General features: G+C 70.1%; 104 protein-coding genes and 2 riboswitches (2 of these 106 cut by a window edge). Of the genes, 61 read left to right on the forward strand and 43 right to left on the reverse strand.

Features of this window, described 5'->3' with window-relative positions; genetic code table 11:
• Together A6048_RS00500 and A6048_RS00505 are read left to right on the forward strand one after the other, a co-directional pair.
• A protein-coding gene (locus tag A6048_RS00500; protein WP_107747759.1) for a LysE family translocator crosses the window boundary here: on the forward strand, window positions 1-621 show its 3' portion. Its footprint begins 36 nt before the window's first position; 621 of the gene's 657 nt are visible here — the last part of the coding sequence; its start codon lies off the left edge, out of view; it ends in the stop codon at window positions 619-621.
• A gap of 24 nt (window positions 622-645) precedes the next feature.
• Window positions 646-1,827 (forward strand): MFS transporter, encoded by a 1,182-nt coding sequence (locus A6048_RS00505; protein WP_107747760.1) that lies wholly within the window; start codon window positions 646-648, stop codon window positions 1,825-1,827.
• Between the two features lie 136 nt (window positions 1,828-1,963).
• Here the strand turns inward: A6048_RS00505 and ppc are convergent, their stop codons facing one another.
• Window positions 1,964-4,876: a phosphoenolpyruvate carboxylase gene (gene ppc, locus A6048_RS00510; RefSeq protein WP_235027315.1), complete on the reverse strand. Its 2,913-nt coding sequence runs from the start codon at window positions 4,874-4,876 to the stop codon at window positions 1,964-1,966.
• 149 nt (window positions 4,877-5,025) lie between these two features.
• Between ppc and A6048_RS00515 the strand changes: the two genes are divergently transcribed.
• Window positions 5,026-5,442 carry a DUF4870 domain-containing protein gene (locus tag A6048_RS00515; protein WP_107747761.1) on the forward strand — a complete coding sequence of 139 codons (417 nt, stop codon included), beginning with the start codon at window positions 5,026-5,028 and terminating at the stop codon, window positions 5,440-5,442.
• 30 nt (window positions 5,443-5,472) lie between these two features.
• Here A6048_RS00515 and A6048_RS00520 read toward each other — a convergent pair whose 3' ends face one another.
• Window positions 5,473-7,212: an AMP-binding protein gene (locus A6048_RS00520; RefSeq protein WP_235027316.1), complete on the reverse strand. Its 1,740-nt coding sequence runs from the start codon at window positions 7,210-7,212 to the stop codon at window positions 5,473-5,475.
• A 122-nt stretch (window positions 7,213-7,334) separates the two neighbouring features.
• On the opposite strand from A6048_RS00520, the gene A6048_RS00525 reads away from it, so the two are divergent.
• Together A6048_RS00525 and A6048_RS00530 are read left to right on the forward strand one after the other, a co-directional pair.
• Window positions 7,335-8,933, forward strand: coding sequence for an adenylate/guanylate cyclase domain-containing protein (locus A6048_RS00525; RefSeq protein WP_107747762.1), 1,599 nt, complete (start codon window positions 7,335-7,337; stop codon window positions 8,931-8,933).
• 113 nt (window positions 8,934-9,046) lie between these two features.
• A complete protein-coding gene (locus A6048_RS00530; RefSeq protein ID WP_235027317.1) occupies window positions 9,047-9,913 on the forward strand; it encodes a tyrosine-protein phosphatase in 867 nt (288 codons plus the stop codon).
• On the opposite strand, the gene A6048_RS00535 is transcribed toward A6048_RS00530, so the two are convergent.
• The gene (locus tag A6048_RS00535; RefSeq protein ID WP_107747763.1) at window positions 9,897-10,286 is read right to left on the reverse strand and encodes a hypothetical protein; all 390 of its coding nucleotides are present in this window, start codon (window positions 10,284-10,286) and stop codon (window positions 9,897-9,899) included. The genes A6048_RS00530 and A6048_RS00535 overlap by 17 nt on opposite strands.
• Window positions 10,287-10,528: 242 nt before the next feature.
• On the opposite strand from A6048_RS00535, the gene A6048_RS00540 reads away from it, so the two are divergent.
• Entirely contained in the window at window positions 10,529-11,707 is a 1,179-nt protein-coding gene (locus A6048_RS00540; protein WP_107747764.1) for a DNA gyrase subunit A, read from the forward strand.
• Here A6048_RS00540 and A6048_RS00545 read toward each other — a convergent pair.
• The 5 genes from A6048_RS00545 to A6048_RS00565 are packed head-to-tail and all read right to left on the reverse strand — an operon-like array spanning window position 11,700 to window position 20,626.
• The gene (locus A6048_RS00545) at window positions 11,700-15,149 is read right to left on the reverse strand and encodes a UvrD-helicase domain-containing protein (protein ID WP_107747765.1); all 3,450 of its coding nucleotides are present in this window, start codon (window positions 15,147-15,149) and stop codon (window positions 11,700-11,702) included. The two genes, A6048_RS00540 and A6048_RS00545, sit on opposite strands and share 8 nt — an antisense overlap.
• Window positions 15,146-18,229 (reverse strand): PD-(D/E)XK nuclease family protein, encoded by a 3,084-nt coding sequence (locus tag A6048_RS00550; RefSeq protein WP_107747766.1) that lies wholly within the window; start codon window positions 18,227-18,229, stop codon window positions 15,146-15,148. The genes A6048_RS00545 and A6048_RS00550 overlap by 4 nt, the downstream gene beginning before the upstream one ends.
• A gap of 35 nt (window positions 18,230-18,264) precedes the next feature.
• The gene (locus A6048_RS18745) at window positions 18,265-18,858 is read right to left on the reverse strand and encodes a TetR/AcrR family transcriptional regulator (RefSeq protein WP_268817313.1); all 594 of its coding nucleotides are present in this window, start codon (window positions 18,856-18,858) and stop codon (window positions 18,265-18,267) included.
• Window positions 18,859-18,905: 47 nt separating this feature from the next.
• Window positions 18,906-19,718, reverse strand: coding sequence for a Fic family protein (locus A6048_RS00560; RefSeq protein ID WP_107747768.1), 813 nt, complete (start codon window positions 19,716-19,718; stop codon window positions 18,906-18,908).
• A complete protein-coding gene (locus A6048_RS00565; RefSeq protein WP_107747769.1) occupies window positions 19,715-20,626 on the reverse strand; it encodes a putative nucleotidyltransferase substrate binding domain-containing protein in 912 nt (303 codons plus the stop codon). The genes A6048_RS00560 and A6048_RS00565 overlap by 4 nt, the downstream gene beginning before the upstream one ends.
• Window positions 20,627-20,812: 186 nt before the next feature.
• Between A6048_RS00565 and A6048_RS00570 the strand changes: the two genes are divergently transcribed.
• The 6 genes from A6048_RS00570 to A6048_RS00595 all read left to right on the forward strand — a co-directional run bounded on the left by A6048_RS00570 (window position 20,813) and on the right by A6048_RS00595 (window position 28,462).
• Window positions 20,813-22,351, forward strand: coding sequence for an amino acid permease (locus A6048_RS00570; RefSeq protein ID WP_107747770.1), 1,539 nt, complete (start codon window positions 20,813-20,815; stop codon window positions 22,349-22,351).
• A gap of 6 nt (window positions 22,352-22,357) precedes the next feature.
• Window positions 22,358-23,236 carry an urea amidolyase associated protein UAAP1 gene (locus A6048_RS00575; RefSeq protein WP_107747771.1) on the forward strand — a complete coding sequence of 293 codons (879 nt, stop codon included), beginning with the start codon at window positions 22,358-22,360 and terminating at the stop codon, window positions 23,234-23,236.
• Between the two features lie 12 nt (window positions 23,237-23,248).
• Window positions 23,249-23,932: an urea amidolyase associated protein UAAP2 gene (locus A6048_RS00580; RefSeq protein ID WP_107747772.1), complete on the forward strand. Its 684-nt coding sequence runs from the start codon at window positions 23,249-23,251 to the stop codon at window positions 23,930-23,932.
• A gap of 91 nt (window positions 23,933-24,023) precedes the next feature.
• A complete protein-coding gene (locus A6048_RS00585) occupies window positions 24,024-26,006 on the forward strand; it encodes a 5-oxoprolinase/urea amidolyase family protein (RefSeq protein WP_107747773.1) in 1,983 nt (660 codons plus the stop codon).
• Window positions 26,003-27,736: an allophanate hydrolase gene (atzF, locus tag A6048_RS00590; RefSeq protein ID WP_107747774.1), complete on the forward strand. Its 1,734-nt coding sequence runs from the start codon at window positions 26,003-26,005 to the stop codon at window positions 27,734-27,736. Before A6048_RS00585 ends, atzF begins: the two co-directional genes overlap by 4 nt.
• A 90-nt stretch (window positions 27,737-27,826) precedes the next feature.
• Window positions 27,827-28,462: a hypothetical protein gene (locus A6048_RS00595; RefSeq protein ID WP_107747775.1), complete on the forward strand. Its 636-nt coding sequence runs from the start codon at window positions 27,827-27,829 to the stop codon at window positions 28,460-28,462.
• A gap of 36 nt (window positions 28,463-28,498) precedes the next feature.
• On the opposite strand, the gene A6048_RS00600 is transcribed toward A6048_RS00595, so the two are convergent.
• Window positions 28,499-29,083: an HD domain-containing protein gene (locus tag A6048_RS00600; protein ID WP_107748058.1), complete on the reverse strand. Its 585-nt coding sequence runs from the start codon at window positions 29,081-29,083 to the stop codon at window positions 28,499-28,501.
• Between A6048_RS00600 and A6048_RS18545 the strand changes: the two genes are divergently transcribed.
• Entirely contained in the window at window positions 29,082-29,645 is a 564-nt protein-coding gene (locus A6048_RS18545) for a hypothetical protein (RefSeq protein WP_235027439.1), read from the forward strand. The two genes, A6048_RS00600 and A6048_RS18545, sit on opposite strands and share 2 nt — an antisense overlap.
• Window positions 29,646-29,661: 16 nt before the next feature.
• Here the strand turns inward: A6048_RS18545 and A6048_RS00610 are convergent, their stop codons facing one another.
• From A6048_RS00610 to A6048_RS00625, 4 genes are all read right to left on the reverse strand, one after another.
• On the reverse strand, window positions 29,662-30,720 hold the full coding sequence (locus tag A6048_RS00610; RefSeq protein WP_107748059.1) for an NAD(P)-dependent alcohol dehydrogenase: 1,059 nt from the start codon (window positions 30,718-30,720) through the stop codon (window positions 29,662-29,664).
• Between the two features lie 226 nt (window positions 30,721-30,946).
• Entirely contained in the window at window positions 30,947-32,146 is a 1,200-nt protein-coding gene (locus tag A6048_RS00615; protein WP_235027438.1) for an ice-binding family protein, read from the reverse strand.
• A 622-nt stretch (window positions 32,147-32,768) separates the two neighbouring features.
• On the reverse strand, window positions 32,769-33,542 hold the full coding sequence (locus tag A6048_RS00620; RefSeq protein WP_107747777.1) for an SDR family NAD(P)-dependent oxidoreductase: 774 nt from the start codon (window positions 33,540-33,542) through the stop codon (window positions 32,769-32,771).
• Window positions 33,539-35,095 (reverse strand): flavin-containing monooxygenase, encoded by a 1,557-nt coding sequence (locus A6048_RS00625; RefSeq protein ID WP_107747778.1) that lies wholly within the window; start codon window positions 35,093-35,095, stop codon window positions 33,539-33,541. Before A6048_RS00625 ends, A6048_RS00620 begins: the two co-directional genes overlap by 4 nt.
• Before the next feature lie 123 nt (window positions 35,096-35,218).
• On the opposite strand from A6048_RS00625, the gene A6048_RS00630 reads away from it, so the two are divergent.
• The 4 genes from A6048_RS00630 to A6048_RS00645 all read left to right on the forward strand — a co-directional run bounded on the left by A6048_RS00630 (window position 35,219) and on the right by A6048_RS00645 (window position 39,397).
• Complete coding sequence (locus tag A6048_RS00630) at window positions 35,219-36,232, forward strand: AraC family transcriptional regulator (protein WP_244911031.1); 1,014 nt, start codon at window positions 35,219-35,221, stop codon at window positions 36,230-36,232.
• A 62-nt stretch (window positions 36,233-36,294) separates the two neighbouring features.
• Entirely contained in the window at window positions 36,295-37,911 is a 1,617-nt protein-coding gene (locus tag A6048_RS00635; protein ID WP_107747779.1) for an AMP-binding protein, read from the forward strand.
• Between the two features lie 13 nt (window positions 37,912-37,924).
• Window positions 37,925-38,920, forward strand: coding sequence for an LLM class flavin-dependent oxidoreductase (locus A6048_RS00640; protein ID WP_107748062.1), 996 nt, complete (start codon window positions 37,925-37,927; stop codon window positions 38,918-38,920).
• A gap of 96 nt (window positions 38,921-39,016) precedes the next feature.
• A complete protein-coding gene (locus tag A6048_RS00645; protein WP_200837342.1) occupies window positions 39,017-39,397 on the forward strand; it encodes a DoxX family protein in 381 nt (126 codons plus the stop codon).
• Between the two features lie 5 nt (window positions 39,398-39,402).
• On the opposite strand, the gene add is transcribed toward A6048_RS00645, so the two are convergent.
• Both add and A6048_RS00655 read right to left on the reverse strand, forming a co-directional pair.
• Window positions 39,403-40,425, reverse strand: coding sequence for an adenosine deaminase (gene add / locus A6048_RS00650; RefSeq protein WP_107747781.1), 1,023 nt, complete (start codon window positions 40,423-40,425; stop codon window positions 39,403-39,405).
• Window positions 40,422-41,891 (reverse strand): alanine/glycine:cation symporter family protein, encoded by a 1,470-nt coding sequence (locus A6048_RS00655; RefSeq protein ID WP_107747782.1) that lies wholly within the window; start codon window positions 41,889-41,891, stop codon window positions 40,422-40,424. The genes add and A6048_RS00655 overlap by 4 nt, the downstream gene beginning before the upstream one ends.
• Window positions 41,892-41,947: 56 nt before the next feature.
• On the opposite strand from A6048_RS00655, the gene A6048_RS00660 reads away from it, so the two are divergent.
• On the forward strand, window positions 41,948-42,838 hold the full coding sequence (locus tag A6048_RS00660; RefSeq protein ID WP_235027606.1) for a patatin-like phospholipase family protein: 891 nt from the start codon (window positions 41,948-41,950) through the stop codon (window positions 42,836-42,838).
• Between the two features lie 76 nt (window positions 42,839-42,914).
• Here the strand turns inward: A6048_RS00660 and A6048_RS18375 are convergent, their stop codons facing one another.
• On the reverse strand, window positions 42,915-43,061 hold the full coding sequence (locus tag A6048_RS18375) for a hypothetical protein (RefSeq protein ID WP_162845702.1): 147 nt from the start codon (window positions 43,059-43,061) through the stop codon (window positions 42,915-42,917).
• 234 nt (window positions 43,062-43,295) lie between these two features.
• Here A6048_RS18375 and A6048_RS00665 point away from each other — a divergent pair, with 234 nt between their 5' ends.
• From A6048_RS00665 to A6048_RS00685, 5 genes are all read left to right on the forward strand, one after another.
• Complete coding sequence (locus tag A6048_RS00665) at window positions 43,296-43,478, forward strand: hypothetical protein (RefSeq protein WP_146166355.1); 183 nt, start codon at window positions 43,296-43,298, stop codon at window positions 43,476-43,478.
• Between the two features lie 130 nt (window positions 43,479-43,608).
• Window positions 43,609-45,303: a nitrite/sulfite reductase gene (locus tag A6048_RS00670; protein ID WP_107747784.1), complete on the forward strand. Its 1,695-nt coding sequence runs from the start codon at window positions 43,609-43,611 to the stop codon at window positions 45,301-45,303.
• Window positions 45,300-46,082 (forward strand): phosphoadenylyl-sulfate reductase, encoded by a 783-nt coding sequence (locus A6048_RS00675; protein WP_107747785.1) that lies wholly within the window; start codon window positions 45,300-45,302, stop codon window positions 46,080-46,082. Before A6048_RS00670 ends, A6048_RS00675 begins: the two co-directional genes overlap by 4 nt.
• Window positions 46,079-46,975: an NAD(P)-dependent oxidoreductase gene (locus A6048_RS00680; RefSeq protein WP_107747786.1), complete on the forward strand. Its 897-nt coding sequence runs from the start codon at window positions 46,079-46,081 to the stop codon at window positions 46,973-46,975. Before A6048_RS00675 ends, A6048_RS00680 begins: the two co-directional genes overlap by 4 nt.
• Window positions 46,976-47,042: 67 nt before the next feature.
• Window positions 47,043-47,303, forward strand: a complete 261-nt coding sequence (locus A6048_RS00685; RefSeq protein ID WP_107747787.1) for a hypothetical protein — start codon at window positions 47,043-47,045, stop codon at window positions 47,301-47,303.
• Between the two features lie 46 nt (window positions 47,304-47,349).
• On the opposite strand, the gene A6048_RS00690 is transcribed toward A6048_RS00685, so the two are convergent.
• On the reverse strand, window positions 47,350-48,177 hold the full coding sequence (locus A6048_RS00690; protein WP_107747788.1) for a lysophospholipid acyltransferase family protein: 828 nt from the start codon (window positions 48,175-48,177) through the stop codon (window positions 47,350-47,352).
• Between the two features lie 58 nt (window positions 48,178-48,235).
• Between A6048_RS00690 and A6048_RS00695 the strand changes: the two genes are divergently transcribed.
• Together A6048_RS00695 and A6048_RS00700 are read left to right on the forward strand one after the other, a co-directional pair.
• Window positions 48,236-48,964 carry a sirohydrochlorin chelatase gene (locus tag A6048_RS00695; protein WP_107747789.1) on the forward strand — a complete coding sequence of 243 codons (729 nt, stop codon included), beginning with the start codon at window positions 48,236-48,238 and terminating at the stop codon, window positions 48,962-48,964.
• Between the two features lie 134 nt (window positions 48,965-49,098).
• A complete protein-coding gene (locus A6048_RS00700) occupies window positions 49,099-49,437 on the forward strand; it encodes a histone-like nucleoid-structuring protein Lsr2 (protein WP_107747790.1) in 339 nt (112 codons plus the stop codon).
• A 306-nt stretch (window positions 49,438-49,743) separates the two neighbouring features.
• On the opposite strand, the gene A6048_RS00705 is transcribed toward A6048_RS00700, so the two are convergent.
• Window positions 49,744-50,433 (reverse strand): enoyl-CoA hydratase/isomerase family protein, encoded by a 690-nt coding sequence (locus A6048_RS00705; RefSeq protein ID WP_107747791.1) that lies wholly within the window; start codon window positions 50,431-50,433, stop codon window positions 49,744-49,746.
• Between the two features lie 181 nt (window positions 50,434-50,614).
• Here A6048_RS00705 and A6048_RS00710 point away from each other — a divergent pair, with 181 nt between their 5' ends.
• The 6 genes from A6048_RS00710 to thpR all read left to right on the forward strand — a co-directional run bounded on the left by A6048_RS00710 (window position 50,615) and on the right by thpR (window position 54,628).
• A complete protein-coding gene (locus A6048_RS00710) occupies window positions 50,615-51,289 on the forward strand; it encodes a TetR/AcrR family transcriptional regulator (protein WP_107748064.1) in 675 nt (224 codons plus the stop codon).
• Window positions 51,290-51,293: 4 nt separating this feature from the next.
• Window positions 51,294-52,160 carry an acyl-CoA thioesterase domain-containing protein gene (locus A6048_RS00715; RefSeq protein WP_107747792.1) on the forward strand — a complete coding sequence of 289 codons (867 nt, stop codon included), beginning with the start codon at window positions 51,294-51,296 and terminating at the stop codon, window positions 52,158-52,160.
• Window positions 52,157-52,978, forward strand: coding sequence for a maleylpyruvate isomerase family mycothiol-dependent enzyme (locus A6048_RS00720; RefSeq protein WP_107747793.1), 822 nt, complete (start codon window positions 52,157-52,159; stop codon window positions 52,976-52,978). The genes A6048_RS00715 and A6048_RS00720 overlap by 4 nt, the downstream gene beginning before the upstream one ends.
• A 29-nt stretch (window positions 52,979-53,007) precedes the next feature.
• Entirely contained in the window at window positions 53,008-53,538 is a 531-nt protein-coding gene (locus tag A6048_RS00725) for a fluoride efflux transporter FluC (protein ID WP_244911032.1), read from the forward strand.
• The gene (locus A6048_RS00730) at window positions 53,535-53,948 is read left to right on the forward strand and encodes a fluoride efflux transporter FluC (protein WP_107747794.1); all 414 of its coding nucleotides are present in this window, start codon (window positions 53,535-53,537) and stop codon (window positions 53,946-53,948) included. The genes A6048_RS00725 and A6048_RS00730 overlap by 4 nt, the downstream gene beginning before the upstream one ends.
• A 62-nt stretch (window positions 53,949-54,010) precedes the next feature.
• The gene (gene thpR / locus A6048_RS00735) at window positions 54,011-54,628 is read left to right on the forward strand and encodes an RNA 2',3'-cyclic phosphodiesterase (protein WP_107747795.1); all 618 of its coding nucleotides are present in this window, start codon (window positions 54,011-54,013) and stop codon (window positions 54,626-54,628) included.
• Window positions 54,629-54,731: 103 nt separating this feature from the next.
• Here thpR and A6048_RS00740 read toward each other — a convergent pair whose 3' ends face one another.
• The gene (locus A6048_RS00740) at window positions 54,732-55,454 is read right to left on the reverse strand and encodes a hypothetical protein (protein ID WP_244911033.1); all 723 of its coding nucleotides are present in this window, start codon (window positions 55,452-55,454) and stop codon (window positions 54,732-54,734) included.
• A 127-nt stretch (window positions 55,455-55,581) separates the two neighbouring features.
• Here A6048_RS00740 and A6048_RS00745 point away from each other — a divergent pair, with 127 nt between their 5' ends.
• Window positions 55,582-56,211, forward strand: coding sequence for a nucleosidase (locus tag A6048_RS00745; protein ID WP_235027346.1), 630 nt, complete (start codon window positions 55,582-55,584; stop codon window positions 56,209-56,211).
• A gap of 120 nt (window positions 56,212-56,331) precedes the next feature.
• A complete protein-coding gene (locus A6048_RS00750; protein ID WP_107748067.1) occupies window positions 56,332-57,804 on the forward strand; it encodes an HNH endonuclease signature motif containing protein in 1,473 nt (490 codons plus the stop codon).
• Between the two features lie 5 nt (window positions 57,805-57,809).
• Here A6048_RS00750 and A6048_RS00755 read toward each other — a convergent pair whose 3' ends face one another.
• Window positions 57,810-58,283 (reverse strand): molybdenum cofactor biosynthesis protein MoaE, encoded by a 474-nt coding sequence (locus A6048_RS00755; RefSeq protein WP_107747797.1) that lies wholly within the window; start codon window positions 58,281-58,283, stop codon window positions 57,810-57,812.
• Between the two features lie 53 nt (window positions 58,284-58,336).
• Window positions 58,337-59,383, reverse strand: coding sequence for a bifunctional molybdenum cofactor biosynthesis protein MoaC/MoaB (moaCB, locus tag A6048_RS00760; RefSeq protein WP_107747798.1), 1,047 nt, complete (start codon window positions 59,381-59,383; stop codon window positions 58,337-58,339).
• Window positions 59,384-59,536: 153 nt separating this feature from the next.
• On the opposite strand from moaCB, the gene A6048_RS00765 reads away from it, so the two are divergent.
• Window positions 59,537-60,625, forward strand: coding sequence for an NADH:flavin oxidoreductase/NADH oxidase (locus A6048_RS00765; RefSeq protein WP_107747799.1), 1,089 nt, complete (start codon window positions 59,537-59,539; stop codon window positions 60,623-60,625).
• 54 nt (window positions 60,626-60,679) lie between these two features.
• Here A6048_RS00765 and A6048_RS00770 read toward each other — a convergent pair whose 3' ends face one another.
• On the reverse strand, window positions 60,680-62,986 hold the full coding sequence (locus A6048_RS00770) for a fatty acid desaturase (RefSeq protein ID WP_107747800.1): 2,307 nt from the start codon (window positions 62,984-62,986) through the stop codon (window positions 60,680-60,682).
• Window positions 62,987-63,088: 102 nt separating this feature from the next.
• Between A6048_RS00770 and A6048_RS00775 the strand changes: the two genes are divergently transcribed.
• From A6048_RS00775 to A6048_RS00785, 3 genes are read left to right on the forward strand one after another with little or no spacing between them, the layout of a single operon-like run.
• Window positions 63,089-64,258: a helix-turn-helix transcriptional regulator gene (locus A6048_RS00775; protein WP_107747801.1), complete on the forward strand. Its 1,170-nt coding sequence runs from the start codon at window positions 63,089-63,091 to the stop codon at window positions 64,256-64,258.
• Entirely contained in the window at window positions 64,255-64,875 is a 621-nt protein-coding gene (locus A6048_RS00780; RefSeq protein WP_200837426.1) for a class I SAM-dependent methyltransferase, read from the forward strand. The genes A6048_RS00775 and A6048_RS00780 overlap by 4 nt, the downstream gene beginning before the upstream one ends.
• Window positions 64,872-65,576 carry a TenA family protein gene (locus A6048_RS00785; protein ID WP_107747802.1) on the forward strand — a complete coding sequence of 235 codons (705 nt, stop codon included), beginning with the start codon at window positions 64,872-64,874 and terminating at the stop codon, window positions 65,574-65,576. The genes A6048_RS00780 and A6048_RS00785 overlap by 4 nt, the downstream gene beginning before the upstream one ends.
• 75 nt (window positions 65,577-65,651) lie before the next feature.
• Here A6048_RS00785 and A6048_RS00790 read toward each other — a convergent pair whose 3' ends face one another.
• On the reverse strand, window positions 65,652-67,394 hold the full coding sequence (locus A6048_RS00790; RefSeq protein ID WP_107747803.1) for a sulfatase family protein: 1,743 nt from the start codon (window positions 67,392-67,394) through the stop codon (window positions 65,652-65,654).
• Between the two features lie 334 nt (window positions 67,395-67,728).
• Here A6048_RS00790 and A6048_RS18380 point away from each other — a divergent pair, with 334 nt between their 5' ends.
• Complete coding sequence (locus tag A6048_RS18380) at window positions 67,729-67,884, forward strand: DUF6131 family protein (RefSeq protein WP_162845703.1); 156 nt, start codon at window positions 67,729-67,731, stop codon at window positions 67,882-67,884.
• Between the two features lie 163 nt (window positions 67,885-68,047).
• Here A6048_RS18380 and A6048_RS00795 read toward each other — a convergent pair whose 3' ends face one another.
• The 6 genes from A6048_RS00795 to A6048_RS00820 all read right to left on the reverse strand — a co-directional run bounded on the left by A6048_RS00795 (window position 68,048) and on the right by A6048_RS00820 (window position 74,129).
• Window positions 68,048-69,766 (reverse strand): MDR family MFS transporter, encoded by a 1,719-nt coding sequence (locus A6048_RS00795; RefSeq protein WP_107747804.1) that lies wholly within the window; start codon window positions 69,764-69,766, stop codon window positions 68,048-68,050.
• Window positions 69,767-69,811: 45 nt separating this feature from the next.
• Window positions 69,812-70,432 (reverse strand): TetR/AcrR family transcriptional regulator, encoded by a 621-nt coding sequence (locus A6048_RS00800; protein WP_235027630.1) that lies wholly within the window; start codon window positions 70,430-70,432, stop codon window positions 69,812-69,814.
• Window positions 70,433-70,540: 108 nt separating this feature from the next.
• Window positions 70,541-71,332: an ABC transporter ATP-binding protein gene (locus A6048_RS00805; protein ID WP_107747806.1), complete on the reverse strand. Its 792-nt coding sequence runs from the start codon at window positions 71,330-71,332 to the stop codon at window positions 70,541-70,543.
• 3 nt (window positions 71,333-71,335) lie between these two features.
• Window positions 71,336-72,376, reverse strand: a complete 1,041-nt coding sequence (locus A6048_RS00810; protein WP_235027631.1) for a FecCD family ABC transporter permease — start codon at window positions 72,374-72,376, stop codon at window positions 71,336-71,338.
• A complete protein-coding gene (locus A6048_RS00815) occupies window positions 72,373-73,140 on the reverse strand; it encodes a class I SAM-dependent methyltransferase (RefSeq protein ID WP_235027632.1) in 768 nt (255 codons plus the stop codon). The genes A6048_RS00810 and A6048_RS00815 overlap by 4 nt, the downstream gene beginning before the upstream one ends.
• Entirely contained in the window at window positions 73,137-74,129 is a 993-nt protein-coding gene (locus A6048_RS00820) for an ABC transporter substrate-binding protein (RefSeq protein WP_159110395.1), read from the reverse strand. The genes A6048_RS00815 and A6048_RS00820 overlap by 4 nt, the downstream gene beginning before the upstream one ends.
• 66 nt (window positions 74,130-74,195) lie before the next feature.
• Window positions 74,196-74,289: riboswitch (TPP riboswitch) on the forward strand.
• 53 nt (window positions 74,290-74,342) lie between these two features.
• Here A6048_RS00820 and A6048_RS00825 point away from each other — a divergent pair.
• Window positions 74,343-75,737 (forward strand): LLM class flavin-dependent oxidoreductase, encoded by a 1,395-nt coding sequence (locus A6048_RS00825; RefSeq protein ID WP_107747808.1) that lies wholly within the window; start codon window positions 74,343-74,345, stop codon window positions 75,735-75,737.
• Window positions 75,738-75,834: 97 nt separating this feature from the next.
• Here A6048_RS00825 and A6048_RS00830 read toward each other — a convergent pair whose 3' ends face one another.
• Entirely contained in the window at window positions 75,835-77,142 is a 1,308-nt protein-coding gene (locus A6048_RS00830; RefSeq protein ID WP_107747809.1) for a molybdopterin molybdotransferase MoeA, read from the reverse strand.
• 162 nt (window positions 77,143-77,304) lie between these two features.
• On the opposite strand from A6048_RS00830, the gene A6048_RS00835 reads away from it, so the two are divergent.
• The 4 genes from A6048_RS00835 (at window position 77,305) to A6048_RS00850 (ending at window position 81,026) form a co-directional block, all read left to right on the forward strand.
• Window positions 77,305-78,660, forward strand: coding sequence for a uracil-xanthine permease family protein (locus tag A6048_RS00835; RefSeq protein ID WP_235027670.1), 1,356 nt, complete (start codon window positions 77,305-77,307; stop codon window positions 78,658-78,660).
• A 239-nt stretch (window positions 78,661-78,899) separates the two neighbouring features.
• A complete protein-coding gene (gene moaA / locus A6048_RS00840; protein WP_244911064.1) occupies window positions 78,900-79,898 on the forward strand; it encodes a GTP 3',8-cyclase MoaA in 999 nt (332 codons plus the stop codon).
• Between the two features lie 54 nt (window positions 79,899-79,952).
• On the forward strand, window positions 79,953-80,216 hold the full coding sequence (locus tag A6048_RS00845; RefSeq protein WP_235027669.1) for a ubiquitin family protein: 264 nt from the start codon (window positions 79,953-79,955) through the stop codon (window positions 80,214-80,216).
• A gap of 3 nt (window positions 80,217-80,219) precedes the next feature.
• Window positions 80,220-81,026 (forward strand): substrate-binding domain-containing protein, encoded by an 807-nt coding sequence (locus A6048_RS00850; RefSeq protein WP_107747812.1) that lies wholly within the window; start codon window positions 80,220-80,222, stop codon window positions 81,024-81,026.
• A 49-nt stretch (window positions 81,027-81,075) separates the two neighbouring features.
• Here the strand turns inward: A6048_RS00850 and A6048_RS00855 are convergent, their stop codons facing one another.
• Together A6048_RS00855 and A6048_RS00860 are read right to left on the reverse strand one after the other, a co-directional pair.
• A complete protein-coding gene (locus A6048_RS00855) occupies window positions 81,076-82,353 on the reverse strand; it encodes a globin domain-containing protein (RefSeq protein ID WP_107747813.1) in 1,278 nt (425 codons plus the stop codon).
• Between the two features lie 102 nt (window positions 82,354-82,455).
• Window positions 82,456-82,896 carry an RrF2 family transcriptional regulator gene (locus A6048_RS00860; protein ID WP_107747814.1) on the reverse strand — a complete coding sequence of 147 codons (441 nt, stop codon included), beginning with the start codon at window positions 82,894-82,896 and terminating at the stop codon, window positions 82,456-82,458.
• Between the two features lie 193 nt (window positions 82,897-83,089).
• On the opposite strand from A6048_RS00860, the gene A6048_RS00865 reads away from it, so the two are divergent.
• The 3 genes from A6048_RS00865 to A6048_RS18750 are packed head-to-tail and all read left to right on the forward strand — an operon-like array spanning window position 83,090 to window position 85,462.
• Window positions 83,090-84,580, forward strand: coding sequence for a cobyric acid synthase (locus tag A6048_RS00865; RefSeq protein ID WP_107747815.1), 1,491 nt, complete (start codon window positions 83,090-83,092; stop codon window positions 84,578-84,580).
• On the forward strand, window positions 84,577-85,314 hold the full coding sequence (locus A6048_RS00870) for a cobalt-precorrin-6A reductase (RefSeq protein ID WP_107747816.1): 738 nt from the start codon (window positions 84,577-84,579) through the stop codon (window positions 85,312-85,314). The genes A6048_RS00865 and A6048_RS00870 overlap by 4 nt, the downstream gene beginning before the upstream one ends.
• Before the next feature lie 13 nt (window positions 85,315-85,327).
• Window positions 85,328-85,462, forward strand: a complete 135-nt coding sequence (locus A6048_RS18750; RefSeq protein WP_280523815.1) for a hypothetical protein — start codon at window positions 85,328-85,330, stop codon at window positions 85,460-85,462.
• 77 nt (window positions 85,463-85,539) lie between these two features.
• Here A6048_RS18750 and A6048_RS00875 read toward each other — a convergent pair whose 3' ends face one another.
• Genes A6048_RS00875 through A6048_RS00885 form a run of 3 tightly spaced genes read right to left on the reverse strand, consistent with a single transcriptional unit; the run spans window position 85,540 to window position 89,977 of the window.
• Window positions 85,540-87,090, reverse strand: coding sequence for a cobyrinic acid a,c-diamide synthase CobB (locus A6048_RS00875; protein ID WP_425320803.1), 1,551 nt, complete (start codon window positions 87,088-87,090; stop codon window positions 85,540-85,542).
• Window positions 87,087-87,701 (reverse strand): cob(I)yrinic acid a,c-diamide adenosyltransferase, encoded by a 615-nt coding sequence (cobO, locus tag A6048_RS00880; RefSeq protein ID WP_107747818.1) that lies wholly within the window; start codon window positions 87,699-87,701, stop codon window positions 87,087-87,089. The genes A6048_RS00875 and cobO overlap by 4 nt, the downstream gene beginning before the upstream one ends.
• Entirely contained in the window at window positions 87,701-89,977 is a 2,277-nt protein-coding gene (locus tag A6048_RS00885; RefSeq protein ID WP_107747819.1) for a VWA domain-containing protein, read from the reverse strand. The genes cobO and A6048_RS00885 overlap by 1 nt, the downstream gene beginning before the upstream one ends.
• A gap of 22 nt (window positions 89,978-89,999) precedes the next feature.
• A riboswitch (cobalamin riboswitch) is annotated at window positions 90,000-90,186 on the reverse strand.
• Between the two features lie 75 nt (window positions 90,187-90,261).
• On the opposite strand from A6048_RS00885, the gene cbiE reads away from it, so the two are divergent.
• Both cbiE and A6048_RS00895 read left to right on the forward strand, forming a co-directional pair.
• Window positions 90,262-91,542: a precorrin-6y C5,15-methyltransferase (decarboxylating) subunit CbiE gene (gene cbiE, locus A6048_RS00890; protein ID WP_107747820.1), complete on the forward strand. Its 1,281-nt coding sequence runs from the start codon at window positions 90,262-90,264 to the stop codon at window positions 91,540-91,542.
• Window positions 91,539-92,306: a cobalt-precorrin-4/precorrin-4 C(11)-methyltransferase gene (locus A6048_RS00895; protein ID WP_107747821.1), complete on the forward strand. Its 768-nt coding sequence runs from the start codon at window positions 91,539-91,541 to the stop codon at window positions 92,304-92,306. Before cbiE ends, A6048_RS00895 begins: the two co-directional genes overlap by 4 nt.
• Window positions 92,307-92,549: 243 nt before the next feature.
• Here the strand turns inward: A6048_RS00895 and A6048_RS00900 are convergent, their stop codons facing one another.
• The gene (locus A6048_RS00900; protein WP_107747822.1) at window positions 92,550-92,921 is read right to left on the reverse strand and encodes an iron chaperone; all 372 of its coding nucleotides are present in this window, start codon (window positions 92,919-92,921) and stop codon (window positions 92,550-92,552) included.
• Window positions 92,922-93,133: 212 nt separating this feature from the next.
• On the opposite strand from A6048_RS00900, the gene A6048_RS00905 reads away from it, so the two are divergent.
• Window positions 93,134-93,871, forward strand: a complete 738-nt coding sequence (locus tag A6048_RS00905) for a mycothiol-dependent nitroreductase Rv2466c family protein (protein WP_107747823.1) — start codon at window positions 93,134-93,136, stop codon at window positions 93,869-93,871.
• Window positions 93,872-93,893: 22 nt separating this feature from the next.
• On the forward strand, window positions 93,894-94,397 hold the full coding sequence (locus A6048_RS00910; protein ID WP_107747824.1) for an SRPBCC family protein: 504 nt from the start codon (window positions 93,894-93,896) through the stop codon (window positions 94,395-94,397).
• A gap of 174 nt (window positions 94,398-94,571) precedes the next feature.
• On the opposite strand, the gene A6048_RS00915 is transcribed toward A6048_RS00910, so the two are convergent.
• The 3 genes from A6048_RS00915 to A6048_RS00925 form a co-directional block, all read right to left on the reverse strand.
• A complete protein-coding gene (locus A6048_RS00915; protein ID WP_107748072.1) occupies window positions 94,572-95,438 on the reverse strand; it encodes an AraC family transcriptional regulator in 867 nt (288 codons plus the stop codon).
• A 259-nt stretch (window positions 95,439-95,697) separates the two neighbouring features.
• On the reverse strand, window positions 95,698-98,193 hold the full coding sequence (locus A6048_RS00920) for a polynucleotide kinase-phosphatase (RefSeq protein WP_107747825.1): 2,496 nt from the start codon (window positions 98,191-98,193) through the stop codon (window positions 95,698-95,700).
• The gene (locus A6048_RS00925) at window positions 98,190-99,614 is read right to left on the reverse strand and encodes a 3' terminal RNA ribose 2'-O-methyltransferase Hen1 (RefSeq protein WP_107747826.1); all 1,425 of its coding nucleotides are present in this window, start codon (window positions 99,612-99,614) and stop codon (window positions 98,190-98,192) included. Before A6048_RS00925 ends, A6048_RS00920 begins: the two co-directional genes overlap by 4 nt.
• A gap of 361 nt (window positions 99,615-99,975) precedes the next feature.
• Here A6048_RS00925 and A6048_RS00930 point away from each other — a divergent pair, with 361 nt between their 5' ends.
• The 5 genes from A6048_RS00930 (at window position 99,976) to A6048_RS00950 (ending at window position 104,064) form a co-directional block, all read left to right on the forward strand.
• Complete coding sequence (locus A6048_RS00930; protein ID WP_235027571.1) at window positions 99,976-100,179, forward strand: hypothetical protein; 204 nt, start codon at window positions 99,976-99,978, stop codon at window positions 100,177-100,179.
• Entirely contained in the window at window positions 100,163-100,639 is a 477-nt protein-coding gene (locus tag A6048_RS00935) for a BLUF domain-containing protein (protein ID WP_107747828.1), read from the forward strand. The genes A6048_RS00930 and A6048_RS00935 overlap by 17 nt, the downstream gene beginning before the upstream one ends.
• Before the next feature lie 236 nt (window positions 100,640-100,875).
• Entirely contained in the window at window positions 100,876-101,205 is a 330-nt protein-coding gene (locus A6048_RS00940; RefSeq protein ID WP_211310054.1) for a hypothetical protein, read from the forward strand.
• Window positions 101,206-101,290: 85 nt separating this feature from the next.
• Window positions 101,291-102,604, forward strand: coding sequence for an ISL3 family transposase (locus A6048_RS00945; RefSeq protein ID WP_107747829.1), 1,314 nt, complete (start codon window positions 101,291-101,293; stop codon window positions 102,602-102,604).
• A gap of 146 nt (window positions 102,605-102,750) precedes the next feature.
• Complete coding sequence (locus A6048_RS00950) at window positions 102,751-104,064, forward strand: ISL3 family transposase (RefSeq protein ID WP_107747829.1); 1,314 nt, start codon at window positions 102,751-102,753, stop codon at window positions 104,062-104,064.
• Window positions 104,065-104,195: 131 nt separating this feature from the next.
• On the opposite strand, the gene A6048_RS00955 is transcribed toward A6048_RS00950, so the two are convergent.
• On the reverse strand, window positions 104,196-105,638 hold the full coding sequence (locus A6048_RS00955) for an IS110 family RNA-guided transposase (RefSeq protein ID WP_107747830.1): 1,443 nt from the start codon (window positions 105,636-105,638) through the stop codon (window positions 104,196-104,198).
• 491 nt (window positions 105,639-106,129) lie between these two features.
• Between A6048_RS00955 and A6048_RS18755 the strand changes: the two genes are divergently transcribed.
• A complete protein-coding gene (locus A6048_RS18755) occupies window positions 106,130-106,342 on the forward strand; it encodes a CGNR zinc finger domain-containing protein (RefSeq protein WP_268817308.1) in 213 nt (70 codons plus the stop codon).
• A 61-nt stretch (window positions 106,343-106,403) separates the two neighbouring features.
• A complete protein-coding gene (locus A6048_RS00965; RefSeq protein WP_107748073.1) occupies window positions 106,404-107,321 on the forward strand; it encodes a DUF5996 family protein in 918 nt (305 codons plus the stop codon).
• A gap of 25 nt (window positions 107,322-107,346) precedes the next feature.
• Here the strand turns inward: A6048_RS00965 and A6048_RS00970 are convergent, their stop codons facing one another.
• Window positions 107,347-107,628 carry a hypothetical protein gene (locus tag A6048_RS00970; protein ID WP_235027249.1) on the reverse strand — a complete coding sequence of 94 codons (282 nt, stop codon included), beginning with the start codon at window positions 107,626-107,628 and terminating at the stop codon, window positions 107,347-107,349.
• A 186-nt stretch (window positions 107,629-107,814) separates the two neighbouring features.
• The gene (locus A6048_RS00975; RefSeq protein ID WP_107747832.1) at window positions 107,815-108,855 is read right to left on the reverse strand and encodes a TerC family protein; all 1,041 of its coding nucleotides are present in this window, start codon (window positions 108,853-108,855) and stop codon (window positions 107,815-107,817) included.
• Between the two features lie 436 nt (window positions 108,856-109,291).
• Here A6048_RS00975 and A6048_RS00980 point away from each other — a divergent pair, with 436 nt between their 5' ends.
• Genes A6048_RS00980 through A6048_RS00990 form a run of 3 tightly spaced genes read left to right on the forward strand, consistent with a single transcriptional unit; the run spans window position 109,292 to window position 112,496 of the window.
• A complete protein-coding gene (locus tag A6048_RS00980) occupies window positions 109,292-110,701 on the forward strand; it encodes a hemolysin family protein (protein ID WP_107747833.1) in 1,410 nt (469 codons plus the stop codon).
• Entirely contained in the window at window positions 110,701-111,810 is a 1,110-nt protein-coding gene (locus tag A6048_RS00985) for a CNNM domain-containing protein (protein ID WP_107747834.1), read from the forward strand. The genes A6048_RS00980 and A6048_RS00985 overlap by 1 nt, the downstream gene beginning before the upstream one ends.
• Entirely contained in the window at window positions 111,807-112,496 is a 690-nt protein-coding gene (locus A6048_RS00990) for a DedA family protein (protein WP_235027248.1), read from the forward strand. Before A6048_RS00985 ends, A6048_RS00990 begins: the two co-directional genes overlap by 4 nt.
• Before the next feature lie 64 nt (window positions 112,497-112,560).
• Here the strand turns inward: A6048_RS00990 and A6048_RS00995 are convergent, their stop codons facing one another.
• On the reverse strand, window positions 112,561-112,845 hold the full coding sequence (locus A6048_RS00995) for a DUF1330 domain-containing protein (protein WP_107747835.1): 285 nt from the start codon (window positions 112,843-112,845) through the stop codon (window positions 112,561-112,563).
• 165 nt (window positions 112,846-113,010) lie between these two features.
• Between A6048_RS00995 and A6048_RS01000 the strand changes: the two genes are divergently transcribed.
• Window positions 113,011-113,558 carry the 5' portion of a TetR/AcrR family transcriptional regulator gene (locus A6048_RS01000; RefSeq protein WP_146166356.1) on the forward strand. 124 nt of this gene lie beyond the right edge of the window, so 548 of the gene's 672 nt are visible here — the first part of the coding sequence; it begins with the start codon at window positions 113,011-113,013; its stop codon lies off the right edge, out of view.

The raw sequence follows: 113,558 nt of genomic DNA on the forward strand, positions 1-113,558 counted from the left end.
TGGGTGATCGCGGTGATCTCACCGGGGCCCGACCTCGTCGTCGTCCTCCACCGTGCGCTCGTCGGGCGACGCCACGGTATCGCCACGGCGGTCGGGGTGGTCACCGGAATCGCGATCTGGCTCGCGGCAGCGTTCGCCGGTCTGGCGGCACTGGTGCGTGTGTACCCGCAGGTCATGACCGGGCTGCAGGTGGCCGGGGGACTCCTGCTGGCGAGCCTGGGGGTACTCGGGCTGCGGGGCTGGTGGCGAGCGCGGTCAGCGGCAGGGGCCAGCCCCGACGCGATCCCTGACCCACACTCCGACGCGGGAGTAGCGGAACTGGTGCCGCGGACAGACTTCGCCCGAGGTCTGGCCACCAACCTGGCCAACCCCAAGGCCCTGGTGTTCTTCGGTGCCGTCCTGACCCCGTTCCTCAGCGGCGAGGTCCCGCCCGGGCAGTCGGTCGTGCTGGTGGCGGGGATGATCGCAGTCGCGCTGGTGTGGTTCTGCGCTCTCGCCGTTGCGGCGTCGCACCGACGTGTCAACGAGCGGGTCGGACGGGTCCTGCCGACGGTGGACGTGGTCGTCAGCGCGCTGTTCGTGGCGGTGGGGGTGGCGTTCGTGATCGAGGCGCTGACCTGACGATCGGGCGATAGGTTCTGCCACATGACAAGTCCGCCTACCGATCGCGCGTGGTTGCGCGCCGCCCTCGCGGTGTTCGCCGTGGGATGGGGCGCCAACCAGTTCGCGCCACTGCTGTTCCTCTACCGCGAGGAGCAGGGGCTCGGACAGTCCGACGTCACCGCGATGTTCAGCGTGTACATCGTCGGGCTGCTGCCGACACTGCTCGTGGCGGGCCGGTGGTCCGACGCCCACGGTCGGCGCGTGCTCATGCGGCCGGTCCTCGTCCTGTCCCTGGTCGCCACCGTGCTGATGCTGTTCGGCCCGCAGGACCCACTGTGGCTGTACCTCGGCCGCTTCCTGGCCGGGCTCGCGTCGGGCGCCGCGTTCGGTGCGGGGAGCGCCTGGGTGCGTGAACTCTCCGCGGGCGCCCCGCCCGGGACCGGAGCGCGACGGGCCGCGATCGCCCTGACCGGCGGGTTCGGGCTGGGCGGCCTGGTCGGGGGCCTGGTGGGCGAGTTCGCACCCGCTCCCATGGTGTCCCCCTACCTGCCCCACCTGGTGCTCGGGTCGGTCGCGCTGGTGGCGGCCTGGAACGCCGCCGACCCGTACCGGCCGCACGGAGGCTCCGCCTCGGCCGGGCTCATCCCCGCCAGTGCGGGCACCCGCAGGTTCCTGCTCGGGGTCGCCCCCTGGGCGCCGCTGGTGTTCGGCTGCGCCAGCATGTCGTTCGCGGTCCTGGCGGACCTGCTCGGAGGCGACGCCGGAGGGCTGCCGACCGCGTACGCCGGGGTCATGGTGGGCGTCACGCTCGGCGCCGGGGTGCTGGTCCAGCCCACCGTGCGTCGGCTCGCCGCGGCCTCGCCGCCGTCCCGGCCCCCGGTGATGGGACTGGCGGCCGCCGCGCTGGGCATGGCCGCCGGGGCCGCCCTGGCCGCGTCGCCCGACCTTCCGGGCCGCGCGTTGTGGCTCCTGCCCGTCGCGGTCCTGCTGGGTGCGGGCTACGCGACCCTGCTGGTGGCCGGACTGGTCGAGGTGGAGTTCCAGTCCGGGCCCCGCGACCACGCCGGACTCGTGGCCGTCTTCTACGTCCTGGCCTACCTCGGGATGGCCACGCCGTACGTGCTCGCGGTGCTCTCCCGTCTCGGCGGACCGGTGCCCTGGATCGCGGCCCTGGCGGTGGTGTGCGTGCTGCTCATCCCGCTCACGCAGCGGCAACTGCGGTAGCGGCCCGGCCCGGCCCCCGCCGGCCCCGACGAGCCCCCGCCGGCCGTCCCCCGCGTCGAGAAGAGTGTTTCGCGCATCGCTACTCGGGAAACGCGTTCGGAACACTCTTCTCGACGGGGGTTGTGTCGGGCGGGGCTCAGCCCGAGTTGCGCAGCGCGGTGGCCAGCCCGTTCATGGTCAGTTGGATGCCCGTCCGGATGTCCGGGTCCCGGTCGCCCGCGCGGTAGCGCCGCAGCAACTCCACCTGCAGCACGTTGAGCGGTTCGAGATACGGGAACCGGTTGCGGACCGAGCGGGCGAGCGCCGGGTTGTCGTCCAGCATGGTCTCCTGCCCGGTGACGGCCAGCAGCATCTCGCGGGTGAGGTCGAACTCGTCGGAGATCACCCCGTGGATCCTCCTGCCCACCTCGGCGTCCGGCACCAGCTCGGCGTACCGGGCGGCCAGGCCCATGTCGGCCTTGGCCATGACCTGCGCCATGTTGGACAGTGTGGTCCGCAGGAATGGCCAGTGGCGGTAGAGGCGCCGGAGCGTGGCCAACCGCTCCTCGCTGTCCGCACCGCCGGCTGCGCTGTGACCGTCGCCGGCATTCGCGTGACCGTCGGTCGCACCCCCGACGGTCTCACCCCCGCCGTCCTCGACCCAACGCCGCAGCGCGGTGCCGACGCCGAACCAGCCCGGCAGCATGACCCGGGACTGGGACCACGACAGCACCCATGGGATCGCACGCAGGTCGTCGACCGTGGAGGTCTGCTTGCGGGAGGTGGGTCGCGAGCCGATGTTGAGCTCGCCGATCTCGCTGAGCGGGGTGGAGGTGGTGAAGTACTCGATGAAACCCGGGTCCTCGTGCACCAGCTCGGCGTAGGCCTCGCGGCCGAGTCGGGCCAGCGCGGCCATCACCGCGTAGGCCTGCTCCGCGTCGTCACCGAGACCCTCGACGTCGAGCAGCGAGACCTCGAGTGTGGCCGCGACGAGCGCCTCGAGGTTGCGGCGGGCGCGGACGGGCTCCGAGTACTTGGCGGAGATGATCTCGCCCTGTTCGGTGATCCGCAACGCTCCCTGCACCGCGCCCGGCGGTTGCGCGAGGATCGCGTCGTAGGAGTTGCCGCCACCGCGTCCCACGGCGCCGCCGCGACCGTGGAAGAAGCGCAGGTGCACACCGGCACGGGCGGCCGTGTCGACGAGCGCGAGCTCGGCCTCGTACAGCGACCAGTTGGCGGCGAGGTACCCACCGTCCTTGTTGGAGTCCGAGTACCCGAGCATGATCTCGAGCACGTCGCCCTGGGAGCGGACCAGCGCGCGGAACTGTGGGAGCACCAGAGCCGCGTCGAGCATCCGGGCGCCGCCGGCGAGGTCGTCGATAGTCTCCAACAACGGGATGAGGCGCACGGTCGACCGGGGCTCGTCCGGGCTACCGGAGAACAGGCCGACCTCCTTGAGGAGCACCGCGGGTTCGAGCAGGTCGGAGACCGACCCGCACATCGACACGATGTAGTGCTGCACCACGTCGGGACCGAGCCCGGAGACGGCCTCCGCTGCGGCCTTCAGCACGCCCATCTCCTTGGCCGCGAACTCCGAGAGCTCGGCCCGGGCGCCGAGCAACGGCCGGTCGTGGGAGAGCTCACCGAGCAGGAGCTCGACGCGGGCGTCCTCGTCGAGCGCGGCGTAGTCCCCGGTCACCCCGGCGATCGCGAACACCTCGGTGAGCAGTTCCTCGTGTGACTCCGAATTCTGGCGCATGTCCAGGGACTGAAGGTGGAACCCGAACGAGTTGAGCGCCCACCGCAGGTCCCGCAGTCGCGGGGCGCGCAGCAGGTCGGATCCCACCGCGGAGAGCCCGGCGTCGATCGTCTCGAGGTCCGCCGCCATCTCCTCCGGATCGGCGTACGGAGGGTCGTCGTCCAGGCCGATCAGTCGCCCGGCGGACAGCAGCACCGAGCGGGGCAGCGAGGACCCCGTGGCGCGGGCCCGCGCGGCGAGCCGGCGACGGACCACCCGGACCGCCTGACGGAAGGGCACGTCCTCCCGCGCAGGGCTCCCCTCGACCTCCGTGTCCGTGAGGGAGTCGGCCAGTTGGGCTATCCCGGAGTCGACCTGCACGATCCGGGCCGACATCGACAGCTCACGTTCGAGCAGGCGTAGCTGCTCGGCGTAGTGGCCGTGGAGCAGTTCGGCCGCCCGGTCGGTGGCGAACCGGACCACGTCGCCGGTGACGTACGGGTTGCCGTCGCGGTCGCCGCCGATCCACGAACCGGGGCGCACCATCGCGCGGCCACCGCACCCGAGGCGTTCGTCGATCTGGGCGTTGAGCGGCGGGATCACCTCGAGCAGAGTGGCCTCGTAGTACTGGAGTCCGGCCATCACCTCGTCCTCGATGTGGGGACGCTCGTTCCGGATGAGGGCGGTCTGCCACAGCGCGAGGACGAGCCTGCGCAGCTCGAGCTCGAGTTCGGCGAGTTCGGATTCCGTCACGGGATCCTGTTCCCCCGATCGCAGCACGTCCCGGCGGCCCATGAGGACGTGAACCCGGCGGGTGGCCTCGAACACCATCCGGCGTCGGGTCTCCGTGGGGTGCGCGGTGAGGACCGGGGAGACGCGAGCGGTGGCCCGAACGGCGGCCAGTCGCTCGTCGCCGTCCCCCTCCAGCAGCTCCGCGAGCCGGGTCCACGTGACCTCCAGGTCCCCGTCCGGCGGCGTCTCGCCGGCGGCCCTGTGCATCCGCCTGCGGCGCTCCTGGTGCAGGTCCTCCGCCACGTTGGCCAGCAACGCGAACAGGGAGAACGCACGGATCACCGGAATGGCGTCCGCGGCGCTGATGTCCTTGAACAGGGCCGACACCTCGTCGCGGTCGGCCTCCGAGCGCCGGACCGCGAACGCCGTCCGGCGGGCCGTCTCGACGAGATCGAACACCCGGTCCCCGGCGTGCTCCCGGATCGTCTCGCCGAGCAGGGAACCGAGGAATCGGACGTCGTCCCGCAGCGGGGCCACCGCCCGGGCGAGAGGGTCGGTCCCCGAGTCGACTGCGGTGGGGTCCTGTGGGGTGTCTGCCATGGCCGCCAGGGTAGGCGGGGCATGTGACAAGCGGGTGAAACGTGGGATAGCGGGGACCGCGGTGCCCGGAGACACGATCGGTCGCGGAACCGGACGACACGGGGGACATCCCTGATGCCACGCCGCCTCGAGAGGCGCACACTGGGGGCATGACCCAGCAGCCCGGATTCCAGCAGTACGGCGACCCCCGGTATGGACAGCAGCCCGTAGCCGGACCCGACGACCGCACCCCCGCCGCTCTGGCGCACGCGTCCAGCCTCATCGCCATGGCGCTGTCCGCCGGGTGGCTCTCCTTCGTCGGACCGCTCGTGATGTGGTTGATCTACAAGGACCGCAGCCCGTTCGTCCGGCAGGCGGCCGCGGGGTCGTTCAACTTCAACCTCGGCCTGTGGATCATGAGCATCGTGGGCTGGATCTTCATCATCACCGTGATCGGCATCCCGATCGGCCTGATCCTGCTGGCCATCTCCTTCGTCCTGCAGATCGTCGGTCACCTCATCGGCACGGTGCGGGCGACCCAGGGTCGGACCATCAACTACCCGTTCCAGTTGCGCATCCTTCGCTGACCCTGCCGCTATTCAGACCCCCGCCGCTGCTCACACCCCGGACGGCTGCCGACCGTGGAGACGGTACTGGGCGAGTAGTGAGTCGCGGACCGCGCTGGTCAGCGGCTGGAACTCGTCGTCGTCACCGTTCTCGCCACCGCGCACGTACACCTCGCCGGGCTCGGTCCACGACTGTCGGCGCAGGCTGGGCTTGGCGATCTTCCGGGTGGCGGTGACCGGCATGGTCTCCATGATCCGCACGAAGCGCGGCGCCCACTTGGTCCCCATGTCGGGTTGGGTCCGGCAGAACTCGGAGAACGCCGCCGGGTCGAACGCCGCGCCCGGTTCGAGCTGGATGGCCGCCATGACCTGGTCGCCCGTGCGGGGATCCGGCACGGGGTAGACGGCCACCACCAGGACGCCGGGAAAGCGGTCGAGGATCCGCTCGACGGGGCCGGCGGAGAAGTTCTCGCTGTCCACGCGGATCTTGTCCCCGGAGCGGCCCGCGAAGTAGAAGAACCCGTCGGCGTCCCGGTAGCCCAGGTCGCCGGAGTGGTAGACCTCGCCGATGTTGCGCTCGGCTGTGGCCTCCGGGTTGCGGTAGTACCCCTCGAACATCGCGGCCCCGGTGAGGTTGCAGATCTCGCCGATCGCCTCGCCCGCGTTGGCCAGGCCACCGTCGGCGTCGAACTCCGCACGCGGGCACTCGTGGCCGTCCTCGTCGAGGATCGCGACGTTCATGTAGGCGCCCGCGACGCCCAGGGCGTCCGGTGGGGTGTCCTCGGTGCGGCCGATCACGACCCCGCCCTCACTGGAGCCGTACGACTCGCCCGGTTCGACGCCGAAGCGACGGGCGAACTCGGCACGGTCGTGCGTCGAGGCCTCGGTCCCGAACACGGTCCGCAGTCGGGTCTGCTTCTCCTCCGGGCGCTCGGGCTGGGCGAGGATGTAGGAGAGCGAGCGGCCCACGTAGTTGAAGTAGGTGGCGCCGAAGCGCAGCACGTCGGGCAGGAAGCCCGAGGCCGAGAACTTCCGGCGCATCGCGAACGTGCACCCGACGAAGGCGGCCGGGGCGAACGCGGCGAACATCGCGTTGCCGTGGAACATCGGCATCGCGCTGTAGGCGACGTCGTCCAGCACCAGGTTGCGGTAGTTGATCGTGCCGAGCATCGCGAGCCGGCCGGTCGAACACATCACCGCCTTGGGCGCTCCCGTGGAGCCCGAGGTGAACAGCAGCGCGAGCAGGGTGTGGGGATCGCGGGCGGCGTCGTGGAGTCGGGGCTCCGCCCCGGCGTGCCCGGCCAGCAGGTCCTGCCACCCGGCCGAGTCCACCTCGTGCACGGCCACGACGCCTCCCGACTCGTCGGAGAGGGCGAGGCCGTCGAGCAACTCGGCGCCGTCGGCATCGGTGACGATCACGTCGCAGTCCACCCCGCGGATGTCGGAGGCCAGTTCGGCACCGCGACGGGTGGGGTTGATGCCGATGATGGTCACTCCGGCCATGGAGGCCCCGGACAGGAGGAACAGGTACTCCGGGACGTTCTCCAGCAGGATGCCGACGTGTAGGTGACGGAACCGCTCGGGGCGGCCGGCGTACGCGTCGGCGTGGGTGGCGGACCAGTCGGACAGGATCGCGGCGCGGACCGCGCTCTCCGCCACGAACTCCCGCCACGTCCACCTCGAGTCCTCGAAGAGGAGCCCGGGATTGTCGTCGGTGGAGCGCTCGAGCAGGATGTCGCCGAAGGTCTCGTGACGCATCTCGTGGCCGGGGTTGAACTGAGGCGTGGTCATGGAGTTAAGTTAGCGCATTAGATGTGATCCATCTGGCAAAGAGGAGTGCGATTCCGAGCGCGTGCGGTCCCCTCTCGCGCGACGATGGACACCCCATCCCCCGCCCGGCAGGACGACTCCCCGTGACCACCCCCTCAGCGCACGCCTCCCGCCCGCCGTGGGGTACCCGCATGCTCGGGCTGGAGCGGGAGGAGCCCCCACGCCGGAAGAAGCGGGTCCAGCGGGTGCTCACCCGGATGCTGGTGGTCACCCACGGGCTCGGAGCGGTGGGTGTCTGGATCGTGATCGGCCTGCTGCTGCCCCTCGACCAGGTCCTGTCCGGACGGTTCAGTCCGGCGGCCCTCGTGGTGATCCCGTCGACCGCTCTCGTCGGGATCGTCTTCGGCTCCTGGTGGCTCCTGCGGGTGGTGACCAGCTGGACGAGGTGGGCAGACGAGAGCCGGCCCCCGACCGCCGCCGAGCAGGAGCGGTGCCTGTCGGCGCCGCTCGGAATCACCCTGCGGACCGGGGCGCTCTGGGCGGCTGGCGGGACGGTCGTCGCGGTGGCGTTCGCGGTCGAGGATCTCCAGGCCCTGTGGGTCGTCACGGGCGCGATCGTGGTGATCGGGTCCCTGAGCTGTGGCACGGCCTATATCGTCGCCGAGATCGCGCTGCGTCCGCTCGCCGCGCTCGCGCTGCAGGCCGGACCGAACCTGCACACCCCGGTCATCGGCGTGCGCGGCCGGCTGCAGGCCTTCTGGGTGGTGAGCTCGGGGCTCCCCCTCATCGGCCTCGTGTTGCTGAGCGCCTACGCCGCGGCGAACAACCAGTTCCCGGTCTCGCGGCTCGTGACCATCGTCGGGATCCTCGGCCTCGGGGCCCTCGCGGCCGGCTTCGCCTCGACCTGGCTGCTCGTCTCCGCCCTGCTCGCCCCGGTGTACTCCGTGCGCTGGGCCATGGAGGACCTCGCCGGCGGGGACCTCGACGCGCGGGTGGAGGTGTTCGACGGGACCGAGCTCGGGCAGCTGCAACGGGGGTTCAACCGGATGGCGGAGATGATCCGCGAGCGTCAGCGACTGCGCGAGCTGTTCGTCCGCCACGTGGGCAGCCAGGTCGCACAGGCCGCCGAGATCCAGGAACCCCACCTCGGTGGGGACACCACGTACGTCGGCGTGCTGTTCGTCGACCTCATCGGCTCCACCCGGCTGGCCTCCACGCGGCCCGCGAGGGAGGTCGTCGAGACACTCAACGCCTTTTTCGAGGTGGTCGTGGACCGGGTCGAGTCACACGGCGGGTTGCTCGACAAGTTCCAGGGCGACGCGGCGCTGGCCGTGTTCGGAGCCCCCGCGCCCATCACCGACCCCGCGACGGCGGTCCTCGCCTCGGCCCGGGACCTGGCGGAGGCGCTGCCCGAGCTCGTCCCCGACTGCTCCGCCGGGATCGGGGTCTCCTACGGCGAGGTGGTGGCCGGGTACGTCGGATCCGCGACCCGGTTCGAATACACGGTGATCGGGGACGCCGTCAACGAGGCCGCGCGACTGTGCGAGATGGCCAAGGAGCACCCCTCCCGGGTGCTGGCCTCGGAGGCCGTCCTCCGGGCGGCGGCCGACGCCGAGACCGATCACTGGACCGCGGGCGGGACCGTGGAGTTGAGGGGTCGTTCCACTCCGACCACGCTGGCCTGGCCGACCGGGCCCTCTCAGGGGCACATCGCGTCGGGTCCCGGGGCGCGGGTGGAGTAGGGACGGAGCGACAACCGGTTCCGCAGAGGCCGCCTCGCACCGGCTCCCGCGATCCGGTAGGAACGGAGGGGCGGCGCGTCATCCGGGCGCGCGGGAGCCGAAGGGGACGCGGGATGGGCGCAGACGCGCGCATGAACACCGAGGTCGATGCAGAGGCCGGCGCCGACGTCGAGACCGAGGCCGAGGTCGTCGCGGAGGTGGTGGGATCCGGAACGGCACCCGGTGACGTCCGACTCACGAGCGTGCACAACTTCCGCGACGTGGCGGGCCCCGGCTACTCGCTCCACCCCTCGGGGACCATGGCCCGCGGTCTCGTCTACCGTTCCACCACGTTGTCCGTGGGAGACGACGACCTCGGGGTGCTCGAACGGCTCGGGGTGAGCACCATCGTGGACCTGCGGACCGACGACGAGATCACCAGACAGCCCGATGTGATCCCCGCCGGCGCCGACTACCTGACCATCGACGTCCTCGCCGGCAACACCTCCGCTGCCACTTTCACCGGCGCCGGGACCTTCAGCGTGGAGGACGCGCGCCGTGAGATGGCCACGACCTACGACAGGTTCGTTCTCGGAGACCAGGAGCGGCTGGCGTTCGGCCGCGCCGTCCACGCGGTGGCGCTCTCGTCGGGCCCGGCCATCGTCCACTGCACGGCCGGCAAGGACCGGACGGGCTGGATCTCCGCCGTACTGCAGTTGCTCGCCGGGGTCAGGGACGAGGACGTGATCACGGACTACCTGCTCACCCGCGAGTTGTCCGCCGACTTCGTCACCTCCATCCGGACCTACGTCCGAGCCGACATGCCGGACAATCTCGAGGCGATCGACGTACTCATCGGAGTCGAGGAGAGCAACATCCGGCGTTCGCTGAACGCGTTGGACAGGGAGTTCGGCGACATCCGCCGATACCTCGTGGAAGGCGCCGGGTTGGAGGACGCGCTGGTGGAGGAGTTGGGCGCCCGCCTCAGAACAGGACGATGACGGCGCCGAGCACACCGCCGAAGGCGATCGCCTCGAGGACCACCGCGACGGTACGACCGACCTCGGACCGGGCCACGGCGTGCACCCTGGGGCCGGCCATGCTCAACGCGAACACCAACACGATGACCGCCACCCCGACCAGCGTGTCCGCGAGCCGGGCAGCCACCCCGTAGACGGCCCCGAGCCCGATCAACCCACCCATCACCGCGGCCGAGATCGTGGTCAGAGGCGCTGGGAAGACCGCGGCCGGGGTCGCTTCCCGACGCCCCGTGACGTCTCCGGCGGGCACGACCTCTGCCCGGGCGCCCTCAGCAGGAGGCGCCGGGGTGGACTGACTCCGGTCCCGGTCCTCGAGCATCAGATTTCGGTTCATGGTCGTCGACCCTACGGCCCGTATCCGAGGTAATCCTTCGCCGTCCCTGTGGAATAGCTGGATAGTTGGAAAGTCCTGGTCAGCGACCTGAGGTGACCGGAGAGATCGGTCACAACCGTCCGTGGGGTCCGCGGCTGGGGCTGTGTGGCTGCATGCCCGTGAGAGTGTCGGCGGGCGTAGGATTCGCGTGGATCCGGTGGGGGCCGGGTCTGTTGCGTTGTAGAGAAGGTCGGGGGTCTGGTGTGGTCGCTTCGGGTGCGGTGGGAGGCTGGTTCGAGCCGGGGGACGATGCCGCGAGAGCGTGGGACGAGGCCGAGGCGGTGCTCCTGGCGTGCGAGGACCTCGATGCCGTGATGGAGACGATCCGGCGGGCGGAATCCCCGGTCGACGCACGGCGAGCCCTCAAGCTGGGGTTCGGCTTCTCCGGCAGGCAGGCCGCGTTACTGCTCACCCTTCCGGTGCTGTCGTTCACGCGGTCAGAGCGTGACCGGATGCGCGACAGCCGCCGCGCACGGATGGACCTCCTCGCCGACGTCACCGGGGCGATCCCGGCGACGCGGGAGGACGGGGCCGGATCGACGGCGGAATCAACGCCGGAATCGACGGCGGAACAGCCGGCGCGAGCGCTGGTATCGGAGTCTGCGGTGCCAACCTTCCGGCACTCCGACTCGTCCTCGACCCGGGCGGAGTGGGGCGCCGAGTTCGACGGCGCCCTCGACCGGATCCGGTGGGCGATGGACGGTGAGCGGGGTGACGGACCGACCGGGCCGCCGGCCGGGATCACCGAGACCCCGGCGTTCTCCGAACAGATGGCCCGACGATCGAGGTCAGGCCGGTCCGAGGAGGCCGCGGTCGTCCTCGACGAGCAGGTGGGGGAGTTGTGCGATGCGATCGCCGTCCTCCTGAAGGTCGACAGCGTGCCCGGTGCGTGGCTGGATGATCCTCGTGCGTCCGACAGCCGGACCGGGATGCTCCTCGACAGTTGCGGGGTCGACGATTCGGTGGGGATCCGGACTCTGCTCTGGCATCTGCGCCGGACGGGCCTGGATTCGGTCGAGGGTCTGTTGCCGTTCGCGGAACCGTTGGGTGCTGCCGAGGGATTCGATGTGCAGGCGATGCGGTTCGAGCACGCGATGGCCATCGGTGGACTCGGGTCGGAACCGGGGGTCGGAGCGTCCTGGAGCGGTCGACTGTGGCCGATCGCGGAGCGACGCGGGTACGGGTACGCGGTCTCCTACCGGGGTGGCCCGGGTGCGGGTGCCGTGTGGGCGTACGGCGGCGACGAGCCGCTGTACCGGGTGTGGGATTCCGTCGTGGACCTGTTGGTCGAGCTGTACCAGGCGTTGACCACCGGCGAACCCTGCGATGCCGCTCTTGCTGTTGCGGCGAACGGCCGGGTCGTGTGGACGAACCTCAGTTGAGCTCCCGTCCGATGACGGTGGCCCGGCTGCCGCGGCAGAACACCAGCTCGATCCGCGACACCGTCCGGCCGGTGGTCGCGCACAGGAGTTCGGCGTAGGCGCACAACTGGAGCAGGTACTCGTCGACGGTCCCGCTGGTGACGGCCACATCGGTCTTGTAGTCGATGACGGACAGCGAACCGTCGGGTTCGTCCACGACCAGATCGACCACCCCGTCCACCGCCACCGTCGTCCCGTCGGCGGTGGCGAGTGGCCCCGCGACCGGTAGTTCCACCCAGTGGGGGCGGCTGGCCGCTCTCCTGACGGGTTCCGAGGTGAGGGCTGTGCGGGCGACGGCGACCATCTCGTCGACGGCCTCGGGGGTCCGGGTTCCGCGGAACCCGCCGCCGAGTCCGAGCGCGGTGAGCTGGCCAGCCGCCCACAGTTCCCACTCCCCGGTCGCCGCGGTCGGGTCCGTGGTGAGCACGGAGAGATCGGTGTGCTCGGCGAGGTGATGGACCGCGGTGCCGACATCGGGTCCGGAGGCCAGGGGGACGCTCCGCGGTGCGGGCGGCAGTTCCTCCTCGCGCGCAGGAGCGGGTGCGAACCGGTCGCGGAGAGCAGCGGCGAGCTGCTCAGGGAGCGAGAGGCCGGCCTTCGAGGTCACCTCATCGGTGGTCGCGTCAGTGGGGTCGGCAGGGGCGGGATGGACGATGCGGGTCGCCGACCACCCGGCTCGCTCGGCGGAGCGGGCGGTGATGGTCCGGCCGCGGTCGAGCCAGTCGCGGCGGTCGGGGACGTCGACCCGGGGCGCGTCCGCGGGATCGAGCAAGCCCTCGCCGTAGGCGACGAGTTCCGGGGTGTCGGGTTCCTCCATCACCGAGCCGAAGAGTGACCCCCACAGTTTCCTGGGGTTGTGCGGCTTGGCCTTGGTCCGGACGAATCCGTGGCCTGAGACGGCGAGCCGACTCTCCGCGCGCGTTGCGGCCACGTACAGCAGCCTGATCCGCTCGGCCAGAGAGTGCTGCGCCTCGCGCTCCGCTGCCCGTGCGAAACCGGGATCACGCACCGCGGTGGAGAACGAGGCCACGGGGCGGGGTGGTTCCTCGTGGGTCCACAGCAGCCTGTCCCGGTCGCCGGGCCAACCACGGCTCATCCCGGCGAGCACGACCATCGGGTATTCGAGTCCCTTGGCGGCGTGGATGGTGGTGATCCGCACCGCGTCGACTCCGATCTCCGGGATCGCCGCCTCCGGGACGCGGGCGTCTTCGGCGGTGAGGGCCAGAGCCCAGTCGGCGTACTCCCGCAGGTCGGCGCGGGCGGGGTCCGCGGCGGACTCCTCCCACTGCCAGGCGTGCTCGATCACGAAGCGGATGCGTCGCCACAGGTCGCGGCGCCGCGGGGACTCGGCGGCCGACTCGAAGACCATGCGGTCGTGCACGAGCTTCTCCAGGAGTTCGCCCGGTCGCCGGGACTCCCGGGCCAGGGCGAAGAGATACCCGATCCCCCCGGCCACGGGGGAGTCCGCCAGGCCATCGGGTGCCGGGGCGCCGGGGGCCCAGGCTCCACCGGCGGCGCGCCACCGGAGCAGGTCGTCGTCGCCGCAGCCGAACAGCGGGGAGCGGAGCGCGCCGACGAGCGAGGCCTCGTCGGCGGTGTTGGCCACCGCCCGGACCGCGAGGAGGAGATCGCGGATCTCCGGGGTGCCGTAGACGATCGACGACGCCTCGGTACGGAAGTCGATCCCGGCGTGGTCGAGGCACTTCTCGATCATGGGCAGCGACCCACGGGAGGGGAGGAGGATCGCGATGTCGCCGAGCCGCAGTGGGGTCTGGTCGCCGTTCTTCGACTCGTGCGTCCATCCTTCGCGCACCGCGGTGGCGATCACCCGGGCGACGTCGGAGGCCTCGGTCCAGTGCCGTCTCTGATCGTCGGTCGCGTCGGGCGGGCAGTGGTCGGGGTGCTCGGGGACGTCCTCGGTGCGGAAGACGAACGGTCGGGGACCGTGCGCGGGGTCGTACGGCGGCCGACCGGGCCCCGGCTCGAGTTCCCGGTAGTCGGGTTGCACACCCTCGGCTGCGAGCAGGACCTCGGAGAACACCGTGTTCACCCAGTCGAGCACCGCTCGCGAGCACCGGAAGTTGGTGCTCAGGCGTTCGATCTCGACCCCGTCCCCGCTCTGCGCTCGCAGGTACGTGGAGATGTCGGCCCGCCGGAAACGGTAGATGGACTGCTTGGGGTCGCCGACGGTGAAGAGCCTCCCTGCCCCTGACTCTGACCCTGCCCCGGGGTCGTGTTCGGGTTCGGCGTCAGTGAGAAGCGTCGCGAGATCGAGCTGGATGGGATCGGTGTCCTGGAACTCGTCGATGAGGATCCGCGTGTACCGGGCCCTGACGCGTCGTCTGACCTCCGGGACCTGCAGCAACTCGCGGGCCAGGACGAGCTGGTCGTGGAACTGCAGAGTGCCGTGTCTGCGTCGGTCGTCCGCATGTCTACGGATCACCGGGATGAGGGCGTCCAGGACGATCGCGATGCGTGGGCGCCAGTGGGCGGACAGGACCTCGGTGCAGATCGAGGGCAGCCTCTTGATCTCCTCCTTGATCTCCTTGACCGTGTCCGCGCCTCCCCAGTTGGGCCCTTTCCCCCCGCTACCGGGGCCGAGGGGTTTGGCGAGGAGTTCGACCCAGGTAGGTGAGGCCGTCCGATCGGTGGCTGCCGACTGCAGGTCCGTCAACCACGCCTCGTGGCGTGAGAGGGTCTCGTACAGCTTGTCCGTCTCGTCCTGACAGGACTCGCGCCATCCGGTGATCGATCCGATGGCGGCGGCGATCTCTGCCAGGTCGGGGGAGGTGGGCAGTTCGGCGTCCGGAGATGCGGCGGAGTGCAGTGGCCCGGTGGGCAGGCGGTCCCAGTCCCGGTGCAGCGCCTCGACCATCTCGCGGAAGGCGAGCGTGCCGACCCCGGCGTCGAGCAGGTCGTCGACGGACTGGGCGAGGACCCCCGAACGGGAACCGTCCCGGTCGCCGCCGAACAGGACGGTGGCGCACTCCTGCCACATGGCCTCGACGGCCGTTGCCTCGGCGGTGTCCTGCTGGGCGGTCACCCGGGGAGGGATCCCGGCCTCGAGCGGGTTCTCGGAGAGCAGGCGCAGTGCGAACGAGTGCAGGGTCCCGATGGCCGCGGTGTCGAGCCCGGCGAGCGCGGCATCCGCTCGAGGGTTCCCGCGGTCTCGTTCATCCACCAGGTGGACGCGGAGCCGGTCCCGCAACTCGGCGGCAGCCTTCTCGGTGAAGGTGATCGCGGCTATCCGGTCCACGGGCACAGCGTCGACGAGTAGAAGGGTGCCGAGCCGGTTGACCAGGGCGTGGGTCTTGCCCGTTCCCGCCCCGGCCTCGACGAACAGGGTGGAGGCGGTGTCGCGCTCGACCCGATCCCGGGCGGGTTGGTCGTGGAGCAGGCTCATACGGTCGCATCCGATCCGATGTCGGTCTGGTCCCCGGTGACGATGCCGGCGAACGCGGGATGGGACGCCAGTGGTTCCTGCCTCGACAGACGCTCCCACGTGCGGTCCAGATCCGTTCCCCCGAGGAGGTCGGCCAGGTCCCGGGAGGACCCGCGTCCGCCCTTCAGGGGGAACCATCCCCGCTGGACGGCGTCGACCAGGTGCCCGACGTCGGAGCGGACCCGGTCCATCAGGGCGTCCGAGACGGGGAGGGAGATCTGTTCGAAGCCGCCGCGTTCGGTGCAGTACCAGTAGCGGACCTCGCTCACCGGCATGTCCCGTGCGGTGGCGGCGGCCGCGGCGTACAGGGGCAGCTGGAACCGGGTGCCGGACAGGGTGGGGTCGTCCTCGCTCGGGCGTTGCTCCGACCCGGGAGGCTTCCCGGTCTTGTAGTCGGTGACGCGTTGCGTGCCGCCCCGGACGTCGAGGCGGTCGATCGATCCGGCCAGCAGCAGGGTCTCCGGTCCGCGGGAGGTGGCCACGTCGAACGGGATCTCGATCGTCGGTTCCCCGGGGGACCGGCGTCCGAACCCGAGCTCGGTGGCGGTGGGCCGCCACCCCGCGTCGGCATCGGCACTGTCCTCGTCGAACCACCGCCCGAGCTCAACGGCCAGGAGCATCTGCCGACGGCGCCACAGCGGGGCGAGCAGCCCGGGGGCCGCCGCGACGGCCTCCTCACACTCCTGTTGGAGCGCCGACATCAACAGGTCCCGGTCGGGACCGACCCCGTGCTCGAGGCGAGCGGAGACGTATCGCTGCAGTATCGCGTGGACCAGGTCGCCGTAGTCCCGTAGGTCCATCTCGATGTCGGACGCCGGGTCATCGAGCACACGGACCCTGAGCACGGTGCCGAGGAAAAACAGGTAGGGACTCTGGGCCCAGTCCTCCAGACGTGTCGGTGAGACGGGCGTGTCGAGTACGGTCACCAGGTCGTTCACTGACGACACGTCGCCGGTGAACCTCGAGAACACACCGAGTCTCCGGTCTCGACGCATCTCGTGGGCCCGGACGAGTGCCTCCGGTGCGTCCGGACCCGCCCGCCACCCGCCTGCTGCGAGTTCTCGGATGCGCAGTTCGGTGGCCGTCGACGGGTCGGGGCCCAGGAGGGTCGGCGGGGAGAGCACGCCGTCGACGAACGAGGGGATCGCGACGACGGTGGGGCACCCTGCGACGGACTCTTGCCACCGCGTCGCGTGGACCCGTGCCCCGGTGAGTCTGGAGAGGGTCGGCAGAAGCCACCGGGACGGGATGCGACTCCCCCCGCCGCGCATCGACCCACGGGGGAACGAGCAGAGTCGTCGAGCCGAGCCCGCGGACAGCGCGAGCTGGAGCACCCGGTACCGCTCGTCGAGCAGCTCGGAGGCGGAGGGTTCGACCGCACCCTCGGGCAGCAGCGGATCGGGTCGGTGGAGGACGGGTAACAAGCCTTCGGCCATCCCTACGACACACACCGTGTCGAGATCCCGACCGACCGCGTCGTCGATCGGACCCAGGGTCACGCCGGCGCCCTCCTCGCCGACCCGGTCGCCGATCGAGTCCAGCCGCGTGGTCACGGCGCCGACGATCCGTTCGCGGGTGATCGCGGGGGAGATGGTGTCGAGGTCGGCGAGTGACCCGACCGCGGCCTGCACGGCCGCACGGTCGAGGCTCTGCCGGAACAGTGAGGTGAGCACGGTGTCCACTGTCGCGGCGACCTCGGACCAGGTCCGGGCGGACCCGAGAGCCCCGAGGGCCGCGCGGACCTGACCGACCAGCCTCAACAGCGCCGCGGCGGCCGCACGGTCGGTGTCTGTGAACCCGGTGTCTGTGAACCCGGTGTCGGTCAACCCGGTGTCGGACCCGGAGGTCGACCCGGACCGCGATGGATCCTGCTGGATCCCGAGGTGTTCGGCCAGGCGGTCCCAGTCTCCTCCGCCGATCACCGGGACACGGGTGCGGGTGAGTAACTCAAGTCGGCGGGACGAGACCGGGGCGCCCCGGTCGTCCGGGAGCATCACGGCCCCCTCGGCCACGATCGACAGCAGCTCGGCCCGCGGCATGAGGTCCGGGTCGATCCCGAGCAGCCGGATGAGGGACCGGCCCGTGGGCGTACGGCCGAGATCGGTGATGGAGGGTCCGTTGACGACGATCCCCGCCTCCGCGAACGCGCGCAGCAGCAGTCGGAGGTAGGGATCGGGCGACGGGTAGTACACGCCTATCCGGTGCCCCGGGATCCCGGCCGCGAGACGTGAGCGGACGAAGCGGACCACTGCCCGCACCTCGTCATCGGAGTCCGACGCGTGCAGCACGTGGGTTCCCGTGACGGCGCCCTCGCCGTCGGGCTCCGCCGCGGAGGCCAGGTGGTCGGCGCCCGTCCCGGGGACCGGCGTCACCCCGCGCGCGTCCAGCGCGGCGCGGAGGCGCCGTTCGGCCTCGGTCCCACGGAGTGGAGCCGCGAGGACGATCCGGCCGAGTCCGTCCAGCCTCTCCAGTGCGTCCGACACCGCCTCGAACTGTGTGTAGTAGGCGGCTCCGGTCATCGAGTGCGCCTGTTCCGACAGTCGGAGCACCTCTGTGTGGAGAGGGTTGTCCGGTGTCACCGAACCCGCCTCGACGGTGCCCAACCGCAGGCATGCCTGGGCCACCGCCTGAGCGGTGACCGGTTGGGAGGCTACCGCCCGGAGGTCGCCGGGGTCCGCGTCCAGCGCCTTCTCGACCGCCGCCTCCAGGAGGGGGAACGGAAGCGCGGCGCGAGGAGCCAGGGCCGGTGCGGACAGTTCGGCCACGACCTGGGCGGCTGTCCGCACCGCGACGTTGACCGCGCCTCCGGACAGCGCCAACGCCCGGACCAGGTCTCTCTCGGCGCCGAACGACGCGACGATCACGGTGATGCGACCCAGGGGGTCGGAGACACGGAGTCGACGGACCTCGGCGACGACGGGGGAGACGGCTGGAGAGACCGGGGCCGGGAAAGCGGCAGCGGCAGGGGTAGGGGCCGCAGTGGGGGGAGGAGTGGAGCCCGCAGTGGAGGCCGGGGTGGGGTGGGTCTGGGATCCGGTCACGTCGCCATCGTGCCCCACGGGTCCGACAGGCCGGCTCAACCGATGCCGATCACGCGGGTCGCGGCCACCGCCCACCGGGCGGCGTCGATGTCGACTCCCGGGTGGTCCTGCCGGTGTGGGATCACCGACTCCACCACCCGGAAAGGGAGGTCCAGGACCGGGTCGCCGGGATCGAGGTCGGGGCGGCAGAGGGCGACGAGCTGCCGGTAGATGCCCCTCAGTTCGGAGCGTGCGGCCCGGAACCCCTCGAAGTCCTCCCCGGCCAACTCAGGGAGCACGTACAGCATCCCGATGTTCCAGCGGGAGGCCAGGAGCCCCTCGACGTCGATCGTCGCCAGTGTCAGGAGGATCTCCCGCGGGTCCCGGCTCCCGTCGTGGAGCCGACGGGCCTGCTCGAGGGTCGGTCCCACGGTCGAGTCGAGAAGGGACACCAACATCGCGGCCTTGGTGGGGAAGTGCGTGTAGAGCGAGGCCTGGCGTATCCCCACTGCGTCGGCGATGGCCCGCGTGGAGGTGGCCGTGTACCCGCGGGTGGTGAACAGTTCCGCAGCGGCATCGAGGATCTCGTCCGCCGGGGTGGCCCCGGGACGCCGCCGGTCCATGAGGCGGGGTCGTCCTGGTGAGGACACGGGGCTCCCTTCGGGTGGCGACCCGGCGGTGCCGGTCGTGCCGCTGGTCATAGGTCGTGCGTGGTGCCGCACCGGTCCATCGTGACACGGAGGAATTCGAACCGGTGCGCCGTCGGATCGACGTTACGGCGAGGTGGCACCGGCATGGAGGAGACGGCGGCCTGTACCCACGATTCGCGATCGGTCCGGGTGAAGTCGAGATCCACTCCGTGGGCGCGCGCGGCGAGGAGTGCGGCGACGGCGGCGGCGCGGCCGTTCCCTTCGCGGAAGGGGTGCACGTAGTTGAACCGCGCGTACCAGTTGGCCAGGGCGACGGCCACGGTCGTCGCGCGGGTGGCGGTACCGGATGCCGCGGCCAGGGCGTCGGCGACGAGTTCCGCGGGGTTCTCGAGTGGAGCGGTCATCATGGCGACACGAGCCGCGGGCGCGAACGTGGAGCCCTGTTTGGTGAGTCCGACGATCCGTGGCAGGCCGGCCCAGGCGAACACCTCCCCGAAGAGCGAAGCGTGGACACCGGACACCGTCGCCGGGGCGTGGGCGTGATCGCGGAGGAGTCGTGCCCCTCCGGCGACGGCCAGGAGGGCCTCTGCGCGGATGAGGGCCCTCGCCGAGGTGATGCCGAGGGAGTTCTCCAGGACACGCGTCCCGCGGATGAGATACGGCGTGCGGCGGGACAGTATCCCCGGCCGGGGCCGCCGTGTGGCCTCCGGCGGGAGCGTTCTGAGGACGTGGAGACGGATCAGCCGTCCGGGGGCGGCCCGGTCGATCAGGTCGAGGACCTCGTCGTCGTCGTCCTCCGGTCGCCATCCCTCCAACGCGGAGACGGCGAGCATCGCGTCGGTGGCCGGGTGGCGGGTCACCCCGGCTCCCGGAGTTCGCCGGAGGATCGGAGGTAGTCGAGGGTGCGCTGCGCGCCGGCGATCTCGCGCGCGGCGGACCGGAGTCCCGCACGCTCGACCGTGGTGAGACCCGAGAGCGGGAACCGGTCGGTTCCGGGGCCGTCGGATCCGGCCCGGAGTCGGACCTCCCACCGCAGGCGCGCGGTGAACCGGGCGGCCGCACGCAGCGACTCCCACCGGTCCGCCGGCAGGACCTCCGGATCGGCGGCGAGTCGGAGGCGTGAATCGGTGGAGGTGGACGTCACCCCGGCGCGCAGGGCGGCCCACCGGGCGAGTTTGACGACCGGGGTGAGCACCGTCGCCTTGAGATCGACGACCGGGTCCGAACGGAATGTGCGGGTGAGCCGGGACGGCACGGAAGCCCTGGTCGAGAGCGCGTCGGCGAGGATATCGGCGAGGATCGCCGGGTGGGTGCGCACGGACCGTGCGGCGAGGCGGGGCAGGAGTTCCGGGTCGCTGTGCCCGTCGACCAGGGGTCGGGCGTCGGCGAGGAGCCCGAGGTGGACGACACCCAGGTCCCGGGCGGGGGAGTCGGCCCAGTCGTCGGCGGCCGTCGACCAGCCGGCGGGGGTCCGGATCAGGCGGGGATCGGCGGCCGAGGCGGGGGAGGTCTCGGCGAACCACGGCGCGCGCGAGAGGTCGGTGGAGGCGACCGCGCGGCGCACCGCACGGTCACCGGGGTCACCGTGGTCGTCGACGACGGCGAGGGATTCCAGGTCGCTACCCGGGACGGCCTCCCCGCGGCCCACCGATCCGGTCACCCACACCGCGCGCGCCGCCGCCGGGCCGAGTCGCGACGCCAGCTCACGCCGCAGCCCGTCGGACCAGGCCCGTGCGCGCTCGTCGGGTGGATCACGGTGGGGTGCCATGTGGGCATTCGATCACGCGTCCCGACGGCCCGGGGAGGGGGGAACGACGGCGTGAGGGCCTGTTAATCGGATCGAAACATCGTGCAACTCGCGGGTCACACGGGTTGGGAAAACTATCAACAGACAGGAACTGCTCCTGCCGCAACCCGGGTCCACCGACCCCCGCCCCCGAGAGGAGTACCGGACATGAGCGACCCCACCGGTCTCACCACCCCGGCTCCCGAACGTCGGGGTGATCACGACGATCTCGCCGACCTCGGTTACGACCAACAACTCCACCGGAGCCTCGGCACGTTCGCGTCGTTCGCCGCCGGGTTCTCGTTCGTCTCCATCCTCACGACGATCTTCCAGCTGTTCGGTCTCGGCTACGGGTTCGGCGGCCCGGCGTTCTTCTGGACCTGGCCGATCGTGTTCGCCGGCCAGTTCCTCGTGGCGCTGTGCTTCGCGGAGCTCGCGGCCCGGTACCCGATCTCGGGAGCGATCTACCAGTGGTCCCGTCGGATGGGTGGGGAGATCGTCGGGTGGTTCGGGGGCTGGTTCATGATCCTCGCCCAGATCGTCACCGCCTCGGCCGCGGCCATCGCGCTGCAGGTCGTGTTGCCGAACATCTGGTTCGGCTTCCAGATCATCGGTGACGACCCGGCCCTCACCTCGTCCTCCGGCGCGGCGAACGCCGTACTGCTCGGATCGGTGCTGCTCGTCATCACCACCACGATCAACTCGCTCGGCATCAGGTGGATGGCCTACGTGAACAACATCGGCGTGACGTGCGAGATCGTCGGCGTCATCGCCGTGATCCTGGCGCTGTTCACCCACGCCGTCCGCGGGCCGCAGGTCGTCTTTGACACCGCGGGAATGGGGGACCAGCCCGGGTACATCTGGGCCTGGGTCGTCTCGGGACTCATGGCCGCCTACGTGATGGTGGGATTCGGTTCCGCCGGCGAACTCGCCGAGGAGACCGTCAACCCGCGCCGGGTCGCCCCCCGGACCATCCGCATGGCTCTGACCGTCTCGGCGCTCGGCGGCGGCCTCATGATCCTGGGCGCACTCATGGCCGCGCCCAGTCTCACCGATGGCCGGCTGGCCACCGAGGGCCTGCCCTACGTCCTGGGCTCGGTGCTCGGGAACTTCTGGGGCAAGGTGCTCCTCGTGGTGGTGGTGGTGGCGATCTTCATCTGCACCCTCGCCATCCAGACCGCGGCCACCCGGTTGATGTTCTCGATGGCCCGCGACGGCCGCCTGCCCTTCTCGTCGACCCTGTCCCGCGTCAACCCCCGCACCGGCACCCCGATCGCCCCGGCCGTGCTCATCGGCCTGTCGTGCATCGCGATCCTGCTGGTCAACATGGGCAACGCCGCGATCTTCGCCACCCTCGCCTCGGTGTGCATCATCCTCATCTACCTCGCCTACCTCTGCGTGACCGGCCCACTGCTCTGGCGTCGACTCAAGGGGTGGCCGAACGGACCCAGGCTCACCGACGCCGAGGGCAAGCCGCTGTTCTCGCTCGGCCGCTGGGGGATCCCCGTCAACGTCCTCGCCGTGGGGTACGGCCTGCTCATGACCGTCAACCTCGCCTGGCCGCGGGCGGAGATCTTCGACCCCTCCGGGGAGACCCCGTGGCTCCGGTGGGCGGGCGTCCTGACCGTCCTCGCCGTCGTGGGCCTCGGCTTCCTCTGCTTCCCCCGCGGCAAGACCCACCCCAAGCCCGTCAAGATCGGAGAGTGACCTGAGATGACCAGCACCACAGAGTTCAGCACCACAGAGAGCACGTCCACCACCACGGGTGCCCGCGAGCACGCCCGCGCCCAGGCCGGGACGATCACCGACGCGATGCCGGTGGTCCCCGCGACCGACTGGCCCCACCCGCCGGCGGACGTCCCGGCCGACCGCCTGACGTGGGCGGAGTCCATCCCCGGGGGCCGCTACACCGCGATCATCCTGGCCCGGGGCACGCGGATCCGCCTCACCGACCGGGACGGCACGGCCTGCGCCTCTCTCATGATGTGGCGTGCCGACGCCCCCTGGGAGCGTCTCAACACCGCCGACACGGTCAAGGTCCCGTGGCAGGCCTACCTCGGGACCGGCCATCCGCTGCTCTCGGACCAGGGGCGCGTGCTCGCGACGATCGTCGCTGACACCTCCGGCCACCACGACGCGCTGTGCGGTGCCTCGACCCTGACGGGGAACGTCGCCCGCTACGGGGCCGGGGCGCCGGAATCCGACTCACCGGCCGGGCGGGAACTGCTGTTGCTGGCCGGGCTCAAGCACGGGCTGGGCGAACGGGACCTTCCCCACACCGTGTCGTTCTTCCACGGCGTCCGGGTCGACGACGACGGGGCGCTCGTCTCCACCGGGAACGCCGGCGCGGGGGCGACCGTCGACCTCGTCCTCCACCTGCCCGTCGTGGTGGCCGTGGCGGTCGCGGACCACCCGCTGGACCCGTCGGAGCAGTACCACGCCGGGACGGTGGAACTCCTGGCGTGGAGCGCCCCGAACGACCTGGGTGCCCTCGTGGGGCACACCTTCCCGGGTGTCGGAGGCGACCTCGAGTACCGACGCGCCATCGCCAACTCCGAGGCCGCGCACCGCGCCTTCGCCCAGATCGACTGAGGAGAACCTCCCATGACACGTTCGACCGTCACCGCCGATCCCCGGACCGGCGCCGCCGCAGACCTTCCCGCCGCAGACCTCGCGCTCGCGGGCGGGGCCGTGCTCGCCGACGAGACCGTGGCCGCCAGAGCCGCCTGGTCCCACGTCCTGCACGCGGGCCAGACCCTGACCATCGTGGACCTCGAGGGCAACCAGGCCGTCGACACCCTGTTCTACGACGCACACGACCACACCCGCCGCTACAGCGCCCCGGCGACCGTCGCCGCCCAGGGATCGATCTTCCTGACCGAGGGCAGTGTCCTACGGGACGACGCCGGCGAGCCCCTCGTGACCATCACGGCCGACGAGGTGGGCAACCACGACACGCTCGGTGGCGCGTGCTCGCAGGAGTCCAACACCCTGCGGTACGGCCACCACACCCGGCATCAGCACGCCTGCGTGGAGAACTTCCTCCGGGAGGGCGCCCGGCACGGACTGGGCAAGCGGGATCTGGTCCCCAACGTCAACTTCTTCATGAACGTGCCTGTGGACGCCGACGGCACCCTCGGCATCGTCGACGGGCTCTCCGCGCCGGGCAAGCGGCTCGCGCTGCGGGCCGACCGCGACGTGATCGTCCTGGTCTCCAACTGCCCGCAGATCAACAACCCGTGCAACGGCTTCGATCCGACGCCGGTGCGGATGATCGTCACCGCCTGAGCCCGGCGCCCACCACCCGACGCCCACCACCCGCGCGCCCACCATCCGCGTACCCGTCACCCGCGCACCCGCCACCACAGGAGAAGCCCCCATGACCCGCCTCGAAGTCCTCGCCCCCGGACTCATCACCACCGTGCAGGACTGGCCCGGCCGCATCGGGTACTGGGGCGTGGGTGTCCCGCCGTCCGGGGCGATGGACGACTGCTCACTGCGGTTGGCCAACATCGCCGTGGGTAACCCGGAGGGGGCCGCCGGCCTGGAGTGCACCCGCGGTGGCCTCAGGATCTGCCCTGACACCCCGGTCACGGTGTGCGTCGGCGGCGCGCACGTGCGGCCCACGGTGGACGGTCGACCGGTGGCCCAGTGGAAGCCGGTTCAGCTCGCCGCCGGATCCGTGCTCGACATCCCGGTGATCGACGGGCCCGGAATGCGCGTCTACGTGGCGGTCGGGGGCGGGATCGAGGTCGAGCAGTATCTCGGGTCGTCGTCGACCTTCACCCTGGGGCGTTTCGGCGGACACGAGGGACGCAACCTGGCGGCGGGGGACACCCTCACCGTCGGTGAGCCCGGACCGGGTGTGCCGCGCAGGATCCTCGCCGAGGAGGTCCCGGCCATCGGCCACCACTGGCACCTCGCCGTGGCCGAGGGGCCGCACGGCGCCCCGGAGTTCCTCACCCGCGCGGGGATGGACGAGCTGTACGCGTCCGACTACACCGTGCACTTCAACTCGGACCGCACCGGCGTGCGCCTGGAGGGCCCGCGCCCGAAGTGGGCCCGACCCGACGGGGGTGAGGCGGGCCTGCACCCGTCCAACCTGCACGACAACGCCTACTCCGTGGGGGCCCTGGACTTCACCGGGGACACCCCGATCCTGCTCGGCCCGGACGGCCCGAGTCTGGGCGGCTTCGTCTGCCCGGTCACGGTGGTCAGCGGCGACCGGTGGAAGCTCGGCCAGCTCGCCCCCGGGGACACCGTCCGGTTCGTCCGCGTCAGGGTGGACACGGCCCCCGGCCGCGCCGGTATCGGCGCGTCGCGGGGGGCCGGCCGCCCCTTCGTCCTCGGCGACGGCGGCGACCGCGACGACGGCGTGCTGGGTCGCGGACACACCGCCGACGGCGTGACCGAGGTGACCTACCGCCGAGGTGGGGACGACAACGTCCTGGTCGAGTACGGGCGTATGGAACTCGACCTCGAACTACGTGCCCGCGCCCACGCCCTCTACCTGCACCTGCAGTCGAACCCCGTCCCCGGCCAGCAGGACCTCACTCCCGGGATCCGCTCGCTGCAGGTCAAGATCACCCCCGGTCTCAGCACCGTGGCCTCCACCCTGGCCGCCCTGCGTGAGGCCGAGACCGCCATGCCCGCGGCCGAGTCCCTGGTGGTGCCGAGTCGACGGGTCCGGCTGCCCCTGAGCTGGGACGATCCCGCCACCAAGGAGGCCATCCAGCGGTACATGTACGGGGTGCGCGACGACGCCCCGTGGTGCCCGTGGAACATCGAGTTCATCCGCCGGATGAACGGTCTGGAGACCGCCGACGACGTCTACCGCACCGTCTTCGACGCCGAGTACATGGTGCTGGGACTCGGTGACGTCTACCTGGGGGCCCCGGTGGCCACGCCGCTGGACCCGCGCCACCGCCTGGTGACGACCAAGTACAACCCCGCCCGGACGTGGACCGCGGAGAACTCGGTCGGGATCGGCGGCGCCTACCTGTGCATCTACGGGATGGAGGGGCCGGGCGGTTACCAGTTCGTGGGGCGCACCACCCAGGTGTGGAACCACCGGCACCCCGAACCGGCGCCCGGCTTCGACGCCGAGCACCCGTGGCTGCTGCGGCACTTCGACCGCATCTCCTGGTACCCCGTCTCGTCCGAGGAACTGTCCGACCTCCGGGCCGACACCGCCGCCGGCCGGGGACTCGTCGACATCACCGACGACACGTTCTCCCTGGCCGAGCACAACGCCTTCTGCGAGCAGGAGGCCGACTCGATAGCCTCGGCGAGACGCCGTATGGAGCACGCCCGCGCCGAGGAGTTCTCGCGCTGGGCCGCCAGTGGGGAGCTGAGCGCATGAGCGGCACCGTGACATCAGCCGGGGTACGGGACAACGCGGCGGCAAGGGTCGACGAGGTGCTGGCCCGACTGGCCGAGGTGGACCGGCCCGAGGTGTTCCTGCAGGTCCGCGGTCGCGAGGAGCTGGTGGCCGACATGGCAGCCTCCCTCACCGCAGGGGGCCCGCTCGCCGGCATGACGCTCGCCGTCAAGAACAACGTCGACGTGGCGGGACTGCCCACCACCGCCGCCTGCCCGGGGTTCGCGTACCTGCCCGATCAGGACGCGGTGGCCGTCGCACGGTTGCGCGCGGCCGGCGCGGTGGTGCTGGGGGCGACGAACCTCGACCAGTTCGCCACCGGCCTGGTGGGCACCCGCAGCCCGTACGGCGCCGTCCGGGCCGCGCACCGCCCCGACCACGTGTCCGGTGGGTCCAGCTCGGGCTCGGCGGTGGCGGTGGCGCTGGGGATCTGCGACCTGGCCATCGGCACCGACACCGCCGGATCAGGCCGGATCCCCGCCGCGCTCAACGGGATAGTGGGGATCAAGCCCACGCTCGGGGTGGTCTCCACCGACGGAGTCGTCCCGGCCTGCGCGAGCTACGACTGCGTGACGATCCTCGCCCGCGACGTCCGGACCGCCGCCCGTGCGACGGCGGTGATGGCCGGCGGAGAGGGCGCCCGGGAGTGGCCCACGGACACGCCGTTGGAGGCGGGGCAGGGGGCGACGCTTGCCGTCCCCAGCGAGCTGGTGTCGATGGCCCCGGGCTGGTCCGAGGCCTTCGACGCCGCCGTCGACCGCGCCCGCGGGCTCGGGTACCGGATCGTCGAGGTCGACCTCGCCCCGTTCCTCGCCGCAGCCCGGCTGCTCTACGACGGCGCACTGGTCGCCGAACGCTACGAGGCGGTGGGTGACTTCCTCGACGCCGACAGGGACGCTGACGCGGGAGTCGATCCGATCGTCGACGGCATCATCACCCCTGCTCGCGACATCGCGGCGGTGGATCTACTGCGGGACCGCCGGAAGGTCGAGGCGCTCCGGCACGAGGCCCTCGCCGAGCTCGACCGGTCGGGTGCGACCGCATTGCTCGTGCCCACCGCGCCGTTCCACCCGACGATCGCCGAGGTGGACGCCGACCCGATCGCCCTCAACAGCCGGATGGGGACCTATACGAACTTCTGCAACCTCTTCGACCTGTGCGCGGTGGCCGTGCCGGCGGGCGAGGTCGACGAGGGCGACCGCGGGACCGCGCAGTTCGGTGTGACCGTGGTGGGGCGGCCGTTCCACGACGGCCCGGTGGCCGGCATCGCCGCCGCACTGGCAGGGGAACTCGATCGCGGGGAGGAGTTGCTCGTGCCGTGGCCGCTCCGCGCGGGGGTGTCTGCGGTCGACCTGGTGGTGTTCGGCGCCCACCGGCGCGGGGGCCCACTCGAGCACCAGCTCACCTCACGCGGCGCGGTCTGGCGTGGGCCGGTGCGCTCCAGCGCGGACTACCGGATGTACCGCCTGGACACCGAGCCGCCCAAGCCCGGGGTTCTGCGTCACCCGGACGGTGCCGAGCTGCTCGGTGAGAGGTGGACGATCTCCCCGGCTGCTCTCGGCAGCTTCCTCGACGAGCTCCCCAGGCCGATGCAGCTCGGCCGGGTGACGCTCGCGGACGGCACCGAGGTGGTCGGTTTCGGCTGTGAACCCACCGCCGTGACCCCGGAGGCCGACGACCTCACCGAACTGGGGGAGTGGCCGATCGGGTGAACCGAGCCCGGGCGGCTGGTGATCCGGCGGCGGATACGCTGGGTGCCAGGTCCGCACCCGTCGCGACCTCGAACAGTGAGGTGAGCGCCAGTGAGTCAGCTCGTGTCCTTCTACGAGACCGCGCCCGTCACCGACAAGCGCGGTCTGCTCACCGACGTGATCCAGCGGCCGATGCAGGTGCGGTCGGGTTACGACGTGGTCGAGGGCGAGGTGGTCCCGCGGGTGGTCTACGTGCAGGCGCCCATCGAGGGCCGCCCGCTGCTCGTGCCGTTCGGCCAGTACGACGCGTGGAGTCTGCGGCAGCGGTTCGAGGAGGCGTTGCGGGTGATGAACACCCTGGGGGCCTGCGAGATCGAGTGCGCGACCTACAGTGCGCGCCGCAATGCCGTCGCCGCGCGGGTGGGGGTGGGACCGATGGCCGGGTGGGGCAAGGTGACCCGCACCCAGAGCACGGACTTCGACTACTCGTTCTCGGGCACGGGGGCCTCCCCGCGTGACCCCGGGCCGATCCGGTGGACCAACATCCCCGGTCTGGACGCCGCCAAGCAGTCGGTGTTGCTCAACGGTGGGCGCCGGGTGGAGATCACGATCGAGTCCGAATCCGAGTTCGCCGCGGACTCGGACCTGGCGCGGCGACTCAAGTCTTCCGGCCTGGTCCTCGGCCTGGAGGGGCGGACCCAGGCCAAGACCCTGCTGCGGATCAAGGCCGAGTTCCCGACGGTCTGACCCTCCCCCTCCGTTCACAGCACCAGGGCCGCGCGTTCACGGCGCCAGGGCCGCGACGTCGTCGACCGCTCGGCGCAGTTCGCGCGACGCCGCGCAGTCACCCAGGCGTTCGGTGACCGCATCCGCGATCGAGCTGTAGAACCACAGCTTCTCCTGCGGCCCGGCGTTGAAGATCCCCCACATGTCGTCACCCAGTCGTTCGTGGGCGGCGACCATCGAGCGAAGGTTGTGGATCTTGTCCGCCGCCGAGATGAGGAGGCACTCCTCCGAGTCCTCCGCGAGCGCGGCGAGGTAGCCCTCCTTGCGCACCCGCCACGGCGGCGTCTCTTCTCCCGCGGTCTTGTCCTCCGAGACGCCGCGGACGAACTCGGTGACCCGCTCGCCGAACTCGGCGGTCATGTCGTCGGCCGAGTAGACCGACGGCGGGACGTCCTCGAGGACGTCGTGCAGCAAGGCTGCGACCGCCACGTCCTGATCGTCGGTGAAGTCGGACACGATCATCGCCACCGCCACGGGGTGCGCGATGTAGGGCGTCGGATCGTCCTTGCGGGTCTGGCCGGCGTGGCCGCGGGCCGCGACCGCGAGCGCGCGGTCGATGGTGGGAGTCCAGGTCAGGGACATGGTGCTCTCCTCTCCGGGAGGGGTCCCGGTGCCGGGCGACGCCACCGGGTCGTGGGAAGCGACGAGCTGCCTGAGGTCTGACGGCCGGAGGTCCGGCGGCCGGGGAACCCTGTTCTCCCACACCTCGAGTAGACACCACGGGTACGACATGTCGGGTCAATGGCAGGCCGCTCCGGGTGGGAGGGAACCGTTCGGCGTGGTGGGGACGTCGTACCTCATGACCACGATGAGGCGACGACGACGAGGTGAGCAGATGCCCGACGGGACGATCAGAGCGGATGCGGACAGGATCGCGTCCGCCGTCGCGGTGTTCCGCGAGTCCGGCGAGCGTGTCGCGGAGGTGACGTTCCCGCACATCGCGGCGGGAGTGGCGGCCGCACTGCCAGGGGGGTCAGCGATCGCGTCGGCTCTCGACAGGGCGTGCGGCGCCGCGGCGGTGTCCGCGTCTCGGAGCTCGGGCCGCCTGACCGGCCTGGCGGACTTCGCTGCGGAGGCACACCGGTTCCTCGAGGCGCGGGACGAGGACTTCGCGGGCCTGCTCGCGCAGGTGGCGCCGCGGTGAGTCCCGCCCCGGTGAGTCAGAACGTCTTGGCGTCGATCACGAACCGGTAGCGCACATCCGAACGGACGACGCGGTCGTAGGCCTCGTTGATCTTGTCCGCCGAGATGAGCTCGATATCGGCTGTGATCCCGTGCTCGGCGCAGAAGTCGAGCATCTCCTGGGTCTCGGGGATCCCGCCGATCATGGAGCCGGTCAGGATCTTGCGTCCGGCGGCGACGGACCCGGCCCGCACCGACATCGGCTCGGTCGGGATCCCGATGTTGACCAGCGCACCACGCGGCTTGAGCGTGGCGAGGAACCGGTCCAGCGGGAGGTTCGCGGACACCGTGTTGAGGATGACGTCGAAGGCGCCGCGGAGTTCACGCAGCGTCGCCTTGCCCTCGTCGCCGGCGGTCGCGTAGTGCTCGACGGCGCCGTATCGCAGCGAATCGTCCCGCTTGGAGGTGGTCTGCGACAGGACCGTCACCTCGGCGCCCATCGCCACCGCGAGCTTCACACCGACGTGCCCGAGCCCTCCCATTCCGATCACCGCGACAGAAGTGCCGGGGCCGACCTTCCACTGCTTCAGCGGCGAGAACATGGTGATCCCCGCGCACAACAGCGGCGCCGCCGCGGCCGGGTCGAGCCCGGCCGGAACGGACACGACCATGGGCTCCTCGACCACGATGTGGGTGGAGTATCCGCCCTGGGTGACCGGCCCCTCCGGGTCTCCCTCGGGCAGCGGCGACCCGTAGGTCGCGACGGCACCGCGCTCGCACTCCTGCTCCTGGCCGGCCTCGCACGAGGAGCACTGGTGGCAGGCCCCCACCAGGCACCCGACGCCCACGCGATCGCCGACCGCGTGCCGGGTGACCTCGGAACCGACCTCCTGGACGATGCCGACGATCTCGTGCCCGGGCGCCACGGGGTAGGCGGTCTGACCCCACTCGCCGCGCACGTGGTGGATGTCGGAATGGCAGATGCCGGCGTACTCGATCTCGATGAGCACATCTGCTGGTCCGGTGTCCCGACGCCGGATCGTGGTCTTCTCCAGAGGCGCGTCCGGTGCGGTGGCGGCGACGGCGGCGACGTCCATGTGATCTCCCATTGGTCGAGTCGAGTGCGTTGTGAGTCGAGTGCGTTGTGAACTGACTGTTGATCTCGTTTCCCGCCACAGTAGAGGCGATCGCGCCTCGTCCGCCGCGAGCAGGGGGTGGTCGCGGGCGGCGTGATCGTCATCAGCGAGGTGCGCAGCCAACGTGGAGCAGACCGAGGCCCCGCTCCGGATCGCCCGGTGCGGGGCCTCGGCCTCTCGTGTCAGATCAGCGGATGAACGGCAACGGAGGCAGCCTGACGCCGGAGGGCAGTGGCAGCTCGAAGTCGCCCATCGAACCGGTCATGAGGACGGCGGTCCCGCCGGTGTCGGCGGCCACCGGACCGGTGACATCGCCCATGGCACCGGGCTCTCCGCCGCGGCCGTTGGGCGACTCGGGGCCCGGAGCCATCGGCGCGGGGGCGACGGGTTGCACCGGACCCGGCCCCGGCATGGCCGACCCCGCCAACGGCGGGAACTCCGGGAGGGCGGGCAACGGGAAGCCCAGGTCTCCGAGGGACTGTCCGATCATCGGCCCCACGACCGGCGCGGCGGCGACCGAGCCTCCGATCAGGATGGCCGGGAGCAGGAGCGGGAGGAGGGGAATGGCGGATGAACCGTTGGGGACGGCCGTCGGGGGAGTCGTCGGCACGGCGGTCGGAGGCACCGAGGTCGTCGGCTCGGTCGTCTCCGTGGTGGTCGGAGTGGTGGGCTCGGTGGTGTCCGTCGGCTCTGTTGTGGTCGGCGGCGTCGTCGTCGGGACCGTGGGTTCACCGCAGGGCGTGATATTGATCGTGTTGGTGTCCAACGTGACCGCTCCCGCAGTCTGGGCGAGTAGGCGGCCCTGCACTGTGGCCCCGGTGTTGGCAGAAATATCCAAAGTTGTCATGACGGTGCCGACGAAGCTGGTGCCCGTACCCAGGGTCGCGGAGCTACCCACCTGCCAGAACACGTTGCACGGGTTGGCTCCGTTGATCAATTCGACCCTGCTGTCCGAACCGGTGACCAGGGTCGTCCCCGCCTGGAAGATGAAGATTCCGTCCGAACTGCCTTGCCCGTCCAGGGTCACGGTCCCGGTCAGATTCATGGAGGAAGTCGCGTTGTAGACACCACTCGTCAGGGGATCCTCGAGGTTTCCGATCTGGGAGTAGTTCGCCGTGTCGGTGGGCGGCTGGCTCGCCGCCTCGTTGTACGCGATGGTCAGGTCGGATTGCGCCTGGAGGGCGGCCGCGTTGGCTGCGTTCGTCGCCCCGTTGACCGTTGCCTCGTCCATCCCGGTGATGGCGGTCCCCGGAGACACGCCGATGTCTCCGTTGATGGTGGAGGGGCCGGTGTTGGAGATCGCCGCGCCCGCGAGGATCGCGTATGACTGTGCGGTTCCGAGCCCGACCGAGGTCTGAGCCGAGGCGACCGTACCGAGCATGGTCATGGTTGCGACGGTGGTCAGTGCGACGCCCGCCACCAGCCAACGTCGCAGAGAACGTGCGTGTGTAGGTGCGTGCACCGATGTCATGATTTCCCACTTACGTGTGGTCGTGCCGAGGGGTGTCGCGAGGGTTCTCGCGAGGGTTTTTCGAGGGGTGTTGCTGGAGAAATTCTGGGAAAAGGGGCGAGCGTGGGGTAGGCACTCCAGCCGAATTTCTTATCCTTAGTATGCATTAAATGCAGGGATCTGCAATGTGCACACTGAATTGTAAAATCAATTCGCCGTAATTGTTTTTGTGCGTCCGGGCGGGGTCGGAGCACTGCGAGTGTCGACTAGAACCGCCGACTGCGGACGCCTGAAGTGGGGTTATTCGCCGGGTTGGGCCAAGGGTGACTGTCGACGACGGAGCCGACCCTCGCGCGATCATCGGGCTCAGCCGACAAAGGTAATGGGCGTCAGTGACGACAATGGCGAATGAAAGAAGATGCTCATGTTAACGAGCGTTTCGGGACTAATAAATACTGGATGGCCAGAAACTCTTATCGATCCGGGCCGCCGGTATCCGGACCGATAAACAGAGTCCTCTGATTGTCGCCACGGCGGCCAGTCCGCCGCCGGCCGCTCGTCAACTCCGGCGGTCGGCCACCCGTCCGATGAGCCGGGTCCCGGCCAGATAGGGGATCCGGCTGAACCGCTTGGAGTACCACGTCAGGGTGCTCAGTGCGTCCGGTGTGATGACGAGTCGTCGCGCGGAGATCCCGCGGATCGACCGGGCGGCGACCTTCTCCGACGTCAGCGGTGTCTTGGCGAGCAGCGTCCGGGCCGCCTGATCGGCCTGCGGGTCATCGCCGGAGAGGGAGTCGGCGAGCCCGGAACGGAAGAACAGTGGGCAGATGACGGACGTGGAGATCCCACGGGGTCGCAGCTCCGCGTCGAGGGTTTCCGCCAGCGCGACCGCCGCGGCCTTGGTCGCGTTGTAGGCCCCCATGTGCGGCGCGTGCACCAGACCTGCGGCGGAGGCGGTGATGACCACCCGACCGCCGCGCCCGAGCTTCGGGACCATCGCCTTGCACCCGCGGACCACGCCGAGCAGGTTGATGTCCACGATGCGCTTCCAGGTCTCCATCGAGGTGGAGTCCAACCGGCCGCCGACCGCGATGCCCGCGTTGTTGATGAGGATGTCGAGGGAGTCGACGACCCGCACAGCGGCGGCCCAGTCGTCGTCGTCGGTCACGTCGAGCTTCAGGTAGCTCCAGTGGCCGGACAGGCCACTCACGGCGGGCGGGGCCTCGGCGTGCACATCGGTGAGGATGACCTGGTCACCTGCCGCGAGGTACTCACGGGCGAGGGCGAGGCCCAGGCCTGACGCGGCGCCGGTGATGAGGATGTGGCGGCTCATCGGACCGCCTCCGTCGCGACCTGGTCGCCGAACGCCATGTCCCGGCGTTGGTCGCCGAACGCCAGTTCGGGGATCTCCACGAGGTAGTTCTGAACGTACGTCCACGGGCGGGTGGTGCCCTGGCGGGGGAAGCGATGGGCACCGCGCCGAACGTAGCCCGCGTCGAGGTCCAGCAGCGGGCGATCGCCCTTCTGCTCGGGTGGGATCGGCGCGTAGATCGTCTCGCCCGTCTTCTCGCCGGCGCGCCAGAGTTTGACCATGTACCTGGAGACCATGTCCGCTCGCAGGGTCCACGAGGCGTTGACGTAGCCGACGGTGAAGCTGAAGTTGGGCACCCCGGCGAGCATCATGCCGCGGTAGCTGGTCTGGTCGACGGGGAGGAGTTCTCGGCCGTCGACGCACAGGGTCCCGCCGCCGAACGCCTCGAGTTCCAGGCCGGTGGCCGTGACGATCACGTCGGCCTCGATCTCCGCGCCCGAGGTCAGGCGGATGCCGCGTTCGGTGAAGGTGTCGATGTGGCCCGTCACCACACGCGCGCCTCGCTGCATCGCCCGGAAGATGTCCCCGTTCGGGGCCTTGCACACCCGCTGGTCCCACGGGCGGTAGGACGGCGTGAAGTGCTCGTTGATCTGCTCGCGGGAGATATAGCGACCCTGCATGGTCCGGAGCCCCTGCTTGAAGGCCCAGGGGAGGTGTTGTGCGATGAGGTATTGCCCCATGTCGCGGGCGCCGTGGGAGAACCGGGCGGCCCGGTATGCCAGCTGCGCCGGCAGGACGCGCTTCCACACCGCGCTGATGATGTCCTTCTCCGGCAGGGGGGCGACATAGCCCGGAGTTCGCTGGAGCATCGTCACGTCGGCCCCGAGTTGCTCCAGTGCCGGAACGAGTGTGACTGCGGTGGCTCCGGACCCGATCACCACGAACTTGCGCCCCGAGTACTGGGTGCCGTCGGGCCAGTGCTGGGGATGGATGATCTGGCCGGAGAACTCCTCCTCGCCCGGGAAGTCGGGTCGGAAGCCCTCCGAGTGGGAGTAGTACCCGGAGCCGAAGTGCAGGCGGCGGGCCCACACGGTGCGTTCCCGGGCGGTGCCGGTCGTGGCGACGGAGTCGGTGTCGGGGTCGGTGTCGGTGTCGGAGTCGGTGTCGGCCCGCACGCTCGTGACCTGCCACAGGCCCTTCTCACTGCGCCAGTCCGCGTTACTGATCCACGAACCCAGATGCAGGCGATCCAGCGCCCCGCAGTCGCGCGCCGTGTCCCGGATGTACTCCTTGATCTCGTCGCCCTGTCCGAGGGTCGAGCCGTGCGGCCAGGGGCGGAACGGGAAGCCGAACGTGGCCATGTCCGAATCCGAGCGGATTCCCGGGTACCGGAAGGTGTGCCAGGTCCCGCCCAGGTCGTCATGCGCGTCATGGATCTCCCATGACCAGCGGGGGAACGCGTTCCGGACGTGGTGGGCCAGGTCGATGCCCGAGATGCCGGCGCCGACGATCAGGAGATCCAGCGGGTTCTCGGGGGTGCCGGCCGGAGGGCGGCGGTCAGCAGAGGCTGTCATGTGGGTGACGATAGCGGGGAAACTGGCTAAGAACTTGCCGTATCGCGCCAAGAGGTTGCTCTATCGCGCCATCTGGCGCAGTGTTCTGGTGTGGCTTACGTGCGTTCTGCAGGACTGCGGGGTGTGAGGGCGGTGATCGACGCGCTCGGAGGGGACGCCGACGACCTCGCACTGCGATGTGGACTGCCGGACGGTGCGCTCGACAGTGACGAGATCCTTGTGCAGGATCTCGCGATCGGATTTCTCCTCGAGACCGCGGCCGTCGAGTTGCGCTGTCCGGATTTCGGCCTGAGGGTGGCGCTGCGTCAGGACCTGGGACTGCTCGGCCCCGTGGCCGCGGCCATCAGGCACGCTCCGACCACCACCCGGGCGTTGGAGATGACCTCCAAGTATCTGTTCTTCCACGCCCGCTCGCTCGAGATCACGGTCGTCCCTGATCCGGAGGATGATCCCAATGTGCTGGGGGTGCGGTTCGGCTACCGCGACGACGCCGCCGCGCTGCCGCCCCAGGCGGTCGACATGGTCCTGCTCTTCCTCCACCGGTCCATGGTCACGCTCCTCGGGGGAGAGTACGGATTGCTGTCGGTCGAGCTCCCGAACCCCCTCAACACGGCACCCGGTCGCTACCGGGAGCTCTTCGCCGCTCCGGCGAGGCCCCTCGCATCGGCCGCGATGCTCCGGGTCCCCGCCATGCTCCTCGGCAGGGAGATCACGGGCGGTGGCCTGATGGCCCATGAGCTCGCCCTGAGCTATCTGGAACAGCACGGTCCCGCACGGGACCAGACCTACGCCGAGCGGACCAGGGCCCTCCTCCTGCGCTCTCTCGACACCGGGACCTCGACTCTCGCCGGGGTCGCCGAACTCCTCGCGGTGTCCCCGCGAACTCTGCAGCGACACCTGAACCGTGAGGGCGCCTCCTTCTCCGCGATCCGGGACGAGGTGCGCCGCGACGTGGCCGCCCGACTGCTGGCGACGACCGAGATTCCCCTCTATCAGATCGCCTCGGCCCTGGCGCTGGACGATGTGACGACGTTCAGTCAGTACGCCCGGCGCTGGTGGGGGATCACGGCCAGGGAGTTCAGGTCCGACCGGAAGGGCTCGGCGGGCGCGGGTCGACCGGTTATCGAGCTTTCCTGACGAGTGTCAGCTGCGCTGGCTATGATCCAGGTCACACTGACCCTGCGTCCCCGAGGACCCCCATGGCCGACACCGTTCGCGAACAACTCCGCCGTCACGCCGACTCCGACTCCCCGGCGATCCGCTACGAGGACCTGACCGTCACCTGGCGCGAGTACATCGCGGCCGCCGACCGGCGCGCCGGAGCCCTCGACGCGGTGCTCGACGACTCCCGGCCCCGGCACGTGGGCACGCTCCTGGAGAACACCCCGGAGATGCTCTACGCGCTCGCCGCCGGCGCTCTCGGCGGCGTCGTCATCGCCGGCATCAACGCGACCCGTCGCGGTGAGGGGCTGGCCCGCGACATCAGGCGTGCGGACTGCCAGATCCTGCTCACCGACTCCCAGCTCGCTCCCCTGCTCGACGGGCTGGACCTGGGCGACGTCAAGGTCATCGACACCGACTCGGACGAGTGGGCGGCCACGGTCGCCGCGTCGGAGCCTCCCGCCGACCCCCCGGTGGCCGATGCCGGAGACCCGTTCATGCTCATCTTCACCTCGGGGACCTCGGGGGACCCGAAAGCCGTGCAGGTCGGCAACTTCACGGTCACCATGTCGGGCGAGGCGCTCGCGCCGTCCTTCGAGCTCACCGCCGACGATGTGCTGTACCTGTCCATGCCGCTGTTCCACTCCAACGCCATCATGAGTGGCTTCTCGCCCGCGATCGCCGTGGGCGCCACCATGGTGCTCGCCCGCCGCTTCAGTGCGACCCGCTTCGGCGACGACATCCGCAAGTACGGGGTCACGTACATGAACTACGTGGGTAAACCGCTCGCGTACATACTCGACACCCCGGCTCGCCCCGACGACGCCGAGACCACACTCCGGGCGGCCTTCGGGAACGAGGCCGCGGCCAAGGACATCCCCGCGTTCGCCGAGCGTTTCGGCTGCACCGTGCGGGACGCCTACGGCTCCACGGAACTCGCGATCATCATCGTCCGGACCGAGAACTCGCCACTCGAGTCCATCGGCGAACCGTTCCCGGGGGTCGCGGTGTACGACCCGGCCACGATGACCGAGTGCCCCCGCGCGATATTCGACGACACCGGAGCGGTGGCCAACCTCGACGAGTGTGTGGGCGAGCTGGTCAACACCGAGGGTGCCGGCTTCTTCGCCGGTTACTACAACAACGAGCAAGCCACATCCGATCGCATGCGGGACGGGATGTACTGGTCCGGCGACCTGGCCTACCGCGACGCCGACGGCAACGTGTACATGGCCGGTCGCAGCGGGGACTGGCTGCGGGTCGACGGGGAGAACATGGCGGCCGGCATCATCGAGGAGATCCTCCTCCGGCATCCCGCGGTCTCCCGGGTGGCGGTCTACGGACTGCCCGACCCCCGCGGCGTCGGCGACCAACTCGCTGCGGCCGTGGTGGTCCGCCACGACAGCGAACTCGACCCCACCGGTCTCGAGGAGTTTCTGGCCTCCCAGTCGGATCTCTCGACGAAGGCGTGGCCGCGCTGGGTCCGGGTCTCCGATGCGCTCCCCACCACCGCGACCAACAAGATCCTCAAGAGGGATCTGATCAAGGACGGCGTGGGCGGCACCGGCGACGGTGCCGACACCTGGTGGGAGCGGGAGGAGCGCGGCACGGCCTATTCGGTCCTCGCCGACTCCCGTGCGGGTACCGCGGTCTGATGGGCTGCGCCTGATGGTCTACGTCGTCACCCGCTTCGACTTCCGGGCGCCCGGCGCGGATGCGATCGAGCGGCGGGACCGCTACCGGGCTGCCCTCGAGATGGCCAGGTACGCGGAGGAATCGGGCCAGGACGCCGTCAACCTCTCGGAGCACCACGGCTCGGACGACGGCTATCTCCCGTCGCCACTCATCGCGGCCTCGGCGGTCGCGGCGGTGACCCACCGCATCCAGATCGCGGTGTGGGCCCTGGTCGCGCCCCTGTACGACCCGGTCCGGCTGGCCGAGGACATCGCCGTCCTCGACCACGTGGCGTCCGGGCGGGTGAGCTTCACCTTCGGGCTCGGCTACCGGCCGGTCGAGTACGCGATGCACTCGCGGGACTGGAAGGGACGAGGGGTACGACTCGAGCGGCAGCTGGAGACCATGCTCGCGGCGTGGGCGGGGGAGCCGGTCGGTGACGACCCGGTCGACGGCTCGCCGCGAGCGGGCGTGACGCCGAGACCGTTCTCGGACCCCTACCCGCTGATCTTCCTCGGCGGCGGGGGTGCGGCCGCCCGACGTGCCGGCCGCCTGGGGATGCACTACCAACCGCAGCTCGACGACCCCGCGCTCACCGAGCTGTACCGGGCCGAGTGCCGGGCCAACGGGCACGAGCCCGGCCTCGTCGTGGCCCCGGTCCCCGGCCCCGCCGCTGTGTTCTGTGCGCGGGATCCCGAGGAGTTCTGGGAGCGGTACGGTGCGTACCTCCTCGCGGACGCGGAGGCCTACCGGGCCTGGCAGATGGGACCCGGCCGGAGTTCGTTCGTCCACTCCGACGCGCGCTCGGTGGAGGACCTGCGTGCCGAGGGGGTGTACCTGGTCGCCACCCCGGACGAGCTGGTCCAGCGGGTCCGGGCTCGTGAACTGGGCTTGATCGCCAACCACCCGCTGTGCGGGGGGATGCCGATCGACGCCGCGTGGGAGTCGCTCCGGCTGATCGGGGAGCGGGTGCTGCCGGACGTGCGGTGAGGAACTCGTGATCGGGCGCCGCGCCCGGGCCGCGCAATCGACGGTGCCCCGTTCGGTCGGCGACCGGTCCGCCCCGGGGGCCGTAGTGTCGGGCGAATGGGAAACGACACCGCGGAATTAGTCCGGTACTGGTCCATGCCCGTTGCGCTGGGGGCGATGGGCGCACTGCACTTCGTGGCGCCACGTCCCTTCGACGGGCTCATCCCCCCGGAGCTGCCCGGTAGCGCCCGGGCGTGGACCTACGGGTCCGGCGTGGCCGAGATGGCTGTGGCGGCGCTGTTGGCCGTGCCGCGGACCCGGGCCCTCGGCGGGGCCGCTGCCGTGGCGCTGTTCGTCGGGGTCCTGCCCGGGAACGTGCAGATGGTCCGGGCCTGGCGCAGGAAGCCGGTGTGGCCCTACCAGGTGATCGCGTGGGGCCGCCTGCCCTTACAGGTGCCGATGATCCTCGCCGCCGAGGGCATCCGCCGAGGCGCCTGACACGCTCACGCGGGGAGGGTGGCCGTCCGTTCCCAGTCATCGACCCCTGCCAGAGCATCGCGCTTGAGAGCGGCGGGTGCGAAGGAGGAGTCGATCGACGCCCGGGCGCACCCGGCGAGTCGCGCCTCCGAGATCCCCATGCGCTCGTGTGCCAGCACGTACTCGTCCACCACGTCGACGCCGAACAGCAACGGGTCGTCCGCACCGATCGAGCAGCGGACCCCGTCGTCCAGCAGCGCGGGGAGCGGGTGATCCCCGAGCGAGGGATACACGCCGAGGACCACATTGGAACTCGGACACACGTCCAGGCACACCCCGCTCGAGGCGAGCATCTCCACCACCCGGGGGTCCTCGGCGGCGCGGACCCCGTGCTGGATGCGGTCGGCGCCCAGGTCCAGAGCGGACCGCACCTCCTCGGGTCCGGCCAGCTCTCCGGCGTGCGGCACCACCCCGAGACCGGCCTCGCGGGCGATGGAGAAGGCGTCGGCCGCACCGGCCACGGGATTGCCGCGCTCATCGGCCACGAGACCCACGGCCACGACCCCACGGCCGGCGAACCGCGCGGCCAGCCGGGCGGCCTCGAGTGCGTGGGCGGGCCCGGCTCCGCGGTCGATACTCACGATGGCGCCCGTCCACACCCCGTGGCGCCGGCCGGCCGCCGCGGCGGTCGGGAGGATGAACTCCAGGGCGTCCTCGGCCGTGTCGAAGGCGGCTGACTTGTCCGGGATGGAGGCGAACTCGATCGCCACGACGCCCTGCGCGGCGGCGTCGGCCACCACCTCGTCGAGCAACCGCGCGACCCGCTCCGGGGTGCGCAGTAGCGCGATGAGCAGGCCGTAGGCGTCGAGGAAGCGGGTGAAGTCGGGGAACTCCACGAGCGGCGGGACCTCCACGCCGTCCTCGCCACACCACTGACGCATCGTGTCCTCGCGCATCGCGGCCTCGAGGTGCACGTGCAGGTGCGCCTTGGGTAGGGCGGCGTAGCGCTCGTACGAGGGGGAGGGCCCGGCCGGTGCCGGGAGGCTCACCCCTTCGGCTCGACGTCGCGCGCCTCGTCGGCGACGTGCTGCAGTGTCATCGGATCGGTGCCGTCCCAGGACGTGACGTTGCGGGCCTGCGGCAGGTCGTCACGGTGGAAGACCGGGTTGTGGCCCTTGGCCTTCTGCTGCAGGTAGTGCCGCAGCAGGGCCACCGCGAGTCCGCCGAGCGGGATGATCGCGATGAGGTTGATGGTGGCCATGACGCCCATGAACAGGTCGGCGAGGTTCCAGATGAGGTCAACCGAGCCCAGGCTGCCGCCGAGGACGGCGAGCACGACCAGCACGCGGAAGGTCCGCAGCGCGGCGGGGTTGCCGCGCAGGAAGGTGATGTTGGCCTCGCCGTAGTACGAGTTGCCCAGGATGGAGGAGAACGCGAGGAAGAAGATCACGACCATCAGGAAGGGCACGCCCCAGTCACCGACGGAGGCGGCCAGCGAGTCCTGGGTGAGCGTGATGCCCTCGCGCTCGCCACCGAAGTCCGGGTTGGCGAGCAGGATGATGAACGCCGTGGCCGAACAGACGACGATCGTGTCGAAGTAGACGCCGAGCGCCTGGACGAGTCCCTGCTTGACGGGGTGCGAGACCGACGCGGTGGCGGCGGCGTTGGGCACCGAGCCCATGCCGGCCTCGTTGGAGAACAGTCCGCGACGCATGCCCTGCATGATGGCCGCGCCCACGGCGGCACCCGCGACCTCGCGCAGACCGAGCGCGTGACCCACGATGAGGGAGATCATCCCCGGGACCTCGGTGATGTTGAGGGCGACGACGACGAGGGCGACGAGGATGTACGCCACCGCCATCACCGGGACCAGGATCTCGGTGACCGCGGAGAGCCGCCGGATGCCGCCGAAGATCACGACTCCCACGACGAGCGCGAGCACGATCCCGATGACCAGGCCGGGAGTGAAGCCCTCGAGGGAGAACTGGTTGCGCACGGACTGGGCGATGGAGTTGGCCTGGACCGCGTTGAAGACGAACCCGTAGGTGACCGTGATGATGACGGCGAACACGACGGCCAGCGGCTTCCAGCCCAGCCCGTCACGGATGTAGTAGGCGGGGCCGCCCACGTAGGAGTCCTTACCCCTGACCTTGTACAACTGCGCGAGCGTGGATTCCACAAACGCGGTGGCGCCACCGATGATCGCCAGCAACCACATCCAGAACACCGCGCCCGGCCCGCCGACCGTGATCGCGATCGCGACGCCGGCCACGTTTCCGGTGCCCACGCGGGACGCGGCGGAGATGGTGAACGCACGGAAGGCCGAGATGCCCTTCTTGTCCTTCTCGATGTTCGAGGGCTTCTCGAGGATCGCTCTGAACATCTCCGGGAACATCCGGATCTGGACGATCAGGGTGGTGACCGAGAAGTACAGTCCGGCACCCACCAGGAGCGCGATCACCGCGTACCAGTAGACGTCGTTGATGGACACGATGAAGTCGGTGATGGCGCTCACTCAGGAGACGGTAGTCGATCAACGCTCGTGTGACGATGCGACCTACCCTGGGTGTCGTGACCGATCTTTCCCCCACTGCCCCGGATGTCGCCGTCCTGTTCGAGGGCGGCGGAATGCGGGCGGTTCACACGGCGGGAGTCGTGGAGACCCTCATCGATGCCGGCATCCACGGGGGAATGGCCGCCGGGATCTCGGCGGGCGCGACCCACGTGGCCAACTATCTCTCCCGCGAAGGCGTCCGGGCGCGGAAGAGCTTCGTGGAACTCGCGGCGGACCCCAACTTCGGGGACTGGCGCAGCTTCGCCCGGGGCAAGGGACTGTTCAACGCGGAGTACATCTACGAGCAGACCGGTCTCCCCGACCAGGTGTTGCCGTATGACTTCGACACCTTCGCGAACAGTGGCACGGCTGCGAGGATCGGGACGTTCCGGTGTTCGGACGGCGCCACGGTCTTCTGGACGGAGGATGACGCCTCGGGCATGCCGGAACTCATGCGGATGGTCAGGTCGTCCTCGACGATGCCGGTGTGGATGCCGCCGGTGCTGATCGACGGCGAGTACTACGTGGACGGGGCGCTGGGCCATGACGGTGGGATCCCGCTGTCCGCGGCGCAGGTGGCCGGCTACGAGAAGTTTCTGGTGGTGCTCACTCAGCCCAAGGGGTATCGGAAGATCCCGCCGCGGCGGCTGACGCCGTTCTACCGCTCGTACTTCCGGAGGTTCCCGGCGGTGGGGGAGGCACTTCAGCACAGGTGGGCGCTCTACAACGAGACGCTCGACGAGATCGAGGCTCTGGAGGAGTCAGGGAGTGCGCTCGTGTTCCGTCCGAATCGGGTGTTGATACGCAGTTACGAGCGCAGGGTCGACCGTCTCGCCGAGGCCTACGTCCTCGGGAGGGAGCAGGCCCGACGCGAGGTCGACACCTGGCTCGAGTTCTGCGGGATGTGAGACCGCCGGCGTCGGCACGTCGCCCGAAAATGTGAGACGCCCCGGTGGCGGACCACCGGGGCGTGTCGAGTCGGGATCAGGAGCCGAAGAGCTGCGCGCCGCCACCGAGGGTCCAGAGGATGTACTGCGGCAGGTTGAGAAGGCCGTCGATCGCGGCGGAGCCGACGTTCGGGACCAGATCAGCAGAACCGTTGGACAGGCCGAACCAGAAGTCAGAGAACATGTGATGCCCTTTCGAGAGAGGTGCCCCACGAGTTGGTGGGGTACATCACACACGGTACGGACGATTTCTGACTGATTCCACAAACATGCCTCTCGGGTAAAGGTTCTCAGCATATTCGTAACAGCGACGCTGGGGGGTTCCTACTTAATGAGGATCGTCATATGATCGGAGCAGGGCGACCGAGATGTAGTCCAACGGGTGGGCTGTTCAGTGCCGCTCTGGAAGGAGTTCATCATGTGGGGCAGTCTCTTCGATTTCGCAGGGTCGACGATCGGCGCGGCGGGCAGTCTGGCCACCAACACGGGATCGACGCTCGTCGACAGCCTGACGTTCCTCCCGGTCCACATCGCGGAGGTCTTCTGGTGGACCGTGTTCGGTGTCGCCGAGGATCTGGGTTCGAGCCTACCGGTGGCCTGACGATCCATCCGACGGTCTGATCCTCAGCCGCCTCCCGTCGCGGGAGGCGGCTGATCCCGTGAGTGGGGCAGGGGGCGAGGCGCCGGGGCATATTAGACAGACCGGTCTGTCGACGGCTACCCTCGCGGTCATGACCGGTACCGAAGCCGCCCCTCGTCCCGCCCGCCCCGCGCGTGCCGCCAAGCCGCAGGGCCAGTGGAAGATCGACGGCAAGCTCACGCTCAACCACAACGAGGAGTTCAAGCTCGAGGACGACGCGCTCAACGTGCGTCAGCGCATCCTCGACACCTACTCCAAGGAGGGCTTCGCCTCCATCCCGTCCGACGACCTCTCGGGACGGATGCGCTGGTGGGGCCTGTACACCCAGCGTAAGCAGGGACTGGACGGCTCGCGCACCTCCAAGCTCGAGGCCGACGAGCTGCAGGACGAGTACTTCATGATGCGCGTCCGCACCGACGGCGGCGCCGTGACCACCGACCAGCTTCGGGTGCTGGCCGGCATCTCCACCGACTTCGCCCGCGGCACCGCGGACATCTCCGACCGGCAGAACATCCAGTACCACTGGATCGCCATCGAGGACGTGCCCGAGGTCTGGCAGCGGCTCGAAGATGTGGGCATCGACACCGTCGAGGCCTGCGGCGACTGCCCGCGTGTGATCCTCGGCAGCCCGGTGGCGGGCGTGGCCGAGTCGGAGATCCTGGACCCGACCCCGGTGATCGAGGAGATCAAGGCCAAGTACATCGGGACCGAGGAGTTCTCCAACCTGCCCCGCAAGTTCAAGTCCGCCATCACCGGTCACCCGAGCCTCGACGTGGTCCACGAGATCAACGACATCTCGCTGGTGGGCGTCGAGCATCCCGAGCTCGGCCCCGGCTACGACCTCTGGGTGGGCGGCGGGCTGTCCACCAACCCGCAGCTCGCCACCCGCATCGGCGTGTTCGTCCGCCAGGAGGAGGCCTCCGAGGTGTGGGCCGGCGTGGTGGGGATCTTCCGCGACTACGGCTACCGCCGCATGCGCACCCGCGCCCGGCTCAAGTTCCTCATCAAGGACTGGGGAGCCGAGAAGTTCCGCCAGGTCCTCCAGGACGAGTACCTGGGCCGGGAGCTCCCGGACGGCCCCGCGCCCAAGCGGGGCGTCGGGTCGGGCGACCACGTCGGGATCTTCGAGCAGAAGGACGGCCGCTACTACGTCGGCGCCGCCCCCACCGTCGGGCGCGTGGGCGGCGAGAAGCTGTCGCAGGTCGCCGACCTCGCCGAGGCCGCGGGCTCCCACCGGGTCCGCTTCACCCCGCACCAGAAGCTGCTGGTGCTGGACGTCGATCCGGACAAGGTCGAGGCGCTGGTCGAGGGGCTGGCCGCGATCGGTCTGCACGCCCGCCCGAGCTCGTTCCGCCGCGCCACCATGGCGTGCACCGGCATCGAGTTCTGCAAGCTCGCCTTTGTGGACACCAAGGACACCGCCACCGCGTTGATCGGCGAGCTCGAGCAGCGTTTCGCCGACGACGCGCCACTGCGCACGCCGCTGTCGATCCACCTCAACGGCTGCCCCAACAGCTGTGCGCGCATCCAGACCGCCGACATCGGCCTCAAGGGCCAGCTGCTCGACGGCGACACCCCGGGCTTCCAGGTCCACCTGGGCGGCGGCCTGGCCTCGCAGGACCAGGAGTCGGGTGGGCTCGGACGCACCGTCCGCGGCCTCCGCGTGCCTTCGGCGGAGCTGCCCGACTACGTGGAGCGCGTGATCCGCAAGTACGTGGAGACCGGTGAGAACGGCGAGACCTTTGCCGAGTGGGCACACCGGGTGGATGAGGAGGTGCTCGTATGACAGCTGTAGCCCTTGACCTGCTGCCCCGCAGCACGGTCCTGACCCCCGGCCCCGGCCGGCGCCGGACCACCGAGGAGCTCAAGGCCATCGCCGACGACGCGGCCCGCCGCTTCGACGACCGCGGCCTCTACGGCCACCACGGCGAGATCGACCCCGGCGAGGTCCTGGCCTGGGCGGGCGAGACCTTCGGCGATGCTCTGGCCGTGGCCTGCTCCATGGCCAATACCGTGGTGCCGGAGATGACCGCGCAGTACGCCCCCGGCGTGGACGTGCTCTTCCTCGACACCAGCTACCACTTCTCCGAGACCATCGGCGTCCGCGATGCACTCGCGTCCACGCCTGGCCTGAACGTGGTGGACGTGCGCAGCCCCGCGAGCCGTGAGGAGCACGAGGCGGCGCTCGGCCCCCGGCCCTTCGAGACCAACCCGGAGCTGTGCTGCCGTCTGCGCAAGGTGGAGCCGTTGGACGCCGCCCTGTCCGGGTACGAGGCGTGGATCACCGGTCTTCGCCGGGTGGACACCGACCACCGTGCCGGTGCGGCGATCGTGGAGTGGGACGCCAAGCACTCGATGATCAAGATCAACCCGCTCGTGGCGTGGACCCTGGAGCGGGTCCACACCTATGCCGCCGAGCACGGGTGCCTGCTCAATCCACTACTCGACGACGGGTACCCGTCGATAGGCTGTGAGCCGTGCACCCACCGAGTCGAAGCCGGGGCCGATCCGCGCTCCGGTCGCTGGGCCGGTTCCTCCAAGACCGAGTGCGGCATCCACCTGTGACGATCGCGTTCGCGGACGCCACTCCCGCCGCCACTCCCGCCGCCGCTCCGCCGGCGGCGCCCGCGCTGGACGGCCTGCCCCTGACGGTGGGGCTGTCCGCGCGCGAGGTGTTGGTGGTGGGCGCGGGCCCCGTCTCGGTCCGCCGCGCCGAGACCTTCCTCGAAGCCGGGGCGGTGATCCGGGTGGTGGCTCCTCGCGTCGACCCCGCGATGGCCGCCCTCGCGGCGCGGGCGGGTGACCACGTCGTCGTCGTCACCAGGAACTTCGTCCCCGCCGACCTGGACACTCCCTGGATGGTGCACGTCGCCACCGGCGACCCGGTGGTCGACGCCGAGGTGGCCACGTTGTGCGAGCAGCGGCGGATCTGGTGCGTGGCCGCCGGCGACGCCGCACTCGGCTCGGCCCGGGTCCCCGCGCGCACCGCGGTGGCGACGCCCGCCGGACTGGTTCGGATCGCCGTGGACTCCTCGGACCCACGTCGGTCGGTCCGCGTGGGGCGGCACGTGGCGAGGTCCCTGGCCACCGCGCCGGCGGGATTGCGCGCCCGGCGCCGCCCCGAGGCGGGCTGGCTGGTCCTGGTCGGCGGGAGCGGTGACGGCGACCTGCTCACCGTCCGCGCCCGGCGCTTCATCCACGCCGCGGATGTGCTGGTGGTGGACGGTGCGGCCGATCCGGGGCTGCTGGCGGAGATCGATGACGACGTCGAGGTGATCGAGGTCGGGTCGACCCTGCCCGTCGACGCGGTCGCGCGGGTGGTGGCCGCCCGGTGCGCCGCCGGACACGGGGTCGTGCGGATCGTCGCGGCCGAGACGCTGGCGGATCGGGCCGGCGAACTCCGGGCCGCCGGGGTGGAGTTCGAGATCGTCCCCGGTGTGATCGACGGCGGGGCCTGAGCCGCCGCCCGCTCCGTACCGCCGCCGGCTCCGTACCGCCGCCCGCGCCGTGCGGTAGAAGGGTGTGATGAAGGAGTTCACCCTGGACCACGCCGGAACACGGCTGACCGTCGAATTCGACCAGTCGATGCTGTTCTACTACCGCGCGCGTCTGATCGTCGGTGATGCCACGGCGGACGAGCGTCCCATCTTCATGGGTTCGGTCATGCTGCGGTCCGCCGACCCCGCCCTCAGGGTCGAGGCGGTGGTCGGGTGGTGGGGGCCGAAGAAGGCGGTACTGCATGACGAGGCGCGCGATCAGTCCGTCAGCTTCACCCGGAGTCGTTGACCCGGAGACCGGGGACCAGACGAACTCGGGTCCGGGACCCTGGCTGTCAGTACACCTCGCTCCAGGCGTCGGTGAGGGCGTCGTCGATACCGTCCCGCACCGCGTACCTCACCTCGTCGATCGACGGCGCGGATCCGGGGCCCTCCCATAGCGCGAGCGGACCGGCGGCCACCACCGGGCGGCGCGGGGGCAGCCGGGCGTGTTCCCGACCGCGGTAGACGATCCCGATCGGCAGGACCGCCACCCGGTCACCCGCCTCGCGGACCCCGCGGACCATCTGGCCCACACCCTTCTTGACCGATTCCGGCCGCAGCGTGCGCAGATCGTCCGCCGAGGAGTTGGTGCCCTCCACGAACGTCAGTACCACCCCGCCGGAGACCAGTCGGTCCACGCACAGGTCGATGAGCCGTGCCGCCGCCGCGTCGTGCACCGCGCGGGCGGTGCCCTCGTAGTTCTTGGCCCGGAACACCGGGACGGTGCCCGTGTACTCGAACACCGGCCGAAGCGGCCCGCGGAAGAGCGGGTCCTTGGTGAGGCCGGTACCGGAGGCGAGGAACCGGACGCGCTCGTCGAACACGGCGGACGCCAACACGAACGGGTCGTGCGCGGACGGGTGGTTGGCGGCCACGATGATCCCCACCCCCGCGTCGTGGAGACGGTGCACCTCGTCCACGGTCTCGGGCCGGATCCGCAACTCGGGTGCGTACAGGGCGCCGACGAAGGCCAGCAGGGGATGGGTGAAGCCGTCCCGCCGACGGCCGGGTCCGTAGAAGTCGTAGACCGCCTCGTAGTTGGTCAGCGTCACCTCCGGCCGCGCGCGGCGCCGCCGGCCCGGTACGAGGGCCCGCCCGCCACGCCCGGCTCCTGCGTTCATCCCCCCAGTCTCGCCGAGCGACCGGGGCGATGCATCCGGAATCCGGCATGCTCGGAGTATGACCACGAACGCGCCCCCCGCCGAACCCGGTCCGGAGAAGCCCCGCCTGCTGCTGGTGGCACACGGGACCCGCTCGTCGACGGGCCGCCGGGAGCTGGGCCGGGTCCTGGTGGAGACCCGCAAGAAACTCGACGGGGTCGACTGCCGGCTGGCCTGGGTCGACGTCCAGGCGCCGGGCCCGGACCGCATCCTCGCCGACGCGGCCCCCACGGTCGTGGTCCCGGCCTTCCTTGCCCGCGGATTCCACGTCACCGAGGACGTCGAGGGAGCATGCCGGCGCGCGCCCGGCCCGGTCGCTCTGGCGCCCCACGTGGGTGCCGAACCGGAGATCGTGCGCGCTCTGGTCCAGCGGCTCGCCGAGGCCGGAGCGGTCGGGGCGTTCGGCGCCGACGCGGTGGTCCTGGGGGCGGCGGGCAGCCGGGACGAGTCCTCGCAGGCCGAGACGCGGGCCCTGGCCGCGAGCCTCGGACGGTTGCTGCGCGTGCCGGCGACCGCGGGGTTCGCCTCTGCGGCCAGTCCGACCGTCACCGAGGCGATCGCCGGGTTCAGGGAACAGGGGCATCGCCGGGTGGCCGTGGCGACCCACCTGCTGGCTCCCGGGTTCTTCGCGGACCGGCTCGCGGCGGCCGGTGCGGACGTGACCTCCCCGCCGCTCGGCGCGAACCCGGAGATAGTTGATCTGATCGTCCGTTTATACCTGGAGAATTCGGCGGGATTAATCCGCTGACCGGCCCGTCTGCTCTCGAATCGCAAACGCTCAGGGCATTATCAACAATGGCCGACAAATGTGACCAGGCCTAATTTCCCAAAGCTGGTGCATAATGTTGTCCAGTAGTGGACGCGACTAGCTAGGGAGTAACAATGGCTCAGCAATTCCAGGTCAGGTACATCGACGACATCGACGGAACGGAACTGGGCGAAGAGGCCAATTCCATCTCGTTCGCGTTCGATGGCAAGGAATACTCCATCGACCTCAGTGATGAGAATGCAGAGGCGTTCCGCGAGGTCATGGCCCCGTACATCGACGCCGGTCACCGAGTGACCGGCAGCAAGAGCAAGCCGGCGCGTAAGGCCGCGGCCAAGTCCGCCTCGGGCGATACCAAGGCCATTCGTGAATGGGCGCGGGAAAACGGCTTCGACGTCTCCGATCGCGGCCGCATCCCGGCCGACGTGATGGAGGCGTACGCCGCCGCGAACTGACCGAAGTCGCGAGGGCCCGCATCCCCGGGGACGGGGTGCGGGCCCTTCCGTCTATTCGCAGGCCGCCCAGGTTGGCGGACCCCCCGCCGGTCGGCGCATAAGCCCATCCCGGTTGGCGGACGGGCCTCTCTCGGTTGGCGGACAGCCCGCGGCGATTGGCGGACGAGCACACCCGGTCGGCGGACGGAATTCGCGACTATCGGCCGTGAACCCGCGACAATTGTCCGCCGGTTATCGCCGTGTGTCCGCCACGACGCCGGGCACGAGACTCTGGGCACGAGACCCCGGGTGCAGGTCCCCGAACTCTCAGAGCTGCGTGATCGGCTCATCCAGATGGGGGAGGACCCCGGCCACGAGGCCCGCGCGGATACCCGCGTAGTTCGCGCCCCGCAGCGGGGCCATCTCCGCCGCCACGGCCACCGCGCGGTCCAGCACCGCGTCGGCCGCGGCGGCCTCGTGGACGATCCCGGCCTCGACCGCATCGGCCGCCGGGTATCGCTTGGAGGTGAGCATCGCCGTGCTCGCCACCGACGGGATGAGCCGGGTGGTGATGAGGGCGTTCATGCCCGGGGGGAACGGCATGCCGAGCTGTGCCTCCGGCAGGTTCCAGAAGCCGCGGTCGGCGCGCATGACGCGGTGATCGTGGGACAGGGCCAGCATGGCGCCGGCGCCGAAGGCGTGTCCGTTGACCGCCGCCACCGTCGGCAGTTCGAGTCGAAGGACCCGGGCGAACAACCGCTGGGCCCGCGAGACGTAGGCGGGCAGGCCGGCGGGATCTGAGGCGACCACCGACAGGTCGAGCCCGTTGGAGTAGAACTTCCCCGCCCCGGTCGTGACCAGAGCAGCCGGCCCCTCGGTCGCCTCGACCTCGTCGAGAGAGGCGTCGAGGGAGTCCAGGAACTCCGGGGAGAAGGCGTTGTCAGGGGCATCGGCCGGGTCCGCCGGCTCGGAGAATCGCAGGACGAAGACGGACTCGTGACGGCTCAGAGTGGGCATGCGCTTCAGCGTAGAGCCTCGAGAACACCGTCACGGCAGGTGGGACACCGTTGTCACGGCGTCCGCCGCATACCGGGACGCAGTGGGGAAGTCGTGGTGATGCCGGTGGGATGACACCGTTCCGGTGGACACGCCATGGCGTTGTGACGCGGTGGTCACGTCGTCGTGGTACCCTGCCTGGGTGACCCGATCCCCCTCCCGTGCCGCCACCGGCGCCCCACCCCACGCCCAGTACGACGAGGCCCTACGGCTGGGGATCCTCGAGGAGGCCACGCGCAGGCTCCGGGGCGCGGCGCCGGAGAAGCTCGGACTGCGGCCGTTGGCCGCCTCGCAGGGCACCTCCACCACGGCCATCTACACGATGTTCGGGGGCAAGTCCGGACTGCTGGCGGCGGTCGCCGACGAAGCGGATCGCAGACTCGCCGAAGCCCTGCGCGAGTCGCTGCGCCACGACAGCGTCGAGACCGACATGCGCTCCCTGTGCCGCGCCTACCGTCGGTGGGCCCTGGACAACGAGGGCCTGTACGGGCTCGTGGTGGGGGAACCCGTCCGCTCCCCCCGCGTCGCCGCCGACCGCCGCGACCCGCAGTGGCGGGAACCGCTGCTGGAGGTCGTCGACGCGCTGGTGGACGAGGGGGTCTTCCGGGCCGCGGACGTGCACGAGGCGGCCACCGCGATCTGGGCGTCACTGCACGGGGTCGTGTCGCTGGAACTCAGCGTGTGGCGGGAGTCGCCGAGCGCCGAGCAGTACTTCGAGACGCAGCTCGCGGCCATCCTGCGGTCCTGGGCCGCCAGCGGCGCCCGCGGGGCCACGGCCGTCGGGCCCGCGTCCTCTTCTATCGGAATGGTGGGCTGAGCTCATGAGCGAGCGTTCGTTCTTCACCCTCGACGAGTCGGGGGCGTACATCCCCACCAGGTACGCGCGGAGCGCCTGGTCGGAGACCATGGTCAACGGACCCGCAGTGGTGGTGGCCTCGGCCCGTGCGCTCGAGGCCGAGCACGGGGCGGAGGGGTTCCAGCCCGCCCGACTCACCGTGGACCTCTTCGCGCCCGTCCGCACCGAACCGCTGGTCGCGGTGACGGAGGAGATCCGGGCCGGCAACCGCATCCGGGTCGCGGACGTCCGGATGCTGCAGGAGGGGAAGCTGGTCGCCCGGGGAACGTTGGTGCAGTTGCGTCGCGGCGAGCAGCCGCCCGGCAACGTGTGGCGCTCGGGTCGGCGTGTCGAGGCCCCGGCGGAGGCGGACCCGCTCGAGAACCGGCCGGGGTCGAATGTCTTCTTCGGCAGCGGTGACGAGGGGGAGTCATGGAGTCGCGACATGAGCGCCCACCAGAACGACCGGCGCAAGAGGTTCTGGCTCCACCCACTGGACGTGGTGGCCGGTGAGGATGCGACCCCGTTCCAGCGGGCCGTGACCCTGGCCGAGTCCACCAGCCTCATGTCGCACTGGGGAGACGAGGGCATCGGCTTCATCAACGCCGACCTCACCGTGGCGTTGGCCCGCCTCCCCCGGTCGGGCGATATCGGCATCGAGGCCGACGAGCACCTCAGCGACGACGGCGTGGCGGTCGGCAGCGCGTCCCTGTTCGACCGCGACGGGGTGTTCGGCACCGGAACCGTGGTGGCCGTGTCCAACGCGGGACGGCAGATCGACTTCACCCGGCGCCGGGCGGGCACCGAGGACAGTGGGTCGATCGGCTCGAACGAGGCGGCGACCCGCGTATGAGCGCGAGGTTGACGCGGGAGCGGATGCTCGACGCGATCGAGGCCCAGGTCGGTCTGGTGCGGTTCGCGCTCGCCGGGGGCGGTGACTCGGTCGTCGTCGATCTGGCCGCCCCGGTGTCCTCGTGCCCGGACTGGTCGGTGCACGACCTCGTCACCCACCTCGGCGCCGTCAACCGGTGGGGCGGCGTCACGGTGCGCGACGGGAATCCGCACGAGCGCTCGCGGGGTCTGGGCGAGGCGATGAAGTCCGCCCCGCCGGCGACCGCGGGCTCCGGAGCGCTCGCGGACTGGTACGCGGACATGGCCTCGGGAATGCTCGAGACCTTCACGGAGACCGACGTCGACGCCCCCACGTGGACCTTCGGCGGTCCGGGGCCCGCGGCGTTCTGGCTTCGGCGCCAACTCCACGAGACCGCGCTGCACCGGTGGGACCTGGAGAACGCGCTGGGCGGGCCCTCGGCCACCACGCCGCTTCCGCAGGACGTGGCCGTGGACACGGTGGACGAGTTCTGCGCCGTGATGTACCCGCACAAGGGCTCTCGAGGGCCGCTGCCCGTGACGATCCGGTTGCGCGCTGTGCTCCACGCCCCCGAGGGTCTGGCGACAGGCGCCGAGCCGGTGGGCGCCAGCGCCCTGGGTACCGACCTCGAGTGGGTCCTGACCGGCGCGGACGGCAGCGCGGAGGTCGAGGTGTCGGGTGCGCCGGAGTCGCTCGCGCTCCTCCTGTGGGGAAGGGTCGGTGCCGACGACCCGGGTCTGGAGATCTCGGGTGACCGCGCGGGCCTCGAGGCCGCCCTGGAGGCCGGACTCTCGGGGTGAGGCCGCCCGCGATAGGTCTACCCCTCGCGGTGGCGTTGGTGGCACTGGGCGGGGCCGTGGGGTCCGCGCTGCGTGCGACCGTGGCCGTGATCCTCCCCGGCAACCCGCTCGGTGCGACGCTCGCCGTGAACGTGGTCGGTGCCTTCCTGCTGGGGTTGGTGCTGGAATGGCTGGCCGCCCCGGGTGAGCACTCGGGGGAACGACGACGAACCGGGGTCCGACTCCTCCTGGGCACCGGGGTGTGCGGGGGCTTCACCACCTATTCCGCCGTGACCGAGCAGGCGGCCGAACTGCTCCGGGACGGGAGCGCGGGAATCGCCGCAACGTATGCGCTGGGGACCCTGCTGCTCGGCGCGCTGGCCACCCTGGCGGGGGTCGGCACCGCTGCGCTCGTGACCTCGCGCACGGGTGATCGCCGCGCCGACTCCGCGGCTGTTGACGGCACCGTTGAACGCTCCGCTGACTCCCCCGCCGCCCCCGCCGCCCCCGGCTCCACCGAGGACTCGGACTCCACCGAGGACTCGGACTCCGCCGACGGCAGCAAGGGGTCGGCGCGATGAGTGCGGAGGTCATCGGATGGGCGGCGCTCGGCGGCGCGGGCGGCTCAGCGCTGCGGTACGCCGTCGACGTGGCGGTGACCCGGCGATGGCGGGGCGCCTTTCCCATGGCCACGTTCGTCATCAACGTGTCCGGCTCTCTGCTGCTCGGTCTGCTGCTGGGTTTGCTGGCGGTGAACTCGACGGTCGCCCATACCTCGTCAGCCGGCCCGGGAATCGCCGCGACACTCGTGGGCACCGGGGTGCTCGGCGGGTACACCACGTTCTCCACGGCGAGCTACGACGCGGTCCGCCTCGCGAGGGAGGGGCGTCGCATGATGGCCCTGGTCTACGCGGTGGGCACGATGTTCGCCGCCGTCGCCGCGGCACTGGTGGGCTTGTGGCTCGGCGCGTGGTGGACCACCGTGGTGTGAGTGGACCGCGGTGGTGTGAGTGGGCCGGTGCTGTGAGTGGTGCAGAGGGGAGTTGGTCGCGCATGGGTCATCGGATGTTCGTCGCGGTCCTGCCGCCGGACGAGGTCCGCGAGGAACTCGAGCGGTTCCTCGAGCCGCGCCCGGGGCTGGCCTGGACCGCCCCGTCGCAGTGGCACCTCACTCTGACCTTCTGCCCGGGTGTCGACGAGTGGCGGATCGACGACCTCACCGACAGGCTCGGCGCGGTCGCCCGTAAGCACGAGCCGTTCCGGATCCGGTTGGCCGGGGCGGGGGTGTTCCCGTCGGTCGAGCGGGCCAAGGTGCTGTGGGCGGGAGTCGAGCAGTCGCCGGTCCCGCCGATCGGGCACGACCGGCGTGAGCGTCCGCTCGACGCGCTGGCCGCCGGGGCCCGGTCGGCGGCCAACGCCGCCGGGTGTGTGCCCGACGGAGCGCGGTTCCGCCCCCACCTCACGCTCGCCCGGCTCAGCGGCCGCGACGACGCCACGGCGTGGCTGCGGGTCCTCGACACCTTCGCCAGTAGCACCTGGACGGTGTCCGAGATCGCGTTGATCGACTCGTTCCTGGGCGAGGGCCCGCGGGGGCGGGCCCGGCACGAGGTGGTGGCCCGGTTACCGCTGGGGGAGTCGGACCAGCGCTGGTGGGCGCCGTCTCCGGGGTGACAAAGGCGCCGCGACCACGGGCCTTGCGACCACGGGCCTCGCGGGCATGGGCCTCGCGATCATGGGTTCACGAGGCGCGTGAGCGCGGTTTCCACCACCGAGGTCACAGGCCCGCGCACTGCCCCTCCCGCTCGCCGCCGACCTGGTTGCCGCCGCCGGTCGGGGCCTCGACGTTGTCCTCGCATTCGAGGTCGCCGCCGATGGTGTTGCCCTCGAAGCGCTGGGGGCCGGAGTTGTCCTCTGATTCCAGGTCGCCGCCGATCCGGACGTTCTCCACCGTCGCCTCGCCACCCTTGTCCAGTTCGATCGACCCCGACACCTCGCCTCCGTTGACCAGCACGAAGGCGTGGCCCTCGGCCTCGATGTCCTCGGTGACCCGGATGTTGCGGGCCTCGAGTCGACCACCGCCGTAGACGTCGATGTCTCCGGTGACGGTCAGATCGGACAGCACACACGTCTGCCCGTCGCGGACCTGGACATCGCCGGAGACGTCCTGGCCCGAGAGTTCGGTCGCGCAGTTCGAGCGGTCGAACGCCTCGCCTGCGGCCCGCTCGTCCTGCTGCTCGCCACCCTGCTGTTCGGTGGGCAATTCGGAGGTCTCGACGGGAGCGGTCACGGTCGCTGTGACCGTCTGGTCGCCGGCGGACCCGTCGTCGGAGCCGGTCGCGCATCCGGCGGCCGCGAGCAACGCCACCGCCGGGAGGGCGAGTAGCGCGCGACGGGCGGTGGTGCGATGTTCGGCGGAGCGACCGGCCGAGGTCCGGGCGGCGGTAATTCCGGGGCCGGCGTTGTCGTGAGAAGTGGTTCGCGGGGACGGGACGGGCATCTCGGTTCACCTCTGGGCTCGACGGGAGATCGGGGCCATCTGCTCCCACCGTAGGCGCGAGCCGTGAGATGTCCAGGGAACCGACAGGATGCCGGGCTCCCGATCCCCGGTGACTACCGTGGACGCCGTGGAACTCCTCGGAACGGTCGATCCGGCACACCCTCTCGTCGTCGTCGCCCTGGAACAGGAGGCCCGTCACTTCGTCACGGACTTCCCCGTCCTGGTGACGGGTGTCGGCAAGGTGCGGGCCGCCGTGGCGGTCGCGCACGCGCTCGGTGGCGGGATCCGGCCGCGCGAGCTCGTCAACGTGGGCACCGCCGGCGGATTGCACCCGGGGATGGAGGGCACGCACGAGATCGCGACGGTGTTCCAGCACGACTTCGACAACCTCGCCCTCCACGCGGTCACCGGCCGCCACGACGGGCCTCCCCTCACCCTCTCGGCGGCTCTCGCGGTCACCCCGGAGCCGGCCCACGCGTTGCCGTCCGCTCCGGGCGGGAGCGCCGCGCCGGTATTGGCCTCCGGGGACCGCTTCGTGGCCGGCGGGCCGCTGCGCGATCACCTCGCGTCGATCGCGGATCTGGTGGACATGGAGGGGTACGCGGTCGCCGCGGCCGGGGCGATGCTGGGTGTGCCCACCCGACTGGTCAAGTACGTCTCCGACCCGGCCGACGAGTCCGCGGGGGCCACGTGGGTCGAGAGCGTGGACGCGTGTGCCCGGGTGCTGGCCGAGTGGGTCGGTACCCGACTAAAGTGAGTGATCGAACACTTGTACTATCGGACCTCCGCGGGTACTATCGAATGTAAGTTCGATGACGGGGGAGGTGGGATTGTGACGACGACGACTCCGCTGTTCGCCGTACCCGAGCCCCTCGGCATGGTCGACGCGGAGTCCGTCAGCGAGGCGGCCCGTGCCGCGACGCTGGCGCAGAACCGTGCCGGGGCCACGCGGCTGGCAGCGGCTCATGTCATGGTCGAACAGTTCGCTCGGTCCGAACAGGCACGGGCCGACGAGGAGGCCGCCGGTTCGCGCCGGCCTGCGTACGCCCGGTTGGATCCGCAGGCGCGGGCCCGCGATCATCTCGTGGCGGCGTGTCAGCTCACGTGTTGGCATGCTGCGCGGTTGGTGACGGCCGGGACGCAGATCCACCGGCGACTGCCCCGTCTGCGGTCCACGGTCGACCGCGGGCTGATGCCGGAACAATTGGCGATCGACATCGCGTGCCGCCTGGCCGAGGTGCCCGACGCGATCGTGTCGGACGTGGAGGACGAGGTGGTCGCGCGTGTCATGGACGACCTCGACGGTGGCGACCGGCCGAGCCGCACCGCGGTGGACTCTGCGATCGATGAGGCGGTGGAGCGACACGACCCGGCTGCCGCGGAGGATGCCGCCGCCGCTGCGGCCGCTACCCGCTCGGTCCGATTCCGCGGCGCCCGTCACGGCATGGCCACGATGTGGGCCAGGCTCACCGCTGCCGATGCCGAACTCCTTCGGCGTCGCATCGACACCGACGCGTCGGCCGCCTTGGCGGACGGGCTGGATCGTCCCATGGACCAGCTCCGCGCCGACGCGCTCGCCTCGCTCGCCGTCTATCCGCCTGATGCCGGCCCGTCCGCGACCGGCCCCGACTCCGCCGCTGCCCCCGCGCCCGAGCACGGCGGCATCGAACTCGGCGACGTCAGGGTCGGGGCGGACCTGCCCCGGCCCACACTGGGCAATGCCGCGCGGGCCGGTCAACCGATCCGCATCAGCGTGATCGCCTCCGCGGCCCGGGGCCTGCCCAACCGTGTCGAGTTCGTCCACGGCACGTACAGCAGCTTCGAGTGGCTCTGCACGGAACTGCTCGAGGGCGACGATGCGAGCGTGCGGTTCGAGCTCATCGACCCTGCCCCGGGCGTGCTCGACTCCCCGGAACACGCCCTGCGCTACGTGATCACTCCGGCGATGGCCGAGCGCATCCGCATGCGCGACGGGACCTGCCGGCACCCGGGGTGCTCGGTTCCCGCCAAGGACTGCGACGTGGACCATGTGATCGCGTTCAACAAGAAGGACCCTGAACTCGGCGGGCCGACCACCGAGTGGAACCTCGTCTGCCTGTGTCGGAAACACCACCGGGAGAAGACGTTCGGGACCAACGCCTACCGGTCCGGGCCGTTGGGTGATCTGGTCATCATCACCGACACCGGACACGAACACCGCACCAGACCCAAGGGGCCACTGGCCCGTGCTCGTGACGCCATCCGGGAACGCGAGTGGAACGCCTACGCGGATCGCACCATTGCCGACGACGGCACACTCGTCAACCCGCCGGGTCACAACAGGCACGGATCCCGCAGACGGCCAGCCTGACCGTCTCAGCAGTCGCCGACGCCCACCCATTCGGAGACCCCGTCGGTGAAGCGCTGCCGCTTCCAGATCGGCACCCCCCGCTTGAGGCGTTCGATGAGCTCCGAGCACGCGGCGAAGGCCTCAGCCCGGTGCGGCGCCACGGCCACCACCACCACAGCGACCTCGCCCACCGGTAGCACCCCCACCCGGTGCACCGCGCCGATGCGGACGGAGCGCCGTGGGTCGAGCTGCCCGCCCTTCTCCAGGTCGGGCGAGGTGAACTCGGTGGCGACCTCGTCGCAGAGTCGCGCCAGGACGTCCTGCGCCGTGGGGTGGGCGGAGTACTCGATGTCGAGGACGTCGCGACCGTGGTCGTGGTCGCGCACCACCCCGGAGAACGTGACCATGGCGCCGTCGGCGGTGCTCCAGACGGCCTTCTCGAGCTCACGGGGGTCGATCGCGGCATCGGTGATCTGCACGAGTGGACTGCGGACTGTCATGGGGAGGTTCCTCTCGCGGAGCTCGGGCGGTGGGCGGACGTGGCCCGGGACAGTCAGTGGTCGCCGCCGTGGGCGTGGACGGCGAGCAGGTGGTCCAGCAGTTCGTCGAGTACCGCCAGACCGTCGCGAACCCCGCCCGTGGAGCCCGGGAGGTTCGCCACCAGCGTACGTCCGGCGAAGCCCGCCAGGCCGCGGCTCATGGCGGCGGTGGGGGTCGAGGGCAGCCCGCGCGCGCGCATCGCCTCGGCGACGCCGGGCAGTTCGAGGTCCAGGTGCGGCGCGGTGGCCTCAGGGGTGCGGTCGTCGGGGGCGACGCCGGTGCCGCCGGTGGTCAGCAGGACGGCCGGGCTGCGGCGGACCTGCTCGGTCACCGCCGCGGCGACATCCGCGTCGGGCACCACGTGGACCTCGACGGGGGAGAAGTCGCGCTCGAGGAGCCAGCCCTCGATGGCAGGGCCGGTGGTGTCCTCCCGTCGGCCGTGGGCGGCGGCGGTGGAGGAGACGACGACGACGGCGCTGCGGCCCGAATCCACCGCGGGTCGCCCGGTGCCCGCGCGGGCGGACTCGTCGTCGGACTCCCGGGTCCAGTCGCCCCGCTTCCCGCCGGTCTTGGTGGCCAGGCGGACCCCGTCCATCGTGGCCAGGGGGTCCACGGCCTTGACCATGTCGTGCAGCGTCAGCCCGGCCACCGAGACGGCGGTGAGCGCCTCCATCTCCACGCCCGTGCGGCCGGTCGTCCTGGCGGTGGCCGACACCCGGATCTCGCCGACCGGCGCGTCGAGGTCGAAGCGCACCTTGACCGAGTTCAGCGGGATCTGGTGGCACAGCGGGATCAGCTCGGAGGTCTTCTTGGCGGCGCCGATCCCGGCCAGCCGGGCGGTGGCCAGCACGTCGGCCTTGCCCAGATCGTCGCCTGCGACCATGTCCACGACCTCGGGGCGGGTACGGAAGACACCTTCGGCGGTGGCGGTGCGGGTGGTGACGGCCTTGTCACCCACGTCGACCATCCGGACCCGGCCCTCCGGGTCGAGATGGGTGAGGCCGAGGTGGGTCAGCTGCGGCTCTGGAGTGGAGCCGGGTCCGGCCTGCGCGTCAGTCATGCCTCCCACGCTAGTCGGCCCGGTCCGGCACGGCGGACGCCTCGGGGGCCGGATCGCCCCGACCGTGCCCACCGCGAGAGGGTGGGGTCGCGGGGGTGCGGGCGCGGGGACCATCCGCTCGGGGCGAGCCGCGCTCGGGGTTTAATCGCGGTCATGGCGCTCCTCTTTGAACCGATCCGCATCCGCGACCTCGAGATCCGCAACCGCGCCTGGCTGTCGCCGATGTGCCAGTACTCGTGCGACGCCGGCGATGGTGTCCCCACGCCGTGGCACCTGGTGCACCTCGGGGCGCGGGCGCAGGGCGGGTTCGGGCTGATCCTCGCCGAGGCGTCCGCCGTGGTGCCGGAGGGCCGCATCAGCCGTCAGGACGCCGGGATGTGGAACGACGCGCAGCGGGACGCGTGGGCCCCCATCGTGGACTTCGTGCACTCACAGGGCGCGGCGATCGGAATCCAGCTGGCGCACGCGGGCCGCAAGGCATCGACCTACAGGGCCTTCCCCGGTGAGCCCACCGGGTCACTGCCCGTGGGCGAGGGCGGGTGGAGCACGGTCGCTCCCTCGGCGATCCCGTTCGGTGACATGGCGACCCCGGAGGCGTTGGATCCCGAGGGGATCCGCGGTGTGGTGGAAGCGTTCGTCGACGCCGCCCGCCGCGCCGACCAGGCCGGATTCGACGTGGTCGAGATCCACGCGGCCCACGGCTACCTGATCCACGAGTTCCTCTCTCCGCTGTCCAATGAGCGGACGGACGAGTACGGCGGCTCGCGGGACGACCGTTCGCGACTCCTCCTGGAGATCTGCGATGCCGTCCGGAGAGTCTGGCCCGAAGGCAAGCCGCTGTTCGTGCGCATCTCGGCGACCGACTGGGTGGACGGGGGCTGGACCCCGGAGGATTCGCGCTGGCTCGCGGGCCGGCTCGCGGAGCACGGCGTCGACCTGGTCGATGTCTCGTCCGCCGCCAACACTCCCGCGATCCCCCCGGTGCCCCTCGAGCAGGGCTACCAGGTGCCGCTGGCCGAGGAGGTCCGGGCGTCCGGTGCGGTGTTGGCCGGCGCGGTGGGGCTCATCAGTGACCCGGAGTACGCCGAGCAGCTGATTGTCGACGAGCGTGCCGACGTCGTCTTCCTGGGCCGCGCCGGATTGCGCGAGCCCGCCTGGCCCCAGCGCGCGGCCGCCGAACTGGGCCTGGACTGGCGCGAGGCGCCGTACCCGCCGCAGTACACCCGCGGAAAGTGGGCGTGACAGCCCGGGCTGACGGCTGACCGGCAGCTCCCGGCGAGAGCGCGGGCGACACGGCTACAGGTCCAGCTCGATGTCCGAGCTGGCAGTACTGGTGCAGACGGTGATGCGCTCCTGGAGTGGGCCGTCGCCCTCTCCTCGGGTCGTGCCGCTGAGCTTGCCGGTCACGCACGCCTTGCACAGGCCGCGCTCGCACCCGGTCGGGACCGCGATCCCGGCACGCCCCGCGGCCTCGAGCAGGGTCGTGGCCCCGTCGATCTCCACGGCCGTGCCGGTGCGGCGGAAACGCACCGTGTACCGGCTTCCGTCGTCGGCCGGCCTGTCGAGTTCGGGGGCGGTGAACGATTCCGCGTGGAAACGTTCGGCCGGTTGGCCGAGGTCTCGCAGCCAACCGCGGGTCAGGTCTATGAGCGCGGCCGGGGCGCAGACGTAGGTCTCGCGCTCGGCGGCGTCGGGCACCACGCGCTGCAGCAGTTCGGGGCCGAGTCGGCCCGTCGACAGGTCTCCCCGCGCGGACGGGGCATCGGTGAACACATGCAACTGGACGCCGGACTCTCGCGCGAGTTCACGCAGTTCGGATTCGAAGATGATCGAGCGGTCGTCCCTGTTGAAGTACAGCAGGGTGGCGTTGGCGCGGGTCCCGGCGTTGCACGCGTCGCGGCCGATCCGTCGCAGCAGGCTGATGATCGGCGTGATGCCCACCCCGCCGGCGATGTGCAGTGACGGGGTCTCCGGCGTGGGGATCGCGAAGTCGCCCGACGACTGCGGCGTCCCGACGAGCGTCACGTACGCCCCGGCGCGGAGTTCGTCTCCCAGTCGGTTGGAGACCCGGCCTCCCTCGACGCGCTTGACGCACAACTCGAGGTCGCCTTCGGCGTCGGCGTGTGAGTCCGCACTGTCACGGACGAGGCTGTACTGGCGTACCAATTCCTCGCCGTCGACCGCCACCCGCACCGACACGTACGCGCCGGCGTCCCAGTGGACGTCCTCCCATCCGCGTGGCCGGCCCAGACGCACCGAGAGGGCCTGCCCGTCCGCGACCGGCGTGGCGGACACGACCTTGACCGGAACGTTGTAGAACCGCGGCTTGTTCAGGTACGGCGATTCGGGCAGGGCCCGGTAGGACAACCCGTACCTCAGCCGACGCAGCAGCGAAGCCGGGTTGCGCAGCAGGTCCGTGGGCCGCCCGAACTCCCGCTCGCCGAACGGCACGGACAGGCCCGTGAGCGTTTTGGCGATGAGCGGCACGGTCTCCAGCAACGGGGTCTCGTGGTACGGCAGCCCGTACTCGGCGGCGATGGCGCGCACCTCCGGCGCGACCTTCCGCTGCATCGATGGCGGCAGGTCGGGGAACAGGTGGTGCTCGACATGGGTGTCCAGTCCACCGTAGAAGATCCGCAGGTCGGGACGGTTCTCGAACGGCACCTCCTCCTCCAGGATCCGGGTCAGCGCCGCGTCCATCTGCGGACTCGGCAGGAAGTTGCGGGTCGCCCGGATCTGCCGCTCGTAGTACTGGTCGGCGGTCTCGTCGGGACCGGGGTCGGTGAACAGCTCCAGCTCACCCGCATGGTGCTCGATGAGCACCAGGAACAGCACGGACATGTACCCGGTGACGCCGCCGAGGTAGTTGGCGACCAGCGTCGACAGCGGCTTCCAGCCGGAGCGGAACGGCTCGTCGACGAACCGGCGCCGCGCGTCCCGGCGGGCGATCCTGGCAGGCGCGCGCAGCGTGTATGAACTGAAGAAGCGGCGGTCCTCGACCTTGCGCGCGATGTTGGCCAGGAAGAACGGCGCGGCGATCGGGGCCATGGCGGCGAGCGCGGAGATGAACGCCACCTGCCCGAGGTGGTGGCCGTACCAGTCCTGGCCGGCACTGCCCCGGAAGACGCTGTAGCCGAGGTCGTGGTCCTTGCCGACGATGTTGGTGTTGGGGTGGTGGCCCGCGTGGTGCATCGTCTTCCAGTGGCCGGTGTCCACGTTGAAGTCCCAGTCGTACCGGTCGGAGTGGTACTCGCCGTTGTCCGGCAGGTGGTCGTAGCTGCCGTGGACGATGTTGTGCCCCAGCTCGGAGAACTGCATGAGCCGGTACATCATCTCCAGCGCGGTGGCCCTGCGGATCGCGCGCGGGCCCCCCTCGCGCAACAGCTCCCGGCGGCGGGCGTCGATCGCCTGCCCGTAGGCGGTGACGTTGCGGATGTGGGTCAGGTCCTCCTGGCCCACCTCGGCCTTGGCCCGGGCATAGAGTGCCTGGATCGCCTCGGCCAGCCCGGTCGGTCCAGCAGGTCCCGCCGATCCGCGCCCGGAGTCGCCCGGTCGTGAACCCTCGGAGCCCGTACGGGTGCTGATGTCGCTAGCGAGAGTCATAGGTGTGACGGTAGCCACTCCCGAGTGCTGCAGATAGGGCGCCGGCGGTCGCATAGTTGGCATTTTCGGCCAATCGGGGGTCCGCGTTGCTACGGTCGGGCGATGACGTCGTCGTCGGGCCCCCGGTTGCCCGGCTCGTTGCCCGGCTCATCGTCGGGCTCCGTGTCGTCCGGTTCGGCGTCGCCCGTGTGGGCGGTGCCTCGCGGTACCGAGGGGATCCGCATCATGGTGGAGGGCGGCGTCGCACACGGGATGACGACGACGGAGTGTCTTGCCGGAACCGGGCTGGACCCCCGGGATCTCCATGACGAGACCGCGCAGATCTGGGCGCACCAGGAGTTCGTGGTGATCCGGAACCTCGTGGGCAGGCTCGGGGACCAGCCGGGTCTGGGGGCCGGCATCGGCGCCCACTCGACAATCGGGAGGACCGGCGTCATCGGGTTCATGATGCTCGCGGGGCCCACAGTCCGGGCGGCGCTCGACCGGGCCATCCCGTACCTCGCGCTCTCGCCCACGCACCTGCGGTTCTCGCTCGAGGAGGATGCGGCGGGAGCTACCGCGGACGGAGTCGGTGACGGCGTCGCCGGCGCGGATGCCGGCGGGACCGACCCAGGGGCAGACCGAGGGGCCGCGGCGGTGATCGCCGCGGACGACGAGATCCCGGCTGACGTGCGGACCTTCGTGGTCGAACGCGACCTGGCGGGGTTGGCGGTCGCGTTCCGTGGAGCCCAGATCGATGTGGGGATCACCGCCCTCGAGACGACCCTCGGCCCGGAGAGCGCGGCGATCCTCGGCGAGGCGTGGGGGCTGGCTCCCGCCGACGTCCGGTCACACGCCGAGCGCAACCGCCTGGTCATCACCCGCGAGCGCCTGGACGTGCGGCTTCCGCAGGGCGACGAGAACACGGCGAAGCTGTTCGAGCGGCAGTGCCGTGAGCTGCTCGACGACCGGTTGGCGCGCGTGGGCGTGGCGGGTCAGGTGCGGAGTCGGCTGCGGCACGAGCGCGAGAGTTGGCCGTCGATGGCGGAGGTGGCCGGTGAGCTACACCTCGACGTCCGCACGCTGCGACGCCGCCTGGCCGCGGAGGGGACGTCGTTCCGGCAGGTGCTCGACGAGGTGCGGCATCACCGGGCACTGGAGCTGCTTGCGCAGGAGGTACCCGTGTCGGAGATCGCGCGCGAGCTCGGGTACTCCGAGACCGCGACCTTCACCCGGAGCTTCACCCGTCGGGAAGGCGTCCCGCCCAGTCGCCTGCGGGGGCGGTCGCAGTGACCGGTGACGTGAGTGCGGCGTACACGCGCCGTGCGCGGGAGTACATCGACCTCCTCGGTTCCCTCGCGACCGTCCACGCCTCGGACCTCGAACTCGTGACGCGGTGGGCGGACCAACTCGGCGGGCCGGTGATCGATGCCGGGTGCGGCCCCGGACACTGGACCGGTCACCTCGCGGCCCGGGGCGTCGATGTGCGTGGAGTCGACCGCGTCCCGGAGTTCGTGGACCATGCCCGACGTTCTCATCCCGGGTGCCGGTTCGATATCGGCGATCTCGACGAGCTCACCGGCCCGCCCGGCGGCGCCGCCGGGATCCTCGCCTGGTACTCGCTCATTCATCATGAGCCCTCCACCGTCCGGTGGACGCTCACGCGGTTCGCCCGCGTCCTGCGCCCCGGCGGTGGTCTGCTGCTCGGTTTCTTCCACGGAGCGGAGGTGGAGCGGTTCGCACACGCCGTGACCGATGCCTACCGATGGCCGATCGAGGCGCTGACCCACGAAGTGAGGATGGCAGACTTCGAGGTGATCGAGACCTACACGCGGACCGGGCCGGGGGCCAGACCCCACGGAGCGATCGTCGCCCGCCTGATGTCCGCCCACACCAGGAGGCCCGAGTGACCCTGTTCGAGACCCTCAAGGAACGCTGCCGCCCCGAATGGGAGGCGTACACGCGACACGAGTTCGTTGAGGAGCTCGGGCAGGGAACGCTGCCGCTACCGGTGTTCCGCGACTACCTCATCCAGGACTTCCACTTCCTCCTCCAGTTCGCCCGCGCCAACGCCCTGGCCGCGTTCAAGAGCCGCACCCTCGCCGACATCACCGCCGCCCATGAGGCGACCGGTGCGATCCTCGCCGAGACCCGGCTGCACCTGAGGTTGACCGAGCGTTGGGGCATCCCGCGGGCCGAGCTCGACACCGCCGCGGAGAAGCAGGCCACCGTGGCGTACACCCGCTACGTGCTGGACTGCGGGATGGTCGGCGACCTGCTGGACTTGCACGTGGCGCTGGCACCGTGCACGATCGGCTACGCCGAGATCGGGTCGCGGCTGCAGCCCAGGATCGGCGAGTACGGCGGTGCGGGTGAGGGCGGTGCGGGTGAGGGCGGTGCGGGTGAGCATCCGTACGGCGAATGGATCGCCGAGTACTCGGGGGAGGAGTTCACCGCCGCCTCCCGCGCCGCGATTGCGCAGCTCGACGAACTGGCCGCCGATGGGCTGACCGAGCGCAGGCTGGCGGAGCTCACCGAGGTGTTCCGCACCGCCACCCGCCTGGAGGCCGACTTCTGGCAGCAGGCCCTCGACAGCGCGGAGAGCCGCTGACCAGCGACTGACCGGCGACTGACCGGCGACTGACCGGTGACTGGCCGGCGGGCGAGCGGCCCCGAACCGTGCCCCTCAGGACCCCAACGACCCCAGCGATCCCATCGGCCCCGTCGGCAGCGGCAGGTCCACCGGCATCCCCGCGGGAGTGGTCCCCTTCTCCGCCATCTGGGCGAGGAGAACCGGCAGCATCTCGGCGAACATGTCGGCTCGGAACTGCAGGGGAGCGAAGGGGTTCGCGAGGTTGCGCAGTTCCAGGGGGTCCGCCGCCAGGTCGTACATCTCGAACACCGGGGGTTCGACCCACTGGGGGTCGAAGTACATCGTGAACTTGCGGGTGCGGTCCCGGACCGTGCGCAGATGGTTCGGCTGGGTGACCGAGGTCTGCCCGTCGGGTTGGCCGATGTTGTCGTCGTCGAAGACGTAGTGGATGACGTCCTGCACCTCTCGGGTCGGGGCCCCCGGGTTCTCGACGGCGTCGGAGATGATCGGCGACAGGTCGGTCCCGCGGAAGTCGAAACCGGCTCGCACCCCGGGCGCCACCTCGGCGATCGTCGCGAGGGTGGGCATGAGGTCCACGAGAGTCGACAGGGCATCGGTCGTCACCCCGGTCGGGAACAATCCGGGGTTACTGATGACCAGCGGCACCAGCATCGTCTCCTCGTAGGCGTTGAACACCTTCTGGCGCATCCCGCCGTGGGACATCGCCATCTCGCCGTGGTCGGAGACCCGGATGATGATCGTGTCCTGCCGTAGGTCGTTGCGCTCCACCGCGTCGATCACGGCGCCGATGTGCTGGTCCACGACCTGTTGCATGTAGGCGTAGAGGTTGGCGTAGTTGCGGGCCTTCTCCTCGCCCACCAGCGGTCCGAGCCCCAACTGGGAGGCCAGGTTGATCTGGGTCTGGGCGCGGGGCTTGTGGTTGAGCGCCAGCACCTCGGTGAACGTGGGCGGCAGGTCGATGCCCATCTGGAAACATCCCGGCGCCGCATCGAGGTAGTTGGTCCCGCCGTCCGGCATCTCCAGGTCCCAGGTCTGCGGATAGGCCAGGATGTCGTGCGGGTTAGCGAAGCTGGCGACCAGCGCGAACGGCCGATCCGGGTCGTTCGGCACCGAGTTCAGGAACTCCACGGCCTCGTCGGCGTAGCGCTGGTCGTTGTTCGCGGTTCCGCCACCGAAGTTCTCCGGCTTGATGTCCTGGCCGGCCTCCGGAGGGCTCCAGCCGTGGAAGCCGAAGCCCTCGACGTCGGCGGGCGTGGGGTCCAGGCCGTCGGCGCCCTTGCTCATGTGCCACTTCCCCCGGTAGTGCACGTCGTATCCGGCCGAGGCGAGCAGTCCGGCCATGTTGGGCGTGGTCGGGGACAACTGTGGCTCGGCATCCGACAGGCTCCCGCCCGACGTGAGGGTGCGGTAGACCCCGTGTTGGGCGGGGTAGATGCCGGTGAACATGGTGCTGCGGCCGGGCGAGCACATGGTGGAGTTGCAGGCGTTGACGTTGAACGACAGTCCGGTGTCGATCAGTCGCTGGCGCTGCGGCAGGTTCTGCGCGGCCCACCCCTCCGGCCAGAACATCGGCCGCCGTTCCTGATCGGTCATGATGATGACGATGTTGGGGCGCCTGCGGATCCGGCCCTCCCCGATGGCGGCGCCGGCGGCGGGCGTGGTGCCCGGCAGCGCGGAGGATCCGAACGCGGCACCCGCGGCACCCGCGGCGAGGAGGAGCCCGGTGCCGCCGAGGAACGTGCGGCGGGGGATCGACGTGGCGGGGGGAAGGGGAGAAGTCGAATGGGACGACGACGAGGTGGGCGATTGTGACATGGGGAACCCCTGGTTGCTCTGGCCACACCTGACGGGGACGGAGGTGGCGATCAGGGAAAGCGGTCCCCGGGTGGACAGGGTGGTACCGGTGGCGTCGGATCGCGGCAGGACCGCGACGGCTGGGTGCTCTTACCGCCCGCTGTAGTGAAGGTTTCCTGAGAGTATCGGCTCGCCCGCCTCCACAGGGTCGATCGATCGGGTCACGTCGACGCCGAGGTCACCACGGAGGCCCGCACGACGGCGGCCGCGTGTCGGTCTCCGCCACCGGTCGTGGCCCGGGCTCAACCTGAGTACGCTCAGCTCACCCTGAACCGAACTAGTGAAAGGACTAAAAATGATCATTCTTGGCGCAATTCTGTTGATCCTCGGATTCATCCTGGACATCCCGATCCTCTGGACGATCGGTCTCGTGCTCGTGGCGATCGGCGTCATCCTCGTCATCCTCGGCGCAGCAGGCCGCGCGGTCGGTGGACGCAAACACTGGTTCTGAGTGGTAGGTCTGCTTCTCATCTCTCGTGAGCGCAGCGCTACCGCGCAGCACCTCCGGGTCCGGACCCGTCGACAAGAACGTTCCGCACACATCGCGCGAGTGATGGGTGTCGGAACGTTCTTCTCGTTGACGGCCGAGTGGGGCCCGCGATGAACCCTTCAGGTCAGACCCGGCCGGATGTGGGTCCTCCGGAGGAGAGGGAGACCTCGTCGTCGTCCCCGTCAGATCGGGTTTCTCCAGCTCCACCCTCAGCATCGGCCACCGGCACGGCCTTGCCGTCGTCCCACACGGCCTCGCCGCGGGCGACCATTCCGGCCTCGTCGCTGAGTGTGACCTGGGGCAGGAAGAACGACAGCAGCAGGGCCAGGCCGAGCACCGGCACGATGAACCAGAGCGCGGGGGCCAGGGCGCTCGCGTAGGAGTCGACGATGCCCTGGTGGAGCGGTTCGGGCAGGGTCGCCACGAAGGCCGGCGTGACGCCCGCCGGGTCGAGACCGGAGGCCATCGCCTGCTCGGGGTTGGCGGCCACCGTGTCGGTGAGATTGGTGATCAGCCGATCGGTGAACAGTGAGCCGAACCACGCGGTACCGATGGCGGCGCCGATCTCGCGGAAGTAGTTGTTGGAACTCGTGGCCACGCCGACCTCACGAGGATCCACGGCGTTCTGGACGGCCAGCACGATGACCTGCATGACCAGGCCCAGTCCGGCGCCGAAGAAGAGCAGCATGGCCATGATCTGCCAGATCGGGGTGGAGCCGGTCATCTGGGTCATCACCGCGACGGTGGCGGTGGTCAGGGCCAGGCCGACGATCGGGTAGACGCGGTACCGCCCGGTGCTGGCGATCGCGAAGCCCGAGCCGATCGAGGTGGCCATGAGACCGACCATCATCGGGATCATGAGCAGGCCCGACCCGGCGGCCGAGGTGCCGGTGGCCATCTGCAGGAAGGTCGGGATGAAGCCGATCGCCGCGAACATGGCGACGCCCAGGGCAAAGGCGATGGCCGTGGCGATCACGAAGACCCGGCCGGTGAACAGGTGCAGGGGCAGGATCGGTTCATCGGCACGGCGCTCGACCAGGACGAGCGCGACGATGCTGCCCACGGTGCCCGCGATCATGGCGATCATGCCGGGGGAGTCCCAGGCCAGATGGTCGCCGCCGAGATCGGTGACCAGGACCAGTCCCGAGGTTCCCAGGACCATGAACATGATGCCCGCCCAGTCCACCTTCGCGGTGCTCCTGCGGGTCGGCAGCTTCATGTACTTCCAGGCCAGGGCGAACGCGATGATGCCCACGGGGACGTTGATCCAGAAGCACCAGCGCCAGTGGGCGGTGTCGGTGAAGAAGCCGCCGAGTAGCGGGCCGGCGACCGCGGAGATGCCGAAGACCGCGCCCATCGGGCCCATGTACTTGCCGCGCTCGGAGGCGGGGACGATGTCGGCGATGATGGCCTGCGACAGGATCATCAGGCCGCCGCCGCCCAGACCCTGCACCCCACGCCAGGCGACGAGCTCCCAGAAACCCGCCTCGGTGGCGGGGTCGGTGAAGAACCCGGCCGAGCCGGACCCGATCGAGCCGAGCGTGAAGATGGCGATCGCCAGCAGGAAGAGGTTGCGGCGTCCGACGAGGTCACCGAACTTGCCGTACAGCGGCATGGTCACGGCCACGGCGAGGATGTAGATGGTGATGATCCACGCCTGGGACTGAACGCCGTTGAGCTCGCCCACGATCGTCGGCAGGGCCGGGCCCAGGATCGACTGGTCCAGGGAGGCGAGGAACATCCCCGCCATGAGGGCTCCGAAGATGATCCAGACCGTCCGCGGGGTGAGCGTGATCGGATCGTCCCCGGACTGCGCGTGAGGCGCGGTCGAGGTACTGGTCATGAGGGTCGTGCCTTTCGTGAGTGGCAGCGCGTGCGGAACGCTCGATCAGCGGAGAGCGGACTCGAGCAGGTCGAAGTAGTGGGTCACGCGCTCGGCGACGGGGGACCGGGTGCGGCCGTCGCGGGCGTCGAGCATCGCCGTCTGGGTCAACCCCAGTGCGACGCTGAGGCCCACCCGCGCGAGTTCCTGGTCCCGGACGGTGGCGTAGCGCGAGGCGATGGCGGCCTCGAACTCGGCGCCGATCGTGTTCATGGACGTGTGCAGGGTGCCGAACAGTGAGGGGTCGCGCTCCAGGGCCGCGCGCATCAGGTCGTCGTCGGATGCCGACTCGGGGTCCGCCTCGTCGAGGAGCCGCAGCATGACATCGCGAATCTGTAGGACCGGGTTCGCGGGGTGTTCCCCGGCGTCGGCAAACAGCCGGCTCATCAGGCGTTGGAACCGGTCCGTGCTCAGGTGGACGACCGCCTCGTCCTTGGAATCGAAGTAGTTGAAGAACGTCCGCGGCGAGACCTCGGCGCGGGCCGCGATGGCCTGCACCGTGGTGGCGCTGAGCCCGTCCTCCGCCACCAGCTGCAGGGCGGCGCGCGCGAGCGAGGCGCGGGTCCGGGCCTTCTTGATTTCACGGAGCCCGGCGGGGGCGTCAGGGGAGGGGTCGCGGTCGATCACCACACGATCATGCGCGCGTTTTGCAGGATCTGCAAGTTTGCGTGGTGTGCAAGTTCATGTGCAAGTTCATGTGCAAGTGGGACACCTCGCCCGAGTCGTCACCGTGGCTCATCGTCCGCGCCCGGGCGGCTGCTCGACCACGCCCCGGTAGCGGAGCATCAACAGGCCGGAACCGTCATGCACCACGTCGGCTGTGATCCCGAAGACGTCGGTCAGCAGCTCGGCGGTCAGGACGGCCTCCGGTGGGCCGTCGGCGGCGATCCGGCCGCCGTCGACCACCGCGAGGCGGGTGCAGAAGGTCGCGGCCAGTTGGAGATCGTGAAGGACCACCGCGGTCGTCTTCTCCGAGCTCTCGCCGATCAGCCGCATCAGCTGGAGCTGACTACGGATGTCGAGGTGATTCGTGGGTTCGTCGAGAAGCATCACCGGCGCCTCCTGCGCAAAGGCTCTGGCCAATTGGGTGCGTTGTCGCTCTCCCCCGGACAGCGTCTGCCACCTGCGGTCGGCGAAGCCGGGCAGGCCCACCCGGTCGAGACCTGCGCTGATGGCCGACCGGTCGTCGTCGGAAAGGCCGTTCCATCGGCTCCGATGAGGAATCCGGCCCAACGCCACCACGTCGGCGACGGTCAGGTCCGTCTCCGTGGTGGGGTTCTGGCCGACAAAGGCGATGCTGCGGGCTCTCTCGGTGTCCCCCAACCCGGCGAGGGGCTGTCCGGCGAGCGTCACCGTTCCGGTGTGGGCGCGGTGGATCCCGGCGAGGCACCGGAGCAGGGACGTCTTTCCCGAACCGTTGGGTCCGACGATGCCCAACACCTCGCCGGGATCCACGGACAGGGTGACCCGATCGACGATGGTGCGCGATCGCACCTTCCAGGAGACATCGTGCGCGGTGAGGGTCATGCGTCACCCCGCCTCTCTCGGGTCGTGTCGACGCATGATCAGCAGGAACGCCGGAACGCCGATCAGGGCGGTGACCACCCCGACCGGGATCTCTGTCGCCAACGCAGACCGGGCGATGGCGTCGGCCCAGATCAGGAAGACGGCGCCGATGCCGGCCGACCCCACGAGGAGGCCGCGATGTGCGGAGAGGCCGAGCATCCGCGCGGCGTGCGGGACGATCAATCCGACGAACCCGATCGCACCCACGGCCGCCACGACGGAGGCGACGACGAGAGCGGTGACAAGCACCATCTGCCGCCGGACCCGCTCGATATCGATGCCCAGACCGGACGCCGACTCCGAACCGAACGCGAGTCCGTCGAGGGTGAGGCTCCCCATCCAGAACACGACTCCGGCGACAGCGGTGACCGTCGCGACCACGCCCAGGGAGTCCCACCGCGCCGTCGACATCGATCCGAGCAGCCAGTAGAGGATGCCCCGGGCGGCGTCGGCGTCGCCGGCGGCCGTGACGATGAGCGAGGTCAGTGCCGCGAACAGCTGGCCCACCACCACGCCGATGAGCACGATCCGTGTCGAGGACGTGGACCCCCGGCCCAACAGCACGAACACCAGGCTCAGAGAGAGGAGTGCACCAGCGAACGCGCCCGCCGACATGCTGATCGCGCCGCCGCCGACGCCGAGAACAAACACCAGCACCGCGCCGGTCGAGGCCCCCGAGGACACCCCGAGCAGATACGGATCGGCGAGGGGATTGCCGGTGATCGCCTGCAGCACGCAGCCGCACATCGCCAGCGCGGCGCCGACCGCCGCCGCCATGAGTACCCGCGGCAGGCGCAGATCCCAGATGACCGAATCGATCAGTGGCGGCGGCAACTGGGCCGGAAGGCCGAGATGGCCCGCGATCGAGGCCAACACCGTCTGTGGCGCCAGGTCGGCCGAGCCCACCAGGACCGCGCTGACCACCGAGACGAGCAGGACGCCCCCGGTCAGCAGTCCGCCTCCCAGGCCCCTGCTGATTCTGCTCGACAGCAGGCCGGTGGTCACCGTTGGGCGAGGATCACATAGTCGTCGTAGTGCTGCCACGCCGTGCCCGCCTCGACGAATCCACCGACCCGGAGGGCGTCCACGTGAAAGTCGACACTCAGATCCGGAGTGGGCGGTCGGTCGGCGAACCGCCGTTCCCGCTCGGGCCCGTGAGCCGCCCACGGCCCGCTCGCCATTGCGGCGGGGAACCATTCGACCCAGGTCATCGCCCCGTCGGCCCGTCCGCGTTCCTGACTACGACGGTCGTCTGCGGCGGCGAGTTCCGCGAACAGTCGACGCCCGTCGCTCAACCGCAGGTGGTCGCCGTTGAGGAACACCCCGCCGGGTGGCAGTAGGCGCCCGAGGTCCTGATAGAGGCGGGTCAGCACCGGTGGAGCCAGCCAGTGCAACGCGGTCGAGCTCGCGACGGCGTCGATTCGCGCGGAGGGGAGCGCGGTCATCCAGTCCGGGTCGACGAGGTCGGCGTCGATGAACTCAACCCGGTCACCGAACTCGGCGAGGGCATGGCGGCCGAGCTCGAGAAGGAGCGGGTCGTAGTCCACGGCCACCACCCGCACCGACTCGAAGCGCCGGAGCACCCGCTGGGCCAGCGACCCGGGACCACACGCGAGGTCCAGGACCGTCGACCCGGGCGTGATGGCCGAGGCCAGGGCGTCGAGCATGACTTCGAACCGGGCCTCTCGGTGAGTGATGTACGCGGCCTGCTGGGAGTCCCAGGCCCGCAGGAGTTCGCGAGCCCGCGTCTCGTCTGGTGAGTCCGTCACTGGAACACCCCTGTCGTGGTGAGCCAGTCGCCGAGTTCGGCGACCGCGTCGATGGACCGGATCGACGGGTCCATGGCGGTCCCGGAGAGTGCGACGATCCGATCACCACGGACCGCCGAGAGGTTGGATGCCACCGGATCGGACCGCAACTGGGTGATCTTGTCCTCCGCACTGTCGCCCGGGCGGCCCCGACTGCTCAGGTCGGCCACGACGATCACATCGGGGTCCCTCTGCGCGATCTGCTCCCACGACATCTCGGGCCAGGCGCTGGAGGTGACGTCGTCGAACGCGTTGCGGAGCCCGACCGCCTCACTGATCGCCGACGGCATGCCGCCCGCACCGGCCACGATCGGGGGGCCGTTGTAGAAGGAGTAGATCCATACCGCGGTCGGTTGTTCCGTCGCGTCCCGCGTGGCCTCGTCGAGCACCTGTTGCTGCTCGGCGATCAGCTGCTCGGCCGAGTCCTCGACGCCGAAGACGCGGCCCAGGTCGCGGTACTCGTCGAACAGTCCCTGAAAGGACGCAGGGGAGGACGGAGCTGCGCCGGGGCAGCCGGCCTCCGAGGCGTAGGAGGGGACCCCCAGTGAGTCGAGTTCGTCGAGAGTGCCGACTCCGTCCGCGCTGTAGAACGACCCCAAGGTCGAGTACGTGAAGTCAGGCAACGCCTCGCGCAGCTGTTCTGCCGAGATGGTCTCCGGGTTGATCACCGGCACCTCGTCGAAGGCCTCCGCCAGCTCCGGAAGGGGCTCGTCGACCTGGTAACCCTGCCCGACCATCTGGTCGCCGAGTCCCAGTGCCAGCAGGATCTCGGTCGCGTTCTGCTCGAGCGTGACCGCGCGTTCCGGCGGGGAGTCCACGTGGAGCTCGCGGCCGCAGTTCTCGAAAGTCACGGACTCGGCCGGCGAAGCTGTTGCCTGGTCGGTGTCCGGACCGCCGCAGGCGACGAGGCCTGCGGTCAGCAGCGCACCGCCGACGATAATGGGAATCATTTTCATTAGGGCAGGCTAGCACTGCATCCGGCAGGGGTCATCCGGGGGGCGACGGCGAGTAGGGTGTGCGGTGACACGGGGTGCCCTGCAGGGGCTGAGATCACACCCGAGCGAACCTGATCGAGTTTGTACTCGCGTAGGGATGTCTTTGGTGCATCTACGGCTGCATCTGCTCGTGCGGTGGTCCCCTCCACGATCATCGCAAGGAGAACAATGACGTCGAGCCACGAGGCGGCGCGCGATCGCAGCCCCCGGAGAATTCGGCTGAACGCCTTCGCCATCAACGGTGTGGGCCATCAGGTCCCGGGGATCTGGCGGCATCCCGCTGATCGGTCCCGGGATTATCGCGACCTCGAGCACTGGACTCGTCTCGCCCGACTGTTGGAGGAAGGACTGTTCGACGGCATCTTCCTCGCGGACGCACTGGGGCCGTATGACGTCTACGGCGGTAGTGCCGATGCCGCCCTGCGAACTGCGGCAAAGATTCCGATGAACGACCCGATGATGCTGGTGAGTGCCATGGCGGCGGTCACTGAGAACCTCGGTTTCGGCATCACGGCGAGCACGTCCGCGGAGCACCCGTACACCTTTGCCCGGCGGATGTCGACGCTTGACCACCTCACCCGGGGCCGAGTGGGGTGGAACGTGGTCACGGGGTACCTGAAGAGCGCGGCGCAGAACCTGGGAGAGGGCGACCAACTCTCCCACGACGAGCGCTACGACCGGGCGGACGAGTACCTGGAGGTGCTCTACAAGCTGTGGGAGGGATCCTGGGAGGACGACGCGGTGGTTCTGGATGCGGAGCGGGACATTTTTGCCGACCCGGCGAAGGTCCACCCCATCGGCCACAACGGGACGTACTTCACCGTTCCCGGTGTTCATCTGTCGGAGCCTTCTCCCCAGCGGACCCCGGTGATCTATCAGGCCGGCGCCTCCGAGCGGGGTGTTCGCTTCGCCACCGAGAACGCGGAGGCGATCTTCGTGGCGTCCCCGACTCTCGCCCAGACCAGTGACCAGGTCGGTCGGATCCGGGCGGGATTGGAGGCGGCAGGGCGTGGGCGGGACGCCGCGCGCATATACGCGCTGCTCACGATCGTCGTCGACCAGACCGATGCGGCGGCCGCCGAGAAGTATCGCGACATCTTCTCCTACGCGTCGGAGACGGGCACTCTGGTGCTCAACTCGGGATGGTCGGGAATCGATCTCTCCCAGCAGGACCTCGACGCTCCTCTGGATCCGGTCGCCACGGATGCCATCCAGACCACGGTGTCGAGCCTGTCGGGAGCCGCGGACCCGGACGGGCGGTGGACGTTGCGCGACAGTGCCCGGTTCAACGCGACGGGCGGCCCCGTGGTGGTGGGCTCGGGGGACACTGTTGCGGATGCCCTGGAGCACGTCATGGCGGAAACGGACGTCGACGGCTTCAACCTGGCCTACGCGCTCAATCCCGGTACCTGGGAGGACGTCATCGAGTTCCTTGTCCCTGTGTTGCAGCGCCGCGGACTGTATCCGCGGGCCGCGGAGTCGGGCACGCTCCGCTCCCGGATGTTCGGCGACGGCGACCTGCTGCCGGAATCTCACCGTGGGGCGGCCTTCCGTCGCCGGTGACGCGATGGGTGCGCCGCATCCCCGACCTGAACCCGCGCGACGTGACCGCGTGCGACCACGCGCTCCTCGAGCGTGGAACCCCGCTCCCGGCGGCGACCTACAGAGGTACGAGGTCGACCTCAGCGCCGGCCGGGAGGGAGGTCACGTCGGCGGGAATCTCGATGAGTACATCTGCCCGGGCCATCGACGCCACGAGATGCGACCCCGGGCCGGAGACCGGGTCCACAACGGGCAGGTCCCCGCCGGAGGGCGCGGCGGACGGGGTGGCGGGAGGGTCGGTGGCCAGCGCGCCCCGGAGATACTGTGTCTTCCCGGAGGGGGAGTGGACCGCGCGCGAGAGCCGGGCCCGTCCGGTCGGCACGGGTGCGCGGCCCACGGCCTCGAGGATCACCGGACGCAGCAGCACCACGAACGACACCAGCGCGCTGACAGGGTTGCCCGGCAGGCACACCACCGGCGTGTCCCGCCACGCCGAGAGCCCCTGCGGACCCCCGGGCTGCATGGCGACCGGGGCGAACCGGGCCCCCTCGCGGTCCACCAGGACCTGACGCACCACCTCGGCGTCGCCCATGGACACCGCCCCGACGGTCACCACGAGGTCGGCGTCCCCGGCCGCGATGTCGAGTGCGGCAGTGAAGTCGTCCCGGTCGTCACTGCTGATCACGGTCGCGGTGATCTCGCACCCGCAGGCCTTGAGCGCCGCCGCGAGCGTGATGGAGTTGGACTCCCAGATCTGGCCCGGCTCCAGGGGCCGCCCGGGTGCGACGAGCTCGGAGCCCGTGGCCACCACGCCGACCCGCGGGCGCGGACGCACGTCGAGGCCTGACTCCCCGAGCGAGGCCGCCGCCGCCAGGTGCCGGGCCTCGAGCCGGACCCCGGCGGGGATCACCACGTCGCCCGCGCGGACGTCGTCTCCGGGCCGCCGGACGAACTCCCCCGCGGCCCGCGGGGCGTGGACCAGGACCGTCGCCGATCGACCGCCCGAGGGGGCGGCGGGGTCGGCAGGGTCGGCGGAGCCTTCGACGGAGGTGTCCTCCACTGGGACTACGCAATCCGCACCACCGGGCAGGGGCGCCCCGGTCATCACCTTGCAGGCCTCGTCGTCGTCGACCCCCGGCCCCGGACCGTCACCGGCGTGGGTCGTCCCCACCACGCGGAGCCGCGCCGGCGAGTCCGGACCGGCTCCCGCGACGTCGGCCGACCGCACCGCATAGCCGTCCATCTGGGAATTCACGAACAGGGGAAGATCCACCGACGCGAGCAGATCTCGTGCGAGCACCGAGTCCGCGCACGCCGAGATCGGCAACCGCGTGCTCTGGGCGGCCCGCTCCAGTACCGGTGCGAGGTGAGTGCGCAGGAGCTCTCGGTACTCGGAGGGCGACGGGCGGTCGGGGTAGGAAGCCATGGCCCCACGGTAATCGCGTTGTACTGTGCCTACGGTCCGCGCGCGGGGCGCAGGCGGTGAACCAAAGGGGAGACGGTGGCGAGCAAGGCGCGGGGTTCGGGAAAGCTGTGGTCGGTTCACGGCGACGGCAAGAACATCAGGCCCGGTGAAGTGGTCGCCCCCATGGAGCGCCTGAGCTGGCCCCGGACGATCGGGATCGGCGCCCAGCACGTGGTCTCGATGTTCGGCGCCACGTTCGTCTTCCCCATCATCATGGGGCTCAACCCGCAGCTCGCGATCCTCTTCTCCGGCGTGTGCACCCTGCTGTTCCTCGCGATCGTCAAGGGGCAGGTCCCCAGCTACCTGGGCACCTCCGTGGCGTTTGTCGGGGCCGTCGCGGCGATCCGCGCGCAGGGCGGCACGAGTGCGGAGGTCACCGGCGCGATGCTGGTGGCGGGTGCCACCCTCGCCGTCGTCGGCATCATCGTGCACGTCGTGGGCGGACGCGTGGTCACCGCCGTGCTGCCCCCGGTCGTGACCGGTGCCGTGGTGATGCTGCTGGGATTCAACCTGGCGCCCGTCGTGGCCGAGACGTACTGGCCACAGGACCAGTGGGTGGCGCTGACGGTGATGATCGCGCTGGTGCTCATGACCGTGGGGCTCAGGGGCTTCGCCGGCCGGATCGCGATCTTCCTGGCACTGATCTTCGGCTACGTCCTGTCCTGGGTCCTCGACCTGGTGACCGGGCCCATCACCTCGTTCAGCGCCACCGCCGGCGAGGTGACCGAGCACCTGCGGGTGGACTGGTCGGGCGTCGGGTCCGCGCCGTGGCTCGGGTTGCCGCCCATGACCGACGAGGCCGCCGGAGTGGTGGGTATCCACGCGCCGGACTTCTCCCTGGCGTTCGTGCTGCTGATCGTCCCCGGGATCATCGCCCTGATCGCCGAGAACGCCGGGCACGTCAAGGCGATCGGCGAGATTACGCGCACCGAGACCGACGGCCTGATGGGCCGCGCCCTGGCGGCCGACGGTGCGGGCACGGTCCTGGCCACCTCGTTCGGTGGATCGGCGACGACGACGTACGCCGAGAACATCGGCGTGATGGCCGCGACCAAGGTCTACTCCACCGCCGCCTACGTGGTGGCGGCGCTGACCGCGATCGTGCTGGGCTGCTCGCCCAAACTCGGCGCCGTCATCTCGGCGACGCCCGGCGGCGTGCTGGGCGGGATCACCGTGGTGCTGTACGGCATGATCGGCCTGCTCGGCGCCAAGATCTGGAAGGAGAACCGGGTCGACTTCGGCAACCCGCTGAACCTGGTCCCGGTCGCGGCGGGCGTGGTGATCGCCGTCGGCGACACGACCCTGAACGTGACCGACGACTTCCAGCTCGGCGGCATCGCTCTGGGCACCCTCGTGGTGGTGCTGGGCTACCACCTCGCCCGGGTGATCGCGCCGCAGTTGAAGGAGCAGGCCGAGCGCGACGAGATCCACGAACTCACGCTGCTCGGGCCGAACCCCGACGTGGTGCCGGAGAGGTAGGCGTGGAGGTGCCGGAACGGTAGCCGCCCGCCGGCGGGCGCAGGGGGTGAGCTGCAGGGGGCGCGGCCCGAGGCAAAGGCGCGGCCACGCGCCTACACTCGACCCGAACGCCCGGCAGATCGGAGGTGCGCGTGACCACGCCCGACACCCCGAGCCCTCGGCCGCTCCCCGCAGCCCCGCACTCTGCAGCCCCGCACTCTGCAGCCCCGCACTCTGCAGCCCCGCGCCCGGCCACCCCGTTGCTCATCGACACCTTCGGTCGCACCGGCCGCGACCTGCGCGTGTCGCTGACGGAGAAGTGCTCCCTGCGCTGCACGTACTGCATGCCGGAGGAGGGGCTGCCGCCCATCCCCGAGGCGGCGCGGATGACCACCGACGAGGTGATCCGACTGGTCACGCTGGCGCATCACGAACTCGGGGTCCGCGAGGTCCGCTTCACCGGCGGTGAACCCCTGATGCGGCAGGACCTCGAGAGGATCGTCGCCGGAACCAGAGCGGCGTGCCCCGACCTCCCCATCGCCCTGACCAGCAACGGGGTGGGGCTCGAGCACCGGGTGGGCGCGCTGGTCGAGGCGGGGCTGGACCGGATCAACATCTCGCTGGACACGGTGAATCGCCTTGAGTTCGCCGAGCTCACGCGCCGCGACCGACTGCCCTCGGTACTCCGCGGGGTGCGGGCCGCGGTCGAGGCGGGACTCGACCCGGTCAAGGTTAACGCCGTCCCCATGCGGGCGACCCTGCCCGGGGCGCCCGACCTCCTGGAATGGGCGCTGGCCGAGGGGGTGCAGCTCCGATTCATCGAGGAGATGCCGCTCGACGCCGACAACACCTGGTCCCGGGTCGAGATGGTCACGGCCCAGGAGCTGCTCGACGTCCTCGGCGCGCGCTTCGACCTGGTCCCCGCCGGCCGCGAGGACCCGTCCGCACCGGCGGAGCTGTGGGAGGTGGTCGGGCACTCGGTGGCGGGGGCCCCGGCCCACGTCGGGGTGATCGCCACCGTCACCCGAAACTTCTGCGCGGCGTGTGACCGGACACGGTTGACCGCCGAGGGAACCGTGAGATCCTGCTTGTTCAGCGACGACGAGACCGACGTGTTGGGTGTTCTGCGTTCCGGGGCGCAGGACGCGGAGGTCGCCGAGGTCTGGCGCGGGGCGATGTGGGGTAAGCAGGCAGGGCACGGAATCGGCGGGACGGCGTTCCATCGACCGCGCCGGTCGATGGGCGCGATTGGTGGATGACTTGTCATCAAAATGCACGCCGGCGTGTCGGGGACAGAGGATAGAGTTGACACCGTGAGCAGGACATCGAGAATGATCACCGTGGGGTACTACGCGGCGGCGGAGGACGCGGCCGGGACAGCTCGTGAGCGCATCCACACGGACGCGATGACCGTCGGTGAACTCGCCCGCGAGGTCTGTGAACGGCACGGTGAGCCGCTGGCCAGCATCGTCACCGTCTCGTCGTTTCTGATCGGCGAGGAGACCACGCGCGACCCCCACGCATCGATCGACGGCGTCTCCGTGATCGACGTCCTGCCCCCGTTCGCCGGAGGTTGATCGGTGGGACGCCGTCAGGGGGTCGCGGTGGTGGGCGTCGCCCTGGTGTGTTCCGGTTTCGCATGTGCGACCGAGGAGCCGAAGGCAGCCGTCCCCGTCTCGCTCGGGGTCGCGGCCGCGCCGTCGCTGTCGGAGGCGTTCATCGAGATCATCGGTATCTTCGAGGAGGAGAACCCCGAGGTCCGGGTCCATCTCGAGCTGGGACGGTCGGACGACATCGCGGAGGGGTTGTCCGACCGCAATGACCTCAACGTCTTCGCCTCCGCGAGCGAGGAAGCCATGGCTCTGGCCGTGGAGCGGCGAACAGCCACTGACCCGCAGATCTTCGCGGGGAACCACGTGGTCGTGGCGGTCCCGTCCGGCAACTACCGCGGCGTGCGCGGGCTGGGTGACCTCGCGCGACCGGAACTGCGCGTGGGCCTGTGCGCACTGGACGCCCCGTGTGGCAAAGCGACCGAGAAGCTTCTCGCCGCCGCCGGAGTGAGGCCGACGGACGTGACGTGGGAATCCGGTTCGCGTGCCCTCAGCGCCCGGCTCGCGGACAACGAGATGGACGTCGGGCTCGTCTACCGCACCGACGTGGCGAGCTCGAACGGGTGGGTGGCGCCCGTCGGACTCGAGGGACGCGAACGGGACCTGATGCAGGCCGCCGGTACGGTTCGGTATGTCCTGGCCCGCGTGCCAGGTGGGGAGAACGGGCCCGGTGGCGAGGCGGAACGGGTCGCGGCTGACGAGTTCCGCCAGCTGGTGTCCTCCGATCGGGGCCGCCGGGCACTCGAGAGTGCCGGGCTTGAACCACTACCGGAGTGACCTGTGTCTGGCCACCGTGTACGGGCGCCGTCTCCCGCTGTCCGCTGGACTACAGCAGCCAGTCGTTGGGGGCGAACAGCTCCGCGTGGAGTCGTTGCTCGGGCACGCCGGCCTCGATGAACGCCGGGCGCAGTGCCTGGAGGAAGCCGGTGGATCCGCAGAGGAACACGTGCGCGCCCTCGGGTAGATCGACGGAGGACAGGTCCATGACGCCGTGGTGGACCGCGCCCGGTCCGGTGACGGTGTCCGCGTCCTGCTCGTACCAGGTGTGCACCTCGGCGTCGGCGAGCAGTGAGGACTCGCCGGCCACCTCGTCGGCCAGAACGTGCTGGTCGGGCGAGCGGTCGGCGTGCAGGACCACGACCCGGCGGGGATCGTCGGTCGCGGACAGGTGCGCGATCATGCCGAGCATGGGGGTGATGCCGATCCCGGCCGAGCACAGGACGACCGGCGCGGGGTCCCGGCCCGCCCCGATCCCGGCGGCATCCAGGACCAGGTCCCCGAACGGCAGGGTCACCTGGAGGGTGGTGCCCACACGGGCGGTGGCGTGCAGCCAGCCCGAGACCTCGCCGGCGGGGCAGGTGCTCTCGCCCCGGGTGTCCTCGTCGACCCGGCGGACGCCGATCCGCCACGTGCCGTCACCCGGCGCCGTGGACAGCGAGTACTGGCGCAACTGGCGCGCGCCGTCGGGAAGCACCACTCCGACGGAGGTGTACTGGCCGGGTCGGAAGTCGGGGAGCGGCTGACCGTCGGGCCCCCCGAGGGTGAGCACGACGACGGAATCGGTGACGTCCTCCCGGCTGATCACGGTGGCGGTCCGGAAGACGTCCCCCGGCTCGACCTCGGACTCGGCGTAGAGGGCGTTCTCGAAGTCCACCAGGACCGCGGCCATGATCCAGTACACCTCGTCCCATGCGGCCGCGATCTCCGGCGTGATCGCCTCGCCCAGCACCTCCACGATCGCGGCGAACAGGTTGTCGTGGACCACCTGGTACTGATCAGCGGTGATGCCGAGGCTCGCGTGCTTGTGGCCGATCCGGGAGAGCATGTCGACCGGGCTCTTCCCGTCCACCAGCATCGTCGCGAAGGTGGCGATGGAGGCGGCGAGCGCGCGCTGCTGGGCGCCCAGCTTCTGGTTGCCGCGGTTGAAGGTGTCGCGCAGCAGTTCGGGGTGCTTGCCGAACATCGTCCGGTAGAAGACCGGGGTGATCTCGTCGATGTGCGCTCCGATGACCGGGAGCGTGTCGCGGATGATCTGGACGTGGTGGGGCGACAGTTCCCGCGGCTGGGCGAGGATCGTCTCGAGCGAGGTGAGCGACGTGGTCATGCGGGTCTCCTTCTGTGGGTGTGTGGCTGTGGACGTGAGGGGGCTGCCCGGGTACCTGACGGGCCGGACTGCGAGGGGGTGTGGGTGGGTGGACGGGACCGGTTAGGGGGCGGGTCCCAGGCTGAGCAGGACCTGCCGGGTCGGGGTGTGGACGATGCCCGCGACAGTGAGTGGATCGAGGGCGGCGAAGAACGCCTCGCGGGCATCGGCCAGGGCGCGGCGGAGACTGCAGTTGCCGGCCAGTGGGCAGGGCGCCGGACCCTCGCACTGCACGACCTCGCCCGGCCCCTCGAGCTCACGCAACAGTTGCCCGACGGACGCCTGGCGGCCGGCTTCGGTGATCGCGAGCCCGCCTCCCCGTCCCCGCCGGGACTCGACGAGGCCGAGCTCCACGAGTCGGGACACCGTCTTGGCCATGTGACTGGTCGAGGCGTTCACCGACTCCGCGATGACCCCGGCTGTCATCCGGTCACCGCGGCCGTCGGCGACGGCGAGTCGCATGAGGGCGCGGAGCGCGAGATCGGAGAACCTGGACAACTGCACGACGCCGAGCGTGCCATATTGCGAACCTGCAGAGCGCATTTGTGGGTGGTGATCTCAAATACGTACTGAGCTGGGCATTTAGCGGGCCCTCCACCTGCAGGGACGAGACATCGGCTACGTCACCCCGAGCCGAAGCAGCCGCCGTGGAGGACCTCGACGGGGGTGGGGGAGGGCGCGGCTAGGATCGATCCCCATGGCAGCCTCCCTCCTCGTCGCCGGCACCACGTCGGATGCCGGGAAGAGCGTGGTGGTGACCGCACTGTGCCGGGCGTTCGCCCGGCGGGGTATCCGGGTGGCGCCGTTCAAGGCACAGAACATGTCCAACAACTCGATGGTCGTCCCGGGGCCGGCAGGGTTCGGGGAGATCGGGCGCGCGCAGTGGATCCAGGCGCTCGCGGCGCGTGCCGAGCCCGAGGTGGCCATGAACCCGGTGCTGCTCAAACCGGGCGGCGACCGGCGTAGCCATGTGGTGGTGATGGGCCGACCCGCCGGGTCGGTCTCGTCCCGGGACTTCGTCGACGGCCGCGCGCACCTCGCTGCCGCCGCCCACGCCGCGTACGACGACCTGGCCGACCGGGTCGACCTGGTGCTGTGCGAGGGCGCGGGCAGCCCCGCCGAGATCAACCTCCGAGCCGGCGACTACGTCAACATGGGACTCGCGCGGCACGCCGACATGCCGGTGGTCGTGGTGGGCGACATCGACCGCGGGGGAGTATTCGCCGCGATGTACGGCACGGTGGCGCTGCTGGACGCCGCCGACCAACGGCTCGTGGCCGGCTTCGTCGTCAACAAGTTCCGCGGTGACCCGTCGCTCCTCGAACCCGGGCTCGACCACCTCGAGCAACTCACGGGTCGGCGGGTCCACGGGGTGCTTCCCTGGAGCCCCGACGTGTGGCTGGACTCCGAGGACGCGCTGGACCTGGCGGGCCGCCGCGCCGACCCCGGGCGTTCCCTCCGGGTCGCCGTGATCCGGCTTCCGCGGATCAGCAACTTCACCGACGTCGACGCCCTGGGGCTGGAGCCGGACGTCGACGTGGAGTTCGTCACCGACCCCCGGACCGTCCGGGGTGCGGACCTGGTGGTCCTGCCCGGCACGCGCGCGACCATCGACGACCTGGCATGGCTTCGCTCCCGCGGCCTCGACCGCGCAGTGATCGATCACGCCCGCGCCGGGGGATCGGTGTTCGGGATCTGCGGCGGGTTCCAGATGCTCGGGCGCCTCGTGCGCGACCCGGAGGGGGTCGAGGGGTCCGAGGGTACGGAGGTCGAGGGCCTCGGACTGCTGGACGTGGAGACGGAGTTCGGCGCGGAGAAGGTCCTCCGCCTGCCGACGGGGACGGCCCTCGGACACCCGGCCGCCGGATACGAGATCCACCACGGACGGATCGGCCTCGGCGCGGACGAGGAGTTCCTCGGGGGCGCGCGACGCGGCGGCGTGGCGGGCACGATGTGGCACGGCAGCCTGGAATCGGATGGGTTCCGCCAGGCCTACCTCGCCGAGGTGGCGGGCCGTGTGGGGCGTACGCGGGAACCCTCGGGGGTCGACTTCGCGGCCGCACGCGAGCGTCGCCTGGACCTGCTGGGGGATCTGGCGGAGGAGCACCTCGACCTGGACGCGCTGCTGGAGCTGGCCCGGGACGGCGCGCCGGACCTGCCGGCCCTGCAGCCGGGAGCGGGACGATGATCCTCGTGCTGGGCGGGACCGCCGAGGCCCGCGAGCTGGCCGTGCTGTTGCAGGACGCAGGTCACGAGTTCACCTCGTCCCTGGCGGGGCGGGTGGCGCGCCCACGACTGCCCGTGGGCGAGGTCCGTATCGGCGGTTTCGGCGGGGCCGAGGGGCTCTGCGACCACCTCGCTGCACACGGTGTGCGGGCGGTCGTGGACGCGACGCACCCGTTCGCGGCGGGGATCTCCGCCAACGCCGCCGCCGCGTGCTCCGAGACCGGCGTGCCCCTGCTCCGGCTCGAGCGGCCGGGGTGGTCGACGGCCCCCGGTGCCGACCGGTGGCACTGGGTGTCGGGGCACGACGAGGCGGCGTCGACCGCGGCGGAGCTCGGCGATCGCCCGTTCCTGACCATCGGTCGGCAATCCCTGGGACGCTTCACCGGGCCGCTCGCCGGGCACGAGGCGCTGGTGAGGGTGGTCGACCCGCCGGACCGCGCGATCCCCGCCCGGTGGCGGCTCCTGCTGGACCGGGGTCCCTACTCGGCCGACGGCGAGCGGGGGCTGTTCACCGGGCACGCTGCGGACGTGCTGGTGACCAAGGACTCCGGCGGATCCTTCACGTGGCCGAAGATGGCGGTGGCCGCCGAACTCGGGCTGCCGGTGGTCGTGGTCAGCCGGCCGGGGGCCGCGCCGGGCGTGGAGGTCGTGGTCGACGCGGTGGCCGCCGCGGAGTGGGTCAGCGCACTGTCCTGAGGACCTGCGGTCGGTGAACGCCTCCCGCTCGACCATCATCAACCGGATCGAGGCGGACAGCCCGACGGGGCTCGTCCTGGAGGAGGAGTGGTACGAGGGACCGACCGCGGCCGACTTCGAGTTCACCGAGGCCTGCTACCTGATGTAGCCATCTGCTGTCACCGAGTGGTGACGCCGGGGCCACCGCCCGGCAGGGTGGTGCCCCCTCAGCTCACCTGGACCGGTTCATACGGACCGTATGTCGACAACCGCCGACATGCGGTCCGTATCGCCGTCGGTACGCGGTCCCGCGACGGACGTCGCCGTCGCCCCGGCGGCGTGCCGGGTGACCGCCGCCGCGAAGCGCGCCGCGAGCGACGGGTGCCCGGCCCAGTGGGTGTGGAGGTACGACGCGTGCAGGGTGTCGGTCGCGAAGCCCTCGTCGCGCTCGGGTCCCGTCCACGCCCCGCGCATCCCCGCCCCGCTCATTTCCGCGCCGCCTATTCCCGCCGAGGAGTGTCCGGCGCCGGGGGTGACGGTGGTGCGGTGGAACTCGTGGCCGGTGACCTCGGTGCCCGCCGCCGCCAGGAGATTCGTGCTCCGCGCGGTGACGCGACGGTAGCCGAGCGTGAGCCGGGGGGACATTGCCGCGTCCGCCGGGACCGCACCGATCATCGGGGCCTCGTCGAGGGTGCGACAGAGGTAGAGCAGGCCCGCGCACTCGGCCACCGTCGGCACGCCGGCGCCGAGGGCGGTCCGCAGGGCCGTGAGCATCGGCCGGTTGGCGGCCAACCCCGCGGCGTGCACCTCAGGGAACCCCCCGCCGAGGTAGATCCCCGCAGTTCCCTCGGGAAGTGCGGAGTCGGCGAGGGGGTCGAACACCGCCACGTCGCAGCCCGCGCTGTGGAGTAGCTCGACGGTCTCGGCGTAGCGGAACGTGAAGGCGCGTCCCCCCGCCACGGCGACGACCGGCCGCCGGGGCCCGGACAACGCCAGTGCCGGCGGTCCCGAGTCGGGCAGGCCCCCCACCAGCGCCTCCTCCGCGGACCACGCCGAACCCCGCAGCGGCGGCGCCGCGTGGGCGAGCCGCATCACCGCGTCCAGGTCCACGGAGGCGGCGATGCGGCCGGCGAGGTGGTCGAGGCTGCTGGCGGCCCCCGGTCGCTCGGCCGCCGGGACCAGCCCGAGGTGGCGGGACGGCGCCGTGACGTCGTCGTCGCGACTGAGTACCCCGAGCACGGGGATCCCCAGCGGCTCGAGGGCCCGGCGGACCTCGTCGGAGTGCCGGAGGGATCCGGCCTTGTTGAGGATCACGCCGCCGATCCGGACGGTGGGGTCGAACGTGGCCATCCCCAGGACCACGGCCGCGATGCTGCGCGAGGCGTGAGAGATGTCCACCACGAGCAGTACCGGGGTGTCGGTGAGGCCGGCGACGTGGGCGGTGGAGGAGAAGCCGTCGCCCCCGATCTGGCCGTCGTACAGGCCCATCACGCCCTCGATCACGGCGACGTCGGCCGGGCGCGGCGCGGCCTGAGCGCCGTGCAGCAGGAGGGGAACGATTCTGTCCTCGCCGACCAGGTGTGGGTCCAGATTGCGGCCCGGCCGCCCGGTGGCGAGCTCGTGGTAGCCGGGGTCGATGTAGTCCGGTCCCACCTTGTGGCCGGAGACCGTGAGGCCCCTCCGGCGCAGCGCCGCCATGAGCCCGGTGGCGACGGTGGTCTTGCCGTGACCCGACGCCGGGGCGGCCACGATCAACCGGGGCAGCTCGGTGCGCGACCCGCTGGACGAGGCGGTCACCATTCGATCCCCCGCTGGCCCTTCTGGCCGGCGTCCATCGGGTGCTTGACCTTGGTCATCTCGGTGACCAGGTCGGCGACCTCGATCAGCCGGGGGTCGGCGTCGCGCCCGGTGATCACCACGTGCTGCCGACCGGGGCGCGAGGTCAACGTCTCCACCACGTCGTCGACGTCCACCCAGCCCCACTTCATGGGGTAGGTGAACTCGTCGAGCAGGTAGAGGTCGTGTCGCTCGGTGGCCAGCCGGCGTTTGATCTCGGCCCACCCCTCGGCGGCGTCCGCGGCGTGGTCGTCCTCGGTGCCGTCCTTGCGCGACCACGACCAGCCCGAGCCCATCTTGTGCCACTCGACGGGCCCGCCCTCGCCCTCCTCGGCATGCAGGCGGGCGAGGCGCTCCATCACCGTCTGCTCGCCGATGCGCCACTTGGCGGACTTGACGAACTGGAACACCCCGATGTCCCAGCCCTGGTTCCAGGCGCGCATGGCCAGGCCGAACGCGGCAGTCGACTTCCCCTTGCCTGGCCCGGTGTGGACCATGATCAGCGGCTTGTTGCGGCGTTGCCGCGTACTCAGCCCGTCGTCGGGAACGATGGCCGGTTGTCCCTGCGGCATCAGGCCACCTCTCCCTCGGTCAGTGCCGGGTTGCGACGGGCGGGGGCCGTGCGAGCGCGGACGGTGTCGGTCAGTCCCTCGGCCGTCACCTCGCCCAGCGGGATGTGTTCGGCGCCCAGGTGGGTGGCCAGCTCGGAGGCCAGGCCCATGCGGAACCGGCCGCTCTCGCAGTCCACCACCACCGACGCCACGCCGTGGGAGGCCAGCCCGGCCGCCGCGGCGCGGGACCGGGCGAGGGCGTCCGGGCCGTGGGTGGCGCGGCCGTCGGTGACGACGACGACGAGCGGTCGTCGCTGCGGATCGCGGACCCTCTCGATGCGCAGGACCTCGGCGACGGTGAGCAGCCCCTCCGCCAGTGGGGTGCGGCCCCCGGCGGGCAGTTCGGCCAGGCGGGCGGCGGCCACGTCCACCGACGAGGTGGGCGGCAGGGCGACCTGCGCGCCGGACCCGCGGAAGGTCACCAGTCCCACCTTGTCGCGGCGGCGGTAGGCGTCCAGCAGCAGGGAGAGGATGGCCGTCTTGACCTGCTCCATGCGGGTGCGCGCGGCCATCGATCCCGAGGCGTCCACGCAGAACAGCACCAGGTTGGCCTCCCGGCCCTCGCGGACCGCCGAGCGCAGGTCGCGGGCGGACAGGAGCAGCCGCCCGCCGTCGCGGCCCGAGTGGCGCCCGCGCGCGGCCTGCTGGGGCGCGGCCGCGCGGATGGTGGCGGGCAGGTGCACGTCGGAGCCGGTGAACCCGGCCGAGCCCGTGCGACGGCCGGTGGTCGTGATGGCCCGGGACCGGCGGCCGGAGACGCCGTTGCCGGTCCCGGCGACGGTCAGCAGCCGCGTACGGTATGGCGCCGAGGCAGCCGTGACCGTCCCCGGATCGGTCGAGCCGCCCGGCCGGCCGTTCTCACCGGCGTCGTGGTCCTCCTGCCGCGGGTCGCCGGTGACGGTGCCAGAGTCAGTGCCGGCGTCAGTGCCGTCGCGTGACTCCGGCCCCGGCCCGTCCTCGCCCGCGTCTGACTCAGGGCTCTGGCGGCTGTCCGGGTGGTGGTTCTCGTGCTCGGCGGAGGCGGGGGTGTTCTCCCCGGTCGAGTGCTGCCGGGCATCGGTGTTACCGGCGTCGTCGGTGTCCTCGGCGGATGCGCCGGACTGCGGGTCCTGCTGGCCGGTCGGGGAGTCGCTCGTGTTGTCGTCGTCGTTCTTATCGTTGTCGCCGGGGTTGCCGTCGTCTCCCGGGCCGCCCGTGCCGGGGCCGTCGTCCCGCGGATCGGGCTCGTCGTCGTCCCCCAGGAGGCGGTCGAGGAGCTCTTCGTCGAGGCCGGGGGCGTCGAACGGGGCGCGGCGCCGACGGTGGGGGAGCGCCATGCGTGCGGCCACGCGGATGTCGGCGCGGGTGATGCGGGTCCGGCCCTCCCAGGCGGCGTGGGCGGCGGCCGTGCGGGCGGTGACGATGTCCGCGCGCATGCCGTCGACGTCGAAGCCGGCGCAGACGGTCGCGATCGTGGTGAGCGCCCAGTCGGTGAGCTCGATGCCACCCACACGGTCACGGGCGGCGACGATCCGCTCGCGCAGGGCGAGTTCATCTGCCGCGAAGGTGGCGGAGAAGTCCTCCGGGTGGGAGTCGAAGGCGATCCGGCGGCGGATCACCTCGGCCCGCAGCGCCGCCTCGCGCGGAGCGGACACCTCCACGGTGAGTCCGAAGCGATCGAGCAGCTGGGGCCGGAGCTCGCCCTCCTCGGGGTTCATGGTGCCGATCAGGACGAAGCGGGCGGCGTGCTCCACCGACACCCCGTCCCGCTCCACGGTCACCCGGCCCATGGCGGCGGCGTCGAGGAGCTGGTCCACCACGTGGTCGTGGAGCAGGTTGACCTCGTCCACGTAGAGCAGCCCGCGGTGCGCGCGGGCCAGCAGGCCGGGTTCGAACGCGGTGACGCCCTCGCTCAGGGCCTTCTCCAGGTGCAGCGACCCGGCGATGCGGTCCTCCGTCGCGCCGATCGGCAGCTCCACCAGCCGGACCGGCCGGTGCTCGGTGGGTGCGTCATGGGGAATCGGGCCGTCGGGGGTGTAGGTGCCGCGGTCGTCCGGGGCGCTGGAGAACCTGTCGCCGGCCACGACCTCGATCTGCGGCAGGATCCCGGCGAGGGCGCGGACCATCGTGGACTTGGCGGTGCCCTTTTCGCCGCGGATCAACACGCCGCCCACTGTTGGTGAGACCGCGTTCAGTAGGAGGGCCAGCGCCATGTCGTCGGAACCGACGACAGCGCTGAAGGGGTAGTGCAGTGGCATGGGGGCTCCCGCTCTCGTCTGCCAGGCTGGTCAGCGCGAGGCCGGTCTCCGGACTTCCCGGCTCATCTCGGGCGTTCGCGCTGGGCGCGATCGCCTGAGAGGCCGGGTTACCGTAGCGGGCCCTGTGCCGGATTCTCACCGGCTTCCCTGATTCTCCCCTCCGACCTGCCTGGGGCGGGTCGTGGGGCACCTCGTGCTGTTGGGATGAAGTTGTTGGTCCTGGCCGAGGCTACCCAGTGTCCTCGCGGTCCGGGCGGCCGGGCTCGACGGTAGGGTTCCGCGTCATGAACGCACAGGTGGTGGTCGTCGGCATCGGCGGTGACGGCTGGGCGGGGCTCGACGAGATGCGCCGCAGCGCCGTCCTGGGCGCCGACGTCCTGCTGGGCGGGGAGCGTCACCTGGCGATGGTTCCGGCCGAGGTGACCGCCGAACGGGAGCCGTGGCCGCGGCCGATGCGTTCCGGGTTGTCCGAGGTTCTGGAGCGCTACGACGGACGGTCGATCGTGGCCCTGGCCTCGGGTGACCCGCTGGTGGCCGGGGTGGCCACGACGTTGCTCGACCTGCTCGGCTCCGATTCTGTGGAGGTGCTGCCAGCGGTGTCGTCGGTCGCGCTGGCCCGGGCCCGGATGCGGTGGCCCGCCGAGACGGTGGCGGTATTGCGCGACCACCGCGTGCTCGTGCGCGAACTGGCCCCGGGGCGGCGGCTGTTGGTGTTGAGCGCCGACCGGCGCACTCCCGGGCACGTCGCGGGGGTGCTGGCCGCGGCCGGTTTCGGACGGAGCACCATGACCGTCCTCTCCGAGCTGGGGAGTCCCGCCGAGGCCCGGACGAGCTGCCTCGCCGACGAGTGGCCGGCCGGCGGGGAGGCGCCGCAGCTCCACGTCCTGGCCGTGGAATGTGTGGCGGGGCCCGCCGCGCGCCCGCTCGGGTTCGTTCCCGGCCTGCCCGACGACGCCTTCGAGAACGACGGCCAACTCACCCGCCGCGACCTGCGCGCCTCGGCCCTCTCGCGGCTCGCCCCCGCCCCCGGGGAACTGTTGTGGGACGTGGGGGCCGGCGCCGGAGCGGTGGGCATCGAGTGGATGCGTGCGCACCCGTCCTGCCGAACTATTGCTGTAGAGGCGGACTTGGAGCGGGCGGCGCGGGTGGGGCGCAACGCGGAGCGCCTGGGGGTGCCGTCGCTGGAGGTCGTCCGCGGCCGGGCACCGCAGGCTCTCGAGGGGCTGCCGCAGCCCGATGCGGTGTTCGTGGGCGGCGGCGGCACCGCGCCCGGTCTGCTGCGGCAGTGCTGGGAGGCGCTGCGTCCCGGTGGCAGGCTGGTGGCCCACGCGGTGACGATCGAGACGGAGCGGGTGTTGATCGATGCCCGCGCGGAGTTCGGCGGCGAGCTCGCACGGTTCCACGTGGAACACGCCGACTCGATCGGCACGTTCACCGGCTGGGCTCCGGCGCGGGCCGTGGTCCAGTGGTGCGCGATCAAGCCCTTCGCTGCTGTGGCGGATTCCGCCGCTGCGGCTGATTCTGCCGATGCGGCCGATTCCTGGGAGACAGGGGAGACCTCGTGACCGTTCACTTCGTGGGTGCCGGCCCCGGCGCCGCTGACCTGCTCACGCTGCGTGCAGCCGCGGCTCTGGCCGCGGCGGACGTCTGCTTGTACGCGGGCACCTATCTGGACGACGGCGTGCTCGACCACTGCCGACCGGACGCGCGGGTGGTGGACACCCAGCACCTGGACCTGGACGGGATCATCGCGGCGATCGTCGCCGCCCACGCCGAGGGGCTCGAGGTGGTGCGGCTGTGCTCGGGTGACCCGTCGCTGTACTCCGCGCTCGCCGAGCAGACCCGTCGCCTCGATGCAGCGGGCGTTCCCTGGGACGTGGTGCCCGGCGTCCCCGCCTACGCGGCGGCTGCCGCGGAGCTGGGGGTGGAGCTGACGGTTCCCGAGGTGGTGCAGTCGGTGGTCCTCACCCGGGTCCAGGCCCGGTCGACGGCGATGCCGTCGACGGAGTCGCTCGAGAACTTCGCCGCCACCGGGGCGACGCTGGTGCTGCACCTGGCGATCACCCGGATCCGCGAGCTGGCCGATCGGCTGGTCCCCACCCATGGCGCGGATTGCCCGGTGGCCGTGGTGGCCAACGCGAGCCGGCCGCACCGTGTTGAGCTGCGCGGGACTCTCGCCGACATCGCCGATGCGGTCGAGTCCGCCGGCCTGCGCCAGGCCGCGGTGATCCTGGTGGGCCGGGCGCTGGTCCGGCCGGGGGAAGCGGAGTCCTGGTTGTACGCCTCGGATCCGGAAAGGGAGTCGAAGCGGCGGCGGGTGGCGGGGTAGCTCGGAGGAGTTCAGGCTCGGACTTGGCCGATACGCTGAACAGGGCTTTTGGCGTCGTCAAACGCCATCGGCACGGACGCAGATTGGTCAAGTAGCGCTGTGCGGTGTTCTGCAGGAAAAGGGGGGCGGGTGCTGGCGGGCACGAGCCCTCATCCGGACATCAAAGCTAGCGCCGGATGCGGCCGCTACGACTCACCCGACCTCGACAAGCGCGAGAGGTGGACAACCACGGAAAATGTGGCGCTACATCCACTTGACCCCATGGACCTCGTACTCGAGCACGCGGTACTCGAGCATCCGGCGGACAAGATCGACGGGCACGGCGGTGCCATACGGCAATGCGACGGTTCCCTTGCCTGTGTGAAAGCCGGTGAGGTCGTCGGCGAAAGCCGCACGTGTGCTGGGTGTGAATGCCAAGCTGGCGTGCTTGGCATGGCCGCTGAACATAAACAAGATGACGCCATCGGTGTGCACGTAGGCCGGATGTCTCCATTTGAGCTGCTCGCCAGCAGTCGGCGCGGCGGCCCGACAAAGCTCGCGAATCGCGCTGAGTTGTCGCTGCGCCGGCGGGGGGAACGCCTCGACATATTCATCAATGGTCGTCGGCTTCGTCATATCGTCAGCATGCCACTGGTTACTCCAGAGTCGCTGTTTCCAGAATTGGGGTATCGAGCGGCTGAAGAGCGCCGAGCGAGAGCGCTAAGCCGCTCTACCGGAGTTCCTGTACCACTGCAGTTCTCACCGAGGCCATACCGAACTCGACGGCGCCTCACCCGCCAACCGCGTTCCCAGCCTCCGTGAAAAGGACACCTGGCTAGGGTGGGCGTATGGACGCCGACATCAACTTCTATTTTGACCCGGTGTGCCCCTTCGCCTGGATGACCAGCAAGTGGGTGCGTCAGGTGCAGGCGCAGCGCGACTACACCGTCGACTGGCGGTTCATCTCGTTGCGCCTGGTCAACGCAGAGGTCGACTACGACGCGCACTTCCCGCCTGAGTACGAAGCCGGCCATACCGCCGGGCTGCGGCTCCTGAGAGTGGCGGCGCGTGCGCGAGCTGAGCATGGCCGGGCGGCGATGGGGCCGTTGTACGCCGCCTTCGGGGCGCACATCTTCGACACCGCTCCGGGCGCCGGCGACGACCGCAGCGAAGGCGAGGTGCGTGAGCGGCGGGGGACTCCCGAGTTCGCCGAGTTGATCCTCGCCGACGCTGGCCTGCCGATCGAGCTGGCTGACGCCCTCGATGACGAGTCGTGGGACGCCGAGATCCGCCGGGAGACCGACGAGGCGCTCTCGCTGACGGGCAAGGACGTGGGCACGCCCATCATCCATTTCGAGCCACCGACCGGCGTCGCCTTCTTCGGGCCCGTGATCAGCCGGCTGCCACATGGGGACTCGGCGGTTGAGTTGTGGGACCACGTGGTCGGGCTGGCCCGTTTCCCGGGGTTTGCCGAGCTCAAGCGCAGCCTGCGTGAGCTGCCACAGCTGGCCGCGCTCGGAGTCGACGCCGACACGGTCGGCACGCAAGAGGACTGGCACGGCGGCAGCCGGCGGCAGAAGAAGTGACCCTGTTGAGGAGGGTGGAGACATGAGCGGAACCAGCATTCGCAGTCACCGGGAGTCCGTCACTGTCGAGGCGCCGGCCGAGACGCTCTACGACGTGGTCTCCGACATCACCCGTACCGGCGAGTGGAGTCCGGTCTGCACCTCGTGCTGGTGGGACGACGAGGACGAGGCCGGTCAGGTCGGTGCCTGGTTCACCGGGCGCAACGAGCTCCCGCACCGGACGTGGGAGACCCGGTCGGTGGTGGTAGCGGCCGAGCATGGGCGCGAGTTCGCCTGGGTCGTGGGCGGCAGCTTCGTCCGTTGGGGGTTCACTCTCGCCCCTGCGCCGACAGGGACGATGCTCACCGAGTCCTGGGAGTTCTTGCCCGGCGGGATCGCCATGTTCGAGGAGAAGTTCGGCGACCGGGCGCCCACTGAGATCGCCGACCGCACGCAGCAGGCCCTCGACGGCATCCCGAAGACGCTCGGCGCGATCAAACAGATCGCCGAGTCGTCCACCGGCGCAGGGGGGCCGGCCCGACCATGACGGGCCACTCCGCACCGGGCGGGACGGCATGGGACGGGTTGACCGCGATCTATTGCTGCGCTGACTATCGAGGTGCTTGAAGAGGCTCGAATTCGCGTGCCTCCCACTCCGTATCGTCGGATGGCCGACTCGCACATTCTGAAGTCTGACTCCGGAGCCCGACCCGTACCTCAACTACGCGCGCTCGATCGGGAACCAGAGTTCGCAGGTCGCCGTACTGAAGTCCGAGGCGCGGTCGAGTACCGACACGATTGATGGACCGGGGCGCAACCTCCACGGATTGGAGGGGAACCACTCCGTTGCGGAGGCTGCGTACGCCTCTTGCAGGGCCGCCGGATGCGGCCCGGAGGTACGGAAAACCACCCACTCCCCAGCGGCCGAGTCGATCACGTCGAGGTCGTCGGGAACGTCGGCGTCGGCGTCGACCGCCACGCCGTGTAGGTAGGTCAGTTCACTGCCCTCCACGTAGTCCGAATCGACATCGGCGCTGACCTGCAGCAGCCCCGAAGGTTCAGTGCCGCTGAGCTGCTTCAGGCGATCGTGCTCGGCGGCGGGCAGAGAAGCGATATGCCGCTCGATGTGCGCGTTGACGCCCTCGTGGCTCAGTGGCACCCGGGTGGCGTGGCCGATCAGGCGAATAGCGTGGTGAGTGAGGATTCGGGCATCCATGGGGACGCTCCCTTCGACGGTCAGGCGGAACCTGAGTTGCGGTTGGCTGCGAAGGGGGCCGCCATGACGTCGTACGTCACCATGGCTCACGCCGTGCACGGCACGGAATGCTCGACCGAAGGCCTCGGTGGAGCCATACCCGTACCGCACTGCGATCGTCAGCAGGTCTTCGTCACCGACCACGTCGGACGCAGCGACTGTCATGCGTCGACGCCGGACGTACTCCGACACCGGCATCCCAGCGAGGGACGAGAACATCCGGCGGGCGTGATAGCCGGTCGTCCCCCTCTCGCGGGCGATCGCATCGACGTCAAGCTCATCGCCGAGGTGTCGTTCGATCTCGTCGACGAGGCGGTTCAGAAACTCGATCATGGTCGCTCCCTTCACGATCAACTCTCGTCGGTCAGCGACCTGCGCGCCCGACTACTCCGGTCCGATTCAATCGGACCGGAGGCAGCGCGGAGAGGCACCCGCACGAAGGTGCTGCCAAGTAACCGTGGTCTTCAGCTGGGCCGGAGCACCCGCCCCGGATCGCGGTCGCCCGTCATACCCCGCCTATCCGGTACCAGAACGAATCGGCGCGAGGTAGAACGTGCTGCGGCATCCCTGGCCGGGTTCCCTGCGCACAAACTCACAACCGCGGGTCCACGGGTTCGGACTCCATGGCCAGGACGCCGAAGACGCACTGGTGCACTCGCCAGAGCGGCTCACCGGCTGCGGCCCGGCGTGCCCCTTCGAGGCCGAGCGCGTACTCACGTAGCGCCATGGAACGCTTCTGTCCGAGCGAGCGATTCTTGAGGCCGGCCAGTGTCGCCGGGGTGGTGTAGTCGGCGCTGTAGATGATGCGCAGGTATTCACGTCCGCGGACCTTGAGTCCTGGTTGGACCAGGCCCTTTTTTCCTCGGGTGAGGTTGGCCAATGGCTTGACGACCATGCCCTCCCCGCCGGCGGCGGTGAGCTCCTCCCACCACGCCGACCCTGCAGCGCGCGAACCTTCGCCGGCGACGTCGACGACGAGGCGGCGTGTGGTGCGGAACAGTTCAGGGTCGGCGGCGATGAGTCGATCCGCCAGACCCAGGTGCCAGCGATGGTCCCGGCTCTCGTAGGTGCCGGCGTCGCTGCCCACGAACTGGAACGGAGCGATCTGCAGGCCGAGCCCGTTGTCGACCGGCTGGATATAGCGACGGTAGGCCTCGACGAATCGCTCGGCATTGCCCGCTCGGCTGCGGGTTCGGGAGAGCACATCCTCGACGTCGATGCCGCGACGAGCGGCGGCGTCGAGCACGCGGACAGCGGCCGGAAGGGCGGTGGTAGCGGCGGCGCCCACAGCGGCGTACTGGTCCCGGATCATCGGCTCGGCTTTGAGCGTCCACGGCAGGATCTCGGTATCGAGAAGCAGCCAGGTGGCGCCCAGGTCCTCCCACACCCCGGCGGCTGTGGCCGCGCGAGCGATCCTTTGCAGGACCACCGACTGCCGGTCATCGGGCAGGAAGGAGCGACCGGTGCGGGAGTGGATCACCCCGCCGCCCTGGTCGGTCACGCGCACGACCGCGCGGGAACCCATGTGCTTCTCCTGGCAGATCACGCGCTCGACGCCCTGCTTGGCGAAGTGGTCGAACGCCTGATCAGGGTGTTCGAGGAGGTCGTCGCGCGGGGAACTGTCGACTGGTGACATGGTCGGCGGGAGGTAGAAGAGCTGCTCCGGGTCGACGGCGAAGCGGCTCATCACCTCCAGCGCCCCTGCCGCATTGTCGTCGCGCATCGACACCCGTCCCATGTACTGGGTCTCGATGATCCGGGGCCCGAGTACGTCGGTCAGCTTCAACGTCGCGGGATCCCGCTCAGGCGGCGCCGGGGGCCGGATCGGCTCGTAGTAGGTGTCCTGGGCGGGCACCGAGACGATCTCGCGTTCAGGGTAGCGAAGCGCGGTCAGGGACCCGCCGAACACGCACCCGGTGTCCAGGCACATGGTGTTGTTGACCCACTCCGTCTCGGTGACCGGGGTGTGCCCGTACAACACCGTCGCTGACCCGCGGTAGTCCTCGGCCCACGGATAGCGGACAGGCAGGCCGAACTCGTCGGTCTCGCCACTGGTGTCCCCGTACAACGCGAACGCCCGCACCCGCCCGGACGCGCGACCGTGGTACTTCTCCTTCAGGCCGGCGTGTGCCACGACCAGGTTGCCGTCATCCAGGACGTAGTGCGCCACCAGACCGTCACAGAACGCACGCGTCCTGGCGACAAACGAGCCGTCCTCTGTCGCCAACTGATCCAGAGTCTGTTGCAGACCGTGAGTGGCCTTGACCGACCCTCGCCCCAGCGCCTTGGCGAGCTTGGCCTCGTGGTTGCCGGACACGCACAGGGCGTTACCGGTCTCGACCATGCCCATCGCCAACCGCAGCACGCCCGGAGAGTCGGGCCCGCGGTCGACCAGGTCGCCCACGAACACCACGCGCCGCGACTCAGGGTGGCGCGCGTCGACCGCCCGGCGCGCCTGGTCCCTCTCGAGGGTGTAGCCCAGTGTCCCGAGCAACTCCTCCAGCTCGGCGCGGCAGCCGTGGACATCGCCGATCACATCGAACGGGCCGTGATCGTCGCGGCGGTCGTTGAACAACCGGGTCCGCACGATCGAGGCCTCGGCCACCGCCTGCTCCGAATCCAGCACGTGGATGGAGCGAAACCCCTCCTTCTTGAGCCCGCGCAGCGAGCGGCGCAGCTGGTCCTGCTGGCGCTTGATCACCCGGGCGCCGAAATCGCGACCCGCGCGGGCCGCATTGCGCTCCACAGCCACCGAGGTGGGCAGGTCGAGCACGATGGCAGCGGTCAACACGTCGTGCTCCTTGGCCAGGGCCAACAGAGATCTGCGGGCCGCCGGCTGCACATTGGTCGCATCGATCACGGTCAGTAGCCCGCGAGCCAGGCGCTTGCCCGCGATGAACTCCAGCACCGCGAACGCGTCTGCGGTGGCGTCCTGGGCGTTGGGGTCATTGCAGACCATCGCCCGGCAGTCGTCGCTGGAGATCACCTCTGTCGGGGTGAAATGGGTCGCCGCGAAGGTCGACTTGCCGGAACCACTGGCACCGATGAGCAGGACCAGGGACAGCTCCGGGATGGGCAGCTCACTCATGCGGGCACCTCCACGGGGGCGGAACGACTGAACACGGCCATCTGGGTCGGCGGCCCGACCTGCGGGTCCGCTTCACCGACGGGGCGGAAATCCACTTGGTACTCGTGCGCCCGGGCCACCGAGTGGGCCCAGGTCTGGAACTGCTCGCGGGTCCACTCGAAACGGTGATCCGAGTGCCGGAAGCCTCCCGTGGCCAGCGCCGGGTAGTGCACGTTGTACTCGACGTTGGGCGTGGTGATCACCACGTGCCGGGGACGCATCGCGCCGAACACGTTGCGCACCACCGCCGGCAGACGGTCGGGATCGACGTGCTCGATCACCTCCATCAGGATCGCCATATCGAGATCGGCCAGCCGCTCGTCCTCGTACATCAGGGAGGAGCGCAGGAGGGACAGGCGGTCGGCCTGGCGCTCGGTCATCGAGTCCACGTTCAACCGCGTGGCAGCTGTGGACAAGGCGATGTCCGAGACCTCCGTACCGATCACGCGTGCCACGCCCTGGACCTTGAGCAAGCCGCCCAGCAGTGCGCCTGAGCCGCAGCCCACATCGGCGATCGACACCGGCGCCAGATCGCGGACCACCTTCAGAACTGCGTCATGACGCACCCTGACCAGGGGGCGTGGGCTGGCGGCCTCGTCCGTGCCAACCGCGTCGTCACGGCCGTTCTCCCGGGTGCGGTCATCTAGTTCGGCGAGACGGGTCAGCGCGTTCTCGCGCAGATCGCGCTGACCGGCCAGGGAACGATGCGCTATCAGGTCGCGCTCGGGGTGAGAGGGTAGCCATCCCTCTCCGGCGCGCAACAACTTGTCGACCTCGTCCTGGCCCACCCAGTAGTGCTTGGCCTCATCGAGGACGGGGAGCAGGACGTACAGGTGACTGAGCGCGTCCGCCAGCCGCACCGACCCGGTCAGCGTCAGAGACACCAGCGGCGCCGCGCCCCACTCGGGTCGGGTGGCGTCGAACGCGATCGGCTCGGCCTGGATGTCCCATCCCAGTGGCGCGAACAACCGGCGCACCAGGTCGGGTTCACCGGGCACCGTCGGCAGAGAGATCGTCAGATCCAGGGGAGACTCGACCAGGTCCTCGTAGCCGACACACTGACCGTTGAGCGCTGACCGGAACACTTTTCCCATCGCCACCGCCAGCAGCGAGGACGCCACGTACGGGCGGTCGTTGACGTAGTGCCCCAGCGCAAAGGCGTCACTGCGCCCGGATCGTCCCCGGACCAGCGCGACCGGGTCCACCTCCAGTAGCAACGCAGCAGTACACGCGTCCGCGCTGACCTGGGGGTAGAACACATGCGCAGTGCCGGCGTACACCCCGAATGACTGCACCTTGTCGGGATGCTTGTGCAGCAGAAAACCCAGATCACCTGGCGTGGCGAGCGCCTCCGAACGGCGCGCAGTGATCGTCAGTAACATTCGGTCAGTCTGCCCCAACTCGGTGGCCGGGGCGGCATTGTGGTCCGAGGTGGTCCGAGCCTGGTGCCGTGGGCGGCTGAGCCCGGTAGCCGGGGCGCTGCGGAGTCACGCCGGCTGGGCCGGAACGTCATTCGGCCGGGCGGGGTCTGGCCGCGGCCCGGACCAGTCGGCGCGGTCGCCCGAGTCCCGGCCGCGGCCGGTGCTATCGGTGGCGCGGTCCCCCGACGCCCATCATGATGACCGTGTGCGCCTTCCTGACGGAGTAGTTCAACAGTTCGTCACATGGTGGGACACCTTGTAGAAAAAAGGGGTGGGAGTGGCTTCGGCAATCGGTGGGGACCAGGAAATACAATGGTCTCAGGTGGAAGACAGTTTCTTTGTCGGCAATTTCCGCGGGAACTTTGTGGGTTATATCGACCGGGACGCTAGCGGCATCTTTATCTGCTACGACAGGATGTCGAGACCACGGGGCGAGTCCAGATCGCTGGACGAGGCGATGTCCAGCCTGAATAGTCTGTATTTTTCCGACGCGAGCGATGGAGAGTTGAATGTCGCTGGATACTGATTCCCCCGCGTCGCCTGGGGTGCCCGGGCTCAAATATCTCGTGTACACGAGTGTGCCGGTGCGGAAGATGATGCCGGGCGATCTGGAGTCCATTCTGTTCACCTCCCGGGAGCGCAATCGTGCAGCCGGGATCACCGGAGTTCTTCTCTTCAGGAACAACTGCTTCATTCAGTTTCTCGAAGGTCCCCCGTCTGCGATAGACGCGTTGATGACGCGAATCGCAGCCGATGACCGGCACAGTCGTGTTCGGGTGCTGCTGACGGAACCCGCAGCCGATCGCAGTTTCGCCGACTGGAAAATGGGTTTCGGCATCCCCAAGGAAACTCAGTCGGCCGGGGTCGACGGCGTGCGGGACAGTTTCAACGACCTCACCGGCGGGTCGAGCTACGACGTCGTACGTCGGGCCGCCGAGGACTTCTCGATCTGGTTCAAGGTGAAGGAGCGTTCGACCCCGACCTGAAGCCAGCGTTCTCTTCCACCCGGGCGACGGGCACGCCGGCACGCAGGACGCGATGCGCCCCGCAGAAGCAGGACTGGTAGGCCACGATGCCCTCGCTGGTGCGGTGCGAGGAGCGGGCCAGCCAGTCATGGTGATGCGCGCCCGGATCCGCGGGTGGCGGGGCCGAGAGGTCGTGGTCGAGAGCAATGGGTGAACAGGCTGTTCTCGTCATGAACTGACTGTGGTGCAATGGGTCAGTGCAGTTCAACCATGGCAATATGGTCGGCCCCACGCTCGCGGCGGAACTGGCCTCACTCGCCGCCCGAGGATGGGCCGTCGACACCGCCGTCACCGTGCTCCGCGCCCATGGCGTTCGCAGGCCCGACCTCGACGACGCGACGTCGACGCGCCTACAGGAGTGGTCGTTGTGGTTGAGGGTGCCGTTCTCGGCCCCGGACGTGGACAGCACGTGCGACGCGATCAACGTGCTGTTGGAATCGGCCGCGTCGAGACCGTCCCTGAGTACGCACGACGGGCACAAACCGGCTCTTCCGGATCCGGAGTGCGTAGCGGGGATGCTGCGGTGATGCGGTGAGGCACAAGATGTAGGGGTCCTGGGGGTGTGAGGATTGCGGTTCCTACACCTGCACCCAGAACCACCCAGGACCCGCTTTGAACGCTACCGCCAGCCTGCTTGCCGACACCATCTGCCGCACCGTCGAGCTCGGGGTGACGATCACCGACGCCGCGGTGGCCGACGAGTTCACGCACCTGTTCTGCTCCCCGGTCACGCTGGACCCGGTGTGCGCCGACTGCGGGACGGAGGGGAGGCTGCGTGACCACATCGAGCGGAAGGTGACCGATCTGCCGATCGTCGGCCATCCCACCAGACTGCACGTACGCGTACCACGCTTCACCTGCGACAACACCGAGTGCGCTACGAGGATTTTCCAGCAGCGCATGCCTGATTTGGCCGAGCCGCGGGCCAAGACCACCCGCCGGTGCAGCCGCTGGATTCTGCAGCGCCTGGCGATCGACCGCACCAGCGTGGCCGCCGTCGCGAAGGCCCTCGGGCTGGGCTGGGATCTGGTCAACGACCTGGCGGTCTCCGAGACCCGCGCCATGGTCTACGACCAGCCCGGACACTTCGATGGCGTCCGCGTTCTCGGGGTCGATGAGCACAAATGGAAGCACGTGCGCGGCGACGGCAGCAGCTCGTTCGTCACCGTCTTGGTGGACCTGACCCCGGTCGTGGACGGCACCGGCCCGTCTCGTCTGTTGGACATGATCCCCGGGCGCTCGGCGAAGGTCCTCACCGAGTGGCTCAACGCCCGCGACCAGGTGTTTCGAGATCGAGTCAAGGTGGTCACGATGGACGGGTTCGCCGGCTACCACTCCGCCGCAGCCAAGGCCGTGCCCGCAGCACGCACGGTGATGGACCCGTTCCACGTCGTGCATCTTGCCGCCGCCAAGCTCACCGTGTGCCGCCAACGGATCCAGCAGGCCACCACCGGACACCGGGGCCGCACCGGCGATCCGCTGTACGGCATCCGCCGCACCCTGCGCACCCGCGCTGAGCTGCTTACCGACAAGCAGAAAGTCCGCTTGTTCAAGGCGTTCACCGCCAATGACGCGCACGCGGCGGTGGAGGTCACCTACAGCGTCTACCAGCGACTCATCGCCGCCTACGAGGCCTCGGGCAGGCGGGAGGGCAAGATCGCGATGTACAAGCTCCTCAAGTCGATCCGGGCCGGGGTGCCCAAGGAGCTGCCCGAGCTCGCCCAGCTGGGCCGGTCGCTATGGAAGCGCCGCCGCGAGATCCTCGCCTACTTCGACGTGGGCGCCTCCAACGGCCCCGTCGAGGCCATCAACGGCAGGCTCGAACACCTCCGCGGAATCGCCCTGGGCTTCCGGAACCTCAAGCACTACATCTTGCGGTCACTGATTCACTCCGGACAGCTGCGGGATCGGATCAATGCACTCTGAATCCGGAAGGGCCTTGGAGGCTCTTCCGGATCCGGAGTGCGTAGCGGGGATGCTGCGGTGATGCGGTGAGGCACAAGATGTAGGGGTCCTGGGGGTGTGAGGATTGCGGTTCCTACACCTGCACCCAGAACCACCCAGGACCCGCTTTGAACGCTACCGCCAGCCTGCTTGCCGACACCATCTGCCGCACCGTCGAGCTCGGGGTGACGATCACCGACGCCGCGGTGGCCGACGAGTTCACGCACCTGTTCTGCTCCCCGGTCACGCTGGACCCGGTGTGCGCCGACTGCGGGACGGAGGGGAGGCTGCGTGACCACATCGAGCGGAAGGTGACCGATCTGCCGATCGTCGGCCATCCCACCAGACTGCACGTACGCGTACCACGCTTCACCTGCGACAACACCGAGTGCGCTACGAGGATTTTCCAGCAGCGCATGCCTGATTTGGCCGAGCCGCGGGCCAAGACCACCCGCCGGTGCAGCCGCTGGATTCTGCAGCGCCTGGCGATCGACCGCACCAGCGTGGCCGCCGTCGCGAAGGCCCTCGGGCTGGGCTGGGATCTGGTCAACGACCTGGCGGTCTCCGAGACCCGCGCCATGGTCTACGACCAGCCCGGACACTTCGATGGCGTCCGCGTTCTCGGGGTCGATGAGCACAAATGGAAGCACGTGCGCGGCGACGGCAGCAGCTCGTTCGTCACCGTCTTGGTGGACCTGACCCCGGTCGTGGACGGCACCGGCCCGTCTCGTCTGTTGGACATGATCCCCGGGCGCTCGGCGAAGGTCCTCACCGAGTGGCTCAACGCCCGCGACCAGGTGTTTCGAGATCGAGTCAAGGTGGTCACGATGGACGGGTTCGCCGGCTACCACTCCGCCGCAGCCAAGGCCGTGCCCGCAGCACGCACGGTGATGGACCCGTTCCACGTCGTGCATCTTGCCGCCGCCAAGCTCACCGTGTGCCGCCAACGGATCCAGCAGGCCACCACCGGACACCGGGGCCGCACCGGCGATCCGCTGTACGGCATCCGCCGCACCCTGCGCACCCGCGCTGAGCTGCTTACCGACAAGCAGAAAGTCCGCTTGTTCAAGGCGTTCACCGCCAATGACGCGCACGCGGCGGTGGAGGTCACCTACAGCGTCTACCAGCGACTCATCGCCGCCTACGAGGCCTCGGGCAGGCGGGAGGGCAAGATCGCGATGTACAAGCTCCTCAAGTCGATCCGGGCCGGGGTGCCCAAGGAGCTGCCCGAGCTCGCCCAGCTGGGCCGGTCGCTATGGAAGCGCCGCCGCGAGATCCTCGCCTACTTCGACGTGGGCGCCTCCAACGGCCCCGTCGAGGCCATCAACGGCAGGCTCGAACACCTCCGCGGAATCGCCCTGGGCTTCCGGAACCTCAAGCACTACATCTTGCGGTCACTGATTCACTCCGGACAGCTGCGGGATCGGATCAATGCACTCTGAATCCGGAAGAGATTCCCTAACGATTGTCAACCCCCCTCAGGATGGTCCTGTCGGGATGCATGTCGAGGCGCCGTAGAGCGCCGGGCTCTACGGCTGATCTGGGGCCTCGTGGTGGCGAGGCGAGGGAGGGGTCAGGCTGCCAGTCGGGCTCTCCTTTGGGCGGTGGTGTGGTTGCGGTGGCGGGCGCGGACTTCCGCGGGCACCTGGTAGCGCTCGCGGACGATGGCCCGAGCCTGGGTGATGTCGAGGATCGCGCCGTCGTCGTCGCGGTACTCGTAGGGCGCGTTGCGGTGCACGACGATCCAGATCCGCTCGGCGAGCTTGCGGGCGACCGCGCACACGGCCTTGTTGTGGTGCTGACCCTTGTCGACCATGAGCCGGTGGTACACCCGAGCGAGCTGCGGGTCGGATGTGCGTGCCGCATTCGCGGCGAGGAACACCGCCATCCGCAAAGCCGACGGGCCTTCCTTGCTGATCGCGCGATGTTTGTGCTCCATGGTTCCCGACGACCAGTTCGATGGGGTCAGTCCGCAGTAGGAGGCGAAGTCCTCGGGGCGGGCGAAACGGGACCCGTCGCCGAGCCAGCCACGAATCGTCGCCGCGGTGATCGGGCCGGTCCCCGGCACCGAGAGCAGCAGATCATCGGGGCCGTAGAAGGCGTGCCAGAGCCCGTCGAGTTGCTCGGTGTAGCGGTCGAATCGGTCCGCGGCCTGATCGATGTCGGCGAGCATTCCAGCTACTTTCGACCTCCAGAAATCGAGGTCATAGTAGTCCTCGAGGATGCTCACCCAGGCTGCCGCGGCACTGCGCAGTTGGTCAGCGATCTGCTCTTGTCGGCCACTACAGTAGGAGTGTTGGCGCAGCACCGCGGCGATCGTGGACCGGTGTGCTCGGGCCAGGGCTCGCAGGTCAGGCCACCGCCCCAGCACCGCCAACGTGCGGGTACGAGATCCGGCGAGAATCTTGTCGATGTCCGGAACGGTGGCGGCGACGTAAGAACGAAGTCGGCGCCAGCACTGGTCGTAGTGCACGCGGGCATCGCCCCGCGAAAGGGCCGAGCGTTTGATGGCCTCGGAACCGACGTCGGCGACGACGAGCGGTTCAAGGTCGAACAAGTCGAGCGCCTTGGCCAGCAGATGCGCATCGATGACGTCGGACTTGTTCTTGCCGGCCACCGCTGCGCGCAGTCGAGAGGAGTGCCTGGTGCCGATCAGGTAGAACCGGCCGCCGGCGGCGCCGACCGCAGCCTGGATACCAACCCAGGTCAGGGAAGTCGGTTCAGCGACCACGTCGACGGCGACGTCGACTGCTGCGAGAAACCTGGTCAGCTCGTTCATCCCGGCCGCGGTGCTCGGGATGGTCTTGCGGGTTGTTCGTGTCGTGCCGTCGTTGCGATATTCGATCAGCTCGCACTGGTGATTCGCCACGATCGCGCAGTCGATCCCGGCGCGGGCCTGAATCGTTGTGGGACTATGGACTGTGCCCGTTGAAGTCATGGGTTCGGGCTTCCTTCCTGCCACGCTCGCCATAGCGGGACAGTCGAGACGATGTCGCCGGGCGTCCTCGAGCGGCATCGCACGTGCCGGCAGGCTCCACCAAGCCTGCCTGCGACGTCGCAGGAGGGAAGCCCCACAATCATCGCCGCGCCATCGGGTAGAGCGGCCGTGGCTTCCTGTGTACTTATCGGTCTCGGGAGCATCCCGTCGCCGCGGCCCCGCATACTCGAGCCGCTGCCACAGCAGGCCATCGGCGCCCCGCGGCCAGCAATCGGCCGAGAGGTGTCGCCGCCAGGGTGTGCCCGTGCTTACGTGTCATCCGGCGCGACCAGTCGACAGAACACCTCTGCCAGGCCAGTCCGTCAATTCCCTTCAAACGGGCCATGTGGCGGGGCAGATCCGGTGTCGCATTCTCTGTTCACGAGGCACAACCCTCAGCCGACAACCGCGCTCACCGAACCTCTCCCACCGTCAACCCTAGCGGGCTGCTGAGCTGGGAAAACCCAGCACCGAAAACGATATAGGCCCACAAACCCCACCTGCACTTCGCGGCCGACGGCGACGACGTGGTGGAGCGCGTCAGGGCCATCACCGCAGGTGGTCTGGCGATCTTCGCGGTCGAATCGGAGGGCGGTCGTCTGGGGGCCTGCCTCCGATCGGGGTGCCCCGAGGTGTTCGTCGACACCAGCCGGAACGGTGGGCGGCGCTACTGCACTGCCCGGTGCGGCAACCACGACGCTGTCCAACGGCACCGGTCCCCCGGCCGCCGTCGACGCGGATAACGCAGGGTATCGGGGGACGCAGGGGGTGTCGTCCGGGCCCGAGATCGGGGATCATGTGTCGATGGACACACGAGTCGAGCCCTGGCCGGACCTGCCCCTCGAGTCGTGGATCGACACCAGGGACACACTTCACCTGTGGACCCAGATCGTCGGCAAGACGCGCATGGCCCTCGGGCCGGAGATCAACCACTGGTGGGGTGTCCCGCTGTACGTGGACGCTCGGGGGCTCACCACGTCTCTGATGGTCGCCGGAGGCCGAGGCCTGGAGATCCGCTTCGACTTCGTCAGTCACGAACTCCTGCTCCTCGTCACCGACGGCAGCACCCGTCGGATGGCGCTCGAACCGGGGACCGTCGCCGATTTCCACGCCGAGTACACCGGCCACCTGGCCGATCTCGGGTTCGACGTGACCATCGTCGGGACCCCGGTCGAGTTGCCGGAGGTGATCCCGTTCGCCGAGGACACCACGCACGCGTCGTACGACGCCGACGCGGTGGCCCGTTTCTGGAGGTCGCTGGTCAGCGCGCACGGAGTCCTGTCCGCGTTCCGCGGCGGGTTCCGGGGAAAGTCCTCACCCGTCCACTTCTTCTGGGGTGCATTCGATCTGGCCGTCACCCGGTTCTCCGGACGCTCCGCCCCCGAGCACCCCGGTGGCGTCCCGAACTGCCCGGACCGGGTCATGCACGAGGCCTACAGCGACGAGGTGTCGAGCGCGGGGTACTGGCCGGGTGGTGCGGAGGAGGGCGTTTTCTACGCGTACGCCTATCCCCACCCCGAGGGGTACGACTCCCATCCGGCGGTCGAGGCCCCCGCGTACTGGGACACCGGGCTTGGTGAATACGTGCTGCCGTACCACCTCGTGCGACAGGCGCCGGATCCCGACGCCATGGTCCTGACATTCCTCGAACAGACCCATCGCGCGGCGGAGGAGACGGCGGGCTGGGCCCGGGTCCGGGTTCCCCGGTCCGGCAGCAACTAGGCGGAACAGAGCTTCAGGGGCACTACTACGCGCTGTTGGTCGCGGCGAAGACGAGAAACGCCACGAACAGTGCCGCCAGTCCCAGGCCGATGCCGATGACGGCGTCACGGTGGTTCGACGCCTCGCCTTGGTCTACTCGTTTCAGACCGACCCAGCCACTGGCGAGGGCGACCACTGCGGCGGCGATGGTGATCGCGCCGCCGATGAAGGGCACCAGGGAGGCCAGCGCGGCGATGATTCCGGTGACCAGTGAGGTGGTCCCGGCGCCGTTGCGGTACGACGTGCCGGTGAAGTGGTCTTCGGTCACTGGGCCTCCCATGCACTGTCGAGGTGACTGACTGGTTCTCGCAACAGACTCGCCGCGACCGCCTCGAATGCTACCGCCGCCCGCTCGCCTCCGGTTCCTGCCAGGGAAGGCTCGCGGTAGGCGAGCCCGTCGAGCCGACTTGCTCCGCGCGTCCGAACAGCAACCCGAGTTCGCACGACTTGCCGGTCACCGTTTCCCGAACTCATCGGCTGTGGCTCCACCTCGCACCCGCCAGAGGGGGTCGAGGGCGGCGTCCTCCTCGGCGGTGGCGACCCTGAAGGGGGGTTCGGTCGGCGTGGGCAGGCCCTGACGTTCCTGGCCCCTGGTGGCGCGAAGGCTTGCGACGACCGAGACGGTGAGAATTGCCGCGATGACCGCGAGGGAGATGGCGGTGGGGATGTAGAACACATCGATCTTGAGCAGCATCTTGACGCCCACCCACATCAGGACCAGGGCCAGGCCGATCTTGAGGTAGACGAATCGGTGGATGAGATCGGCCAGCAGGAAATACATCGCTCGCAGGCCCAGGATGGCGAAGGCATTGGCGGTGAAGACCAGGAACACCTCGTCGGTGACGGCGAAGATGGCGGGGATCGAATCGACGGCAAAAACGATGTCGGTGGTCTCGATGAGCACCAGCACGGCCAGCAGGGGAGTGGCCATGATGAGCCCGCCCTTGCGGACCAGCAGGCGTTGGCCGTGGAAGGTATCGGTCATGGGGACCAGGCGACGGAACGCTGTGAGGACTCGGGACTGGTCGGGGTTGAGGTGCTCGTCGCGCTGACGGATCATCCGGAAGCCGGTGTACAGCAGGAATGCGGCGAAGAGGTAGAGCACCCAGGAGAAGTTGGCGATGAGTACCGCGCCGCCGGCGATGAAGATCCCGCGGAAGACCAGCGCACCGAGCACACCCAGGAACAGCACGCGGTGCTGGAACTGGGCCGGGACCGCGAAGTGGGCGAAGATGATGGCCCACACGAAGACGTTGTCCACCGCGAGGGACTTCTCGATGAGGTAGCCGGCGAAGTACTGCTGGCCGAACTCGGCGCCCCAGAACGCCCAGATGATCGCGCCGAAGCCCACGCCGAGCGCGACCCAGACAGCCGACCACGTGGCGGCTTCTCGGACGCCGATGACGTGAGCCTTGCGGTGGGCGACGAGGTCGATCGCCAGCATCACGACGATGAACGCCAGGACGGCAAGCCAGAGCCAAAGGGGGGTGTGCATAGTCAGGGGCCTTTCGATCAAGAGTGATCGAAGGTCTCTCCCGACCCTTACGGGCCCGCTCCGCCGGGTCCGAGGACCGTAGTGACGACGAAACGCGTGAGGGATACTCCCCTTCTGGTGCAGTTCAGTTAACCACAGACGGGCGAGGTGTCGCAGGGCCAGTCGCTGGCGGGGGAGGCGTGGTCGGGTTCGCCTTCACGCGGGGTGGGTGCGCCGGGTAGGTGCGCCGGGTGGCCGCACCGACCGTCTTGCGTAATACTCGGAGTCGACGAGTTCGTCTATCTCAGACTTGGAGCGAGTGAAATCCCCTGATGGGTACCCCCTGCGAGAGGCCCGGGTCGGTTGACGACCCGGGCCCGAGTTGTCCCTGGCCGTTGTCACCGCGGAATCCGTGGTCGCTGCACCGTGAACCGCGATCACGTGAGCGAGCGTTCTGATGGGCGTGACGCTCCTGATGCTGCTGCTGGGAATCCTGGTGATCCTGGCGATCATCGCGGCGAACGGCTACTTCGTGGCCCAGGAGTTCGCCTACATGTCCGTGGACAGGAACAGGCTCAAGGCGCGGGCGGAGGCGGGGGACGTCTCGGCAGCGCGGGCGCTGAAGGTCACCCAGCGGACCTCGTTCATGCTCTCGGGTGCCCAGCTGGGGATCACGGTCACCGGACTGCTGGTGGGGTTCGTGGCCGAACCCCTGGTGGGCCAATCTCTCGGAACCCTGTTGGGTGGGGCCGGCGTCCCCGCCGCGGTCGGTGTGACGGTGGGTACCGTGCTGGCGTTGATCGCCGCGACGGTGGTGCAGATGATCTTCGGCGAGTTGTATCCCAAGAACCTGGCGCTGGCCAGCCCGGAGCCCCTGGCCCGCGGTCTGGCCAGGTCGACCACCGTCTACCTCACAGTGTTCGGGTGGCTCATCGTGGTGTTCGACCGGTCGGCCGACCTGTTGCTCAAGATGGTCGGGGTCACACCGGTCCACGATCTGGACACCACCGCCACGGCGGAGGACCTCGAACGCATCGTTGCTGACGCCAGGGGCAGTGGTGATCTGCCCGAGAATCTCTCCGTCCTCATCGACAGAATTCTGGACTTTCCGGATCGCACGGTCGAGCACGCGATGGTTCCGAGGTCTCAGACCAGCGTGATCTCACCAGATGCCACGGTCGGGGAGGTGAAGGTGATGATGGCCACCGGACACACCCGATATCCCGTGGTCACCGACGAGCAGGAGCCGGTGGGAGTGGTGCAGTTGGTGGATGTGCTCGGGTGGACTCTGGAGCCCGATGCGCCGGTCACCGAGCTCATGCGCCCGGTTGTGGTGGTCCCCTCGTTGATGTCGCTACCGGATGCGCTGTTCAGCTTGACCGATTCAGAGGCCCAGCTCGCCGCGGTAGTGGACGAGTACGGGGGTTTCGCCGGCGTGATCACCATCGAAGACCTCGCCGAGGAGTTGATCGGCGAACTGTCCGACGAGCACGACGTCGAGGCGGATTCGGTGATCTCCCGCGAGGGTGAGAGCTGCTGGCGGATGGATGGCGACGTCCACATCGACGAGGCCGAGCGGGCACTTGGACACACACTTCCCGAGGGCGACTACGAGACCATGGCGGGTCTGGCGATCGCCGCGCACGGGCGCCTGCCCGAGGTGGGGCAGACAGTGCGGGTTGATCTGCCGATCGATCCCCGCGAGCTGATCGCCGACCATCCACGGGAAGTGGCTCTGGACATCGAGGTGCTCGAGTTGGCGCGGTTGGTGCCCAGTGAGCTGAGGATTCGTCTTCTGGAACGCGGTGGCGCCGTCTCCATCGACGCCGGTGATGACGACGCGACTGGCAAGGGCGAGGTGCGGTGATGGGAAACCCGTTGGTTGTCACGGCTGTTACTACGGCGCTCATCGTCTTGAGCGCGTTCTTCGTCGTGATCGAATTCGCACTTCTCGGCGCGCGCCAACACCGGCTCGAGAAGGATGCGGCGACCAGTGCATCCGCCCGCGCGGCGCTTCGCGGGATGAACGAGCTGACCCTCATGCTCGCCGGTGCCCAGTTGGGCATCACGGTCTGTACGTTCGCCCTCGGTGCGGTCACCAAGCCCGCCGTGGACTCGTGGCTCGGCCCGGTCTTCACTTCGTGGGGCGCACCGGCCCAACTCGCTGGTGGCGTGGCGTTCGGGCTGTCGTTGCTCCTGGTGACCTTCCTGCATCTGGTGGTGGGGGAGATGGCGCCGAAGTCGTGGGCGATCGCGCACCCGGAGTTCGCCGCCAAGTTCATCGGCCTGCCCTCGAGAGGGTTCATCTGGGTGTTCCGCCCGCTGCTGCGGTGGGTCAACGCAGTAGCCAACCGCCTCGTCTCCGCCAGTGGCGTCACGCCCGTTGAGCGTGCCGCCGTGGGTGGGCAGGACGCGGCCACCATCCGCCAGCTCGTCGAACACTCGGCGACGGCGGGTTCCCTCGACAACTCGTTCAGATCCCCGTTGTCCGGTGCGCTCGGGTTGGACCAGTTGGACATCGGAGCACTCGTCGATACCTCGACGGCACCCACCGCGGTCCCGGCCGGAGCCACCGTGGCCCAGGTCCAACAGGCCGCAACGCGCACCGGCCACACGCGGGTGCTACTCCAGGACGACAATTCGCCCACCCCGGAGGTGGTTCATGTGCGTGACACGTTGATGGAGCCCGCAGACGTGCACGCACGTGACTTTGCGCGCCCGGTGATGGTGTTCGACGCTCGCACGCCGGTGTACGAGGCGCTCGCCGAGGCTCGCGAGCGCAGCGAACAGCTTGCCGCGGTGACGGACCAGGGCCGGTTCATCGGAGTGATCACCATCTCCGACATCCTCAGGCATCTCCTGCCCCAGGACTCCGGGCGCGCCGGTGCGCGGCGACCCGTCCCGTCGTCGGAGGAACCACCGAAGTCCGACCCTGAGTCGCCCCCGAGTGGCACGCAGAAGGGTAGTGAGAGGTGATCAGTCTTGCCGCCCCGACCGCGACCACCAATCCCGCCGAAGGGTACAGCGGGTTCATCGGGTGGGTCCTGAACCTCATGGAGAGCCTGGGCGAGGTCGGGGTCGGTCTTGCAATTTTGTTGGAGACATTCCTTCCCCCGATCCCGTCGGAGGCGGTGCTGCCGGTGGCAGGATTCCTGGCCTACGAGGGTCGGATGAGCTTCTGGATCGCCTGGGCCGCGGCGACGGCGGGGGCGCTGCTGGGCGCCTGGATCTGGTACGTCATCGGAGCCGCGCTCGGCCGGGACCGGACAAGGCGTCTCGTCGGGAGTACTCCGCTTCTGGACTTCGAGGACTTCGACAAAGCGGAGACATTCTTCCGCCGATGGGGCGGTGTCGCCGTATTGCTCGGGCGATGTGTTCCCCTGGTGCGCTCGTTCGTCTCGATTCCAGCGGGAATCGAGCGAATGCCATTCCTGCACTTCACGGCGTACACGGCGATCGGGTCGGGCATATGGAACGCGATCTGGATAGGAATGGGATTCGCGTTCGGCCCCGCGATCAAACCAGCGCTCGAACAGTGGAGCGGGATACTGTCCAACGTCGTGCTCGTCATCCTCGCAATACTGCTCGGATGGTTCGTGATCGGCAGGCTTCGGCAGATCGGAAAGAAGAACCGGGAATCGGCTCCCACCGGTGCGATGTGAGGATGAAGGTCCTCGGCGAGAGCCCCCTCGGCACAGCCCTCGGAGCCACGTTCCTGTCTGGGTTCTAGGCCAGCCGTAGGACGTCAGTTCGAGCGATCGAGGCCTCACGTTCGTGCTCGAGCCGGATACGGCGAGGGTCCGACATGAATGCGTCGAGGGCCCGGGCGTCCGGGAAATCGATGCGCTGCACTTCGGACGGATCTGCGTCCGACTCACGAAGGACCTGATCGCGCGAACAGACGGTTCCGCCGTGTTCGGCAATAAGGGGAAGGACCCGGTTCTCGTACCGGAGCAGGGCGCCCTCCCTGCCGGGGTACGGCCACAGGAGAACGCAGAGTCGCACGGTCACGTACCAACCATAATCGCGTGAGGCAGTGTGACGCTCGAAGCGAGAGAACCGCCGGCCCCCTGAACCGCCAGCCCCTGAACCGTCACCCCCCGAACCGTCGTTGACTGACTGTTCAGTCAGGGCTACGCTGACTGAATAATCAGTCAGCGACGAGAGGTGGTAGCTGTGCCCGAGGACGAGCCGGCCCGCAGCGGGGCCGATCGAAGTGGAGCCGACCGCATCCTGGACGCCGCGATCTCCGGGTTCGGCGAGCACGGTGTCAAGGGGACCAGCCTCAAGACCATCGCCGCCGAGGCGGGTGTCTCGCAGGCGCTGATCCTCCACCACTTCGGGAGCAAGGACCGGCTGCACCAGGCCTGCGACGAGCACGTGGTGCGGCTGGTGCGCCAGGGCAAGGAGTCAGCGATGGGCCAGGGCCCGCAGCTGGATCCGCTCCTCGCGCTGCGGCAGATCGAGGACAGTCGCCCTCTGCTGCGCTACCTCGCCCGAACCCTCTCAGAGGGGGGCGATCACATCGCACACCTCATAGACGAGATGGTCGCCGACGCGGAGGTCTACACCGGCGCCGCCGTCGAGGCCGGCCTCATCAAGCCCAGCGCCCACCCGCGGGAACGCAACGTCGTGCTGGTGCTCTGGTCGCTGGGATCGCTGGTCCTGCACGAGCACATGAAACGACTGCTCGGCGTGGACTTCCTCGACACCGAGGCCCCGCC

This window comes from Dietzia psychralcaliphila, from assembly GCF_003096095.1.
Taxonomy (GTDB): domain Bacteria; phylum Actinomycetota; class Actinomycetes; order Mycobacteriales; family Mycobacteriaceae; genus Dietzia; species Dietzia psychralcaliphila.

What these genes read in the sequence shown, in the direction of transcription:
- A6048_RS00750 (WP_107748067.1), top strand. Translation starts at nt 56,332, where the DNA reads ATGGTCGACGCGGAGTCCGTCAGCGAGGCGGCCCGTGCCGCGACGCTG.
- A6048_RS00515 (WP_107747761.1), top strand. Translation starts at nt 5,026, where the DNA reads ATGACCCAGCAGCCCGGATTCCAGCAGTACGGCGACCCCCGGTATGGA.
- A6048_RS00570 (WP_107747770.1), top strand. Translation starts at nt 20,813, where the DNA reads ATGAGCGACCCCACCGGTCTCACCACCCCGGCTCCCGAACGTCGGGGT.
- A6048_RS00865 (WP_107747815.1), top strand. Translation starts at nt 83,090, where the DNA reads ATGGCAGCCTCCCTCCTCGTCGCCGGCACCACGTCGGATGCCGGGAAG.
- A6048_RS00640 (WP_107748062.1), top strand. Translation starts at nt 37,925, where the DNA reads ATGGTCTACGTCGTCACCCGCTTCGACTTCCGGGCGCCCGGCGCGGAT.
- A6048_RS00885 (WP_107747819.1), bottom strand. Translation starts at nt 89,977, where the DNA reads ATGCCACTGCACTACCCCTTCAGCGCTGTCGTCGGTTCCGACGACATG.
- A6048_RS00530 (WP_235027317.1), top strand. Translation starts at nt 9,047, where the DNA reads ATGGGCGCAGACGCGCGCATGAACACCGAGGTCGATGCAGAGGCCGGC.
- A6048_RS00825 (WP_107747808.1), top strand. Translation starts at nt 74,343, where the DNA reads ATGACGTCGAGCCACGAGGCGGCGCGCGATCGCAGCCCCCGGAGAATT.
- A6048_RS00985 (WP_107747834.1), top strand. Translation starts at nt 110,701, where the DNA reads ATGGGAAACCCGTTGGTTGTCACGGCTGTTACTACGGCGCTCATCGTC.
- A6048_RS00675 (WP_107747785.1), top strand. Translation starts at nt 45,300, where the DNA reads ATGACAGCTGTAGCCCTTGACCTGCTGCCCCGCAGCACGGTCCTGACC.
- A6048_RS18545 (WP_235027439.1), top strand. Translation starts at nt 29,082, where the DNA reads ATGGTGCTCTCCTCTCCGGGAGGGGTCCCGGTGCCGGGCGACGCCACC.
- A6048_RS00625 (WP_107747778.1), bottom strand. Translation starts at nt 35,095, where the DNA reads ATGACAGCCTCTGCTGACCGCCGCCCTCCGGCCGGCACCCCCGAGAAC.
- A6048_RS00565 (WP_107747769.1), bottom strand. Translation starts at nt 20,626, where the DNA reads ATGGCACCCCACCGTGATCCACCCGACGAGCGCGCACGGGCCTGGTCC.
- A6048_RS00920 (WP_107747825.1), bottom strand. Translation starts at nt 98,193, where the DNA reads ATGAGTGAGCTGCCCATCCCGGAGCTGTCCCTGGTCCTGCTCATCGGT.
- A6048_RS00835 (WP_235027670.1), top strand. Translation starts at nt 77,305, where the DNA reads ATGGAGCGCCTGAGCTGGCCCCGGACGATCGGGATCGGCGCCCAGCAC.
- A6048_RS00955 (WP_107747830.1), bottom strand. Translation starts at nt 105,638, where the DNA reads ATGCCGCTCGAGGACGCCCGGCGACATCGTCTCGACTGTCCCGCTATG.
- A6048_RS00910 (WP_107747824.1), top strand. Translation starts at nt 93,894, where the DNA reads ATGAGCGGAACCAGCATTCGCAGTCACCGGGAGTCCGTCACTGTCGAG.
- A6048_RS00535 (WP_107747763.1), bottom strand. Translation starts at nt 10,286, where the DNA reads ATGAACCGAAATCTGATGCTCGAGGACCGGGACCGGAGTCAGTCCACC.
- A6048_RS00665 (WP_146166355.1), top strand. Translation starts at nt 43,296, where the DNA reads ATGTGGGGCAGTCTCTTCGATTTCGCAGGGTCGACGATCGGCGCGGCG.
- A6048_RS00505 (WP_107747760.1), top strand. Translation starts at nt 646, where the DNA reads ATGACAAGTCCGCCTACCGATCGCGCGTGGTTGCGCGCCGCCCTCGCG.
- A6048_RS00715 (WP_107747792.1), top strand. Translation starts at nt 51,294, where the DNA reads ATGAGCGAGCGTTCGTTCTTCACCCTCGACGAGTCGGGGGCGTACATC.
- A6048_RS00730 (WP_107747794.1), top strand. Translation starts at nt 53,535, where the DNA reads ATGAGTGCGGAGGTCATCGGATGGGCGGCGCTCGGCGGCGCGGGCGGC.
- A6048_RS00765 (WP_107747799.1), top strand. Translation starts at nt 59,537, where the DNA reads ATGGCGCTCCTCTTTGAACCGATCCGCATCCGCGACCTCGAGATCCGC.
- A6048_RS00720 (WP_107747793.1), top strand. Translation starts at nt 52,157, where the DNA reads ATGAGCGCGAGGTTGACGCGGGAGCGGATGCTCGACGCGATCGAGGCC.
- A6048_RS00770 (WP_107747800.1), bottom strand. Translation starts at nt 62,986, where the DNA reads ATGACTCTCGCTAGCGACATCAGCACCCGTACGGGCTCCGAGGGTTCA.
- A6048_RS00610 (WP_107748059.1), bottom strand. Translation starts at nt 30,720, where the DNA reads ATGGACGTCGCCGCCGTCGCCGCCACCGCACCGGACGCGCCTCTGGAG.
- A6048_RS00855 (WP_107747813.1), bottom strand. Translation starts at nt 82,353, where the DNA reads ATGACCACGTCGCTCACCTCGCTCGAGACGATCCTCGCCCAGCCGCGG.
- A6048_RS00820 (WP_159110395.1), bottom strand. Translation starts at nt 74,129, where the DNA reads ATGATTCCCATTATCGTCGGCGGTGCGCTGCTGACCGCAGGCCTCGTC.
- A6048_RS00965 (WP_107748073.1), top strand. Translation starts at nt 106,404, where the DNA reads ATGGACACACGAGTCGAGCCCTGGCCGGACCTGCCCCTCGAGTCGTGG.
- A6048_RS18375 (WP_162845702.1), bottom strand. Translation starts at nt 43,061, where the DNA reads ATGTTCTCTGACTTCTGGTTCGGCCTGTCCAACGGTTCTGCTGATCTG.
- A6048_RS00790 (WP_107747803.1), bottom strand. Translation starts at nt 67,394, where the DNA reads ATGTCACAATCGCCCACCTCGTCGTCGTCCCATTCGACTTCTCCCCTT.
- A6048_RS00700 (WP_107747790.1), top strand. Translation starts at nt 49,099, where the DNA reads ATGGCTCAGCAATTCCAGGTCAGGTACATCGACGACATCGACGGAACG.
- A6048_RS00585 (WP_107747773.1), top strand. Translation starts at nt 24,024, where the DNA reads ATGACCCGCCTCGAAGTCCTCGCCCCCGGACTCATCACCACCGTGCAG.
- A6048_RS00520 (WP_235027316.1), bottom strand. Translation starts at nt 7,212, where the DNA reads ATGACCACGCCTCAGTTCAACCCCGGCCACGAGATGCGTCACGAGACC.
- ppc (WP_235027315.1), bottom strand. Translation starts at nt 4,876, where the DNA reads ATGGCAGACACCCCACAGGACCCCACCGCAGTCGACTCGGGGACCGAC.
- A6048_RS00755 (WP_107747797.1), bottom strand. Translation starts at nt 58,283, where the DNA reads ATGACAGTCCGCAGTCCACTCGTGCAGATCACCGATGCCGCGATCGAC.
- A6048_RS00635 (WP_107747779.1), top strand. Translation starts at nt 36,295, where the DNA reads ATGGCCGACACCGTTCGCGAACAACTCCGCCGTCACGCCGACTCCGAC.
- A6048_RS00870 (WP_107747816.1), top strand. Translation starts at nt 84,577, where the DNA reads ATGATCCTCGTGCTGGGCGGGACCGCCGAGGCCCGCGAGCTGGCCGTG.
- A6048_RS00740 (WP_244911033.1), bottom strand. Translation starts at nt 55,454, where the DNA reads ATGCCCGTCCCGTCCCCGCGAACCACTTCTCACGACAACGCCGGCCCC.
- A6048_RS00670 (WP_107747784.1), top strand. Translation starts at nt 43,609, where the DNA reads ATGACCGGTACCGAAGCCGCCCCTCGTCCCGCCCGCCCCGCGCGTGCC.
- A6048_RS00695 (WP_107747789.1), top strand. Translation starts at nt 48,236, where the DNA reads ATGACCACGAACGCGCCCCCCGCCGAACCCGGTCCGGAGAAGCCCCGC.
- A6048_RS00615 (WP_235027438.1), bottom strand. Translation starts at nt 32,146, where the DNA reads ATGACCATGCTCGGTACGGTCGCCTCGGCTCAGACCTCGGTCGGGCTC.
- moaCB (WP_107747798.1), bottom strand. Translation starts at nt 59,383, where the DNA reads ATGACTGACGCGCAGGCCGGACCCGGCTCCACTCCAGAGCCGCAGCTG.
- A6048_RS00905 (WP_107747823.1), top strand. Translation starts at nt 93,134, where the DNA reads ATGGACGCCGACATCAACTTCTATTTTGACCCGGTGTGCCCCTTCGCC.
- A6048_RS00980 (WP_107747833.1), top strand. Translation starts at nt 109,292, where the DNA reads ATGGGCGTGACGCTCCTGATGCTGCTGCTGGGAATCCTGGTGATCCTG.
- A6048_RS00775 (WP_107747801.1), top strand. Translation starts at nt 63,089, where the DNA reads ATGACGTCGTCGTCGGGCCCCCGGTTGCCCGGCTCGTTGCCCGGCTCA.
- A6048_RS00545 (WP_107747765.1), bottom strand. Translation starts at nt 15,149, where the DNA reads ATGAGCCTGCTCCACGACCAACCCGCCCGGGATCGGGTCGAGCGCGAC.
- A6048_RS00575 (WP_107747771.1), top strand. Translation starts at nt 22,358, where the DNA reads ATGACCAGCACCACAGAGTTCAGCACCACAGAGAGCACGTCCACCACC.
- cbiE (WP_107747820.1), top strand. Translation starts at nt 90,262, where the DNA reads ATGAACGCACAGGTGGTGGTCGTCGGCATCGGCGGTGACGGCTGGGCG.
- A6048_RS00830 (WP_107747809.1), bottom strand. Translation starts at nt 77,142, where the DNA reads ATGGCTTCCTACCCCGACCGCCCGTCGCCCTCCGAGTACCGAGAGCTC.
- A6048_RS18380 (WP_162845703.1), top strand. Translation starts at nt 67,729, where the DNA reads ATGATCATTCTTGGCGCAATTCTGTTGATCCTCGGATTCATCCTGGAC.
- A6048_RS00645 (WP_200837342.1), top strand. Translation starts at nt 39,017, where the DNA reads ATGGGAAACGACACCGCGGAATTAGTCCGGTACTGGTCCATGCCCGTT.
- A6048_RS00795 (WP_107747804.1), bottom strand. Translation starts at nt 69,766, where the DNA reads ATGACCAGTACCTCGACCGCGCCTCACGCGCAGTCCGGGGACGATCCG.
- A6048_RS00580 (WP_107747772.1), top strand. Translation starts at nt 23,249, where the DNA reads ATGACACGTTCGACCGTCACCGCCGATCCCCGGACCGGCGCCGCCGCA.
- A6048_RS00900 (WP_107747822.1), bottom strand. Translation starts at nt 92,921, where the DNA reads ATGACGAAGCCGACGACCATTGATGAATATGTCGAGGCGTTCCCCCCG.
- thpR (WP_107747795.1), top strand. Translation starts at nt 54,011, where the DNA reads ATGGGTCATCGGATGTTCGTCGCGGTCCTGCCGCCGGACGAGGTCCGC.
- A6048_RS00620 (WP_107747777.1), bottom strand. Translation starts at nt 33,542, where the DNA reads ATGAGCCGCCACATCCTCATCACCGGCGCCGCGTCAGGCCTGGGCCTC.
- A6048_RS00600 (WP_107748058.1), bottom strand. Translation starts at nt 29,083, where the DNA reads ATGTCCCTGACCTGGACTCCCACCATCGACCGCGCGCTCGCGGTCGCG.
- A6048_RS00975 (WP_107747832.1), bottom strand. Translation starts at nt 108,855, where the DNA reads ATGCACACCCCCCTTTGGCTCTGGCTTGCCGTCCTGGCGTTCATCGTC.
- A6048_RS00690 (WP_107747788.1), bottom strand. Translation starts at nt 48,177, where the DNA reads ATGAACGCAGGAGCCGGGCGTGGCGGGCGGGCCCTCGTACCGGGCCGG.
- A6048_RS00685 (WP_107747787.1), top strand. Translation starts at nt 47,043, where the DNA reads ATGAAGGAGTTCACCCTGGACCACGCCGGAACACGGCTGACCGTCGAA.
- A6048_RS00805 (WP_107747806.1), bottom strand. Translation starts at nt 71,332, where the DNA reads ATGACCCTCACCGCGCACGATGTCTCCTGGAAGGTGCGATCGCGCACC.
- A6048_RS00925 (WP_107747826.1), bottom strand. Translation starts at nt 99,614, where the DNA reads ATGTTACTGACGATCACTGCGCGCCGTTCGGAGGCGCTCGCCACGCCA.
- atzF (WP_107747774.1), top strand. Translation starts at nt 26,003, where the DNA reads ATGAGCGGCACCGTGACATCAGCCGGGGTACGGGACAACGCGGCGGCA.
- A6048_RS00935 (WP_107747828.1), top strand. Translation starts at nt 100,163, where the DNA reads ATGTCGCTGGATACTGATTCCCCCGCGTCGCCTGGGGTGCCCGGGCTC.
- A6048_RS00705 (WP_107747791.1), bottom strand. Translation starts at nt 50,433, where the DNA reads ATGCCCACTCTGAGCCGTCACGAGTCCGTCTTCGTCCTGCGATTCTCC.
- A6048_RS00915 (WP_107748072.1), bottom strand. Translation starts at nt 95,438, where the DNA reads ATGATCGAGTTTCTGAACCGCCTCGTCGACGAGATCGAACGACACCTC.
- cobO (WP_107747818.1), bottom strand. Translation starts at nt 87,701, where the DNA reads ATGCCGCAGGGACAACCGGCCATCGTTCCCGACGACGGGCTGAGTACG.